This window comes from Janthinobacterium sp. OK676 (assembly GCF_900103595.1).
GTDB lineage: Bacteria > Pseudomonadota > Gammaproteobacteria > Burkholderiales > Burkholderiaceae_D > Janthinobacterium.
The window spans coordinates 252759-362821 of sequence record NZ_FNHA01000004.1; the positions used below are offsets into that span (position 1 = coordinate 252759).

The 110063-nt window shown below is 64.8% G+C and carries 113 protein-coding genes (2 of these 113 cut by a window edge); 52 read left to right on the forward strand and 61 right to left on the reverse strand.

The window, feature by feature from the left end; genetic code table 11:
• Both BLU39_RS10485 and BLU39_RS10490 read left to right on the forward strand, forming a co-directional pair.
• Positions 1-23: the final stretch of a phenylacetate--CoA ligase family protein gene (locus BLU39_RS10485; protein WP_092712669.1), read on the forward strand. 1357 nt of this gene lie to the left of the window's left edge; 23 of the gene's 1380 nt are visible here — the last part of the coding sequence; its start codon lies beyond the left edge, outside the window; it ends in the stop codon at positions 21-23.
• The gene (locus tag BLU39_RS10490; RefSeq protein WP_092712671.1) at positions 20-1060 is read left to right on the forward strand and encodes an AAA family ATPase; all 1041 of its coding nucleotides are present in this window, start codon (positions 20-22) and stop codon (positions 1058-1060) included. The genes BLU39_RS10485 and BLU39_RS10490 overlap by 4 nt, the downstream gene beginning before the upstream one ends.
• Positions 1061-1126: 66 nt before the next feature.
• On the opposite strand, the gene BLU39_RS10495 is transcribed toward BLU39_RS10490, so the two are convergent.
• Positions 1127-1684 (reverse strand): TetR/AcrR family transcriptional regulator, encoded by a 558-nt coding sequence (locus BLU39_RS10495; protein ID WP_092712674.1) that lies wholly within the window; start codon positions 1682-1684, stop codon positions 1127-1129.
• A gap of 164 nt (positions 1685-1848) precedes the next feature.
• Between BLU39_RS10495 and BLU39_RS10500 the strand changes: the two genes are divergently transcribed.
• Positions 1849-2652, forward strand: a complete 804-nt coding sequence (locus tag BLU39_RS10500; protein WP_092712676.1) for an SDR family NAD(P)-dependent oxidoreductase — start codon at positions 1849-1851, stop codon at positions 2650-2652.
• 30 nt (positions 2653-2682) lie between these two features.
• On the opposite strand, the gene BLU39_RS10505 is transcribed toward BLU39_RS10500, so the two are convergent.
• The 12 genes from BLU39_RS10505 to BLU39_RS10560 all read right to left on the reverse strand — a co-directional run bounded on the left by BLU39_RS10505 (position 2683) and on the right by BLU39_RS10560 (position 19070).
• A complete protein-coding gene (locus BLU39_RS10505) occupies positions 2683-3675 on the reverse strand; it encodes an AraC family transcriptional regulator (protein WP_217635067.1) in 993 nt (330 codons plus the stop codon).
• A 49-nt stretch (positions 3676-3724) separates the two neighbouring features.
• Positions 3725-5011 carry an O-acetylhomoserine aminocarboxypropyltransferase/cysteine synthase family protein gene (locus BLU39_RS10510; protein ID WP_092712680.1) on the reverse strand — a complete coding sequence of 429 codons (1287 nt, stop codon included), beginning with the start codon at positions 5009-5011 and terminating at the stop codon, positions 3725-3727.
• Between the two features lie 94 nt (positions 5012-5105).
• Positions 5106-6017 (reverse strand): carbohydrate kinase family protein, encoded by a 912-nt coding sequence (locus BLU39_RS10515; protein ID WP_092712682.1) that lies wholly within the window; start codon positions 6015-6017, stop codon positions 5106-5108.
• Positions 6014-7648 (reverse strand): alpha-amylase family glycosyl hydrolase, encoded by a 1635-nt coding sequence (locus BLU39_RS10520; protein ID WP_092712684.1) that lies wholly within the window; start codon positions 7646-7648, stop codon positions 6014-6016. Before BLU39_RS10520 ends, BLU39_RS10515 begins: the two co-directional genes overlap by 4 nt.
• Before the next feature lie 2 nt (positions 7649-7650).
• Positions 7651-8541: a maltose ABC transporter permease MalG gene (malG, locus tag BLU39_RS10525; protein WP_034757081.1), complete on the reverse strand. Its 891-nt coding sequence runs from the start codon at positions 8539-8541 to the stop codon at positions 7651-7653.
• 9 nt (positions 8542-8550) lie between these two features.
• Positions 8551-10062 carry a maltose ABC transporter permease MalF gene (gene malF, locus BLU39_RS10530; protein WP_092712686.1) on the reverse strand — a complete coding sequence of 504 codons (1512 nt, stop codon included), beginning with the start codon at positions 10060-10062 and terminating at the stop codon, positions 8551-8553.
• A gap of 162 nt (positions 10063-10224) precedes the next feature.
• Positions 10225-11445, reverse strand: coding sequence for a maltose/maltodextrin ABC transporter substrate-binding protein MalE (gene malE, locus BLU39_RS10535; protein ID WP_175539261.1), 1221 nt, complete (start codon positions 11443-11445; stop codon positions 10225-10227).
• 110 nt (positions 11446-11555) lie between these two features.
• Positions 11556-12641 carry an ABC transporter ATP-binding protein gene (locus tag BLU39_RS10540; protein ID WP_092712688.1) on the reverse strand — a complete coding sequence of 362 codons (1086 nt, stop codon included), beginning with the start codon at positions 12639-12641 and terminating at the stop codon, positions 11556-11558.
• Between the two features lie 218 nt (positions 12642-12859).
• Positions 12860-14497 (reverse strand): alpha-amylase family glycosyl hydrolase, encoded by a 1638-nt coding sequence (locus tag BLU39_RS10545; RefSeq protein ID WP_092712691.1) that lies wholly within the window; start codon positions 14495-14497, stop codon positions 12860-12862.
• 239 nt (positions 14498-14736) lie between these two features.
• The gene (locus BLU39_RS10550) at positions 14737-15747 is read right to left on the reverse strand and encodes a substrate-binding domain-containing protein (protein WP_092712694.1); all 1011 of its coding nucleotides are present in this window, start codon (positions 15745-15747) and stop codon (positions 14737-14739) included.
• A gap of 318 nt (positions 15748-16065) precedes the next feature.
• On the reverse strand, positions 16066-17286 hold the full coding sequence (locus tag BLU39_RS10555; RefSeq protein ID WP_092712696.1) for a maltoporin: 1221 nt from the start codon (positions 17284-17286) through the stop codon (positions 16066-16068).
• A 224-nt stretch (positions 17287-17510) separates the two neighbouring features.
• Positions 17511-19070, reverse strand: coding sequence for an MFS transporter (locus BLU39_RS10560; RefSeq protein ID WP_092712698.1), 1560 nt, complete (start codon positions 19068-19070; stop codon positions 17511-17513).
• 107 nt (positions 19071-19177) lie between these two features.
• Between BLU39_RS10560 and BLU39_RS10565 the strand changes: the two genes are divergently transcribed.
• The 3 genes from BLU39_RS10565 (at position 19178) to BLU39_RS10575 (ending at position 23270) form a co-directional block, all read left to right on the forward strand.
• Positions 19178-20104, forward strand: a complete 927-nt coding sequence (locus BLU39_RS10565; protein WP_092712700.1) for a LysR family transcriptional regulator — start codon at positions 19178-19180, stop codon at positions 20102-20104.
• A 313-nt stretch (positions 20105-20417) separates the two neighbouring features.
• Positions 20418-21539, forward strand: a complete 1122-nt coding sequence (locus BLU39_RS10570; protein ID WP_092712702.1) for a patatin-like phospholipase family protein — start codon at positions 20418-20420, stop codon at positions 21537-21539.
• Positions 21540-21623: 84 nt separating this feature from the next.
• Positions 21624-23270: a methyl-accepting chemotaxis protein gene (locus BLU39_RS10575; RefSeq protein ID WP_092712704.1), complete on the forward strand. Its 1647-nt coding sequence runs from the start codon at positions 21624-21626 to the stop codon at positions 23268-23270.
• 23 nt (positions 23271-23293) lie between these two features.
• Here the strand turns inward: BLU39_RS10575 and BLU39_RS10580 are convergent, their stop codons facing one another.
• Positions 23294-23731, reverse strand: coding sequence for a GFA family protein (locus BLU39_RS10580; RefSeq protein WP_082127679.1), 438 nt, complete (start codon positions 23729-23731; stop codon positions 23294-23296).
• Between the two features lie 40 nt (positions 23732-23771).
• Positions 23772-24191: a hypothetical protein gene (locus tag BLU39_RS10585; protein WP_092712706.1), complete on the reverse strand. Its 420-nt coding sequence runs from the start codon at positions 24189-24191 to the stop codon at positions 23772-23774.
• A gap of 131 nt (positions 24192-24322) precedes the next feature.
• On the opposite strand from BLU39_RS10585, the gene BLU39_RS10590 reads away from it, so the two are divergent.
• The 6 genes from BLU39_RS10590 to BLU39_RS10615 all read left to right on the forward strand — a co-directional run bounded on the left by BLU39_RS10590 (position 24323) and on the right by BLU39_RS10615 (position 28932).
• The gene (locus BLU39_RS10590) at positions 24323-24793 is read left to right on the forward strand and encodes an SRPBCC family protein (protein WP_092712708.1); all 471 of its coding nucleotides are present in this window, start codon (positions 24323-24325) and stop codon (positions 24791-24793) included.
• Positions 24794-25044: 251 nt separating this feature from the next.
• Positions 25045-25833 carry a creatininase family protein gene (locus BLU39_RS10595; RefSeq protein ID WP_092712710.1) on the forward strand — a complete coding sequence of 263 codons (789 nt, stop codon included), beginning with the start codon at positions 25045-25047 and terminating at the stop codon, positions 25831-25833.
• Positions 25834-25890: 57 nt separating this feature from the next.
• Complete coding sequence (locus BLU39_RS10600) at positions 25891-27162, forward strand: YncE family protein (RefSeq protein ID WP_092712712.1); 1272 nt, start codon at positions 25891-25893, stop codon at positions 27160-27162.
• A 115-nt stretch (positions 27163-27277) separates the two neighbouring features.
• Positions 27278-27649 (forward strand): VOC family protein, encoded by a 372-nt coding sequence (locus BLU39_RS10605; protein WP_198511120.1) that lies wholly within the window; start codon positions 27278-27280, stop codon positions 27647-27649.
• A 27-nt stretch (positions 27650-27676) separates the two neighbouring features.
• Positions 27677-28012 carry a hypothetical protein gene (locus BLU39_RS10610; RefSeq protein WP_092712714.1) on the forward strand — a complete coding sequence of 112 codons (336 nt, stop codon included), beginning with the start codon at positions 27677-27679 and terminating at the stop codon, positions 28010-28012.
• Between the two features lie 281 nt (positions 28013-28293).
• Positions 28294-28932: a phasin family protein gene (locus BLU39_RS10615; protein WP_092712716.1), complete on the forward strand. Its 639-nt coding sequence runs from the start codon at positions 28294-28296 to the stop codon at positions 28930-28932.
• A 122-nt stretch (positions 28933-29054) separates the two neighbouring features.
• Here BLU39_RS10615 and BLU39_RS10620 read toward each other — a convergent pair whose 3' ends face one another.
• Together BLU39_RS10620 and BLU39_RS10625 are read right to left on the reverse strand one after the other, a co-directional pair.
• Positions 29055-30050: an alpha/beta hydrolase gene (locus BLU39_RS10620; protein WP_092712718.1), complete on the reverse strand. Its 996-nt coding sequence runs from the start codon at positions 30048-30050 to the stop codon at positions 29055-29057.
• Positions 30051-30155: 105 nt separating this feature from the next.
• Positions 30156-31046, reverse strand: a complete 891-nt coding sequence (locus BLU39_RS10625) for a LysR family transcriptional regulator ArgP (protein ID WP_092712720.1) — start codon at positions 31044-31046, stop codon at positions 30156-30158.
• 204 nt (positions 31047-31250) lie between these two features.
• Here BLU39_RS10625 and BLU39_RS10630 point away from each other — a divergent pair, with 204 nt between their 5' ends.
• The 6 genes from BLU39_RS10630 (at position 31251) to BLU39_RS10655 (ending at position 34725) form a co-directional block, all read left to right on the forward strand.
• Positions 31251-31856 (forward strand): LysE/ArgO family amino acid transporter, encoded by a 606-nt coding sequence (locus BLU39_RS10630; protein WP_070218259.1) that lies wholly within the window; start codon positions 31251-31253, stop codon positions 31854-31856.
• Positions 31857-31944: 88 nt separating this feature from the next.
• Entirely contained in the window at positions 31945-32397 is a 453-nt protein-coding gene (gene trxC, locus BLU39_RS10635; protein WP_092712722.1) for a thioredoxin TrxC, read from the forward strand.
• Between the two features lie 70 nt (positions 32398-32467).
• Entirely contained in the window at positions 32468-32977 is a 510-nt protein-coding gene (locus BLU39_RS10640) for a MarR family winged helix-turn-helix transcriptional regulator (protein ID WP_198511278.1), read from the forward strand.
• Positions 32974-33720 carry a DNA alkylation repair protein gene (locus BLU39_RS10645; protein WP_092712726.1) on the forward strand — a complete coding sequence of 249 codons (747 nt, stop codon included), beginning with the start codon at positions 32974-32976 and terminating at the stop codon, positions 33718-33720. The genes BLU39_RS10640 and BLU39_RS10645 overlap by 4 nt, the downstream gene beginning before the upstream one ends.
• Before the next feature lie 17 nt (positions 33721-33737).
• The gene (locus BLU39_RS10650; protein WP_092712728.1) at positions 33738-34073 is read left to right on the forward strand and encodes a DUF6616 family protein; all 336 of its coding nucleotides are present in this window, start codon (positions 33738-33740) and stop codon (positions 34071-34073) included.
• 61 nt (positions 34074-34134) lie between these two features.
• Positions 34135-34725 (forward strand): DUF1287 domain-containing protein, encoded by a 591-nt coding sequence (locus BLU39_RS10655; protein WP_092712730.1) that lies wholly within the window; start codon positions 34135-34137, stop codon positions 34723-34725.
• Here BLU39_RS10655 and BLU39_RS10660 read toward each other — a convergent pair.
• Positions 34694-36166, reverse strand: coding sequence for a MocR-like pyridoxine biosynthesis transcription factor PdxR (locus tag BLU39_RS10660; protein WP_092712732.1), 1473 nt, complete (start codon positions 36164-36166; stop codon positions 34694-34696). The genes BLU39_RS10655 and BLU39_RS10660 overlap by 32 nt on opposite strands.
• 105 nt (positions 36167-36271) lie before the next feature.
• On the opposite strand from BLU39_RS10660, the gene BLU39_RS10665 reads away from it, so the two are divergent.
• Together BLU39_RS10665 and BLU39_RS10670 are read left to right on the forward strand one after the other, a co-directional pair.
• Positions 36272-36712: a carboxymuconolactone decarboxylase family protein gene (locus BLU39_RS10665; protein WP_034757156.1), complete on the forward strand. Its 441-nt coding sequence runs from the start codon at positions 36272-36274 to the stop codon at positions 36710-36712.
• Between the two features lie 80 nt (positions 36713-36792).
• Positions 36793-37101, forward strand: coding sequence for a hypothetical protein (locus tag BLU39_RS10670; protein ID WP_092712734.1), 309 nt, complete (start codon positions 36793-36795; stop codon positions 37099-37101).
• Positions 37102-37165: 64 nt separating this feature from the next.
• On the opposite strand, the gene BLU39_RS10675 is transcribed toward BLU39_RS10670, so the two are convergent.
• Entirely contained in the window at positions 37166-38359 is a 1194-nt protein-coding gene (locus BLU39_RS10675) for a multidrug effflux MFS transporter (RefSeq protein WP_092712736.1), read from the reverse strand.
• 187 nt (positions 38360-38546) lie between these two features.
• Here BLU39_RS10675 and epsC point away from each other — a divergent pair, with 187 nt between their 5' ends.
• Positions 38547-39500, forward strand: coding sequence for a serine O-acetyltransferase EpsC (gene epsC / locus BLU39_RS10680; protein WP_092712738.1), 954 nt, complete (start codon positions 38547-38549; stop codon positions 39498-39500).
• A gap of 91 nt (positions 39501-39591) precedes the next feature.
• Here the strand turns inward: epsC and BLU39_RS10685 are convergent, their stop codons facing one another.
• The 9 genes from BLU39_RS10685 to BLU39_RS10725 all read right to left on the reverse strand — a co-directional run bounded on the left by BLU39_RS10685 (position 39592) and on the right by BLU39_RS10725 (position 48006).
• Entirely contained in the window at positions 39592-40071 is a 480-nt protein-coding gene (locus tag BLU39_RS10685; RefSeq protein ID WP_092712740.1) for an META domain-containing protein, read from the reverse strand.
• A gap of 72 nt (positions 40072-40143) precedes the next feature.
• Positions 40144-41034, reverse strand: a complete 891-nt coding sequence (gene bla / locus BLU39_RS10690) for a subclass B3 metallo-beta-lactamase (RefSeq protein ID WP_092712743.1) — start codon at positions 41032-41034, stop codon at positions 40144-40146.
• 64 nt (positions 41035-41098) lie between these two features.
• Positions 41099-41857, reverse strand: a complete 759-nt coding sequence (locus BLU39_RS10695) for a hypothetical protein (RefSeq protein WP_092712745.1) — start codon at positions 41855-41857, stop codon at positions 41099-41101.
• Positions 41858-41933: 76 nt separating this feature from the next.
• Positions 41934-42668, reverse strand: coding sequence for an ABC transporter ATP-binding protein (locus BLU39_RS10700; RefSeq protein WP_092712747.1), 735 nt, complete (start codon positions 42666-42668; stop codon positions 41934-41936).
• A 14-nt stretch (positions 42669-42682) separates the two neighbouring features.
• Entirely contained in the window at positions 42683-43507 is an 825-nt protein-coding gene (locus BLU39_RS10705; protein WP_092712749.1) for an ABC transporter permease, read from the reverse strand.
• 6 nt (positions 43508-43513) lie between these two features.
• Positions 43514-44503, reverse strand: a complete 990-nt coding sequence (locus tag BLU39_RS10710; protein WP_092712751.1) for an aliphatic sulfonate ABC transporter substrate-binding protein — start codon at positions 44501-44503, stop codon at positions 43514-43516.
• A 32-nt stretch (positions 44504-44535) separates the two neighbouring features.
• Positions 44536-45927, reverse strand: coding sequence for an LLM class flavin-dependent oxidoreductase (locus BLU39_RS10715; protein WP_092712753.1), 1392 nt, complete (start codon positions 45925-45927; stop codon positions 44536-44538).
• 3 nt (positions 45928-45930) lie between these two features.
• Entirely contained in the window at positions 45931-46770 is an 840-nt protein-coding gene (locus BLU39_RS10720; RefSeq protein ID WP_092712755.1) for a MetQ/NlpA family ABC transporter substrate-binding protein, read from the reverse strand.
• Between the two features lie 21 nt (positions 46771-46791).
• The gene (locus BLU39_RS10725) at positions 46792-48006 is read right to left on the reverse strand and encodes an acyl-CoA dehydrogenase family protein (protein ID WP_092712757.1); all 1215 of its coding nucleotides are present in this window, start codon (positions 48004-48006) and stop codon (positions 46792-46794) included.
• A gap of 254 nt (positions 48007-48260) precedes the next feature.
• Between BLU39_RS10725 and ssuE the strand changes: the two genes are divergently transcribed.
• The 5 genes from ssuE to BLU39_RS10750 are packed head-to-tail and all read left to right on the forward strand — an operon-like array spanning position 48261 to position 52747.
• The gene (gene ssuE, locus BLU39_RS10730; RefSeq protein ID WP_092712759.1) at positions 48261-48881 is read left to right on the forward strand and encodes an NADPH-dependent FMN reductase; all 621 of its coding nucleotides are present in this window, start codon (positions 48261-48263) and stop codon (positions 48879-48881) included.
• Between the two features lie 24 nt (positions 48882-48905).
• Positions 48906-49916, forward strand: a complete 1011-nt coding sequence (locus BLU39_RS10735) for a sulfonate ABC transporter substrate-binding protein (protein ID WP_175539262.1) — start codon at positions 48906-48908, stop codon at positions 49914-49916.
• Positions 49917-49937: 21 nt separating this feature from the next.
• Complete coding sequence (ssuD, locus tag BLU39_RS10740; RefSeq protein ID WP_070218242.1) at positions 49938-51098, forward strand: FMNH2-dependent alkanesulfonate monooxygenase; 1161 nt, start codon at positions 49938-49940, stop codon at positions 51096-51098.
• 1 nt (position 51099) lies between these two features.
• The gene (gene ssuC / locus BLU39_RS10745) at positions 51100-51891 is read left to right on the forward strand and encodes an aliphatic sulfonate ABC transporter permease SsuC (protein ID WP_175539263.1); all 792 of its coding nucleotides are present in this window, start codon (positions 51100-51102) and stop codon (positions 51889-51891) included.
• 25 nt (positions 51892-51916) lie between these two features.
• On the forward strand, positions 51917-52747 hold the full coding sequence (locus BLU39_RS10750; RefSeq protein ID WP_092712761.1) for an ATP-binding cassette domain-containing protein: 831 nt from the start codon (positions 51917-51919) through the stop codon (positions 52745-52747).
• On the opposite strand, the gene BLU39_RS10755 is transcribed toward BLU39_RS10750, so the two are convergent.
• Together BLU39_RS10755 and BLU39_RS10760 are read right to left on the reverse strand one after the other, a co-directional pair.
• A complete protein-coding gene (locus BLU39_RS10755; RefSeq protein ID WP_092712763.1) occupies positions 52704-53414 on the reverse strand; it encodes an HAD-IA family hydrolase in 711 nt (236 codons plus the stop codon). The genes BLU39_RS10750 and BLU39_RS10755 overlap by 44 nt on opposite strands.
• 55 nt (positions 53415-53469) lie before the next feature.
• A complete protein-coding gene (locus BLU39_RS10760; RefSeq protein WP_092712766.1) occupies positions 53470-53925 on the reverse strand; it encodes an META domain-containing protein in 456 nt (151 codons plus the stop codon).
• Between the two features lie 147 nt (positions 53926-54072).
• Between BLU39_RS10760 and BLU39_RS10765 the strand changes: the two genes are divergently transcribed.
• The 5 genes from BLU39_RS10765 to BLU39_RS10785 all read left to right on the forward strand — a co-directional run bounded on the left by BLU39_RS10765 (position 54073) and on the right by BLU39_RS10785 (position 58782).
• Complete coding sequence (locus BLU39_RS10765) at positions 54073-55008, forward strand: hypothetical protein (protein WP_092712768.1); 936 nt, start codon at positions 54073-54075, stop codon at positions 55006-55008.
• Complete coding sequence (locus BLU39_RS10770) at positions 55005-56474, forward strand: MocR-like pyridoxine biosynthesis transcription factor PdxR (RefSeq protein ID WP_092712770.1); 1470 nt, start codon at positions 55005-55007, stop codon at positions 56472-56474. The genes BLU39_RS10765 and BLU39_RS10770 overlap by 4 nt, the downstream gene beginning before the upstream one ends.
• Before the next feature lie 97 nt (positions 56475-56571).
• Positions 56572-57777 (forward strand): benzoate/H(+) symporter BenE family transporter, encoded by a 1206-nt coding sequence (locus BLU39_RS10775; RefSeq protein ID WP_217635068.1) that lies wholly within the window; start codon positions 56572-56574, stop codon positions 57775-57777.
• Between the two features lie 110 nt (positions 57778-57887).
• A complete protein-coding gene (locus BLU39_RS29250; RefSeq protein ID WP_092712774.1) occupies positions 57888-58202 on the forward strand; it encodes a CPBP family glutamic-type intramembrane protease in 315 nt (104 codons plus the stop codon).
• Between the two features lie 37 nt (positions 58203-58239).
• The gene (locus tag BLU39_RS10785) at positions 58240-58782 is read left to right on the forward strand and encodes a gamma carbonic anhydrase family protein (RefSeq protein ID WP_092712776.1); all 543 of its coding nucleotides are present in this window, start codon (positions 58240-58242) and stop codon (positions 58780-58782) included.
• Here the strand turns inward: BLU39_RS10785 and BLU39_RS10790 are convergent.
• The 7 genes from BLU39_RS10790 to BLU39_RS10820 form a co-directional block, all read right to left on the reverse strand.
• Positions 58755-59696 (reverse strand): acyl-CoA desaturase, encoded by a 942-nt coding sequence (locus BLU39_RS10790; protein ID WP_139178226.1) that lies wholly within the window; start codon positions 59694-59696, stop codon positions 58755-58757. The genes BLU39_RS10785 and BLU39_RS10790 overlap by 28 nt on opposite strands.
• Entirely contained in the window at positions 59696-60013 is a 318-nt protein-coding gene (locus BLU39_RS10795; protein WP_092712778.1) for a DUF3144 domain-containing protein, read from the reverse strand. Before BLU39_RS10795 ends, BLU39_RS10790 begins: the two co-directional genes overlap by 1 nt.
• Before the next feature lie 71 nt (positions 60014-60084).
• The gene (locus BLU39_RS10800) at positions 60085-60555 is read right to left on the reverse strand and encodes a gluconokinase (RefSeq protein ID WP_092712780.1); all 471 of its coding nucleotides are present in this window, start codon (positions 60553-60555) and stop codon (positions 60085-60087) included.
• A 31-nt stretch (positions 60556-60586) separates the two neighbouring features.
• On the reverse strand, positions 60587-61090 hold the full coding sequence (locus BLU39_RS10805; protein ID WP_092712782.1) for an outer membrane lipoprotein YfiB: 504 nt from the start codon (positions 61088-61090) through the stop codon (positions 60587-60589).
• A gap of 16 nt (positions 61091-61106) precedes the next feature.
• A complete protein-coding gene (locus tag BLU39_RS10810; RefSeq protein WP_092713033.1) occupies positions 61107-62366 on the reverse strand; it encodes a diguanylate cyclase DgcN/YfiN in 1260 nt (419 codons plus the stop codon).
• Between the two features lie 8 nt (positions 62367-62374).
• Complete coding sequence (locus tag BLU39_RS10815; protein ID WP_254788948.1) at positions 62375-62953, reverse strand: regulatory sequestration protein YfiR; 579 nt, start codon at positions 62951-62953, stop codon at positions 62375-62377.
• A 192-nt stretch (positions 62954-63145) separates the two neighbouring features.
• On the reverse strand, positions 63146-64798 hold the full coding sequence (locus BLU39_RS10820; RefSeq protein WP_092712786.1) for a Na+/H+ antiporter: 1653 nt from the start codon (positions 64796-64798) through the stop codon (positions 63146-63148).
• A gap of 176 nt (positions 64799-64974) precedes the next feature.
• On the opposite strand from BLU39_RS10820, the gene BLU39_RS10825 reads away from it, so the two are divergent.
• From BLU39_RS10825 to BLU39_RS10840, 4 genes are all read left to right on the forward strand, one after another.
• Positions 64975-66273 carry a cytochrome c gene (locus BLU39_RS10825; RefSeq protein ID WP_092712788.1) on the forward strand — a complete coding sequence of 433 codons (1299 nt, stop codon included), beginning with the start codon at positions 64975-64977 and terminating at the stop codon, positions 66271-66273.
• A gap of 17 nt (positions 66274-66290) precedes the next feature.
• Positions 66291-66758, forward strand: a complete 468-nt coding sequence (locus tag BLU39_RS10830; protein WP_092712790.1) for a (2Fe-2S)-binding protein — start codon at positions 66291-66293, stop codon at positions 66756-66758.
• Positions 66751-69069, forward strand: a complete 2319-nt coding sequence (locus BLU39_RS10835) for a xanthine dehydrogenase family protein molybdopterin-binding subunit (protein WP_092712792.1) — start codon at positions 66751-66753, stop codon at positions 69067-69069. The genes BLU39_RS10830 and BLU39_RS10835 overlap by 8 nt, the downstream gene beginning before the upstream one ends.
• Before the next feature lie 138 nt (positions 69070-69207).
• Complete coding sequence (locus BLU39_RS10840) at positions 69208-69873, forward strand: dienelactone hydrolase family protein (RefSeq protein WP_086139552.1); 666 nt, start codon at positions 69208-69210, stop codon at positions 69871-69873.
• A gap of 26 nt (positions 69874-69899) precedes the next feature.
• On the opposite strand, the gene BLU39_RS10845 is transcribed toward BLU39_RS10840, so the two are convergent.
• Positions 69900-70319: an ester cyclase gene (locus BLU39_RS10845; protein WP_092712794.1), complete on the reverse strand. Its 420-nt coding sequence runs from the start codon at positions 70317-70319 to the stop codon at positions 69900-69902.
• 343 nt (positions 70320-70662) lie between these two features.
• Between BLU39_RS10845 and BLU39_RS10850 the strand changes: the two genes are divergently transcribed.
• Positions 70663-71556 carry a LysR family transcriptional regulator gene (locus BLU39_RS10850; RefSeq protein WP_058047966.1) on the forward strand — a complete coding sequence of 298 codons (894 nt, stop codon included), beginning with the start codon at positions 70663-70665 and terminating at the stop codon, positions 71554-71556.
• A gap of 70 nt (positions 71557-71626) precedes the next feature.
• Here the strand turns inward: BLU39_RS10850 and fghA are convergent, their stop codons facing one another.
• From fghA to BLU39_RS10880, 6 genes are all read right to left on the reverse strand, one after another.
• A complete protein-coding gene (fghA, locus tag BLU39_RS10855) occupies positions 71627-72493 on the reverse strand; it encodes an S-formylglutathione hydrolase (RefSeq protein ID WP_092712796.1) in 867 nt (288 codons plus the stop codon).
• A 56-nt stretch (positions 72494-72549) separates the two neighbouring features.
• Positions 72550-73413 (reverse strand): NAD-dependent protein deacetylase, encoded by an 864-nt coding sequence (locus tag BLU39_RS10860; RefSeq protein WP_092712799.1) that lies wholly within the window; start codon positions 73411-73413, stop codon positions 72550-72552.
• A gap of 46 nt (positions 73414-73459) precedes the next feature.
• The gene (lepB, locus tag BLU39_RS10865; RefSeq protein WP_092712801.1) at positions 73460-74131 is read right to left on the reverse strand and encodes a signal peptidase I; all 672 of its coding nucleotides are present in this window, start codon (positions 74129-74131) and stop codon (positions 73460-73462) included.
• Between the two features lie 177 nt (positions 74132-74308).
• Positions 74309-74554 carry a hypothetical protein gene (locus BLU39_RS10870; RefSeq protein ID WP_092712804.1) on the reverse strand — a complete coding sequence of 82 codons (246 nt, stop codon included), beginning with the start codon at positions 74552-74554 and terminating at the stop codon, positions 74309-74311.
• The gene (locus BLU39_RS10875; protein WP_092712806.1) at positions 74551-74802 is read right to left on the reverse strand and encodes a hypothetical protein; all 252 of its coding nucleotides are present in this window, start codon (positions 74800-74802) and stop codon (positions 74551-74553) included. Before BLU39_RS10875 ends, BLU39_RS10870 begins: the two co-directional genes overlap by 4 nt.
• A gap of 131 nt (positions 74803-74933) precedes the next feature.
• Entirely contained in the window at positions 74934-75473 is a 540-nt protein-coding gene (locus tag BLU39_RS10880; RefSeq protein WP_092712808.1) for a GNAT family N-acetyltransferase, read from the reverse strand.
• A gap of 83 nt (positions 75474-75556) precedes the next feature.
• Between BLU39_RS10880 and BLU39_RS10885 the strand changes: the two genes are divergently transcribed.
• A complete protein-coding gene (locus BLU39_RS10885) occupies positions 75557-75949 on the forward strand; it encodes a VOC family protein (RefSeq protein ID WP_092712810.1) in 393 nt (130 codons plus the stop codon).
• A 1-nt stretch (position 75950) separates the two neighbouring features.
• Here the strand turns inward: BLU39_RS10885 and BLU39_RS10890 are convergent, their stop codons facing one another.
• Entirely contained in the window at positions 75951-76535 is a 585-nt protein-coding gene (locus BLU39_RS10890; protein WP_092712812.1) for a DinB family protein, read from the reverse strand.
• A gap of 163 nt (positions 76536-76698) precedes the next feature.
• Here BLU39_RS10890 and BLU39_RS10895 point away from each other — a divergent pair, with 163 nt between their 5' ends.
• Positions 76699-77691 carry an HDOD domain-containing protein gene (locus BLU39_RS10895; protein ID WP_092712814.1) on the forward strand — a complete coding sequence of 331 codons (993 nt, stop codon included), beginning with the start codon at positions 76699-76701 and terminating at the stop codon, positions 77689-77691.
• 26 nt (positions 77692-77717) lie between these two features.
• On the opposite strand, the gene BLU39_RS10900 is transcribed toward BLU39_RS10895, so the two are convergent.
• The 8 genes from BLU39_RS10900 to BLU39_RS10935 all read right to left on the reverse strand — a co-directional run bounded on the left by BLU39_RS10900 (position 77718) and on the right by BLU39_RS10935 (position 85864).
• A complete protein-coding gene (locus BLU39_RS10900) occupies positions 77718-78419 on the reverse strand; it encodes an ABC transporter ATP-binding protein (RefSeq protein ID WP_092712816.1) in 702 nt (233 codons plus the stop codon).
• The gene (locus BLU39_RS10905; RefSeq protein ID WP_092712819.1) at positions 78412-79125 is read right to left on the reverse strand and encodes an ABC transporter ATP-binding protein; all 714 of its coding nucleotides are present in this window, start codon (positions 79123-79125) and stop codon (positions 78412-78414) included. The genes BLU39_RS10900 and BLU39_RS10905 overlap by 8 nt, the downstream gene beginning before the upstream one ends.
• A complete protein-coding gene (locus BLU39_RS10910; RefSeq protein ID WP_092712821.1) occupies positions 79118-80080 on the reverse strand; it encodes a branched-chain amino acid ABC transporter permease in 963 nt (320 codons plus the stop codon). The genes BLU39_RS10905 and BLU39_RS10910 overlap by 8 nt, the downstream gene beginning before the upstream one ends.
• Positions 80077-80949, reverse strand: a complete 873-nt coding sequence (locus BLU39_RS10915) for a branched-chain amino acid ABC transporter permease (protein WP_092712823.1) — start codon at positions 80947-80949, stop codon at positions 80077-80079. The genes BLU39_RS10910 and BLU39_RS10915 overlap by 4 nt, the downstream gene beginning before the upstream one ends.
• A gap of 107 nt (positions 80950-81056) precedes the next feature.
• Positions 81057-82223 carry an ABC transporter substrate-binding protein gene (locus tag BLU39_RS10920; RefSeq protein WP_092712825.1) on the reverse strand — a complete coding sequence of 389 codons (1167 nt, stop codon included), beginning with the start codon at positions 82221-82223 and terminating at the stop codon, positions 81057-81059.
• A gap of 60 nt (positions 82224-82283) precedes the next feature.
• Positions 82284-83822, reverse strand: a complete 1539-nt coding sequence (locus tag BLU39_RS10925) for a class I adenylate-forming enzyme family protein (protein ID WP_092712827.1) — start codon at positions 83820-83822, stop codon at positions 82284-82286.
• Positions 83823-83833: 11 nt separating this feature from the next.
• Positions 83834-84988 carry an acyl-CoA dehydrogenase family protein gene (locus BLU39_RS10930; RefSeq protein ID WP_034782861.1) on the reverse strand — a complete coding sequence of 385 codons (1155 nt, stop codon included), beginning with the start codon at positions 84986-84988 and terminating at the stop codon, positions 83834-83836.
• A 51-nt stretch (positions 84989-85039) separates the two neighbouring features.
• On the reverse strand, positions 85040-85864 hold the full coding sequence (locus tag BLU39_RS10935; RefSeq protein WP_092712829.1) for an IclR family transcriptional regulator: 825 nt from the start codon (positions 85862-85864) through the stop codon (positions 85040-85042).
• Positions 85865-86133: 269 nt separating this feature from the next.
• On the opposite strand from BLU39_RS10935, the gene BLU39_RS10940 reads away from it, so the two are divergent.
• Positions 86134-88128 carry a TonB-dependent receptor plug domain-containing protein gene (locus BLU39_RS10940; RefSeq protein ID WP_198511123.1) on the forward strand — a complete coding sequence of 665 codons (1995 nt, stop codon included), beginning with the start codon at positions 86134-86136 and terminating at the stop codon, positions 88126-88128.
• A 30-nt stretch (positions 88129-88158) separates the two neighbouring features.
• The gene (locus BLU39_RS10945) at positions 88159-88695 is read left to right on the forward strand and encodes a molybdopterin-dependent oxidoreductase (RefSeq protein ID WP_232731040.1); all 537 of its coding nucleotides are present in this window, start codon (positions 88159-88161) and stop codon (positions 88693-88695) included.
• 57 nt (positions 88696-88752) lie between these two features.
• On the opposite strand, the gene BLU39_RS10950 is transcribed toward BLU39_RS10945, so the two are convergent.
• The 3 genes from BLU39_RS10950 to BLU39_RS10960 are packed head-to-tail and all read right to left on the reverse strand — an operon-like array spanning position 88753 to position 91625.
• Positions 88753-89682 (reverse strand): alpha/beta hydrolase, encoded by a 930-nt coding sequence (locus BLU39_RS10950; RefSeq protein ID WP_232731041.1) that lies wholly within the window; start codon positions 89680-89682, stop codon positions 88753-88755.
• Complete coding sequence (locus tag BLU39_RS10955; protein WP_092712835.1) at positions 89679-90551, reverse strand: alpha/beta fold hydrolase; 873 nt, start codon at positions 90549-90551, stop codon at positions 89679-89681. The genes BLU39_RS10950 and BLU39_RS10955 overlap by 4 nt, the downstream gene beginning before the upstream one ends.
• 12 nt (positions 90552-90563) lie before the next feature.
• A complete protein-coding gene (locus BLU39_RS10960) occupies positions 90564-91625 on the reverse strand; it encodes a sugar phosphate isomerase/epimerase family protein (RefSeq protein WP_092712837.1) in 1062 nt (353 codons plus the stop codon).
• Between the two features lie 140 nt (positions 91626-91765).
• Here BLU39_RS10960 and BLU39_RS10965 point away from each other — a divergent pair, with 140 nt between their 5' ends.
• On the forward strand, positions 91766-92362 hold the full coding sequence (locus BLU39_RS10965) for a TetR/AcrR family transcriptional regulator (RefSeq protein ID WP_092712839.1): 597 nt from the start codon (positions 91766-91768) through the stop codon (positions 92360-92362).
• Between the two features lie 14 nt (positions 92363-92376).
• Here the strand turns inward: BLU39_RS10965 and BLU39_RS10970 are convergent, their stop codons facing one another.
• Positions 92377-92748, reverse strand: a complete 372-nt coding sequence (locus BLU39_RS10970; RefSeq protein WP_092712841.1) for a flagellar basal body protein — start codon at positions 92746-92748, stop codon at positions 92377-92379.
• A 188-nt stretch (positions 92749-92936) separates the two neighbouring features.
• On the opposite strand from BLU39_RS10970, the gene BLU39_RS10975 reads away from it, so the two are divergent.
• The 5 genes from BLU39_RS10975 (at position 92937) to BLU39_RS10995 (ending at position 98516) form a co-directional block, all read left to right on the forward strand.
• Positions 92937-94103, forward strand: a complete 1167-nt coding sequence (locus BLU39_RS10975) for a dienelactone hydrolase family protein (protein ID WP_232731042.1) — start codon at positions 92937-92939, stop codon at positions 94101-94103.
• 111 nt (positions 94104-94214) lie between these two features.
• Positions 94215-95699 carry an NYN domain-containing protein gene (locus BLU39_RS10980; RefSeq protein ID WP_198511124.1) on the forward strand — a complete coding sequence of 495 codons (1485 nt, stop codon included), beginning with the start codon at positions 94215-94217 and terminating at the stop codon, positions 95697-95699.
• 86 nt (positions 95700-95785) lie between these two features.
• On the forward strand, positions 95786-96403 hold the full coding sequence (locus tag BLU39_RS10985; RefSeq protein WP_092712845.1) for a PAQR family membrane homeostasis protein TrhA: 618 nt from the start codon (positions 95786-95788) through the stop codon (positions 96401-96403).
• A gap of 69 nt (positions 96404-96472) precedes the next feature.
• Complete coding sequence (locus tag BLU39_RS10990) at positions 96473-97354, forward strand: LysR family transcriptional regulator (RefSeq protein ID WP_092712847.1); 882 nt, start codon at positions 96473-96475, stop codon at positions 97352-97354.
• A 109-nt stretch (positions 97355-97463) separates the two neighbouring features.
• A complete protein-coding gene (locus tag BLU39_RS10995) occupies positions 97464-98516 on the forward strand; it encodes an MORN repeat-containing protein (RefSeq protein WP_092712849.1) in 1053 nt (350 codons plus the stop codon).
• Between the two features lie 12 nt (positions 98517-98528).
• Here BLU39_RS10995 and BLU39_RS11000 read toward each other — a convergent pair whose 3' ends face one another.
• Together BLU39_RS11000 and BLU39_RS11005 are read right to left on the reverse strand one after the other, a co-directional pair.
• A complete protein-coding gene (locus tag BLU39_RS11000) occupies positions 98529-101405 on the reverse strand; it encodes a bifunctional diguanylate cyclase/phosphodiesterase (RefSeq protein WP_092712851.1) in 2877 nt (958 codons plus the stop codon).
• A 154-nt stretch (positions 101406-101559) separates the two neighbouring features.
• Positions 101560-102330 carry a spermine/spermidine synthase domain-containing protein gene (locus tag BLU39_RS11005; RefSeq protein ID WP_092712853.1) on the reverse strand — a complete coding sequence of 257 codons (771 nt, stop codon included), beginning with the start codon at positions 102328-102330 and terminating at the stop codon, positions 101560-101562.
• Positions 102331-102489: 159 nt separating this feature from the next.
• Here BLU39_RS11005 and BLU39_RS11010 point away from each other — a divergent pair, with 159 nt between their 5' ends.
• Entirely contained in the window at positions 102490-102765 is a 276-nt protein-coding gene (locus BLU39_RS11010) for a hypothetical protein (protein ID WP_077402750.1), read from the forward strand.
• 37 nt (positions 102766-102802) lie between these two features.
• Positions 102803-103954 carry a GGDEF domain-containing protein gene (locus BLU39_RS11015; RefSeq protein WP_092712855.1) on the forward strand — a complete coding sequence of 384 codons (1152 nt, stop codon included), beginning with the start codon at positions 102803-102805 and terminating at the stop codon, positions 103952-103954.
• 6 nt (positions 103955-103960) lie between these two features.
• Here the strand turns inward: BLU39_RS11015 and BLU39_RS11020 are convergent, their stop codons facing one another.
• Entirely contained in the window at positions 103961-104299 is a 339-nt protein-coding gene (locus tag BLU39_RS11020) for a hypothetical protein (protein WP_092712856.1), read from the reverse strand.
• Positions 104300-104557: 258 nt separating this feature from the next.
• On the opposite strand from BLU39_RS11020, the gene BLU39_RS11025 reads away from it, so the two are divergent.
• The 4 genes from BLU39_RS11025 to fdhD all read left to right on the forward strand — a co-directional run bounded on the left by BLU39_RS11025 (position 104558) and on the right by fdhD (position 108931).
• Complete coding sequence (locus BLU39_RS11025) at positions 104558-105640, forward strand: calcium:cation antiporter (protein WP_092712857.1); 1083 nt, start codon at positions 104558-104560, stop codon at positions 105638-105640.
• A gap of 151 nt (positions 105641-105791) precedes the next feature.
• Positions 105792-107249, forward strand: a complete 1458-nt coding sequence (locus BLU39_RS11030) for a Ppx/GppA phosphatase family protein (RefSeq protein ID WP_092712858.1) — start codon at positions 105792-105794, stop codon at positions 107247-107249.
• Positions 107250-107342: 93 nt separating this feature from the next.
• Positions 107343-108035, forward strand: a complete 693-nt coding sequence (locus tag BLU39_RS11035) for a hypothetical protein (RefSeq protein WP_092712859.1) — start codon at positions 107343-107345, stop codon at positions 108033-108035.
• Between the two features lie 68 nt (positions 108036-108103).
• A complete protein-coding gene (gene fdhD / locus BLU39_RS11040) occupies positions 108104-108931 on the forward strand; it encodes a formate dehydrogenase accessory sulfurtransferase FdhD (RefSeq protein WP_092712861.1) in 828 nt (275 codons plus the stop codon).
• Here the strand turns inward: fdhD and BLU39_RS11045 are convergent.
• A protein-coding gene (locus tag BLU39_RS11045; protein ID WP_092712863.1) for an FdhF/YdeP family oxidoreductase crosses the window boundary here: on the reverse strand, positions 108921-110063 show its end. The gene runs 1167 nt beyond the window's last position; 1143 of the gene's 2310 nt are visible here — the last part of the coding sequence; the start codon falls outside the window, past its right edge; its stop codon occupies positions 108921-108923. The genes fdhD and BLU39_RS11045 overlap by 11 nt on opposite strands.

The window sequence follows — 110063 nt, forward strand, 5'->3', positions numbered from 1 at the left end:
ATTTGCAGGAAGCGGCAGCATGAACCTTTACAAGCGCGGCCTCGTGGTCGGCAAATTCTGCCCGCTGCACCAGGGCCATGAACTGTTGATTGAGCGTGCAGGTGTCGCCAGCGAAGAACTGCTGGTGGTCAGCTACACCAAGCCCGAATTTCCCGGCTGCGCGCCGGCGCGCAGGGACGGTTGGCTGCGCGCGCAGTTCCCGCAAGCGCGCATCGTCGTGCTGGACGATGCGCGCCTGGCCGCCCTCTGTGCGGCGCGCGGCGTGCCTGCGCGGACCTTGCCGCACAACGACGACGATGGCGACGCGCATCGCCACTTCATGGGCTGGCTGTGCTGGACGGTGCTGGAACTGCCCGTCGATGCCGTGTTTACCAGCGAAGACTATGGCCCCGGTTTTGCACAGGTACTGGAACGGCATTATGCCAGCGGGCCGGTGGCCCACGTGAGCGTGGATCAGGCGAGAGCGGCGGTGCCCGTGTCGGGCACGCGGGTAAGGCAAGATCCGCATGCGCACAGCGCCTTCTTGTCACCTGTCGTTTACGCCAGCTTTGTCACGCGCGTGTGCGTGCTCGGCGGCGAATCGAGCGGCAAGACGACCTTGACGGCCGCGCTGGCGGCGCGTTTCGAGACGGCCTGGGTGGCCGAGTATGGCCGCGAATTGTGGGAACGCCAGGATGGCGTGTTGGCGTATGATGATTTGCTCAAGATCGGCCGCGAGCAGCTGCGCCGCGAAGCGCATGCGCTGTTGGCCGCGCGGCGCTGGCTGTTTTGCGACACCTCGCCCATGACCACGTATTTCTACTGCGTCGAGATGTTCGGCAAGGCCGAGCAGGAACTGGCTCAGCTGGCCGAACACCGCTACGACCTGGTGCTGCTGTGCGCCCCCGACTTCCCCTTCATCCAGGACGGCACGCGCCGCGACGAGGATTTCCGCGCGCGCCAGCATGCGTGGTACCAGGCCGAACTGGCGCGGCGCGGCATTGCCTATGTCAATGTAGCAGGCACGGTCGCAGACAGGGTCGCGCAAGTCGCCCAGTTGCTCGCGCGTAGGTCGGATTAGCGCGCGAGCGCGTAATCCGACATGGCACGCCAACAATGATGTCGGATTACGCTTCGCTAATCCGACCTACGCGGTAAAAGCCGTGTTCACGGCTTTCAGAATCTCGTCCGAAAACGCGTCATCGTCGATGGCGCGCGCCAGCGCCACGGCGCCCACCATGGCCGACAGCATGACGATGGCGTCCTGGCGCGCGTTGCTCTTTTTCTGCCACGGGAAATGCGTGGCCAGCTTGCCGATGATGGCTTTCAGGTGGAAGGTGAAGGCAGGGCGCACGGCCGGCTGCTTGCGCGCGTCGCCCGCCAGGGCGGCCAGCAGACAGCCATCGCCCGGTGCGTCGCGGTGGGCCGCGCTCACGTAATCGCGCACGTACTGGCGCATCGTTTCCGGGCTGATGGTCGCCGCATCGAGCGCCACGCGCGAGTGTTCCGAACCGTGCAGGGTGCTTTCGGCCATCAGCGCTTCCTTCGAGGCGAAGTGGTTGTAGAAGGGGCCATGCGTGAGTCCCGTCGCCTGCATGATCTGTCCCACGCTGACGCCGTCGTAGCCTTTTTCACGGAACAGCCGCGCCGCCTGCGTCAGGATGCGCTGGTGCTTTTCGGCGGTTTCTTCGGCGGGATAACGCATGGCAGGCTCCTGGTCGCGATGTAAAAATAATGGTTGACATCATACATGATGTTCGTCATGCTTCAACGCATTAAACATGATGATCGTCATATTTAATGCGTTAAAGCATGATGGCTATCATGTTTGATGGCCTCAACCCCCCCTATACTGAAGAAGGAATGACCATGAATGCAGTCACTACCCAGGGCACGGCCCTCATCACCGGCGCCTCTTCCGGCCTGGGCGCCGTGTACGCCGACCGCTTGGCCGCGCGCGGCTTCGATTTGATCCTCGTGGCGCGCCGGGTCGAGCGCCTGGGCACCCTGGCCGCCGCGCTGGCGGCAAAATATGGCGTGGCCGTGCGCGCCATGGCCGCCGATCTGGCCGCACCGGCCGACCTGCGGCGCGTAGCCGAAGAACTGGCCGGCAACCCGGCCATCACCATGCTGGTCAATAACGCGGGTGTCTCGACCCTGGGCGCCGTGGTGGACGCGCCGCGCGAGGGCATTGCCGCGATGGACCAGGTCAACGTGGCGGCGCTGGCGCAACTGACGTACGCCGTGCTGCCGCAGTTCAAGCAGCGCAACAGCGGCACCATCATCAACATCGGCTCCGTGCTGTCCTTCCACATTCTGCCCGTCAGCACGATCTACAGCGCCACCAAGGGCTATGTGATGAATTTCACGCGGGGCTTGCAGCAGGAACTGGCCGGCACGGGCATCACGGTGCAGCTGGTGCTGCCCGCGTCGACGGCGACGGAAATCTGGGAATTGAGCGGCGTGCCGCTGGCGCAGCTGGACCAGGCCACCATCATGCGCGCGGAAGACTGCGTCGATGCGGCGCTGGCGGGCCTGGACCAGGGCGAGCTGGTAACCCTGCCTTCGGTGGAAGACCAGGAGCTGTGGGAGCGTTTTGACGCGGCCCGCCTGGCCCTGTTCGCGGGCGCGATGCGCGGCACGCCGGCATCGCGCTATGGCGTCAAAGGCTGACAGGAGGGCGGCCAGCGCCGCGCGCCGAAGTTACAGCGGTCGCACGGGGATGCAGATATCGCAAGAGAATTCTCCGGTGGCCGGGTCTATCGCTGTGGCGGCGGAAAAGCGTTCGAAGCAAGGGCGCTCATCCCACTGCAGGCCGCTGGCCGGCAGCCATTCACGCGTCATGCGCGTCCACGTCTCGGCGATGGCGCTGGACGGCCCCTTGAACTGCGCCACGGCATAGCGCCCGCCGGGCAGGGTGGTGATGCTGGCCCGGCCGCCTGACTGGAAGCCATCTGGCACCGCGACGCAGGCATCGTAGCGGCATTTGTCCGGCGGCGTGATGCCGGGATCATCATGGCCGATACCGTAGCAGATCGCGTCGTCCAGGCCGTGCGACTGCATCCATGGTGCGACGGTGTCGCGCCAGAAGGTGCTGATTGCGGGGCCGTAGGGGCCGATATGGCGCTGGCATGCCACGGTGGCAGGCGGCAGGTCGAGGATGGTAACTTTCATAAGACTCTCTCTATGATGTGAATGGGAGTCGTCATGGTGCTGGAAGTTCGGCAGGCTTTCCTGATCGGTATTGCGCATGGCCTGATCCGGATTGCTATCTTGCCGGCGCAGGCGCATGGCCGCAAGCATGGCAGCGTTTTTTGCGGCAACGTCGGCACGCCAGGCCGTCGGCGTGCAGCCGAATTTCAACTTGAAGGCGCGCGCAAACGCTTCGCCTGACCCGAAGCCCGTTGCCAGCGCGATGTCGAGTATCGTTTCGCCGGGGCGGCAGGCCAGGCGCAAGGCGGCCGTTTCCAGCCGCCGGCGGCGCGCATAGTCGCCCAGCGTTTCACCCATCCAGGCGGCGAACACGCGGTGAAAGTGGAAACGGGAAAAATGCGCGACGTCGGCCAGCTGCGCCAGGTCCAGCGGAGTGTCGAGGTGGCGGTCGATATGATCGAGCACGGCATTCATACGCCGTGCATATTCGGCGCGAAACAGGCCGGACGCCGGCTCTTCAGGGAGAGTGGGAGGGGAAGACATGCCGCCAATTATGGCATGAAGACCCCTGTGGACGGTTTGAAATAGGGCCTCAGGCCGCGTTCAACGCCTGTTCCAGGTCTTCGCGCAAGTCGTCGATATGCTCGATGCCGACGGACAGGCGCAGCATGTCTTCGGACACGCCCGCCTTGGCCAGTTCCTCGGGATTGAGCTGGCGGTGCGTGGTGGAAGCGGGGTGGGTGGCCAGCGACTTGGCGTCGCCGATATTGACCAGGCGCGTGAATAGCTGCAGGGCGTCGAGCACGCGGGCGCCTGCCGCGCGCGGATCCTCGCCAGCCGCCAGTTTCAGTCCGAAGGACAGGATGCCCGAGGCGCGGCCGTCCATGTATTTTTTCACCAGCGCGTGGTCCGGGTGGTCTTCCAGGCCCGCGTAATTGACCCACGCGACTTTCGGATGCTGCTTCAGGTGCTTGGCCAGGGCCAGCGTGTTGTCGCAGATGCGGTCCATGCGCAGGGCCAGGGTCTCGATGCCCTGGATCAGCTGGAAGGCGGAGAGGGGCGAAATGGCCGCACCCATGTTGCGTAGCGGGACGACGCGCGCGCGGCCGATGAAGGCGGCGGGGCCGAACGCGTCCGTGTAGACGACGCCGTGATACGACACGTCCGGTTCGTTCAGGCGCTTGAAGCGCTCCTTGTGCTCGGCCCACGGGAACTTGCCGCTGTCGACGATGGCGCCGCCCACGGTGGTGCCGTGGCCGCCCAGGTATTTGGTCAGCGAGTGGACGACGATGTCGGCGCCATGCTCGATGGGACGGAACAGATAGGGACTCGGCACCGTGTTATCGACGATCAGCGGGATGCCGTGCGCGTGCGCGATCTCGGCCAGTTTTGCCACATCGGTGACATTGCCCAGCGGGTTGCCGATCGATTCGCAGAAGATGGCCTTGGTGCGCGCATCGATCAGTGCGGCGAAGGTCTCGGGCTGGCGCGCGTCGGCGAAGCGCACTTCGATGCCGATCTGCGGCAGGGTGTGGGCAAACAGGTTGTAGGTGCCGCCATACAGCTGGCTGGCGGAGATGAAATTGTCGCCCGCTTCGGCAATCGTCTGGATCGCATAGGTAATCGCCGCCATGCCCGACGCCACGGCCAGCGCGGCCACGCCGCCTTCCAGCGCGGCGACCCGCTTTTCCAGCACGTCCTGCGTGGGGTTCATGATGCGCGTGTAGATATTGCCTGCCACCTTGAGGTCAAACAGGTCGGCGCCATGCTGGGCATTGTCGAAGGCGTAGGCCACCGTCTGGTAGATGGGGACGGCGGCCGCCTTGGTGGTCGGGTCAGGGGTGTAGCCGGCGTGCACGGCCAGGGTTTCGATTCTCATGTGGTCTCCGGTTCGAATGGTCTGCGATGGTCAAATCCGCAGCCATTGTGCCATGCGTACCTTAGCTCGTTGCTACGCTTGATAGAATATTAAGTCATAAGCTAGTGCGGTCTTGATATAAGTCATGCAGCTCCGCCGGTCCGATGAAGCGTTCATGCGTGCCATGCTGCGCGCAGGCAAACGCGCCGCCGATGGCGCCGCGGCGCATGGCGGTGTCCAGGCCTGCATCGCCAAGCCAGGCGTGCAAAAAGGCGGCCACGAACGAATCGCCCGCGCCATTCGTGTCCACCACGGGCAGCGTCAAGCCTGCCGTCGGATAGTGGCGCACGGATGCGCCGTCCCGTTCCAGCAGGTAGGCGCCGTGCGCGCCTGCCATGGCGATCACGGCTTGCGCGCGGCCTTGCGAAATAATCGCGCGCATGACGTCGTCCCGGCGCTCGCCCAGCGCCGCCGTGCTGAGGAAGACCAGGTCGGCGCGCAGTGCGAATTTCCTGTGGTGCGGGTTGACGCCATCCCAGTCGTGCAAGTCGGTCGACACCGTCGTGCCGCATACCTGCGCATCGTCAAACAGTTCGGCCACCCAGCCCATGATGGAAAAATGCGCGTGGCGCGCCGGTCCCAGGTAGGGCAGATAGAAGGCGGCCGGCATGCGCACGTCTTCCGGATGGCGGCCATCGTACAGCGACAGCCGGCGTCCTTGCGGGTCGACCAGGTTGACGCTGCGCCGTGTTCCCGAAGGTTCGACGATGTGCGAGAAATCGAGCTTGGCGTCTTTATAGCGCTGCAGGATGGCCGCGCCTTGCGCATCGTCGCCGATGAAGTCGATGAACTTGCAGCGCAAGCCCAGCGCGTGGCAACCGAGCGCCACGCCATTGCCCGTGTGCGCCACGTAGTCGCGGATGGGCGGCACGTGTAGCGAATCGGCGACGGGCAGTTGCAGGTCGGGGACGCGCACGATGGTGTCGATGCCGGCGCCGCCGACCACTAGGATGTCATAGCTGCTCATGGTGCTGCCTTTTCTAACAGGACGGTGCCGGCCGCGTTCACGGCGACGGCGTCATCTTTGACGATATAGGTTTGGTTCGTGTAGGCGTCGCGCAGTTGTGTGCCATCGGCGAACACGCCATGTACTTTGAGTGCGAGCGCGCCTTGCGCTTCGGGCACGGCGATGATGGCGTCGCCATCCATCACGCGGGCGAACGCATACGGCTTTTCATCGATCAAACGATGCTCGCCGCGCGCCAGGGCAGGGTGGCGCAGCCGGAACTGGCCCAGCTTGCGCGCATGGGCCAGGGTGGCCGCATCGAGCGTAGCCCAGTTCATGCTTGACCGGGTCGCCTGCTGTTCGTCGCCGATGGGCGCCGCGCCGGGCTGGCGCGCGCTTTCATCGCCGTAGAACAGCTGCACGCCGCCCGGCGCCAGCAGCAGGGCGGACAAGCCATGTTTCAGCCGGTCGCGCGGGAACAAACTGGTGTCGTGCGAGGAGATATACGACAGGATGTCGTAGCGGGGGGCCGAGCCCTTGTTCAGCAAGCCCGCGTACTGGCGGTACACGCCGTCGATGCTTTTCCAGTCGCCGCCCGCGCGATGCTGGAAATCGAAATTGATCATCGAGTCGAAGCCCGCGTCATGCCAGCTGCTGCGCTCGGGGCCATGGCCCCACGCTTCGCCCGTCATCCAGAATGGCGCGTCGTCGATTTTCTGCTGCGGGTGGCGCGTCTTCCAGTCTTGCAGTGCATCGGTGGCCGCCGCGCGCAGGGCCAGCCAGCTGGCCGGCTCCACGTGCTTGACGGTGTCGGCCCTGAAACCGTCGACGCCGAATTCGCGCACCCAGTCGGCCAGCCAGCTGACAAGGTAAGTGCGGACAGTCGCATCGGGCAGTGCCACGGCGCGCGTGTCGCTTTTACGTTGCAGGATGGGCGGCAAGCCCACGGCCTTGCCGCTCTCCGTGCGGAAGTCGGGCAGGTAGGCCAGCTGCATCGTGAAATCGTCCTTGCCGCCGTCTGAATAGCCGGGCAAGCCCGCGCGCACCCAGTCCGGGCCCCACCATTGCGCGAATGCGAAGTTGTTGTAGTCGATGAAGCTGTGATAGTCGCGCAGCACGGCCTTTTCATGTCCCGGCCACAGCACGGGCACCTTGAATTCGGACAGGGTGCGCAGGTCCGCGTAGCCGGGGTGGTTCAGCACCACGTCGAACAGCACGCGGATGCCTTGCGCGTGGGCCGTATTGATCATTTCGCGCAATTCCTCGCGCGTGCCCATGTTGGCGTCCATGGTGGTGTAGTCGAGCGCCCAGTAGCCGTGGTAGGCGTAGTGCTGGAATTGCTGCTTGCCGCCCACCACCCAGCCGTGTATCTGCTCATACGGCGCCGTGATCCACAGGGCGTTGACGCCCAGTTCCCTGAAATAGCCGGCTTTGAGCTGCTGCGTGATGCCGGCGATGTCGCCGCCGTGGAAGCTGCCGACGTCGCCGCCTTGCGGATCGGCGGCGCGGCCATAACTGTGGTCGTTGCCGGGGTTGCCGTTGGCGAAGCGGTCCGTCACGGCGAAGTAGACAACCGGATTCTCGGCAAAACTCCCTGCCTGCGCCGAAGCGCACAACAGCAGGGCGGCCAGCGTAGTCAGGGAGCGCCGCATGGTCAGCCCTTCACGCCGCCAGCCGTCAGGCCGGAGATCATCCATTTTTGCGCCAGCAGGAACACGGCCGTGATGGGCAGGCCGGACAGGATGGCCGCCGCGGCGAAGTCGCCCCACAGGTATTTTTGCTCGTACAGGAACAGCTTGGAGCCGACGGCCAGGGTCAGGTTGTTCTGTTCATGCAGCAGCACGGACGCGATCGGGTATTCGATGATGGCGCCGATGAACGACAACAAAAACACCACCATCAGGATGGGCACCGTCATCGGCAGCAGCACGTAGACGAAGGCCTGCCACTGCGTGGCGCCGTCGACCTTGGCCGCTTCCTCGATCTCGATGGGGATGGTTTGGTAGTAGCCCTTGATGGTCCAGATGTGCAGGGCGATGCCGCCCGTATAGGCCAGCACCAGGCTGCCGTGGTGGTCGATGCCCAGCCATGGCACGTAGCTGCCCAGCACGTCGAAGATGGCGTAGATGGCCACCAGGGCCAGCACGGCGGGGAACATTTGCAGCAGCATCAGCGCGGACAGCGTCTGCGACTTGAAGCGGAACTGCATGCGCGCGAACGCATACGCGCAGGTAGTCGACAGCAGCACGGTCACGGTGGCGCTCATGCTGGCCACCTTGATGGAATTCCACAGCCACAGCAGCACGGGGAAGTCCGGTTCGACGAGGGCGCCGTTGGGCGCCTGGTAAGACATGCCCAGCGCCAAGCGCCAGTGCTCGAAGCTGATCTCGGGCGGTATCAGGCTGCCCGAGGCGAAATTGCCGGGCCGCAGGGAGATCGACAAGATCATCAGGAAGGGAAACATCACCAGCGCGATCAGCGCGATCACGGCGACGTGGGCCGCCAGGATGCGCCAGCGGTTGGAACGGTCGACAACGATAGCCATGGCTGTCCTTTATGCTTTGTTCATGCGCGTCAGGCGCATGTTGACCAGCGAAATCGCGGCCACGAGGAAGAAGATCAGGGTCGAGATGGCGGCGGCCAGGCCAAAGTTCTGGCCGGAATCCTCGAACGCGATGCGGTAGGTGTAGGACACGAGCAAGTCCGTCGTGCCGGCCGGCAAGGTGGTGTCGAGGAAATCGGGACGCCCGCCCGTCAGCAAACTGATCAGCACAAAATTGTTGAAGTTGAAGCCGAGGCTGGCCACCATCAGCGGCGTGAGCGGCTTGATGATCAGGGGCAGGGTGATCTTGAAGAAATTCGTCAGCGGTCCCGCGCCGGCCAGGGCCGAGGCTTCGTACAGGTCCGACGGGATCGCCTTGATCAGGCCCATGCACACGACCATCATGTAGGGGTAGCCGAGCCAGGTGTTGACGATCAAGATCATGGCCTTGGCCAAGGTGGTGTCCGAGAACCAGGCGGGCTTGATGCCGAACAGGGCGTCGAGCACGAGGTTGATTTCGCCAAAGTTATTGTTGAACAAGCCCTTGAAGACGAGGATGGAAATGAAACCGGGCACGGCGTACGGCAGGAACAGCAGGGTGCGGTACAGGCCGCGGAAGCGCAGCGCATCCCAGTTCAGGAGCACGGCCAGCACCATGCCCAGGCCCGTCGTGGTGGCCACGCTGATCAGCGCGAAAACGATGGTCCACACGAAAATGCGCAGGAAGGGGCCGCGGAACGCTTCGTCCGAGAAGATCTTGACGAAGTTGGCGAAGCCCACGTTGACCTTGAAGCCCGGTTCCAGTTTCGTGCCGTCCGGCATTTCATAAAAGCCCGTCTTGAAGTTCGGTTTCACGAGTTCGCCCGTGGCGACTTTCTTCAAGGTCTTGTCGGGCAGTTGCTTGTAGACGTGCGCGACGGGGCCGAATTCGCGCAAGCCCACCATGCGCAGCTCGATCTTGTTCGGCAGCACGAGGGTGAGCAGTTTCAAGTCTTTTTGCAGGGCGATGATGTCCTTGATGGGCAGCGGCGCGGCCAGCACGGGCGCCTGCACGGGATCGAGCGGCGCCACTTCCACGTTCAGGGGCACGGCGCGCTTGAGGGCCAGCGGCTGCGTCAAGAGCACTTCGCCCGTGTCCGGGCTTTCCAGGCGCAAGCGGTATTCTTTATTATCGGCATGCACGGTCATGGCATAGCCGGCGCTTTCCACGCGCTGCGTTTCATCCAGCAAATATTGCGTGGCCCGTTCATAGGTGAGCAGGTTGCGCGAACTGAAATTGGTAAAGCCGATCGACACCGTGTACACCATCGGCAGCAGCACGAAGACGATGACCGCCGTGATGCCGGGAAACAGATAGCGGTAAGCATAGGCGCGCGGCGACGTGAAGACAAACGTCGTCAAGGTCAGCAAGCCGAGGAAAACGGCGGCCAGCATGGTCTGGCCGGAAATGTACAACATGAAGAGCAGATACAGACCCAGCGCCATGCTGATGGTCAATACCGTAGGGCCGATAAACTTGCGCACGATGGATACCTGTGAAGATGGATACTGGATGAAGGCGTTGTGGTGTAGGTCGGATTAGGCCCGAAGGGCCGTAATCCGACAACATTGTTGGCTGCACATGTCGGATTACGCGCAAGCGCTAAGCCGACCTACGCGAAGTCACGTGATGCAGCGCGATACCGATTAATTCGCCGTCGTAATCCGCTTCGCCGCCGCATCGAGGCCATCCTTGGTCGTCTGGCGGCCTTGCGTGATGTTTTCCAGCGCCGATTGCATCGACGACCAGAAGCGGCCCATTTCCGGGTTGTTCGGCATTGGGCGGCCCGCTTGCGCGCTTTCCATCGTCGCCTGGATGTTCGGATTGGCTTTCAGTTCCGCAAACAGCACTTTATTGGCTGGCGTACCCAGCGGGACGTCGGCGTTGATGGTTTTCAGGCCATTGATCTGCAGCATCTGGTTTTCCAGGAATTCCGTCGCCAGGTCCTTGTTCGGGCTGGCCTTGGAAATCATCGCGCCCAGCACGCCCACGAATGGGGTGGCCGTCTTGCCCGCCACGGTAGGGATCGTTGCCACGCCGAAGTTGATCTTCGACTTGCGCGCATTGTCCCATGACCATGGGCCGTTGATCATCATGGCGATCTTGCCCTGGTTGAAGCCCGCTTCCATCTCGGCGTAGCCGGCGCCCTTCGGCATGGCGCCGCTGTTGATCAGGGTCATCAGCGCATTCACGCCCGCTTGCGAGCCGGCATTGTTCACGCCCGTCTTGGCTGCATCGTAGCGGCCGTCGGACTTGACTTCAAACGGGAAGCCGCCGCCCGCACCCAGCAATGGCCACGTGAAATAGGTGTTCGTGTAATCCCACAGGATGGCTTTCTTGCCTTGGGCGGACAATTTCTTGTCCAGCGCGGCGATTTCCTCGAAGGTTTTTGGCGGCGTCGGCACCAGGTCCTTGTTGTAGACGAGGGCGACGGCTTCGATGGAGATCGGGTAGCCCCAGGTCTTGCCGCTCACCGTGAAGGCGTTCCAGGCCAGCGGCAGGATGGCGGCGCGCGCTTCCTTGCTTGGCGTCAATGGTTGCAGCAAGCCGGCGTCGATCCAGGTGCCGATGCGGTCATGCGGCCAGATCCAGATGTCCGGGCCCTTGCCGGCGGCGGCCGCTTGCTGGAATTTGTTCGGCGCATCTTCCGGATGCTCGACGACGACCTTGATGCCCGTCTTCTTGGTGAATTCTTCGCCGACCTTGGCCAGGCCCTTGTAGCCTTTGTCGCCATTGATCCAGATCAGCAGGGTGCCTGCTTCGGCCGCGTTCCCCATGCTGACGGCGGCCAGGTTGCCGATGCCGGCCAGGGCGGCGGCGATCAGGGTGGTTTTGATGAAGCTGCGTTTCGGGTGCGTGAAGGACATGTCAATCTCCAGTATCTTTTTTTATGCTAAGTTTATGTTGAGTATCAAGGCTGAAACGATACAACCAGGCCAGGCGGCGCCTGTAGCGCCTGGCCCCTTAAAGCCGGGTGTCAGGTACGGGTCTGGCCATGCTCGTCGAACACGTGGACGCGGGCGGGCGCCACCTGCAGCGCCACGGATTGGCCAATGGCCCAGTCCGTCTCCGCATCGGCGCGCACCACCAGCGGCTCGTCGCCGCCTGCTACGTGCACGTACAGATAGCTGATGTCGCCCAGTTTTTCCACGGCCTGCACGGTGGCCGTGATGGCGGCCGTGGCGCCGGGCGCGCATGCCTGCACGTGCTCGGGACGCGCGCCGACGGTGACGGGGGTGCCGCTGGCCAATGGCTGCGTCAACACGGCCTGCAGCATGCCGCCCGCGTTGGTGGCGATGGTGGCCACGCCGTCGACGTAGCTGTGGATCTTGCCCTTGAGGAAATTCATGCGGGGCGAACCGAGGAAACCGGCCACGAACAGGTTGGCGGGGTGGTGGTACAGCTCGAGCGGCGCGCCCACCTGCTCGATGCGGCCCGCGTTGAGCACGACGATGCGGTCGGCCAGGGTCATCGCTTCGACCTGGTCATGCGTGACGTAAATCATGGTCGAGCGCAATTCGCGGTGCAAGTTCGCCAGTTCGATGCGCATCTGCACGCGCAGCGATGCGTCGAGGTTCGACAGCGGTTCGTCGAACAGGAAGACGTCGGGCTTGCGCACGATGGCGCGGCCGATGGCCACGCGCTGGCGCTGGCCGCCCGACAAGTCCTTCGGTTTGCGTTCCAGCAATGGTTCGATGCGCAGGATTTGCGCGGCGCGCTGCACGGCGTCGGCGATTTGCACCTTGCTCATGCCGGCCAGTTTCAGGCCGAAGGCCATGTTCTGCGCCACGCTCATGTGCGGGTACAGGGCGTAGCTCTGGAACACCATGGCGATGCCCCGTTTGGCGGGCGGCACGTCGTTCATGCGGGTCTTGCCGATGAACAAGTCGCCGCCGCTGATTTCTTCCAGGCCGCATATGCTGCGCAACAAGGTGGATTTGCCGCAACCCGACGGGCCCACGAAGACCATGAATTCGCCGTCCGCGATCTCCAGGTCGATGCCGTGCAGGGTTTGCACGTCGCCATATGCCTTCTTCAGCCCTGCTAATTTCAGTCCTGCCATGTCGTCCTCACTCTCACTGAATGTGCCTGGCCAAATCTGCTGCGCGTCGAGATTTGCGGCTGGCGATGCTCACTGTGCGTTCGCACAGCTGCGCTTCTCAGCCACAACTCTCATCCGCTCGCTACGATTTTGCCAAGCACCGATACTCTGTTGTTCGGCCCCGCTGATGCGCGGGGCTCGTTATTGTAATTGGCGGCATGGCCGCCAAAGCCTGCGATTTACGCCAGGGTGCCGAACCAGCCGCCATGCGGGGGCAGGATGATCTGCTGGCCATCTTTATTACCTGGCAAGCCGTGACCGGCCAGGTCGGCCGCCGGCGCCGCGTCTGGCCAGGCGAAGGTGACGGCTTCCGTGCCCAGGTTGAAGGCGGCCAGGACCGACGGTTGGCCGGGCAAGTCGCGGCGCAGGGCCAGCACGGGTTCCGGCGCATCGAAGAAACTGATGTCGCCGCGCAGCAATTGCGGCAGGGTGCGGCGCCAGGCGAGGATATTCTGCGCAAACTGCAGCGGCGAGCCGCTATCGCGCGCTTCGACGTCAGCGGCGCGCGCCAGGTGTTCGGGCGGCACGGGCAACCAGGGTTTTGCCGTGCTGAAGCCGCCGTGCGGCGCACCGGCCACCCATGGCATCGGCGTGCGGCAGCCGTCGCGGCCCTTGAACTGGGGCCAGAACGGGATGCCGTACGGGTCTTGCAGCGCTTCGAAAGGAATGTCCGCTTCCGTCAGGGCCAGCTCGTCGCCCTGGTACAGGCACGGCGTGCCTTTCAAAGCGGCCTGCACGGCCAGCACCACCTTGGCCAGCGACGGCGACGGATTCTCGCCACCCCAGCGCGTCATGACGCGCACGCTGTCGTGGTTGCCCACGGACCAGGAAGCCCAGCCGTCGGCCACTTGCGCTTCGAACTCTTCCACTTGCTTGCGGATGTGGGCGGCCGAAAACTCCGCCGTCAGCAAGTTGAAGCTGTAGGCCATGTGCAGCTTGTCGGCGCCCGTGTAGGCCGCCATCGTGGCCAGCGCATTGTCGTCGCCCACTTCGCCGATGGAAACGGCCTGGTATTCATCGAGCACGGCGCGCACGCGCTGCAGGTAGGCGATGTTTTCCGGCTGCGTCTTGTCGTACACGTGCGCCTGCATGCCGTAGGGATTGATGGCCGATACGCTGCTGGCATCGCGCTGCGCGGCTGGCGGATTGTCGCGCAGCAACTGGTCGTGATACGGGAAGTTGCAGGAATCGAAGCGGAAGCCGTCGACGCCGCGCTCGAGCCAGAAACGCAGATTGTCCAGCTGGGCCTGCTGCACGGCCGGATTGTGGAAGTTCAGGTCGGGCTGGCTGACGAGGAAATCGTGCAGGTAGTACTGGCCGCGGCGCGGCTCCCATTGCCAGGCCGAACCGCCGAACACGGACAGCCAGTTGTTCGGCGCCGTGCCGTCCGGCTTCTGGTCGGCCCACACATACCAGTCGGCCTTGGGATTGTCGCGGCTGGAGCGGCTTTCCACGAACCACGGATGGGTGTCGGACGAGTGCGACAGCACCTGGTCGATCATCACTTTCAAGCCCAGTTCATGGGCGCGGGCCACGAGGCGGTCGAAATCGGCCAGGGTGCCAAACATCGGGTCGACGTCGCAGAAATCAGCCACGTCGTAGCCGAAGTCCTTCATCGGCGACGTGAAGAAGGGCGAGATCCATACGATGTCGGCGCCCAGGGCAGCGATGTAATCGAGCTTGGAGGTAATGCCGGGCAAGTCGCCGATGCCGTCGCCATTGCTGTCGAGGAAGCTGCGTGGATACACCTGATAGATGACGGCGCTGCGCCACCAGTCGGCGGGCAGATGGGCGAGATTGTTCTGGATGGTCGGCATGAATGATTTCTTAAAAGTTGCCTGTAGCGTTGGCTATCAGGGCGGCGCTGCTGGTTGGTAGGCGAACGTCTTATTTTAAAATTCAAAGCGCTTTGGGTATGAAATGAGTATAGTTCAAAGCGCTTTGAAAAGTAAAGCGATACACGCGCCAGACATACGATTTTTTTATGAGGGTGATTCAGGACAACAAGATGGCGCCGCTGGCCAGGCGGCCGGCGGCGCAGGGAGGCGGAAAACGCCTAGTTCGGCACGGGTCCCGCCGACTCGCCCGGCAACAGTTCGCACGGCCACAGTTCCTGCAAATCGGTGACGGACGTGCCATCCATCTGCGCCAGCAGCATGTTGATCATTTTCGCGCCGGCGCCGCGCGGGTCGGGCTGGACGATGGTGGTGACGTTGTGGCCGGCCAGGGAATCTTCCATCACGCCCCAGACGATCAGCGACATCTCGCGGCCGATGCTGATGCCCGCGTCGAGCAGCGCGCGCACGGCGCCCACGCCCGACATGTGATTGTCGACGATGACGGCCGTGGGGCGGGGCGAGCGGGCCAGCAGGCGCTGCATGGCCTGGTAGCCGGCGCGGCGGTCGTGCGCGTTGTCGACCAGATTGTCCGGATCGACGGCCAGGCCGCCCGCCTGCATGGCGTGCTGGAAACTCTCGACGCGCTGGCGCACGAAGTTCAGGTCAGGCGTGGCGCTGATCAGGCCGATGCGCTGGTGGCCCAGCTGCGCCAGGCGCTCGACGGCCAGGCGCATGCCCGCCTCGTTGTCATAGTCGAACCACGCATGCGGCTGGTTCAGCTGCGTGCGGCCATGCGCGACGAAGGGCATGCCCTGCTGCGCCAGGTAGGCGATGCGCTCGTCGAACGGTTTCGTGCGCCCGACGATCAGGCCGTCGATGCGGCGGCCCTTGACCATGCGTTCATAGGTGTGGAACTCGTTGGTGGCCGAGGCGGGCGCGATCATCATGTCCATCTGCTGCGCTTCCAGCGCTTCCGACATGCCGCCCACGATGTCGATGAACATGGGGTCGGCGAGGTCGTTCGGCATCAGCGGGTAGATGATGCCGACGATATTCGTGCGCCCCACGGCCAGGCTGCGCGCCATGGGATTGGGGCGGTAGCCGGCCGCCTGCGCGGCGGCCAGTACCCGCTCGCGCGTGCGTTCGCTCACTTCCGGATAGCCATTCAAGGCGCGGCTGACGGTGGTTTCGGATATTCCTAGCGTTTTGGCGAGATTTTTGAGGTTCATGGATGCTGCAGTCGGGGTGGATCGGGAGCGGTGCGGTGCCGTGCAATGCAGGGTAGTTTATCTGATAAATGCCGGAATGATCAGGGGTATGGCAAGCGGCGGCGGCGCCCAAAAAAATACGCGGGCAAACCCAGGGGCGCCCGCGCTAAAAGAGGATACTGCTGAATCACTACATTGAAGCTGCCGGCCATCGCGTGCAGCGGCGAAATGGTGGGTCCGGTTACTACCTGCCCCTGAATGAGCGGGCGGTGCTGCTGCCAGTGGCTGGCGCCTTGCGGCGTCAGCCAGTGTTGGATGCCTCTGATTAATAAAGAGCTCTTACCACCACGACTCGACCTGGAAGCCGATCGAGCTGCCATTGGTCTTGCCACCAAACACGCCCGTCGACGACAGCGCCGATTCCGCGGCGGCGGCCGACTGGGCCGCCTTGTTCCATTTGGCGTAGGTGTAGAAGGCGCGCAGCACGGGGCGCGACCAGAAGCTGTTGCCGGCCGACAGTTGCGGCGCGAACGTCAGCTTGGTGAGATTGCGGCTTTCACCGCCTTCCGGCTTGACGATGTCGTGGCCCAGTTCCACGGCCAGGCTGTAGTTGTCCGTGAAGTGGTAGACGGGGCGCGCGCCGATCGACGTCCATTTGCTGCTCACGCCTGCCGTTTCCTTGTCTTCATAGACAAAGGTGCCCATGCCCGACCACGCGCCTTTGGGCTGGATCATGATCTGTTCCGTCAGGCGCACGACCTTGTCATCCTTGCCGGCGCCCAGGCTGAAGCCGCCCGTATTGGCGGCGCTGCCTTTGCCGTACTGCAATGCCACCTTGTTGAAGCCGCCCAGCAGATTGCCTTGCGTATGCATGACAGTCAGCAAGTGGCCGCTGGCGATGGGGGCGGCGCCCTGCGCATTGCGTTTCTGGTTGAATTGCAGGCCCAGCGTCAGTTCGCCATCGGGGTTGACCTTGATGCCGGAGAAGCGCAGGTCGTGGGACAGGCCCATGCGCTTGCTGTCGCCGTCATCGGCCGTGCGCACGATGGCGTAGGCCAGCTTGGCGGCGCCCAGGTCGATGTTTTCCAGGCCGGCGCCCGGGCCGCTGTTATTCCAGAAGTAGTAATCGGTGATGTGCACGTCCTGGCGGTCGTAGTAGCGCTTGCCCACCCAGGCGCGCGCTTCGGCGAAGGCGCCCGTGCCGATCTTGTCCGCCACCACGTTCATTTCGCGCCACGACGGGTCCGATTGCTCCCAGTCCTGGTTCTGGTTGACGGAGAACGCCACCAGGGTGTTGATGCGGAAGGTGGTGCCATTGGCGGCTTTGAAGGCTTCGCCGCCGAATTTCAACTCGCCGTAGGTTTCGCACTCATTGCCCAGACGATACTTGGACGAGGCGCCGGCCAGGCCGAAACACGCTTCCTTGCCGCCTTCGCTGCTGGTGCCGAAGCCCGAGCGGATGTAGCCGCCGAAATCGATAGGCAGGGCGGCCTGGGCGGCCGAAGCGCTCAAGGCCAGCGCCACGGCGGCAGGCAAAGTTTTCAAGAAATGTTTGTTCATTGCGTCTCCAGTGTTTTTATAGGTGTGGGATCGGTGCGCATAACTTCGCACAACCAAAGCGCTTTAGTTATGTTTCAAAGCGCTTTGAGTATAGTTCAAAGCGCTTTGATAAGTAAACTCGTTTTGCTTCTGGAAATTTATGACGTGTTGCGGAGAAACATCAGGGCGGGCGGCGGCGCGTGGGCGCCGCCGTGTACGGCAGGAGGAACGGTGATGGTCGTGACTTATTGCTGCGCCTTGCAGGCGGGCAGGGCGGCCGCGTCCGTTGCTGCACCAGTTGGATGACGCAAAAAGGCCAGGATCAGCAGGGCCGAAGCCGTCGTAATGCTGGCCAGCACATACAGCAGGTGGCGGAAGGCGGCGCCATACGCTTGCGCCAGTTCGGCGGCGCCGGCCTGCGGCAATAGTTCACCGGCATGGCGCAGCTCGCCCAGCGCCAGGAAGGGCGCGGCCAGCGCCGCCTGCTCCGGGGCGAGGCCGGATACTTTGCCCAGGGCCGCCATCGCCAGCGTGCCCAGCAGTGCGCTGACGATGGCCAGCGCCAGGCTTTCACCCGCCACGCGCGTCGTATTGAAGATGCCGGCCGCCATGCCTGCCCGTTCGACGGGCACGACGCTGATGGCCAGACCATCCATCAAGCCCCACGGCAGGCTGATGCCGCAGCCGATCAGCAGCAGCGGCCCGATCAAGGTGGCGGGCGATTGTCCCGGCGCACAGGTGGATAGCCACAGCAGGCCGCCGGCCGCCAGCAGCAAGCCGCTGGCGCAAATGTGCGCGGCGGCAAGGCGCTGCGCCGCCATGCCGGCCAGGACCGGCAGCACCAGCATGGGCGCGGACAGGGCGATCATCATGCGTCCCGCTTCGAGTGCGCTGTAGCCTTCGATGCCGATGAAGCGGGCCGGCAGCAATACCAGCAGCACGACAAAGGAAAACGCGGGCGCGGCGGCCAGCAGTTGCACGCCGGCAAAGGCAGGCAGGCGGAACAGGGTCAAGTCCAGCATGGGCCGCGCGGCGCGCCGCTCCACGCGGATGAAAATGGCCAGCAGCAAGGCCGCGCCACCGAGCAGTCCCAGGCTGGCGGCGCTGCTCCAGCCACTGTCGGGTGCCTGCAGCAAGCCATAGGTAAACAAGGACAGGGCGCCGGTAAACGTCAGGGCGCCGGGCCAGTCGACGCCTTGCGCCTGCGGGTCGCGCGATTCGCGCATGGCGAGCGCGGCGGCCAGCAGGGCGGCCAGGCCGGCCACGGCCGTGCCGATAAAAATGGCGCGCCAGCCCGTGTGCGTGATCAGGGTGCCTGCCAGGAAGGGACCGAAGGCCAGGCCCGTGCCGAAGGCCGTGCCGATCAGGCTGAAGGCGCGCGCGCGGGCGGGCCCGTCGAATTCCTGCGCCAGGGCCGCCAGTCCACTCGACAGGGCCATGGCGCAACCGAGGCCCTGGACGGCGCGCAGCACGTCGAGCCACACAATGCCGGGCGCGGCTGCCAGTGCCAGCGCGGCGGCGGAAAACACGCCCAAGCCCAGCAGGAAGACGCGCTTGCGGCCATAGCGGTCGGCCAGCGCGCCGGCCACCATCAGGCAGCCGCCAAAACTGAGCATGAAGGCGTTCGTGATCCACGCCAGCGCCAGCGGCGTGCCGTGCAAGTCGGCGGCGATGGCGGGAAGGGCGATGGCCGGCCCCGTAAAACTGAGCGGCATGCAGAGCGCGGCCAGGCAGACGGCGGCGAGCACGAAGGCGCGCCGGGCGACAGCTGGTTCCGGGGCTTGCGCGGGGAGAGTGGTATCCATGGGAATGATTCCAGAAAGAGGGAATCCGATGATAATATGGACGCAATCAATGAAAAAGTGGCTAAAAATCCACTCATAACGGACAAATATTCCCCAATGGCTATGACATGGATAATCTGAACGGCATTGCCGCCTTCGTGCGCGCGGCGGAAACTTCCAGCTATGTGGCGGCCGGCCGGTTGCTCGGCGTGTCGGCCTCGGCCGTGGGCAAGAGCGTGGCGCGGCTGGAAGAAAAGCTGGGTGTGCGCCTGCTCAACCGCAGCACGCGGCGCATCAGCCTGAGCAACGAGGGGGCGCTGTTCTACGAACGCTGCCAGCGCATCCTGGCCGACCTGGGCGATGCCGAGGCGGAACTGTCGCACCTGGCCGAGGCGCCGCGCGGCAAGCTGCGCGTCAGCCTGCCCGTGATCGGCTACCGCATCATCCTGCCCTTGCTGGCCGAGTTTACGCGGCTGTATCCGGAGATCGAGCTCGACCTCGATTTCAACGACCGCCTCGTCGACGTGGTGGCCGAAGGCGTCGACGTGGCCGTGCGCAGCGGTACCTTGACGGATTCGCGGCTGATGGCGCGCGAACTGGGGCCGTTTGCCTTTGCCATCGTCGGCTCGCCCGCGTATTTCGCCCGCCACGGCGTGCCGGCCACGCCGCGCGCGCTGGAAGGGCATGCCTGCGTGCGCTATAAATTCCCCACCACGGGCAAGTTGCAGGAATGGGCGCTGCAGCGCGCCGAGGGCGACAGCGGCGGCGAGTTGCGCTTGCCGACCGCCTTGACCTGCAACAATATCGAAGCCTTGATCGGCGCCGCCACGCAAGGCGTGGGTCTCGCTTATTTACCTGACTTTATCGTGCGCGACGCCATCGCGCGCGGTGAATTGCAAGCCGTGCTGGCCGGCTACTTGCTGCACTCAAGCAAGTTCTGGGTGCTGTGGCCGTCAAGCCGCCATCTGTCGCCCAAAATTCGCGTCTTTGTTGACCATTTGTGTACCCACCTGCATTTCACTTCGCTCCCTCCCAAGCCTGCCTCACTCCCTTGATGTCCCTTGCCCCCGCGCCGGGAGCGGCTTGGGGAATACTCCTACCCCAAAGCGATTATTCTTAACGCCACCGAATTTATATTTGCTGCGCTGCATCAAGCCATGCCGCACGGCATCAACTTATGGCCTTGCTGAATACCCGTCATTCGTTATGGAAATTGCCATAAGGAATTTATTTATGTTAATTTCATATCTGTTTCTGCAGCATTGCATTTGCCGGACGGTTGCAGGGACATGTGCAGGATTAGGCGCCATCAGCGTGTAGTAACCAACAATTAAGGGATGATCATCCCGTTCCGTTCAGGGAGTGTGCATGAAGACAGTCACGACGATACCGCCGGATCCGGCACCAGCCGCGACAGCGAAACCGGCCCGCAAAACGGGGCTGCTGCTCGGTGGCGGTGCACCAAATTCCACCTTGATCGCCGGTGCCCTGGCCGCGTTTCTCGATGAGGGTATCGAGTTCGACGTCATTTCCGCCTCGGGCGCGGGCGTGTTGATGGGCTTGCTTTACACGACGCCGCACGAAGCCGCGCCGCGCCAGGCCTTGCAAAGCTGGGCCGACACGGGCGTGGCCGATAGCATCTACAAGATGATCCCGATCAACTACAAGGTGTTCCAGAAGCCGGGCATGCACGCGAGCACTTTCCGCGACGCCTTCCAGCCGCCGGCCAACAATCCTTTTTTTCAGGCGTTCCAGCAAACGTTTGCGGGCGTGCCCACGGCCTGGTCGGACTGGGGCAAGCTGATGGTGTCGTCACTGTCGCCGTCGGATCTGTCGGCGAAAAGCCTGGGCCTGTGCGCGCATTTGCCCTTCCTGGAAAAAGCCGTGGATTTTTCGGGCGTGGCGCGCATGCGTCCCGATTTCTACATCAATGCCTACAACCTCAGCGAGCACCGCATGCAAATCTGGGGCAAGCACGAGATCGAACCGATCCATGTGCGCGCGGCCCTGTCGTTCCCCTTCCTGTATGCGCCCACGACCATCGGGGGCGACGACTACATCGAAGGCGCGGCCCTCGATACGCTCAATTTCGATCCGTTTATCGAAGGCAAGGGCGAGCACCATGACGCCGACACCCTGGTCATCCTCGACATCCTCGGCGACGAACGCCTGCTGCGCAAGCCGCGCAACCTGTATGACGCCTGGGTGCGCTCCATCATCACGCCGCTGGTGAAGATTTCCAAGAGCGAGTTGCGCCTGTTTGAACTCGAGCACAACACGGATGCGCGCACGGGCCAGCCCAAGCGACGCCTGCTCAAGCTCGACCTGATGGGAGGCATCCCGGAGCAGCACTGGCCCGACACTCTGGACTGGTCCAGCTCGAACATGCAACTGCTGTTCGACGTGGGCCACAAGGCGGGCCTGGCGTTTTGCCGCCAGCATGGTGACTTGCTGCGCCGCACTCCCGACGCTTCCCCGCTGGCGGCCTGATCGCCGGCAAGCGATCCCGGCCACCCGATCGGCAGCTCTTATCCCGCCTGGCCTTGCCAGGCCACCTTTTTACTGTGACACACCATGAATATCACCAAGCAATTAATTCTGACCCTGACCATCGCCTTGCTGGCCCTGCTATTGCTGGGCGCGGGCGGCGCCATCCAGCTGCAGCGCGCCCAGGAGCGTTTCGATACCGTGCAAAACCGCATCATCCCCAGTATCCAGGGCTTGAATGCGGCCAAGGGTTTCCTTGCCGATTCGCGCCTGGCCGGCTACCGCCTGTCCGTGTTCTCCAACCTGGCCGACAAGACGGCGCTGGACAAGGCCGTGGCCGACGCCAACACGAATTTCGACAAGGTCATCGCCACCTACCGCGCCGAGCGCCTGTATGACGCGACGGACAGCAAGATGCTCGACGCCGACCAGGCCGCCATGGAAGCTTACCGCCGCGCGCTCGTGCCATTCTTTGCCGCCGCCTACGCGGGCGACATGGATGGCGTGCGCGCCACCTTGCTGGCCGGCACGCCGCTGGCCATCACGGCCGCCGCCGCCAAAAAGAGCATGGATGACCATATCGCCTACAACAACAAGCTGGTCGACGATGTAAAAGCGGAAAGCCTGGCTGCCTATGACACGGCGTTCAACACCATGCTGGCCGTGCTGGGCGTGGCCGTGCTGCTGACGGGCGCGCTGGCCTGGCATATCTACCGCACCATCAGTGGCGGCCTGGGCAATATCGAACATACATTGGAGCGTGTCAGCGCTTCGCTGGACCTGTCCGCCGCCATGCCCGTCGAGCGCATGGATGAAGTGGGCCGCACGGCCACGGCCTTCAACAAGTTCCTGGAGCGCATCGTCGGCGTAATCGCCACCGTGCGCGCCTCGGCCGATACGGTCAGCGTGGCGGCCGCGCAGATTTCCGCCGGCAACGCGGACTTGTCCGTACGCACGGAACAGCAGGCGTCATCGCTGGAAGAAACGGCGTCCAGCCTGGAAGAACTGACCTCGGCCGTGCGCCAGAATACGGACAATGCGCGCCAGGCGAATACCCTTGCCGTGTCCGCCTCGGACGTGGCCCGCAAGGGCGGCGCCGTGGTGGCGCAAGTGGTCGGCACGATGGGCTCGATCAATGAGTCGGCGAAGAAGATCGCCGACATTATTGGCGTGATCGACGGCATTGCCTTCCAAACCAACATTCTGGCGCTGAACGCGGCCGTGGAAGCGGCCCGCGCAGGCGAGCAGGGCCGTGGCTTCGCCGTGGTCGCCACCGAGGTGCGCAACCTGGCGCAGCGTTCGGCGGCGGCCGCCAAGGAAATCAAGGGCTTGATCGAGGATTCCGTGGATAAAGTCAACACGGGCAGCGCGCTCGTCGACCAGGCGGGCGCGACGATGGAAGAAATCGTCGCCAGCATCCGCCGCGTAACGGACATCATGGGCGACATCGCCAACGCCAGCCACGAGCAAAGCGCCGGCATCGAGCAGGTGAACCAGGCCATTTCGCAAATGGACCAGGTCACCCAGCAAAACGCGGCCCTGGTGGAAGAGGCGGCCGCCGCGGCATCCTCGCTGCAAGACCGTGCCGTGGAACTCGTCGACGTGGTGGCCGTGTTCCGCCTGCGTGGCGACGCCAAGGAAAAATCATTGAAAGTGGCGGGTGGCTTGCCGGCCCCGGCAACAGCTGCCGCCAGCCGGCGCCTGGCCTTGCCGGGCCGCAGTGCTCGAGGTTAAATCTTTTGACCGCCCCGGTTCATTTAATGGGCGGTATTCGGAAAAAAGCGTAGGTATCCAGCGATGTCAGGTCCGCCTCCAGCAATTTTATCTTTTGGATGGAGTCGGCCTTCGTTGACTGCTACTTCTTCAAAGTCAAACGGACTGATTCCTTCCAGACAGGCCACATTGATCCCGAATTGATCGGGTTTTGACCGGCGTTGGTGATGTGTGTATATCCCGCATTTTGAGCAAAAATAGTGCTTCGCTTGCATGGTGTGAAACTGATAAAGGGTGAGCAATTCCTCTCCAGAAGTGATCTCTATATCCTGAAGCGCCGCAGAAACCGCTATCGCACCGCGCATGCGGCAATAGGAGCAGTTGCAGCGCCGTGCTGTCTTGAGCCCGTCGCTAAGTCGAACTTGAAATCTTACAGATCCACAATGGCATGAACCTCGTAACTTTCCATCAGTGCTTTTCATTTTTTTCCTTACAATGACGGCTTGTGTCCGAACACGGCCTTCAATCAAAGACAATCCGCTGCCCCAGCTCGAATTGATTCTCATGGCAATAAAACAGGATAAGCGGCGTGTCCTTCGAATAGATCATCGCGTCGTCACGTGACGGTACAAAAATATCCGACCAGTTCTCGACCAGGAACACACTGCTGCAGACGAAGCATGCGTCTTCTCCAAACACCACCACGACCTGCTGAATTCCTGGCACGCGCTCCCGTAACCAGCTGGTTGCGATGGCCACGTCGTCTCCGAAGGCGAATCGCTCGATGGAATCAACGGTGTTACTGTTCAAGCCGAGATGCGTCTTCGAGTCATGCAGACCCACCAAATCATAGGCACGGCGAGCATCCGCGGCATCAAGCCAGACGATATCGGCCGAGTGATGTTTTAGCTCCTCAACCCGCCAATGTGTTTTGTTTATCATCTTTCAACATCCAAGGTGCCCTGGGCAGCGTTTCTAGGGTAGCATCGTGCCCAGGTGTGAATACATGCCTTGTCATTTGTTTGTATAGTCAGAATGCAATTATATTGATATTAATAGGGAGATACCCGCTGATGCAAATCGAAGAAAGCATCCACATTGCCGTCCCGCCCACGGTCATCGATCAAATCTGGAGCGAGGTCGACCGATGGCATCAGTGGGATCCGGATACCAAGCAAGCCCGGCTCAATGGGCCATTTGCGGTGGGAACACATGGCCGTATCGTTCCCAGCAAGGGGATGGGCATTCCGATGCTCGTCACGGAGCGCTCGGCGGGCCGCTCGTTCACCGTCGAAGGCTACATTCCTTTGTTCCGCATCCATTTCGAGCACACGGTGCTTGCCGCAGATGGCGGATCGGAAGTCGTTCACCGCGTGTGGTTCACCGGAGCGCTTGCCTTTTTGTTCGGGCCAGGCGTCGCCAGGCAAGTCCGGGACGGGCTTCCCAGGACGATGCGCTCGCTCAAGGCCTATGCCGAGAAGCGCAACGAGACTCTCCATGACGGTGAGGCGGCGGGGCTGGCGCGGCAGCAGCCTGATAGATAGTTTCCCGTCGTCAATTCCTTGCAAACTGCCGCGTCAAATTAACGTGCCCTTCCTGTCATGATGGAATACAATTCCTGCGTGGCAGCCAGCTTGCCTGGCAAGGCCGGGCACGGCGTCACGCTTTGACCTCGGAAAGATGTTTGCTTATGACTCTGCAGTTCCACCTGCCGAATGTACCTTGTGCGCCTTGCGCGCCATGCAGTCGGTCCCAGCCACTCGGTTCCCTGTTTGCCCTGACCCTGTTTTGCCTGATGCCAGCGGCGTCCGCGATAGCGGCTGCGCCCGCCAGCAGCGGCGTGATGCTGGAAGAGCTGACGAGCACGGAGTTGCGCAGCCGTATCGACCACGGCGCCACGACCGTGCTCGTGCCGATAGGCGGCGTCGAGCAGAGCGGGCCGTATATCGCGCTGGGCAAGCACAATGTGCGCGCCGGGCTGCTGGCGCGGCAGATTGCGCAAAAGCTGGGCAATACCATCGTCGCGCCCGTCGTTTCCTACGTGCCGGAAGGCGCGATTGTTCCGCCGGCCGGCCACATGCGCTTTGCCGGCACCATCTCGATTCCGCCCGCCGCCTTCGAAGCCGTGCTGGAAGGGGCTGCCGCCAGCCTGCGCCAGCATGGTTTCCGCGACATTATCTTCCTCGGCGACCATGGCGGCTATCAAAAAAACGAACAGAACGTGGCCAACAAGCTGAACCGCTCATGGGGCAAAGCCGCCACCGGCAAGGACGCGCGCGCTTATGCCTTGCTCGACTACTATGACATCACGCAGACGGCGTATATTGCCGAGCTGCAAAAGCGCGGCCACAGCAGCGCCGAGATCGGGCTGCACGCGGGCTTGGCGGACGCGGCCCTGATGCTGGCGACGGACCCGTCGCTGGTGCGCAGCGAGGCCATGGCCCATGGCCCCAAGCCTGGCGTCGCGGACGGCGTGCGCGGCGACGCCACGCGGGCCACGGCTGAACTGGGCCAGATCGGTATCAAGCTGCAGGTGGACACCTCGGTGGCCGCTATCAGGCAGCTGCTGCAACGTAATAAATAAATCTTCCGCTGGAAGTGCTGAACTTCCGGCTTTTGCAACGAAATGACGCGAAATCACATGAAAAAAATGCAACGACGCTCCATCGTCACCTTGTCCGCCCTGGCTGCCGCACTGGCCGGCCTGGGCGTGGCCAGCCAGGTCATCGGCGCCAGCACGCCGGCCCCAGTTGCCGCCGCGCCGGCCGCCGCCTATTCGCCGCTGCCGGGCATGCCGCCGCTGGTGGACCCGAAGAACGTGTACGGCAGCATCGCCAGCAGCAATATGAGCGCCGTCGTCAAGGATCACCTGCGCCGCGTGTACGTGCCCAATCTGCGCTCGAACGACGTGTACGTGATCGACCAGGACAGCCTGAAAGTGGTCGACAAGTTCAAGGTCGGCAGCGGCCCGCAGCACGTCGTGCCGTCGTGGGATTTGCGCACCCTGTGGGTGGCGAACAATGCCGAGCGCACGGACAAGGGCAGCCTGACGCCGATCGACCCTTTGAGCGGCAAGCCGGGCAAGGAAGTGCCTGTCGATGACCCCTACAATATGTATTACACGCCGGACGGCAAGTCGGCCATCGTCGTGGCCGAAGCGCGCCACCGCCTCGATTTCCGCGATCCGAAGACCATGGCCGTGCAGTATTCGATCGACACGCCCCAGTGCGGCGGCATCAACCATGCGGACTTTTCGAATGACGGCCGCTATGCCATGTTCACCTGCGAATTCGACGGCACCATCGCCAAGATCGACCTCGTGGGCCGCAAGGTCGACGGCTACCTGAAATTGCAGATGCCGGCCAAGCGCTTTGCCGAGTCCGGTCCCGTGGGCGGCCCGGCGAATGAAATCTGCAGCGTCAAGAAAGGCATGCCGCAAGACATACGCATCTCGCCGGACGGCAAGAAATTCTTTATCGCCGACATGGACGCCGACGGCGTGCACATCGTCGATGGCGCTACCTTGAAGGAAATCGGCTTCATCCAGACGGGCGTGGGCGCGCACGGCCTGTATCCTAGCCGTGATGGCAAGAAATTGTACGTGGCCAACCGCGGCACGCACCGCATCCACGGCAAGCCGAAAGGCAAGGGCAGCGTGAGCGTGATCGATTTCGCGACGGAAAAAGTCGTGTCGAACTGGCCGATTCCCGGCGGCGGCAGCCCCGACATGGGCAATGTGTCCGCCGACGGCAAATACCTGTGGCTGTCCGGCCGTTTCGACGACGTGGTCTACCGCATCGATACGAACAGCGGCGACGTAGCCAAGGTGAAAGTCGGCCAGGAACCGCACGGCCTGACCGTGTGGCCGCAGCCGGGGCGCTATTCGCTCGGTCATACGGGCAACCTGCGCTAGGCAGGGGGCATGGCGTTCCTGGGGGAGCCGCGCCGTATCTGTTGCTGCAATTGCTTAAAATGCAATATTGGCGCATACTGCGTTTTCTATTCCACTACCTCCAGGGAACGCCATCATGATTCTTGATCACATCGGTTTGACTGTCAGCGATGCACCGGCCAGCAAGGCTTTCTTTGCGGCCGCCCTGGCGCCCCTGGGCGTCTCGGTGGTAATGGAAGAGCAGGGCTGGGTAGGCATGGGCAAGGATGGCAAGCCCGATTTCTGGTTCGGCGCGGGCGGCACGCCGCAGGCCGGCATGCATCTGGCCTTCGCGGCGGCCAACCGCGCCCAGGTGGATGCGTTTTACCAGGCCGCGCTGGAAGCGGGCGGCAAGGATAACGGCGCCCCCGGCATCCGCGCCCTGTATCATCCGAATTACTATGGCGCTTTCGTGCTGGGACCGGACGGTCACAATGTCGAAGCCGTTTGCCACCATCCCGAGCCGTGAGGCCGGACAATACCTGAAGAGAGCAGCATGAAGCACAGCGCCACCCTGTTTGCCGACGATGCCGGCCGCTATGCCTACGTCAAAGCGGGTTTTTCCTGGCCGGCCCTGTTCCTGGGCTCGTTCTGGGCCGTCGCCAAGCGCCGCTGGTGGCTGTTGCTGCTCATGCTGGCCATGGATGCGTGCCTGTGGTTTGGCAGCCATCTGGCGACCGAACTGCGCATCGGCCCGATGATGCTGTTGATGGCCGCCGCGGAGATCAGCTATTTGCTGGCGCGTGGCTGGTATGGCAACCGCTGGCTGGAGGCTTCGCTGCGCAGCCATGGCTACAAGCCCGTCGTGCCGGGCGCGGGCGTCGCTGCTTGAGCGTGCCTGGCACAGATTTTCCTCCTTGTTACTGACGTTTGCCAAGGGCCAGCCGTCCAGCCCACACTTTCTGCGCAGCCTTGCGCACCTTTGATCTAGATCATCCCTCACCTGCAGTGCTCACGTAGCCTTGGGACTCGCGTTGCAAAGCATCTTCCCCACCAACCGGATATGTTTTTTCGCGTTTCGTGGCCTAGCCCGGCCGTCTGTCTGAACGTTCGACAGCCGGTGGTGCCGCCATCCGTTTATGTCCACCCAACCGCTATTTAATGAGGAACTCCATGTATCCATATTCCCGTAGTGTTACCCCCGCCGCCAAGAACCACCTGGAAGCGCAACTGGCTTTCTTCAATGGCCTGTCGAAGTCGCTGTTCCAGTCGGTGCAGCACTTCAGTGACCTGAACATGCAGCTGGCGCAAGGCTTGCTGGAAGAAACCACGGTCACCAGCCAGAACCTGTTGACGGTCGAGCGCGCTGAAGATGTGTTCCAGGTGGCTGCCGCCTCGGGCCAGCCAGCCGCCGAGCAACTGCGCAAATATCAGCAACAGGTATCGCGCCTGGCGGCCGATACGCAAGTCGAACTGGCCAATGTGGCAGAGCGTCATGTGAATGAAACGAGCCGCACCGCCAAGGCCCTGGCCGAAGAAGTGGCCCGCACGGCTTCGGAAGAAACGGAGAAAAACGTGCGCAAGCAGCAGGAAGCCATGCAGCGCATCGCCGAACCGTTCCAGGCCTATCATCAGAACGGCGCCAACCGCGACCAGCAACGCGGTGCGCAAAGCCGTGACGGTCAAAGCCTGCAAAGCGCCGGCCACCAGGGCAGCCAGCAGTCGGCAGGCAGCGAAGGCTCGGCCAGCGGCAGCACATCGCAAGCGGGCTCCGCACAAAGCAAGAGCAGCAGCGCCAGCCGCAAGGAGTAAGCGCGAGTTGCTTGCCGCTGAGTCGCATCGCGCGGGCCGAGCCTTTGGGCCTTGATATGTGGCCAACTATGCGTCGGGCCGGCAAGCATCGTGCGTAGTGATCCGGGCACAGCGCCCGCCCTTCACGGGGCGGGCGTTTTGTCGTAGGCGTGCGGCTCGGGCGCCGGCGTGGCCGCGCCAGGCGGGCGGGAGGGCGAGGTCATGCTTGCCGACAAGGCCGTATCGGACAAGGGCAAGTCGCTCCCGCTGTTGGCGTCGATGAAGATGCTGACGGCGTCCAGGGTGGGCGCCAGCCTGCGCAAGGGGCCGGCCAGCGAGGCGACCAGGGTGGCGTGGCCCACGTGGTCGAAATAGGTTTCCGTCACGGGCCGGTGCAGCGCCCGCAAGGCTGTGGCCAGGCCGCCCGTGTTGCGTTGCGGATTGACCAGCTTGTCCTTGCCTGGCAACGGGGCGATCAGCAGGGCGGGCGGGGCGTCGGCCGTCACGTGGTGGATGGGCTGCGAAGCGGCGGGCGTGTCCGGGTAAAAGAAGACGGGGCGGGTGGTGGTGTTTTCGATGGGCAGGAAATCATAGGGGCCGGCCAGGCCTATCCAGCCCCGCAAGTCCTGCGGACGCATGCCGTGGCGCGCCAGCAGGCTGGCATCGAGCGCCAGCATGGCCGCATTGTAGGCGCCGGCGCTATGGCCCATGACGAACAGGCGCGTGGGGTCGCCGCCATGGCGGCGCGATTCCATCGCGGCCCAGGCCACGGCGCGGGCCGCATCCTGCAAGATCTCGGGGTAGTGCACGTCCGGATACAGCCGGTAGTCGGCGATCACGGCCAGGTAGCCGCGCGCCGCCAGCGCGTGGCCGACGAAGGCATAGTCGGCGCGTTCGCCCGTCGTCCAGTTGCCGCCATAAAAGAACACCACGACGGGCACGGGTCCCGTGCGGATCCTGGGGGCGTACACATCGAGCTTTTGTCGTGGCAGGGGGCCGTAGGCCAGGCCCCGCGTCACTTGCGAGGCGCTGCCGGACGACAAGGCATTGATGGCGGTCAAGGGCGAGCAGGCGGCCAGGCCGGCAGCGAGCGGGATGGCCGCCAGCAAGCCGAGCAGGGCAGTGCGCAGGATCGTCATGCAAGCTCCCGATGGTGGTGGTTGATGCTTGCAGTGTAGGCCAGGCTGGGCCGGGCGCACATGGGGAAGTTGCTTTCCAGCATAGATAAATGTTGCATGCGTCAATCAATCCTGTAACAGCCATTTGCGCGCCGTGGCGATGACGGCGTCCGACAGGGTGCGCGTGAGCGGCGTCTGGATATCCCAGGCATGCCAGGTCAGGGGCACGTCGAGCGCCTGACCTGCCGCCACGTCGACGAGCCTGCCGGCGGCCAGTGCCGTTTCCGCCTGCAGCAGGGGCACCATGCCATAAGCATAGCCCGCTTCGATGAAGCGCACGAAGTCGCGCGCCGAACCGAGCACATGGTGCGGATAGCGGCCCGTGTAGCCGAGCCGGTGCTGCAGGTAGCGCTCGTGCAGCGCATCCTTGCTGCCAAAGGTGATGGCGGGCGCCTGGCTGACGGCTTCCACCGTAAAGCCATGGGGAAACCATTGTTGCGCGAACGGGGGCGAGGCCACGCACAGGTAGCGCATGCCGCCCAGCGGCGTGGCCGTGGTGCCGGCCACGAGGTCGTTGGCGCTGGTGACGCAGGCAAACACGCGTCCTTCGCGCAGCTGGCTCAAGGTATGGTCCTGGTCGTCGAGGCGGATATCGAGCAGGCAGGACGGCGGCGACAGCAGCGGTCCCAGCGCTTCCGGTATCCACGTGGCGGCGCTGTCGGCGTTGACGGCGATGGCCAGCGCCGGCAATTGCGTGGTGGGGCCGGGCTGGGCATCGAGCGCCGCTTCGAGCAGCTTGACTTGCCGGTAGTGGGCGATCAGGCGCTGGCCCGCTTCCGTGGGCAGGGGCGGGTGGCTGCGGATGATCAGCAAGGTGCCTTCCAGGTTTTCCAGGGTGCGGATGCGCTGCGACACGGCCGGCTGGCTGATCGCCAGCGCTTGCGCCGCCTTTTCAAAACTGCCCAGGCCGATCACGGCGTCGAGGGCGGCCAATCCACGGTAATCGACGACGCGCATAAGTTTCTCTTATATATGGTTATAATCATTCATTATACTTATATTTACTTTTTCTTTACACTGTTGAAATAGGGTAACAACTCCACTCTGCCGCGCGGTCCTCCTGGTTCCGCACCACCCTCCACCTACCTCTGATGACTTTGCCTTTGCCGGCAGAGCGTGGGCGACCGTGCGCGTGATGGAAAGCAATGGAAAGGAATCGATATGGACAGCGCAATTTTCTTGAAAGGCATGGGGCTCGGGGCGAGCCTGATCGTGGCCATCGGCACGCAAAACGCCTTCCTGCTCAAGCAGGGGCTGAAGCGCCATTACGTGCTCACCTGCATCCTGGTTTGCCTGCTGTGCGACGCCATCCTGATCACGGCCGGCGTGGCCGGCATGGGTACGTTCATTGCCGACAACCCGAATTTCCTGCTGTGGGCCAAGGCCGGCGGCGCCACCTTCCTGATCGCCTACGGCTTGCGCGCGGCCAAGTCCGCCTGGCGCCCCACGGCCTTGACGGTGTCGGCCGCCAAGGCGCCCGAAGGCTACTGGGCCGTGATCGGCGCGGCACTGGCGTTCAGCCTGCTGAACCCGCACGCCTTCCTCGATACGGTCATCCTGCTCGGTTCGATCGGCGGCCAGCATGAAGGCGTGGGACGCTTCTACTTTGCCGGCGGCGCCATCATGGCTTCGGCCCTGTGGTTCTTCCTGCTGGGCTTTGGCGCCCGCTACCTGGCGCCCGTGTTTGCCAAGCCCATGGCCTGGCGCGTGCTCGACGGCATCATCGCCCTCGTCATGTGGGCCATCGCCGCCTCGCTGTTCCTGTAAGCGTGACAAGCGCCGCAGCCTGCCTGCGGCGCGCGGCAATTCCCCGTAAAATAGCCTTCAACTAGACGCTACGTTTTCCAGGAATGCCATGACCCAGACCACGCCAGACTCCCTGCACATCGTGTGCCCCCATTGCGACGCCGTCAACCGCTTGCCGGCGGCGCGGCTCGCGGAACAGCCCACTTGCGGCAAGTGCCAGAAGGATTTATTCACGGGCGAACCCGTGGACCTGGCCAGCGCCCGTTTCCTCAAGCATATCGAACGCAGCGACATTCCCGTGCTGGTGGACTTCTGGGCGCCCTGGTGCGGCCCATGCCGCAGCATGGCGCCATTTTATGTCCAGGCAGCCAAGACCCTGGAGCCGGCGTTTCGCGTCGTCAAGGTAAACACGGAAGCGTCGCCGGACATGGGCAGCCGCTTCAATATCCGCAGCATTCCCACCCTGGCCCTGTTCCGCAGGGGCGTGGAAGTGGCGCGCCAGCCCGGCGCCATCGATGCCAATGCCATCGTCGCCTGGGCGAGGGATAAAGCCCGTCTTTGAGCTGGCAGGAAAACCGTGGCGGTTTTCCATTTGACATTTAATATGGCGCCATATTATATTGCGCCTTATGATAAAACTTGAACAGAAATACACGGCCTTGCTCGGTGACGTGCAGCGCCGCGCGCTCGGCGCGGACACGCGGGCATCGATCGGGCGCTTGCGCCTGTGCTTTGAAGTGCTGGGCCTGGCGTCCGCCATCGATGGCGATTGCGCCGCGCGCCTGGGCCGGCATGGCTTGTCCGAAGGTAAGTTTGTCTTGCTGTCCCTGTTGCGCGACATGCCCGACGGCCTCTCGCCACACGCACTGGCCGAGCGGGCAGGCGTGACGCGCGGCACCATCACGGGCTTGCTCGACGGCCTGGAACGCGACGGTTTCCTCGCGCGCCATCCTGACCAGTTCGACCGGCGCAAGCTGTTCGTGCGCCTGAGCGCCAAGGGAAAAGCCGCCGCTGCGACCCTGGTCGACGAGCACGCACAGTGGATCGCCAGCCTGTTTGCCGACTTCACGCCGGCAGAAATGCAGCTATTGAGTACGCTGCTGGAAAAAGCCTGGCGCAAGACGGACCGGGGTGCGCCATGAGCCGCGGCGTCGCCGACATCGCGCCCGCGCGCCTGGCCCTGCTGAACGGGGGCAGCGTGGCCAGCGCCACCCTGACGGAAGGGCTGGCCATCGATTTCGCCCAGCTGCTGGCCGCGGCCGTGCCCGGTATTGGTGCCGCCCGCCTGGACCGGATGCGCGCGCTGGCGGCAGACGGCATCACCAGGCGCATGGCGCTGGCGGCGCAATTGCTGCTCGATGCACAAGTTGACCTGGCTGTGCTGCAAGCCCACCCATCCGACACGGTACGGGGATGGACCTGCTTTGCCATCGCCGCCCAGGCTGGCTTGACCTTGCCGCAGCAGCTGGCCGCCATGCGGCCGCTGGCCGACGATGGCCACTTCGGCGTGCGCGAATGGGCCTGGCTGGCGCTGCGTCCCCATCTGGCGGCGCATCTTGACGAGGCAATCGTCTTGCTGGCGCCGTGGACGGCGGACCCGTCGGAAAGAGTGCGCCGCTTTGCCTGCGAGGCGCTGCGCCCGCGCGGCGTGTGGTGCGCGCATATCGCCCGCTTAAAGGCGCAGCCGCAGCTGGCCTTGCCCGTGCTGCAAGCCTTGCGCGCCGATCCGGCCGTCTACGTGCAGGATTCCGTGGCCAACTGGCTCAACGATGCGGCCAGGAGCGAGCCGGACTGGGTGCGCAGCGTGTGTGCGCAATGGCTGCAGGAAAGCCCTGCTACTGCCACGCAGCGCATCTGCAAGCGCGCCCTGCGTTCGATTTCTTGATTTTTTGGAGGAAAACCATGCATTATCTGTTGGAACTGTACAGTCCGAAACCGGCCTGGCTGGCCCTCGACGCCGCCGCGCGCCAGGCGTATTTCGACAGGGTCGGCGCCGGCATGGCGGCCCTGTCCGGCATGGGCGCCGAAGCGCTGGCCATGGGCGCCATCGATGGCGGCAAGCTGCACGCGGCCGCCCGGCAATTCTATGCGGTCTGGCGCTTCCCGGACGAGGCGGCACTGGACGCCTTGCTGGCCGGCATCGCCGCCACGGGCTGGCACGATTATTTCGACACCATCAATGCGGCTGGCACGGCCGTGGATTTTGCTGGCCACCTGGCGCAATTGGCCACCGTTTAAGCGTACGGCGTTTTCCTTGCCGCTGCGGTAAAGTTGGCATTTTCATCCGATTACGACGTTGATGCCACTCAAACTGCTCTCCACCCTGTTGTTTGCCCTGGCGCCCATGCTGGCGTCGGCCGCTCCCGCCACCCCGCTAGCCCTCGTCGTCGCCGCCCGCAAGCAGGTGGGCGTGACCGTGCGGTACGACCCGCGCTACGAACGGCTCGCCTATCCGGGCGGCGACGTGCCGATGGAGCGGGGCGTGTGCACGGACGTGATCGTGCGCGCCTACCGCCAGCTGGGGCAGGATTTGCAGGTGCTCGTGCATGAAGACATGCGCAAGGCGTGGCAGGTGTACCAGCAGCAGGGGCGCTGGCAAATGAAGGGACCGGACCGCAATATCGACCACCGCCGCGTGCCGAACCTGGGCACGTATTTTGCCCGGCACGGCACCAGCTTGCCGCCAAGCAAGGAGGCGAACGCCTACCGCGCGGGCGACATCGTCACCTGGCGCCTGCCGGGCAACCTCACGCACATCGGCATCGTCAGCGACAAGCAGTCGTGGGGCGGCGTGCCGCTCATCATCCACAACATCGGCGAAGGCGCGCGCGAGGAAAATATTCTGTTCAGCTATACGATTACGGGGCACTACCGCTGGCAGCCCCGCTGACGGACACGGGCGCTATTTCCTGCAGGATCGCCAGCACCTTGGCCAGTGCCGTGTCGATATCGAGCTTGTCGATGGCGCCATAGCCGAGGAACAGGCCTTCGTGGCGGGCGGGGCCGTGGTAAAAGCCGGACAGCGCATACAGGCTGATGTCGGCCAGGCGCGCGCGGCGCTGCAATTCGACGACGTCGAGCGGCGCCTGGGCCAGGGCCGCCACGTGGAAGCCGGCGCTGGCCGGCACCAGGCGGAACCATGGCGCCAGCGGGCCGTTGAACCAGTGCAGCAAGCGCTCGCGCCGGCCCGCATAGATGTCGTGGCAGCGGCGGATGTGGCGCAGCAAATGGCCGTCGGCGATGAACTTGGCCAGCGCATGCTGGCCCAGGCTGGCCGTATGGTAGTCGCTCAGGTATTTCACCGTCTGCACGGCGGCTACGATGGCTTGCGGCAGCACCACATAGCCGAGCCGCAGTTCCGGCAGCATGATCTTGGAAAAGCTGCCCACGTGGGCGACGACGCCATAGCGGTCCATGCTTTGCAGGGAATCTTCCGGCCGGCCCTCGTAGCGGAAAGCGCTGTCGTAATCGTCCTCGATGACAATGGCGCCTAGCTGTTGCGCCCGTTCCAGCAAGGCATGGCGGCGCGCCATGCTCATCGGCATGCCCAGTGGAAATTGATGCGCGGGCGTGACGTAGATCAGCCGTGTGCCATCCGGGATTTGCCCGACGATGAGGCCATCCTCGTCCACTTCGATGCCCACCACGTGCGCTCCCTGGCTGGCGAACACGGCGCGCGCCACCGGGTAGCCGGGTTCCTCCACGACTACCGTGTCGCCCGGTTCCAGCAGGGTCTGCGCCAGCAGGTGCAAGGCTTGCTGCGCGCCGCTGGTGACGAGCACCTGTTCCTCGGTGCAATGGATGCCGCGGCTGAAGGCGGCATGGCCGGCGATCGCCGCGCGCAGCGAGGGCAAGCCTTCCACGGGACCATAGCGGCCGCGCGCCTGGCCACCCTGACGCAGCGCGTGCAGCATGCAGGCGCGCCATTCATCTTGCGGGAAGTGCGCGGGCGTGGCGCGTCCGCCGATGAAGGCGTAGCGCGCCGGCGTTTCCTGGCTGGCGCGGCGCAAGGGCGTGGACGTCGCTTCCCAGCGGGCGATGCGCTGCGCGCTGGCCAGCGGCGTGCTGGCGTGGCGGCGCTGCGGCGAGGCGTGCGGCGTCTGCACGAAGCTGCCCACGCCCACTTTGCCGACCAGCAGCTTTTCATAACCGAGCTTGTCATATACGTCGGACACCGTCTTGCGCGACAGGCCCAGCTGGCTGGCCAGCAGGCGCGAGGGCGGCAATTGCTGGCCGTCCGCCAGCCGGCCCGAGCGGATGGCTTCGCTGAGCTGGCGGTACAACTGGCCGCCCAGGTCGCGCGTGCCGTCGATCAGGATGTGTAATTCCATGGTGTGTCTGCTGGTGGTCTGCTGTTTTTCGGGAAGATTGGCCTGCCGCGCGCTCTTCTTGCGCTTCTACAATGGTGCATCTCTACTTTATCAAGGAATGCCATCATGACACAGCAACGACTCGATTTTGTGCAAGCCTCGCCCGACGCCATCAAGGCCATGTATGCGCTGGAAGCGGCCATTGCCAAGCTGGGCGTGGAACACTCGCTGCTTGAACTGATCCGCCTGCGCGCCTCGCAAATCAATGGCTGCGCCTTTTGCGTGGACATGCACACGAGCGACGCGCGCAAGGCCGGCGAAACGGAGCGCCGCCTGTATGCCGTCTCCGTCTGGCGCGAAACGCCGTTCTTCACGCCGCGCGAGCGGGCCGTGCTGGCCTGGACGGAAGCGCTGACCCTGCTGCCGCAGAATCACGCGTCCGATGAAGACTATGCGGCGCTGGCGGAGCAATTGACGCCGGCGGAGATGGTCAACGTGACCCTGGCCATCGGCTCCATCAATACCTGGAACCGCCTGGCCGTGGGCTTTCGCAAGATGCCTGAATAAATCCTGTGTTCGTTCGCGAACAGACGGCTGGCTGACCCCTGCGTAGGCTGAACGGACGATTGATCAGCCAGGGAGCAGCCATGCAAGTAGCTATCGGGGAAGGCGCCGACAAGACGCCGGCACAGCAGGAAGAAGCGCAGGAAGAAGCGCGCCGCGAATTCATCGCCGAACTGTGGCGGCGCTTCGAAGCCTTGCAGGAGTGGGCCGTCAGCCACTGGCCCGACCAGCAGCACCCCCTCAGTTCCGCCGACTTCGTCGAGGCGCGCAAGGAGATATTGAGCTTGCGGTCGCCGGCCGGTTCCCTGAATCAGCCGTCCCGGCAAGATGAAGCGGAACCGGAGCAGGGCGGGGCGCAGTACCAGGATGTGACGCCTGCGCCTTGGCCTTGAGGAAACCCTAAATGAAGGGCCGGGGTCGGACCCTCGGGGTCCGACCCCGGTCTTTGCCCCGGGTTTATTGTTTGTTCGTCACCGCATCCGCCGAACCACCCTGAGCAAACACCCAGCAAACCAAACTCACCAGCAACCCCGCCATCACGCCATACGCCAGGTTCAAGGCGCTGTCGAACAGCAGCGGCGCCACCAGGCCCGAGACGAGGGCGAACAGCAGCATCTGGATGAACGATTGCATCGACGACGCCAGGCCGCTGTTGTTGGGGAAGTGGTTCAAGGCCATCAGGGTCATCGGCGGCATGGCGATCGACAGGGCGAACGAGTAGAAGAACAGCGGCAGCACGGCCCATGGCACTTCGGCGGCAAAAACATAGTTGTAGCCGATGTTGGCGGCGGCGGCCACCAGCATGAGGATGAAGCCGGCCCAGATCATCTGGTGCTGGCTGTAGCGGTGGGCGATTTTCGCCGACAGGGCCGAACCGAACACCATGCCGCTGATCAGGGGAATGAACAGCCACGCGAATGCCGTTTCCGGCAGGTGCAGGATGTTGATGATGAAGTAGGCGGCCGAACCGATGTACAGGGCGAAGCCGCCAAAGGCGGCGCCGATGGCCGTCGACAGCAGCAGAAACTGGCGGTGGCACAGCACCTTCCAGTAATTGACGGCGATGTCGCCCAGGTGGAAGGCGTGGCGCTGCTCCTTCGGCAGGCTTTCCGGCAAGGCGCGCCAGACGACGACGAACATCAGCACGCCGAAGGCCGTGAGGAACCAGAAGATCCAGCGCCAGCCCAGGCTTACCTGCAGCCAGCCGCCCAGCACGGGCGCAATCGCCGGCGCCAGCGCGAACACCATCATGATGTGCGAGAGGATTTTCTGCGCGGCGGCGCCCGAATAACGGTCTTGCACGATGGCGCGGCCGATCACGGAACCGGCGCCCGCCGACAGTCCCTGCAGCACGCGCCAGGCCAGCAGCCAGCCCAGCGACGGTGCCAGCGCGGCGCCCACGGAGGCGATCACGTACAGCGCCAGCGAGACGAGGATGACGGGACGGCGACCGAACGAGTCGGACAGGGTGCCGTAGAACAGCATCATGAAGGCGAACGTGAACAGGAAAAAGCTCAGGGTTTGCTGCACCAGCAGGGGGCTGGCATTGAAATCGTGCACGATGGCGGGGAACGACGGCAGATAGGTGTCAATTGCAAGCGGTCCGACCATCGCCAGGCCCGCCAAGATCCAGGTTAATAATTTAGTCATGTTGAACAGTGTTTTTGTTAGTCCGTCATTTTACGCTAGTGGCAACGATCGGGCTTGATCGCATGCCGCCGCGAGATCGATATGCGTTTTTCGCATATGGAATCTTGGAATTCTTCTTTTGAATCGCGGTGCCTGGCCGCTAAGCTGGGGCGACCCGGCCTGTTTGCCGTTTTTTGGAAGATACGCCATGCACAGCATTTATCCCGCGGCGCCCGCCGACGACACGGCCCACTGGAACCTGGGGCCCGTGATCCAAGCCTTGCGCAGCTCGCGCGAAGACAAGCACAAGATCCGCCATAACGGCAGGGTGCGCGAACTGCCGTCGCGCGAAGCGCTCACCACCATCGTCAACGGCCTGTCGGCGGCCCTGTTCCCCACGCATTACGGGCGGCCCAACCTGACCGATGAAAGCATCGACTACTTTGTCGGCGACACCCTCAACACGACCCTGAACCGCCTCAGCGAACAGGTGCGGCGCGGCCTGCTGTTCTCGGCTCCGGCTCACGCCGTTCCGGCCGGCGATGAGGGTGATGCCGCCAGCGACGACGCGGCCCTGGCGCAGCAGGCGCGCGACATCACGCGCGCCTTCGCCGCCAGCCTGCCCGATATCCGCGCCTTGCTCGTGTCGGACGTGCAGGCCGCCTATGCGGGCGACCCGGCCGCCACGTCGGTGGCCGAGATCATGCTGTGCTATCCGGGCACCATCGCCATCCTGTACCACCGCCTGGCGCATCAGTTGCACGCGCTGGGTGCGCCGTTCCTCGCGCGCCTGATCGCCGACATCGCGCATACCCTGACGGGCATCGACATCCACCCGGGCGCGCACATCGGCGCCTCCTTCTTCATCGATCATGGCACGGGCGTCGTGATCGGCGAGACGGCCATCATCGGCCAGCGGGTGCGCCTGTACCAGGCCGTGACATTGGGCGCCAAGCGCTTCCCGGCGGATGCTTCCGGTGCGCTGATCAAGGGCACGCCGCGCCATCCCATCGTCGAGGACGACGTGGTCATTTACGCGGGCGCGACCGTGCTCGGGCGCATCACCATCGGCACGGGATCGACCATCGGGGGGAATGTGTGGCTGACGCAGAGCGTGCCGCCGGAGAGTAATGTATCTCAAGCGCAGATGCGTAATGATTGAAGAGTGAAATAAAGTAGGTGCTTTAGCCAAACCCCAGAGCTAGGGCTGGGGTCGTACCCTGAGGGTACGACCCCGGTACTTGCGGTCGGGTTTACTTCACCGTCAGGACTTCATACCGCGCCACGGGCACGCCATCCTTCAGCAGCAGCAATTCCTGGTCCGCGTAGCGGTAGCCGTTGACTTCGCCCAGGGTGGTCAGGAGCAGGCGCTCGAGGTCCATGTCCTGCGGCTGGCACATCATCATGGTGCCGGCCATCTGCCCAAAGCTCAAGGTGCTGACGCCATCGCTGGTGTAGCCGCCCATCATCTGGTTGCAGCCGCTGTGGCCGCTGGCGCGGCCTTCGGCCAGCAGCAGGGTCACTTCGCGCTGCTCGGGCGCCTTGCGCACCACTTGCTTGCCCTTCAATTCCTTCAGCTTCCACTGCGTGCCCGTCAGCTTCGGCGCCGGCTTGGCGGGCGAGGTGGCACCCGGCGCGGCGGCGGCAGCGTCGCTGCGCACGGGTGTTTGCGCGCAGCCGGCCGTGATGGCGACGATGGCGGCGAGAGGAATCAGTCTGGCGAGTGTGAACATGGCAATCCTTCTTTAATTGAATGGCACCAGCGTAGCAGATCGGTGCCGCGTCAGCGTGCACGCTTGACAAGCTCACTGCTGTTTTTCCTGCTCCAGCCGGGCCTCGAGCACGGTGCGCGCCGCCGCCACGTAGGCGCGGCAAGCCTGCGGGTCGATGAACGCCTCGCTGCCGGCCGTGGCACTCGCCTCCAGCCTTTCCCACAGCTGCGACGCTTCCGGGTGGGCCGAGATCAGCACGTCGCACGGCAGGTTTTCCAGGGTCTCGAAGCTGTGGCGCAAGTCCGCCACCGCGTTCGGATACTCGCTGCTGGCGCTGAACTTGAAGCCGGGACGCGAAACGGCGTTGAGGCTGTCCGCGTAGACCATGTTCAGGCAGCGGGGGCCGTCGCACGATTGCCACGTCCAGCTCAGGCCTCCGGGTGTGTGGCCCGGCGTGGCATGTGCAGTCACGTTGACGGGGCCGACGTTGAACTGGCCGCCGTCGCGCGCCAGGCGCATGTCCTTGACGGGCGGGTACTTGGGCAGCGCATGGTATTGCGGATCGTCCGGGCCCACTTCGCCCGACGCCAGGTCCAGCGCGGCCGACGGGCTGGCGGCCACCAGCGCATCGCTGCGCCGCTGCAGTTCGGCCAGGCCGCCCGCATGGTCGATATGGCCGTGCGAATTGAGGATCAGTTTCACGTCCTCGATGCGAAAGCCCAGGGCGGCGATATTGGCGATGATCTTGGGCGCCGATTCCGGCAAGCCGCCGTCAATCAGCACGTGGCCCTGCGGCGACGTCACCAGCACGGAGCAGAGGCCTTTCACGCCCACATAATAGGTATTGCCGAAGATGCGGAACGGCGCCTGGTCCGCGTTCCAGGTGGCACAGATGTCGCAGCCTGGCGTCTGCGCCTGGGCGGCGGGGCCGGCCAGCAGCAGCGCCAGTGCCAGCGCCGGCGCGCGCGTAAGAGTGGGGTGCATTGTGATCCTTATCCGTGTTGCCAGGGTGGCGTATGCTGACACGGAACGGGGCCGGACGCAAACGTCACAAGGATGCGGGCGGCGCGTCGCCAGTGTCCTTGTACACCAGTTCGATCAGGGTATCGTCCGCATAGCGGCTATCGCCCACGGGGGCCTGGAAGGATGTGCCGCCGTTTTTTACCTGCAGCGCGACACGACGCTCGCCAACGAGCAGGGTGGCGCTGGCGATGGCCGGATCGCTGTGCGTGCCCATCTTGAGCGCGCCGGCGGAACACCAGTCGGTGGTGCGCAGCTTGGTGGCGATCAAGGTGCGTATCAAAAATGGGATCTCTTTCTTGGCAATGGCGACCGTCACCTGGCATTGCAGGCGCAAGTCGCCCAGGCGGCGCATGCCGGGTGGCACATCGTCGCTGCGGACGCTGGCCTGCCAGCGGAACTGGCCCTGCTTTTTGTTGGTGATCAGGTCCGCATTTTCGCTGTCGGCTTGCGCGCTGCGGGGCAGCACAAAGCTGCCATCGGCCGACAGGGGCAAGTTGATCGTGGTGTCGCTGCCGGCGATGCGCAAGGCCACGTCCTGCATGATGTCCGCCGGAGCATCGGGGCCGGGAATCAGCTGGAAGCGCACTTCGCGCGCCTTGGGCGCCAGTGCATGGTAGTCGTCAAAGGCATCGAGGCCAGCCGCCATCACGCGGTAGGATTTCAATTCCGGATTGCGGATGCTGTTGACGTGGACGGACTGGCCGGTGTCGGCCGGCGCATCGGCGTGCGCCGCGCTGTGGCCGAGGGCCAGGATGGCGAGAACGGGAAGGAAGGAAAAGTGCACGTAGCCGCCTGTTTGTTTTTTGACATGGCAAGCTAACATGAATGACCAGGCTTGTCACTGGGGCGGCGAGCCAGCCTCAGATCGCGTGCGCGGCGTGCAGTTCGCCGAGGATGGTCTCCTTCAATGCGGCCTGCGCTGCCGGCGTGCGCAGGCGCGGCCGGGATGCTGCCACCTCGTAATGGGCGCGCGGCGGTCCGGCGCGCGTATCGAGCATGACGATGCGGTCGCTCAGATACAGCGCTTCGTCGATATCGTGCGTTACCAGCAGCACGCTCAAGCCATGGCGCGCGGCGACGGCGGCCAGCAAGTCCTGCAGCTTCATGCGCGTAAAAGCGTCGACGGCGGAAAACGGTTCGTCCAGCAGCAGGATGCGGGGCTGGCCGAACAGGCCGCGGGCAATCGCCGCGCGTTGCGCCTGGCCGCCCGACAGCTGCTTGGGCAAGCTGTGGGCATGGCCTCGCAAGCCCACTTCCTCGAGCAATTGCGCGACGCGGGGATCGTTTTCGCCACCGGCACCGAGGCCGAAGGCGATGTTTTGCGCCACCGTCAGCCAGGGAAACAAACGCGGTTCCTGGAAGATCAGGCCGATGTCGGCGTGCACGCCGGCCAGCGGCTTGCCGCCCATGCGCAGGGTGCCGCGAAAGTCCGTATCGAGTCCCGCCACGATGGACAGCAGGCTGCTCTTGCCGCAGCCGCTGGCGCCGATCAGGCTGACGATCTCGCCCTGGCGCAGCTGCATTTGCAGATTGTGCAGCACGCGCCGCGCGCCATAGGATTTGTCATGGATGGCAATGTCAAGCAGGGCAGTCATGCGTGGGGCTTTCGTCAGGTGATGGCATAGCTGTCGCGCCAGGCGAGCAAGCGGGTTTCCAGGCGCTGCATCAGGCTGTCGCTGGCCTTGCCCAGCACGGCCAGCAGCACGATGGCGGCCAGCACGATGTCGGCGCGGCTCGTTTCGCGCCCGTCGCTGAGCAGATAGCCGAGGCCCTGGCTGGCGGCGATCAGCTCGGCCGCCACCATGAACATCCAGGCCAGGCTCAAACCGTTGCGCAGACCCGTGAAGATGGCAGGGAGCGCGGCCGGCAGCAGCACGCGCCGCGCCAGCGCGGGCCGGCTCAAACGGTACATGCGCGCCGCGTCGATCAGCTTGCGGTCCACGTCGCGGATGCCCGACGCCACGCCCATGTAGACGGGGAAGAAGGCGCCGATGCCAATCAGGACCAGTTTCGGCGCTTCATCGATGCCCAGCCATAGCAGCAACAAGGGCACCCAGGCCAGCGAGGGAATGGCGCGCAGGGCCTGGAAAGTGGGGTCGAGCAGCGCCTCCACCGCGCGGTTCAAGCCTACGGCCGCGCCGAGCACGATGGCCAGCAGCGCGCCGCCCGCAAAGCCGATGGCCACGCGCGCGGTACTGGCCAATACGTGGCCGGCCAGGCCCTGGCGCGCCAGGTCGGCGATGGTGGCGGCGATGTCGCTGGGCGCCGGCAGCAGGTTGGCGGGGATGGCGCCCGCGCGCACGCCCACTTCCGCCGCCAGCAGCGCCAGGGCGGGCAGCAGCAGGCCAAGCGCCGCGCGCGGCAAGGGAGGAAGCTTGCGCCGGACGCCGGTCTCGTTGGCCTGCGCCGGCGCGGTGAGCGTGTCTCTGGCCATGACCGCTTACGCCTTGTTGATGTAGGGGGAGGCGAAGCGCGTGTCGACCAGGTCCGCGATGGCGCGGTTCAAGTCGGCGCCGGGCTTGACCAGCGCTTCATCGACGAGGATGGGCGCGGCCACCAGCAGGGCCTTCACGTGTTCGTTGGACGGCTGCGGATTGCTGAAGTCACTGCGCAGCTTCACCTGCAGCAGCGCCACCGGCAGGCTGACCTTGGCTTCTTCCGACAGGATCTTCGCCGCCTCGGCCGGGTTGGCGCGTATCCAGGCGCGCGCCCGTTCGTAGGCCTGTATCACCTTGCCCACTTCGGCGGGGCGGCTGGCAAGGAATTCCTCGCGCACGTTCAGGAAGCCGTAGGTATTGAAGGCCACGTTGCGGTAGATCAGGCGCGACCCCGCTTCCAGTTCGCTGGCGGCCATGTGCGGATCGAGGCCGGCCCAGGCATCGACCTTGCCCTGCTCCAGCGCCGCGCGGCCGTCGGCATGCTGCAGGCTCACGTGTTCGATATCGCCGCGTTTCAGGCCCGCCGTCTTCAATGCGCGCAGCAGGAACAGATATGGGTCGGTGCCCTTGGTGGCGGCCACCTTCTTGCCCTTCAAGTCGGCGATGCTGCGGATGGGGCTATCCTTGCGCACGACCAGCGCCGTCCATTCGGGACGCGAAAAAATATACGGCGCGCGGATGGGGTTGCCGTTGGCGCGCGCCAGCAGGGCGGCCAGGCCGGCGCTCGAACCGATGTCGATGCTGTTGGCGTTCAGGTATTCGAGCGCGCGGTTGCTGCCCGCGCTGAGCACCCACTTGATGCTGGTGCCGTCCGGCTTGAACGCTTCTTCCAGCCAGCCCAAGCGGCGCAGCACCAGGCTGGCGGGTGAATAATAGGCGTAGTCGAGGCGCAGCTCCTTCAAGGGCGCCTGCGTGGCGGCGCGGGTAAGGCCGGGCAAGGTGGCGAGGGCGGCGCCGCTGGCGGCCAGTTGCAAGAGGGTTCTGCGTTTCATGGTGTCCTTGAATGGGGAATCTGATCTATATGTCAGGCCGCTGCCAGGGCGGCGTCTGGGGGTGCGATGCTGACCTGGCGGCCCGCGTGATCGGCGGGCAGGCGCGGGCCCTGGCCGAAGACTTTGTGGCGCAAGCTGCCTTCTTCATATTGCGTGCGATAGCGGCCGCGCCGCTGCAGTTCCGGCACGATGTGGGCCACCACGTCGGCCATGCTGTCGTGGGCCACGGCGAAGGCGAGGTTGAAGCCGTCGATGCCTGTTTCATCGAGCCAGCTTTCCAGCTGGTCGGCCACCTGGCGCGCATCGCCGACGAGTACGGGGCCGCGTCCGCCCAGCCCGATGTATTCGGCCGCCTCGCGCACCGTCCACGTGCGATCCGGGTCGGCCTGGCTGAACGAGGCCAGCGCCGAGCGGCCGGCCGGCGAATCGATGTAGTCGATGGTGGCGTCGAGCGGGTAGCGGCTGAAGTCGACGCCCGTCCAGCCGGACAGCAGCACCAGGGCCGCCTCGATATTCACGTGGCGCAGGTAGTCGGCGTGTTTTGCGCGCGCTTCTTCCTCGGTGGCGCCCGTGATGACGAGCGCCTGCGCGTAGATCAGCAGCGCGTCGCCATCGCGCCCGCTTTGCCGCACGGCCGCGCGCAAGTCGTCGGCATAACGCTTGACCACCGTCTTGCTGGGGCCACTGACAAAGGTCGCTTCCGCGTGGCGCGCCGCGAAGCGCGTGCCGCGCGGCGAGGTGCCCGCCTGGTACAGCAGCGGCGTGCGCTGCGGCGACGGTTCGCACAAATGGATGCCGGGCACCTGGTAGTGGCGCCCGGCATGGTTGATCGGATGTACCTTGGCCGGATCGGCGTAGATGCCGCGCGCCTTGTCGTTGACGACGGCGTCGTCGTCCCAGCTCTTTTCCCACAGCTTGTAGACGACGTCGAGGTATTCGTCGGCCAGGTCATAGCGTTCGTCGTGGCCCAGCTGCTGGCTCAAGCCCAGGTTGCGCGCCGCGCTGTCTAAATAGCCGGTGACGATATTCCAGCCGATGCGCCCACCCGTCAGGTGATCGAGCGTGGAGATGCGCCGCGCGAACGTGTACGGGTGTTCATAGGTGAGGGCGCAGGTGACGCCGAAACCCAGGTGCGTGGTGGCCTGCGCCATGATGGGCACGAGGGCCAGCGGATCGTTCAGCGGCACTTGCACGCCGTGTTCCAGGGCCGCATCGAGGCTGCCCCGGTACACGTCATACACGCCCAGCACGTCGGCCAGGAACACGGCGTCGAACAGGCCCGCCTCCAGCAGCTGCGCCAGTTCCGTCCAGTGCGCGGGGTCCGTGTAGCGGTGGCTGCGGTCGCGCGCATGCGTCCACAGGCCAGGCGACTGGTGGCCGACGGTATTCATCTGGAAGGCGTTGAAGCGTATCGTCTTTGCCATGGCTTATTTGGTCACCGAGTTGGCCGCCGTCTGCAACGCTTGCTGGTAATCGGGTTTCGAATAGCCGGCAAAGTGCTTGTTCGTGATGTCGAGGAATTCGCGCGAACGGTAGGCGGCCGCCAGGTCTTTTGCGAACTGCTTGTCCTTGTCCGCCGTGCGGATGGCCACCAGGTTGATGTAGTTGGGCGAGATTTTCTCGGCCACCAGCGCCTCCGTCAGTTTCAGCCCCGACGCCAGCGCGTAATTGCCATTGATGAAGGAGTAATCGGTGTCGCCCAAGGAGCGTGGCAGCTGCGCCGCTTCCAGCGGCAGCAGCTTGATTTTCTTCGTGTTGACGGCGATATCCTTTTCCGACGCGCGCACGGGGTCGAAGCTGGCGCGCAGCTTGATCCATCCCAGCTGGTCGAGCAGCACCAGCGCGCGCGCCTGGTTGGTCGGATCGTTCGGCAAGCCCACCGTCGTGCCTTCCTTCACGTCGTCCAAGGTCTTGTGCTTCTTGCTGTAGATGGCGATCGGCGCCGTCGGGATCGTGATCAGGTCCGTCAGGGCCAGCTTGTGTTCCAGCGCGAATTTCTTCAGGTAGACGATGTGCTGGAAGACGTTGGCATCGAGCGAACCTTCGGCCAGCGCGAAGTTCGGCTGGATGTAGTCATTGAACTCCACCAGCTTGACCTTGTAGCCCTGCTTTTCCAAGATAGGCTTGATGCCCAGCTTGATCTGGTCCGCGTACGGCCCGGCGCTGGTGCCGATGGTGATGTCTTTCGGATCCTTGGCGTGGGCGAAGCTGGCCGCCAGGGCCAAGCTCAAGGCGGTGACGAGGATGCTGCGGCGGGCGATGGTCATGATGGCTCCTTGGTGGGTAAATTATGAATACGCCGTCGGCTCGGGCACCGTGCCTGTCAAGGCAAAGCGTCCCAGGTCGCGCAGCTTGTAGTCGATGGGGTCGTGCAGGGTGTGCACGCGCACGTTGCGCCAGTAGCGGTCGAAGCCGTATCGGGCCGAGGTGGAGCGGGCGCCCGTCAGTTCGAACATCTGGCTGCTGATCTCCAGTCCCGCCCTGTGCGCCAGGCACTTGGCTTCGGCCACGGTCACGGCCAGCAAGCCCCGTTCGCGCGCCGTCACCAGCGCGCCCTTGCGGAACACCTTTTCCAGTTCCTGCGCCGCAGCGTCGGCCAGCACTTGCGCGGGACGCAGCAAGAGCCACAGCTGGCCATAGCGGTGCTGCACCAATGGGTCGTCCGTTGCCTTGTCCACGCCCGAGGCAAACCAGGCTTTCGCCTGTTCGTCCGTGTAGCGGCGCGCCGCCTCGAACGCGCCTTCGGCGATGCCCAGATACAGGTTGCTCATGATCAGTTGCGCGATCTGCGAGCGCACGGTCGCTTGCGGCGTGGCGGCCTGCGCGGGCACCTGCAGCACCAGCTCGCGCGGCAGTGCCACGGCCTGGAAATGCACATTGCCGCTGTCCGTCTGGCGCTGGCCGAAGGCGTCCCAGTCCGCCTGCACGGTCACGCCGTCCTGGCGCGTGGGCAGGGCGGCGATCAGCGCCGTCTGCGTGGGCGCGTGCCAGGCGGAGACGGTCAGCCAGTCGGAACCCACGGAGCCGGAAGAAAAGCTCTTGATGCCGTCGAGGATATAGCCATCGCCGCTGTCGGTGGCCGTGACCCGTTTGTCGAGCGGGTTCAAGGCATTGCCCCAGAACAGGCGCTCGTCGACGGTCAAGGTGAGCAGGCGGCGTTGCTGCTGCGCGCTGCCATACAGCTGCAGGCCGGCCAGCTGCAAATGGTGGAAGCCGAAGACGTGCGCCAGCGCGCTGTCGGCGCGCGCCAGGATGCGGATCACCTGGTAGACGAGGGGCCACGACGCGCCCTGGCCGCCGAATTCCACGGGAATCGACAGGGTCAGCAAGCCCGACTCGCGCAGCCATTCGCGTTCCTGCGCCGCATGGCCGCCCGCCTGGTCGCGGGCATTGGCCGTTTCGGCCAGGCGCGCGGCCAGCGCGGTGGCGATGCTGATGGCGTCCTGCAGGGGTTCCGGCACAGGCGGCTGGGGACGGGCGGCATGGAGAAAAACGCTAGACATGGGTGAGATTCCAGAAAGACGATGACGCCGATATTGCACCGCCAGGCTCACGCCGTACACGAAGAAAACCGCGCATGGATATGCGAAAAAAGCCATGCGGGGATGAGCGCCTTCGCTTGCGGGGCGTCAGGCCCGGATAGTCAAAAAACGCATATCGAAGCGCGAAAGCATTCGTTTTACCGGGCGGCTGATGGCGATAGGCTACAAGCATCCGAACAACGCCACTTTCGACAACCTACAGGGACGGGCATCACATGAGCATCTTGTTATTGGGCGGTAGCCCGCAACTCCCATCGAGTTCCAGCCGCCTGCTGCTGCATATCGGCGAACAGCTGGCGCTGCAGGGCCACAGCTATGCCGAGCTGCATGTGCGCGACTTGCCGGCGCGCGCCTTGCTGCTGGCCGACTACGACGATGCGGCAATCGCCCGCGCCGTGCGCGCCGTGGCCGATGCGGACGCCATCGTGATCGCCACGCCCATCTACAAGGCGTCGTATACAGGGTTGCTGAAAGCCTTCCTCGACCTGCTGCCGCAAGATGGCCTGGCCGGCAAGCTGGTGCTGCCGCTGGCCACGGGCGGCGGCCATGCCCACACCCTGGCGCTCGACTATGCGCTGCGTCCCGTGCTCCATGCGCTGGGCGCCAAGCAAGTCTTCACCAGCATCTACGCGAATGCGCAGCAACTGGCGTGGCACGAAGAAGGGGGCCTGAGCCTGGATGCGCCGATCGCCGACCGCGTGCAGGCCGGCATCGAGGAACTCTCCACCGGCCTGTTCGTGCTGCAGGGGCAGCGTCCATCCGCGCCTGCCGAGATTGCGCACCCCGTGCGTTCGCTGCAAGACCAGCCTTACGCCCCCCACTATCAAGCCGCCTGATTATTCACCGACCAAGGAACCGCCATGACACACCGCCACGCACAACGCCTTTCGCGCCGTACCACTTTGGGCCTGCTATTTGCCGCCGCCGCCGGCGTGATGGCGGCCGGCATGCCGGCCGCGGCGCAGGCGCAGGCCAAAGGGGAGGTCCAGGTGCAGGTGCGTATCGGCTACCAGAAATACGGCACCTTGACCCTGCTGAAAGGGCGCGGCACCCTGGAAAAACGCCTGGCCGAACAGGGCGTGGGCGTGAAATGGACGGAGTTTCCGGCCGGCCCCGTGCTGCTGGAAGGCTTGAACGTGGGCAGCATCGATTTCGGCACCGTGGGCGAGGCGCCGCCGATCTTTGCCCAGGCGGCCGGCGCCAACCTGGTCTACGTCGGCAATGAGCCGGCGTCGCCGGCCAGCGAAGCCATCGTCGTGCCCAAGGGTTCCGGCCTGCGCACCCTGGCCGATTTGAAGGGCAAGAAAATCGCCCTGAACAAGGGTTCGAACGTGCATTACCTGTTATTGAAGGCGCTGGAAAAGGCCGGTGTCGCGTACGCGGACATCCAGCCCGTGTTCCTGCCGCCGGCCGATGCGCGCGCCGCCTTCGAGCGGGGCAGCGTGGATGCGTGGGCCATCTGGGACCCGTTCCTGGCGGCTGCCGAAAAGCAGCTGGGCGCGCGCGTGCTGGCCGATGGCAAGGGCCTGGTGGCGAACTACCAGTTCTACCTGGCGTCGCGCACGTATGCGGAAAAAAATCCCGAGATCTTGCGCATCGTGCTCGATGAAGTGGCCAAGGTCGACGACTGGGGCCGCAACAATCCGGACGAAGTGGCGACGATCCTGTCGGCACAGACGGGGCTGGGCAAGGAAGTCGTGGCGCTGGCCGCCTCGCGCTATGCGTATGGCGTCAAACCCGTGTCCGTCGACGTCATCGCGTCGCAGCAAAGGGTGGCCGATGCGTTTTCCGGCCTGAAGCTGATCCCGAAACCGATTGTCGTCAAGGACGCGCTGCTGCCGGCGCGCCAGCTGGCCACCAGCTCAAAATAAACAAGCAAAGGAAAGCGCACCATGTCATTGAATGTCTTCTGGTTTATTCCCACCCACGGCGACAGCCGTTACCTGGGCACGTCGCAGGGCGCGCGTCCCGTCGATGCCGATTACCTGCGCCAGGTGGCCGTGGCCGCCGACACGCTCGGCTACGACGGCGTGCTGCTGCCCACGGGCCGCTCCTGCGAAGACGCCTGGGTGGTGGCCTCGTCCCTCATCAGCGTGACGCAGAAACTCAAATTCCTCGTCGCCGTGCGGCCCGGCCTGTCCACGCCCGGCCTGGCCGTGCGCATGGCGTCCACGTTCGACCGCCTGTCGAACGGGCGCCTGTTGATCAATGTCGTCACGGGCGGCGACCAGGGCGAGCTGGAAGCGGACGGCCTGTTTGCCGACCACGCCAAGCGCTATGAAATCTCCGATGAATTCATCAAGGTGTGGCGCGCCACGCTGGCGGGCGAGGGCGGCGCGGCCGGCTACGATTTCGAGGGCAAGCATATCCAGGTGAAGGGCGCGAAAACCCTGTATCCACCCGTACAAAAACCGTATCCACCGCTGTATTTCGGCGGGTCTTCGGAACCGGCGCATGAACTGGCGGCCGAGCAGATGGACGTGTACCTGACGTGGGGCGAGCCGCCCGCCGCCGTGGCCGAGAAAATCGCCGACATCCGCGCGCGCGCGGCAAAAAAAGGCCGCACGGTCCGGTTTGGCATCCGATTGCACGTGATCGTGCGCGAAACGAACGAGGCGGCCTGGCGTGCGGCCGATGAACTGATCAGTCACCTCGATGACGACATCATCGCCAAGGCGCAGGCGGCCTTCGGCAAGATGGATTCCGTGGGCCAGCAGCGCATGGCGGCCCTGCATGGCGGACGGCGCGACAAGCTTGAAGTGTCGCCCAACCTGTGGGCCGGCGTGGGCCTGGTGCGCGGCGGCGCGGGTACGGCCCTCGTCGGCGACGGGCCGACCGTGGTGGCGCGCATGCAGGAATACGCGGACCTGGGCATCGACACCTTCATTTTCTCGGGCTACCCGCATCTGGAAGAATCGTACCGCTTTGCCGAACTGGTGTTCCCGTTGCTGGGCAAGGGCAAGGCCGTGGGTGAGCAGTCCTTGAGCGGTCCCTTCGGCGAAGTCATGGCCAGCAATATCGTGCCTGCCGCACCACAGAAAAAGGCGGCCTGAGATGGCGACGGCCACCGTCAAGCGTCCGCCCGGGATGTCATGGCGCAATGCATTCGCGCCATGGGCCTTGCCCGTGGCGCTGCTGCTGGCCTGGCAGCTGGCGGCGCAATGGGGCTGGCTGTCGAGCCGCATCCTGCCCGAGCCGTGGGCCGTGGCGAAAGCCTTCTGGCACCTGGCCGTGTCGGGCGAATTGTGGCTGCACCTGAAAACGAGCTTGTGGCGCGCGACGGTGGGTTTTGCCGTTGGCGCGGGGCTGGGCTTGCTGCTGGGGCTATTGACGGGCAGCTTCCGCCACGCGGAAACCCTGCTCGACACGACCTTGCAAATGGTGCGCAACATCCCCGCGCTGGCCCTGATCCCGCTGGTGATCCTGTGGTTCGGCATCGACGAAACGGCCAAGCTGTTTTTGCTGGCCGTCGGCGTCTTCTTTCCCGTCTACCTGAACACTTTCCACGGCATCCGTTCGGCCGACCAGGGCTTGATCGAAATGGCGAAAAGCTACGGTCTCTCGGGCTGGCCTTTGTACCGCGACGTGATCCTGCCGGCCGCCATGCCCTCGATTCTGGTGGGCGTGCGCTTTTCGCTGGGCCTCGTGTGGGTGCTGCTGATCGTCGCCGAAACCATCTCGGCGCAGGCCGGCATCGGCTACATGACGATGAATGCCCGTGAATTTCTGCAAACGGACGTGGTGCTGGTGGGGATTTTGCTGTACGCCTTGCTGGGCAAGCTGGCCGATCTGTTCTCGCGCCGGCTGGAACGCCACTGCCTGCGCTGGAATCCCGCTTACCGATAGTGACGAAATGAGGAAAGAAAATACCATGCTGCTCGCCCCCATCCAGATCGAAACGGATTTTTTGTCGCACTTCGTGCAGTACGACCCGGCCAGCGCACCGCCGCAGGCCAAGGTAGCGCCGTCCGCCCCCTTGCAACGGCGTGGCGTGCCTTTGGAGCTGACGCAGTTGAGCAAGGCCTATGGCGAACGTCCTGTTTTGAAAAACGTCGACCTGCAGCTGGAAGCGGGCGAATTCGTCGCCATCGTGGGGCGCAGCGGCTGCGGCAAGAGCACCTTGCTGCGCTCGATCGCGGGACTGGAAAGCGTCGATGACGGCAAGGTTGCCATCGGCAGCGGCATAGGCGCGCCCGACATCCGCATCATGTTCCAGGAATCGCGTCTGCTGCCGTGGAAGACGGTGCTCGACAACGTGGCCTTGGGTCTGCCCCGTTCCGTTGGCGCGGCGGCCGCCTCGCTGTGGACGGTGGGCCTGGCCGAACGGGCAAACGACTGGCCGTCGGCCCTGTCGGGCGGGCAGAAGCAGCGCGTGGCGCTGGCGCGCGCCCTCGTGCACGAGCCGCAACTGCTGCTGCTTGACGAACCATTGGGCGCGCTCGACGCCCTGACGCGCATCGAGATGCAGCAGCTGATCGAGTCGCTATGGCTGGCGCGCGGCTTCACGGCCGTGCTGGTGACGCACGACGTGGCCGAAGCCGTGGCCCTGGCCGACAGGGTGCTGCTGATCGAGGACGGCCAGATCACCATGGACGTGCAGGTGGACTTGCCGCGCCCGCGCCAGCGCGGGAATGCGGCCTTCGCCGCGCTGGAGCAGGCTATCTTGTCGCGCGTGCTGCAGCCGTCTCGGCCAGGACAATAAAGCCGTCGCTATCGACGCTTGCCACGATGGCTTCATAATTGTCGATGGCAGGATGGCGCGTGGCCAGCGGGTGCGCATGCGTGGCGGTGACGACGATGACCTTCGCGCCAGCCGCTTCGCCCGCCTCGATGCCGACCGACGCGTCTTCGAACACGAGGCAGTCGGAGGGCGCCACGCCCAGTTTTTCCGCCGCCAGCAAGTAGCAATCGGGTTTTGGTTTGCCGGCCTTGACGTCTTCCGCCGTCACCATGATGGCGGGTATCGGCATGCCGGCCGCCTTCAGGCGCGCCGTGGCCAGTGCCCTCGGTGCCGAGGTGACGATGGCCCATTGCGCGGGCGGCAGCGATTCTAAAAAGCGCAGCGCGCCCGCGATTTCAATAATCCCTTCCACGTCGACGATTTCCGCATCCGTGATGCCCTGCGACTCGCGCTGCGCGTCGACGCCGGGCAAGCGCAGTTTGGCGATGGTGTCGACCGAGCGCGCGCCGTGGATGGTGGGCAAAAAGGCCGCCACGTCGAGGCCCTGGCGCCGCGCCCATGTGCCCCAGATGCGTTCGGCGGCGGCGATGGAATTGATGACGGTACCGTCCATGTCAAACAAAAAAGCGCGGTAGCGGCCGGCGGCCGATGGTGTCGGGGGTGTAGACGGCGAGGGCAGTGCGGACATGGCTTCCTTCCAGATGATGGGCTGGAAGCCATTGTAACGGCAGTCGATTTTTATTTCACAGGTACACCGATTCAAAGCGAGCCACGGGTGCGCCATCCTTGAGCAGGATCAGCTTCTCGCCTTCAAGCTGGTAGCCCGTCACGCTGTTCAAATTGGCCAGTACGGCGCTTTCCAGCTGCATCAAAGGGGGCGGACAGGCCATGCGCGTGCCGGCCAGTTGCGTGAAGCGCAGGGCCGTGCCGGCCAGCGTATAGCCGCCCATGACGCGGTTGCAGCCCGTGAAACCGGTGACCTTGCCATCGTCGGTGAGGGTGATGCGCACTTCGCGCTCCTGCTGCGGCGCCATCGCCACCGGCGCGCCATCGAGCTGCGTCAGCTTCCAGTAGGTATTCGTCAGGCTGGCCTGCGGCGCCAGGCTGGCGTTCGGCCTGGCGCTGTCGCTGGTGGCGGCGCAACCGCCGGCCATGGCGATGGCGGCGGCGAGGGGAAGGTATGTCAGGCGATGCGGCATGGGATGCTCCTGTGAGGGGGAATGCCTGCAGACTAGCAGGTTTTTCGCGCCGCTCAGCGCACGGCAGCGGTCATTGTTTCCATTTTGCCAGTCCTGGCATTAAACTCATGCTTTCTATTGTTTTAACCTTGATAGGGGGGCGGGCCGATGCTGCAAGCGCAAGCGCTGGATAATCGACTCGTCGCCACCACTGCCGACGACGTGCTGGTCGACCGCATCGTGCCCGGCGCGCCGCTGGTGATCGCCTTCGGCTTCGTCTCGTGGACCACGCGTCCCGCCTTCGATTTTTACGGACGCCTGAGAAAGCTGGAGCAGGTCAGCGGCCAGCACCTGAACAAAATCCTCGTGCGCGATTCGGGCAATGCCTGGTACCACCGCCGCATCGCGGGGCTGGGCAACCATGTCGACGAGACGGCGCAAGCCTTGCGCGAACTCGTGCGCCGCATCGCGCCCGGTCAAGTCACGACCCTAGGCCAGTCCATGGGCGCGTACGCGGCCGTCATGTATGGCTTGCTGCTGGACGCGCAGCAGATCGTCGCCTTCGGACCGCTGTCCTTCCTCGACGTGCAGCAGGCGCGCTTGTACCATGAGCTGCGCTGGCTGCCCGTGATGGAGTCGCTGGCGCAAGACCCGCCGGCCTCGGGCTACTACGACCTGGCGGCCCTGTGCCGCGCCAGGGCGACGGACGCCACGCAGCTGCACCTGGTGTTCGGCACGCGGCCTGATACGGCCAACCTTGGCGCCAGCGCCAGCGGATCGGTGAACCTCGACGCCATGCATGCGCAGCGCCTGGCCGCCTTCGGCCGCTGCACCCTGCATCCGTATCCGCATTCGGGCCACGCCGTGGTGCAGCACCTGATCGACACGAAGCGCATCAACGGCTTGCTGGCCAAGTGCATACTCGGTCTTGCGCTGGAAGAGGAGGCCATGCCGGACATCAGCCGCGAGTGGCAGGACTGGGTGGCGGAAAACCTGCGTTTGGGCTGCGCCGGCGAACAGCTGGTGGCCGTGCTGCGGCAGCACGGTTTTTCGCTGGCCAGCAGCATGGCCGCCGTGGATGCCGCGCGCGCCAAGGCCACATGACGCCGCAGTTCGAACTCGACACCCTGAAAATCCGCATCGCCGCGCCCGAACTGGCGGCGCTCGACTTGCGCGTGCGCGTGCAGCGCGCGCTGCGCCAGCTGATACTCGATGGCGTGCTGGCGCCCGGCCTGCGCCTGCCGGCCACGCGCGCGCTGGCGCAGTCGCTGGGCGTGTCGCGCGACACGGTGGAAATGGCGTACGCGCAGCTGCGCCTGGACGGTTATATCCAGCGCCAGGCGGGATCGGGCAGTTTTGTCTCGCCCACGATAGGCGCGAGCCTGCTGGGCAAGCCGGCGGTGGCGCCGCTGTCCATGCCGGCGCAGCCGGTGGCGCTCAGCGCGCGCGGCGCGCAGATTCTCGCCAGCGGCGGCGTGGCCGACCAGCAGACCGTAAAAGCGTTCGCCACGGGCTTGCCGGAAACGCGGGCTTTTCCGCTTGACGTGTGGGAGCGCTTGCGGCGCCAGGCGGCCGGCGAACACCATGTGCTGCTGCACGGCGACCCGCAAGGCGCCGGGCCGCTGCGGCAAGCCATCGCCGACTATGTGAACCTGGAGCGGGGCGCGCGGGCCACGGCCGCCCAGGTGCTGGTGCTGAGCAGCACGCGCCAGGCGTTGTACCTGTGCGCGCAGGTGCTGGCCGATGCGCATGGCCCCATCCTGATGGAAGACCCCGGCTATTTCGGCGCGCGCAAGGCGTTCGAGATGGCGCAGCTGCGCGTCGTGCCCGTGCCCGTCGATGCACATGGCTTGTCCATCGCACACCTGCGCGCGGACCGCAGCGGCGCCAACACGGTGTACGTCACGCCGTCGCACCAGTACCCGACGGGCGCCACCCTGGCGCTCGAGCGCCGCCTGGCCCTGACCGCCTGGGCGGCCGAGCGCCAGGGCTGGATCATCGAGGACGATTACGACAGCCAGTTCCACTACGCGGGCTTGCCGACGGCGTGCGTGCAGGGGCTGGACACGCAGCAGCGCACGATTTACCTGGGCACCTTCGCCAAGTCGCTGTATCCGGGCCTGCGCATCGGCTACATGGTGCTGCCGCCCGCGCTGGTGCAACCGATGACCCATGCGCGCAGCATTCTCGATGGCCACACGCCGCAGCTCGATCAATTGACACTGGCCCGTTTCATCGCCGATGGCCATTTCGCGGCCCACGTGCGCGCCATGCGCAAGGTCTACGCCGTGCGCCGCGATGCGATGGCGCAGGCCGTGCAGCGGCACTTGCCGCACGTGGTCGCGGCGCAGCTGCCGCCGGGCGGCTTGCAGATGCCCTGTCTGCTGCACGAGGACAGGGTGGAGCTGGACACGATACGGCTGGCGGCGCAGGCGGGCATCGTGCTGCCGGGCCTGAGCCGGCTGTACGCGACGCCGCCGGCGCGCGGCGGCTGGCTGCTGGGCTTTGCGGCCTTGACCCCGCACGAGATCGACAGCGGCATCGTCCGCCTGGCCCGCGCGCTCGGTTGATGCTGTCAAAGTGGTCTGCTGTATGTGTTTGAATTGGCCTGCTTGAGCAGTCCATGTGGCCATTAGTATGCTCGCTTTCAATGGCAGAGGCATAGACATGACAACAACCACAACAAGCGCCGCCATGGCCGGCCGGGCGCGCTGGCGCGACCTGGCGTCCCCCGCCATGGCCGCCTTCATTTCCGTCCTCGTCAACTATGGCGGCACCTTCGTGCTGGTGTTCCAGGCGGCCCAGCTGGCCCAGCTGAGCGCCGCGCAGACGGCGTCCTGGGTCTGGTCGCTGAGCATCGGCGTGGGCGTGACGGGCATCTGGCTCAGCTACCGCTACCGCGCGCCCATCATCACGGCCTGGTCCACGCCCGGCGTGGCTTTTCTCGCCACCGTGATGCCGCACACGCCGTATGCCGAGGTGATCGGCGCCTATATGATTTCCGCCATCGGCTTCATTGTGCTGGGCATGTCCGGCGCCTTCGAACGCCTCGTGCGGCTGATTCCTGGCGGCATCGCCGCCGGTTTGCTGGCCGGCATCCTGCTGCAGTTTGGCGTGAACGCGTTTGGCGGCGCCAGCGCCGATCCGCTGCTGGTGGTGGTATTGCTGTTGTCGTACGCGATGCTGCGCCGTTTCACGGCACGCTTTGCCGTGGTGGGCATCATGCTGATCGGCCTGGCCCTGCTGCTGGCGCAGGGGCGCATCGATGCGCAAGGCATCGAACTGGCCCTGGCCGCGCCCGTGTTCGAGATGCCGCGTTTTTCCGTGGCGTCCCTGCTGGGCGTGGCGCTGCCCCTGTTCCTGATCACCCTGACGGGGCAATACATGCCCGGCATGCTGGTGCTGCGCAATGACGGCTATAACGTCAGCGCCAATCCCATTCTGACGGTGACGGGGCTCGGTTCGCTGCTCATGGCGCCGTTCGGCGCGCACGCCTTCAACGTGGCCGCCATCACGGCCGCCATCTGCACGGGCAAGGACGCCCATGCGGACCCGTCGAAGCGCTATGTCGCGGGGCTGGCGTGCGGCGTGCTGTACATCCTCGTGGGTATCTTCGGCGTCACCCTGGCCAGCCTGTTCATGGTCTTGCCGCGCCCCTTCATCACGGCGCTGGCGGGCCTGGCCTTGCTGGGCGCCATCGGCAACAGCCTGGCGCAGGCGATGGCGGACGTGCGCATGCGCGAAACGGCCTTGATTACCTTCCTGGCGACGGCTGCGAACGTGACCCTGCTGGGCGTGGGCGGCGCCCTGTGGGGGCTGGCGGCGGGACTGGCGGCGCACGGGCTGATGCATGGCTGGCGCAAGGCGGCTTGACTACGGCATGGCCATTTTGCCAGCCGCCGCATACAATTGCTGCGCCCGTGCCCGTTGGCACCGTCTTTTCCCGCTGTGAGCGATGGCCGACCTGACTTCCCTGGCGCAGTATCTGCTGGCGATCACGCCCGCCTTCCTCGTCTGCGCCGCCTTGCTGTTGGCAACTCCACGTACCGTGCCGCTGCTGCGCGTGCTCGTGCACATCGTGTTTTTCGTGCTGGCGCTCGGAGCTCGTGTCGGGCCTGCTGTTCGGCCTGTGCCACGCCTTCCTTGCCACCACCGTCACGCAGGTGGGTGCGCCCATCGTCGTGTTCACCGTGATCGAAGGCCTGGTGGCGGGGCTGGTATATTGCCGGGCCGGCTTGTCGGGCGCGTCCCTGGCCCATGGCCTGGCGATTTTTGCGCTGGCCGCAGGCTGGGTGTGAATCCTGTTGTTTCAATTTAATGAAGAGTGAGAAAACGATGCCTGTCAGTTCCTACCTGAATACCCGCCCCGTCGTGGGCGAGCGCGTCTACCTGCATGACACGGCGCAAGTGATTGGCGACGTGCAGATCGGCGACGACTGCTCGATCTGGTGCAACAGCGTGCTGCGCGGCGACGTCAACCGCATCGTCATCGGCGAAGGCAGCAATATCCAGGACTTTTCCATGGGCCACGTGTCGCACAGGAATGCGGCCAAGCCCGACGGTTCACCGTTGACCATCGGCAAATACGTGACCATCGGCCACTCCGTCATCTTGCACGGCTGCACGATAGGCGACGAGTGCCTGATCGGCATGGGCAGCATCGTCATGGATGACGTGGTGGTGGAAAAACACGTGATGCTGGGCGCGGGCAGCCTGGTGTCGCCGGGCAAGGTGCTGGAAAGCGGTCACCTGTACGTGGGCCGGCCCGCCGCCAAGGTACGCGCGCTGACGGAGGCGGAAATCGCCTACCTGCGCTATTCGGCCGAGCACTATGTGCGCGTGAAGAACAATTACCTGGCAGGCCAGGACGACGCCTGATCGTCGGCGTCGCCGAGCCGGCGCAGTTCCGGCCGCGGCGCCAGGTCTTGCGGCAGGCGCAGGCCGGACACGAGGCCCAGGCGCCGCAACAACAGCAGCATCCACCAGCCCGGGTCCCATTCGCCCGGCAGCAGGCCCAGCCGGGCTGAGCCCGGATACGCGTGATGGTTGTTGTGCCAGCATTCGCCCATGGTCAGCAGCGACGTCAGGCGGATATTCCTGCCTTGCACGGCGGCGCCGTCGATGTGGAAGTGCATCTGGCCATGGTTGTGGGCGAAGTAGCCGATCAGCCAATGGCCGAGCACGCCGGCGCTGACCCGCGCGCAGACGCCCCAGCAGACCAGGCCCCAGCCGCCCCAGGCGAAGGACAGCACGGCCCATGGCAGTTGCTGCAGCATCCAGCTTCTTTCCAGGAAACGGTAAAAGCGGTCGTGCGCGATGCGCGGCTCGATGGCGATGTGGGGCGGGTGGTCGAGGTCCAGGCGGCAATGCAGCTGCCACCAGGCATCGCGCCAGAATCCGGCGCCGTGGCGCAGGTAAGGGTGGCAATCGGGCAGGCGCTGCGCATAGTCGCGCAACTCGTGCTGGCGCAGCAGGCCCAGCGGGCCGCTGAGGCCCACCAGCACGCCCAGGTACACCAGCAGGTATTCCAGCCATCGCGGGCATTCAAAGCTGTCGTGGATCAGCTTGCGGTGGCTGCCCAGCGAGTGGCCGAACAGCAGGACGATGGCCGTGCCGGCCGCAAACAGCAGCACGCCGGTCCAGCTGAAGAAGCACAGGGCGCCAGTCGCGGCGCCGGCCAGCATGGCCGTCAGCCATAGCGATGGCAAAGGCGCAAAGCGCACCGTGCCGTGCAGCACGCTATCGGCGTAGGTGGCGCGGGCGCGGTGGCCATCCAGGCTGGCCGCCGTCATCAGCCCTTGGGGGCCGACGATGGTTGCGTGTACTTGTCGAAGTTGGTGATGTAGTCGTTGAAGTTGTCGGTCAGCATGCGCTTGTACTGTTCCGTGAAGAAGGCCACGGCGCCTTCCTTCTCGGCCTGCATCTTGGCCACGTCGTTGCTCTTGCTGGCGACGAGGAAGGCGTTGAAGCGGGCGGCCGCGTACAGCAGCGAGGTGGCCACTTCATTGCCGCCGCTGTGCATGCATTGCTCATTGGCCAGGGCGATGACCTGGTCGGCGCGTTCCCAGAATTCCGGGCCCGGTGCTGGTTTTGTCGTTGGTGTGCTCATAAAAATCCCTCATGAAAGTGCGCGCCAGTCTACACAGGGGGCCGCGGGCTGTCCAGCCGCGCGGCCGTCAGTCAGGGCGCTTGCAGGATTTGTTCGACCAGCACGGCCAGCGGCTGGCGGATGTCGAGCACGATGCCGGCCTCGTCCGCCTGCAAGGGCTGCAGGGTGGCCAGCTGGCTGTCGAGCAGGCTGGCCGGCATGAAATGGCCGGGGCGATGCAAGCGGCTTTCCAGCACGGCGCGCGGACCGTCCAGGTGGGCGAAACGCAGGGCCGGGTCGCCCTCGCGCAGTACGTCGCGGTAGGCGCGTTTCAGGGCCGAGCAGGAGACGACGAGGCCGCTGCCTTGCGCGCGGGCCGCAGCGATGCGTTCGCGCAGGGCGGCCAGCCAGCCGGCCCGGTCGGCATCGTCGAGGGGGATGCCGGCCGCCATCTTGGCCACGTTTTCCGGCGGATGCACGTCGTCGCCTTCCACGTAGGGCACGTGCAAGGCGTCGGCCAGCAGGCTGCCGACGGCGCTCTTGCCGCAGCCGGACACGCCCATCACGACCCAGCGCGCGGCGGGTACGTCCACCTCAAGGCGCCGAAACGATGACGGTGACGCGGCGGTTTTCCGCCTGGCCCGCCTTGGTGGCGTTCGAGGCCACGGGTTTGCTCATGCCCAGGCCATTGACGACGATGTTGTCGCGCGCAATGCCAGCCACGCCCATCGCATCGGCCACCGCGTTGGCGCGCGCCAGCGACAGCTTGTTGTTCAGTACTTCAGCGCCTTCATTGTCCGTATGGCCTTCCACGCGCATGTGGATAATGCCCACTTTCAGCAGGGCGGCGCTGATTTTCAGGATGGCGCTGCGGCTGGGCGCCGTCAGGCTGGAGGCGCCGAAGTCGAACAGCAGCTTGTCCGTGAAGCTCAGTTCCCAGCCGTCCTCCGTCTGGCGGAAGCCCTGGTCTTTCAGGGTGGCGATCTGTTCCGCATTGAACGGCGATTTCACTTCAGGCGTGCTTTGGCAGGCGGCCAGCAGGCCCACGAAGAACAGGCCGAGGAAGCCGAGACGTAATTGCTTGTAGATAAACTGCATGGTGTTGCTCCTTGGTTCAGGGGTGAGTATGGGGTTGCGGCAGGCGCGCCACCTGGCGCGTGCCGCGCTGCGCCTGCTTGGCGCGGTACATGGCTTCGTCCGCCGCGCCGACCAGCGAGATGGCGTCGATGGCGTGATCGGGGAAGACGGCCACGCCGATGGTCAGCGAGCTGACGATGCTGTTGCCGGTGGGCAGTTCAATGGCTTGCGCCATGGCGGCGATGATATTGTCGGCGATGTGCATGGCGTCGCTGCTGTTGCGCAGCGGCTTGAGCACGATGGCAAATTCGTCGCCGCCCAGGCGCGCCACCAGGTCGCCTTCGCGCAATTGCTGCTTGATGCGCGCGGCGATGGTCACCAGCACCCGGTCGCCCGAGGCATGGCCGAAGGTGTCGTTGATGTACTTGAAGCGGTCGCTGTCGAGGAAGAGCACGGCCACCTTGCCATTGCCGATCCGCGCTTCGAGGATGGCGCGTTCCAGTTCCGCTTCCATGAAGGCGCGGTTCGACAGGCCTGTCAGGCTGTCGTGGTTGGCGCGGTGCGACAGCGAGGCGTGTTCCTTTTGCAGATGGCTTTGCCACGCTTCCAGTTCGTCGAGCAGGGCATTGAAGTCGTCATTGATCTGGTTCAGCTCGGCAATATTGGCGGGCGGCACGCGCAGTTCGAACGAGCGGTCGCGCCGCACGCGGTGGGCCGTTTCGGCCAGGTGGCGCAGCGGCGACGTGATTTCGGTCTCCATGCGGCGCGACAGGCGCACGGCGACGACCAGGCTCAGCACCAGGCAAGCGAGCAGGCAGGTCAGGCCGCTGAGCAGGAAGGGCAGCAGGCTGCGGCTGTGCGGCACCAGGGTGATGTTGCCGATGGCCTGATCATTGCGCGTGATGGGAAAGGTCAGCGAATCGGGCAGCATCCAGCCCGTCAGCGCGCGTTCGATGTAGTAGCGCGTGCCGTGTTCGCCACGTTCCCAGCGGGCCAGCACCTTGCCGGCCTGGTCGCTCACCTGCGCCTGGTCGATATCTTCGTTGACGCCGATCAGGGCCAGCGCTTCCTTGGCCGCCATGGCGTCGCCAAAGACGACGGCTCCTTCTACCGTGTAGCTCATCGAGCGGGCCACCAGGCGCAGGTTCTGGTCCGAATACACGCGCAGGGCCAGCAGCGCCACGGCCGTCAGGGTCAGGCCGGCCGCCAGCACGGCGATCAGCGACACGCTCAGGTGGGCGCGCCGCAGCACGCTGTCGAGCGTGGGGCGGGGTGGGCGGGCGCGTTTGTTGCTCATGCGGGCGCTCATGGCGGCGGTCCCTTGCGACGTGCAATTTGCAAGGCGTTCGGATGCACGCGCAGGCCGCTGCGGGCGATGGCGTCGAGGTTGACGTCAAAACCGATCTGCGCCTCGTTCAGGCGCAGGCAGAACATGGTGCCCACGGCGCAGGAGCTGCCCGGTTCGGCGACCGACAGGATAGGTTTGCCGATGATCTGCGCCAGCAGATGCTCGCGTTCGCCCTCGGGCAGGCTGCCCATGTAGACGACGTCGCATTCGCTGGCCGCGCTTGCCACGGCCGGGATCTTCACGCGGATGCGCTGGCCCAGGCTCGAGGCGGGCATGTCGACGATGGCCGCGCCGTAGTGGGGAGTACCGAGCATGCAGACGCGCACTTCCTGGCGCGCCACGGGCCAGCGCACATAGCTGACGATGCCGAACAGGACCTGGGCCACTTCGGCCGACCGCCTGTCTGCCGCCGCGCCCGTTTGCGCCCACGCCGCGCACGGCGCCAGCGCACCGCTGGCGAGCAGCGAGGCGAGCAGCACGACGGCGAGCAGGACGGGCGGCGCGCAGCGCTGCCGGTGGCGAGGGGAGGAGGGCACGGCGTCGTTGTCTTTATGCAGGTCGGGGCGCTATTCAGTTACTCGGCAAGACAGACTCTACGGAAGTCCATGCCGAAAGTAAATCACGGCGCTAGGCCGTAAAACCTTGCATTATAAACACGAATGCGAAAAATTGCATTCTTTACCATGAAGATTACCCGGTCGACATTGTTTTTACACTACAGATTGTTGCTACTCTTCCAGTGTTGCTTCCAGCAAGTCAATTTCGCGCAGCAGACGCAGGTGGATGGTGTCGTCCAGCTCGCCCGAGATGCGGTGGCGGAACAGTTCATCGCGCTCCGCATTGAGCGCTTCCAGGCGCAGCGAGCGCTCGGCCCTGGCCAGTTCCTGCAGCCGCATCGCCTCGTCGTTGCTGCTTTCGCCATACGCGAGGCGGCGCCGGTAGGCTTCGATCAGGCGGTTGGCCGCCTCCGTGACGACTTGTTGCTTGTCATTCTTGTCGATGCCTTCGCACACTTTTTCCAGCCGCGCGATGGCCGCTTCGGCGGCGGCGGCGCGGGCGTTGCGTTCTTCCGTCGAGCGGCGCGCGGGCGGCGCGAACACGAGGCCCTTGGTCAGCAGGGGCAGGGTGACGCTGGCCAGCAGCAGCGACAATAAAATCACGCCCATGGCCAGGAAGATGACGAGATCGCGCGCGGGAAAGCGCGTGCCGTCGGGCAAGAACAGGGGCAGGGTCAAAATGCCGGCCAGGGTCAGCGCTCCGCGCACGCCCGCAAACGAGGCCACCAGCAGCAGGCGCAGGCTGGGGCGGGCCAGCAGCGCCGCGTCCTTCGGTTCGCCCGCCACTTTCTTGTGGTGCTTGAACAGGGTCAGTTTCATGGAAATGAAGACCCAGAGAAAGCGCATGAAGGTCAGCCCCACCGTGATGGCAATGACGAACAGCGGCAATTTCCAGGCGCTGCCGGCGCCGACCTCCATCGATGCTGCCGGCAAGCCGGCAACCGTGGCGGGCAGCTGCGCGCCCAGCATGACGAAGATCACGCCATTCAAGACCAGTTGCACCGTATCCCACACGGCCTTGCGCTGGGTGCGCGTGGCGGCCAGCGGACGGCCGATCAGGTCGGCGTAATGCATGGACACGCCCGCCGTGGCGGCGGCCAGGATGCCGGAGCCGTGGATTTGCTCGGCGCCCAGGTAGGCGGCAAACGGGATCAGGATGCTGATGAGGATTTGCAGGCCCGGCTCTTCGCCGACCTTGCTTACCAGCCATTTATTCGCCAGGCCTACACCCCACGAGATGGCCAGGCCGATGACGATGCCGCCGCCTGCTTCTTGCAGGAAACTCAGCGAGGCGGCGCCGATGGAAAAGCCGCCCGTCATCATGGCGCCCACGGCAAACGTGAAGCAGACGAGACCCGACGCGTCATTGAGCAGGGATTCGCCTTCGAGGATGTGCATCAGGCGCGGCGGGATCGGATTGCCGGCGGCAATCGCCGACACGGCCACGGGGTCCGTCGGCGAGAGGATGGCGCCCAGCGCGAAGGCGACGGCCAGCGGCACGCTGGGAATGAGCCAGTCGATGAAAAAGCCCATGCCCAGCACGGTAAACAGCACGAGGCCGATGGCCAGCATCAGGATAGAGCGCGCATCGGAAAAGAAGGCGCCCTTGGGAATGCGCCAGCCGTCGAGAAACAGCAGCGGCGGGATGAACAGCAGGAAAAAGATGTCGGGGTCGAGCGGCACTTGCACGCCAAACACGGCCAAACCCGTGCCGCCGGCGATCTGGATCAGCGGCAGCGGCAGCCTGACCCAGCGCGAGCGGGCGAGAAAGCCGCACAGGACGACGGTCAAAACGAGGATGAGGATGATGGTGACGGTATGCATGAAGAAAGCGGCGGCGTGCTGAAACGCTGATTATAAGGCGCAGCCCGCTCGCGGCCTTGTCTGCGTGTCATTGCGTACATACAACAAGTCACAATCGCGGTAAGATTGTAACAATCGCCTGCCGCCGACATCCCTGCGCGGCAGGCGCGTACCTGGCCTTTTACCGGACTCCTGTTTTGCTCAAGAAAATCTTCACCGGCCTGCTGCTGTCGCTGGCATTGCTCATCGTGGCGGCCCTGGCCGCGTATCTGTATTACTGGCGCCCCGCGCTGGCGCCCATCGATCCGCCCGCCGCCACGGCGTTTTCCCCGCAAGTGGTGGAGGGGGGCCGCATCCTGGCCGGCATGGGCAATTGCGCCGCCTGCCATACGGCCCAGGGCGGCGCCGAGTACGCGGGCGGCCACGGCCTGGCCACGCCGTTCGGCACGATCCATGCGACGAATATCACGCCCGACCGGCAGACGGGCATCGGCCGCTGGTCGCTGGCCGCCTTCCGGCGGGCCATGCGCGAAGGCGTGGGCCGCGATGGCGCCCATCTGTATCCCGTCTTTCCGTACACCCATTTCAACCTCGTTTCGGACGCGGACCTGACGGCCCTGTACGCGTATTTCATGACGCGCCCGCCCGTGTACGCCGTGGCGCCTGCCAATAGCCTGCCTTTCCCCCTGAACCTGCGCCCCTTGCAGGCGGGCTGGAAGCTGCTGTTCTTCAAGCCGGCCAACTTTCAGCTGAACCCCGCGCAAGGCCTGGACTGGAACCGGGGCCGCTACCTGGCCGAAGGCCTGGCCCATTGCGCCGCCTGCCACACGCCGCGCAATGCGCTGGGTGCCGAGCTGGCCGGTTCGTCCTATCTGGGCGCGGCCATCGACCACTGGTATGCGCCGGCCTTGAGCAGCGCCAACACGGCACCCTTGCCGTGGACGCAGGACGAGCTGTACGCCTTTTTGCGCACGGGCGCGACGGCCCTGCACGGCGTGGCGGCAGGGCCCATGTCGGCCGTCGTGCACGAAGGCATGGGCGCTTCGCCCGATAGCGATATCCGCGCGCTGTCCGTGTATTTTGCGGGCGTGGCCGGGGCGGAGCAACGCCAGGTCGATACCGATACCGTGGTGAAAGCCGGCATCAAGCGTTCGCAGCGCGTCAGCCTCGTCGACAACGACCGTGGCGCCAGCCTGTACGTGGCCGCCTGCGCGTCGTGCCATTCGAACAGCGATGGCAAGCCCGCTGCGCTGCGTCCGGAACTGAGCCTGAACAGCGCCGTCAGCGCGCCCGATCCCGCCAACCTGATCCAGGTGATACTGCACGGCATCAGCAAGGACGAGGCCATGCCCGGCGTGCTGATGCCCGGCTTTGCCGCCTCGCTGACGGACAACGACGTGGCCCAGCTGGCTGCCTATCTGCGCCGCAGCCGCAGCCACCAGCCGGCCTGGACGAATCTGGAAGCGGCCGTGGCACGCGCACGCGCCGGCAAGTAATTACTGAAAGTTTTTTTATGTACAACATTACCGTGAATGGCCAGCCCTTCGGCACCGAGACCGACGCCGAGACGCCCCTGCTGTGGGTGCTGCGCGACGAAGTTAAATTAAAAGGCACGAAATTTGGCTGCGGCATCGGCATGTGCGGCGCCTGCACCGTGCACGTGGATGGTCGCGCCATGCGCTCGTGCATCACGCCGATTGCCGCCGTGGCCGGCTGCGCCATCACCACCATCGAAGGCTTGTCGCCGGACGGCACGCACCCGCTGCAGCGGGCGTGGATCGCCACGCAAGCGCCCCAGTGCGGCTATTGCCAGTCGGGCCAGATCATGCAGGCGGCCACCTTGTTGAAAGACTATCCGCAGCCGACGGACGCGAATATCGACGCCGTCATGAGCGGCAACCTGTGCCGCTGCATGGCGTATGTGCGCATCCGCAAGGCGATCAAACTGGCCGCCGGCATGCAGGAGGCGCCCGGTGTTTAAGTTGCCGAAAGAAAATTCAGCCAATCGTCCCAGCGCGCTGGGACGGCGCGGCTTCCTGATCGCCGCCGCCGGCACGGGGTTTACCCTGGCCTTCCTGCGCGCCGACAGCTCCCTGGCCGCAGGCAAGGCGGCGCCCGTGCTGCCCGCCCAGTCTGCCGCGCCCGCGTTCGACCCCAGCATCTGGTTCCAGATCGGCCGCGACGGCATCGTCACCGTCAACATCGCCAAGGCGGAAATGGGCCAGCACATCGGCACGGCCCTGGCGCGCATCGTGGCCGAAGAGCTGGAAGCGGACTGGAACAAGGTGCGCCTGCATTACGTCGACACGGACCCGAAATGGGGCTTGATGGTGACGGGTGGCAGCTGGTCCGTGTGGCAGAATTTCGACCCGCTCAGCCGTGCCGGCGCGGCCGGGCGCCTCGCGCTGGTGGAAGAGGGCGCGCGCCTGCTGCGCCTGCCCGTGTCCGCCTGCCACGCCCGGCTCGGCGTCGTGCATGGCCGGGGGCGGTCGATCAGCTATGGCGACATCGTGCGCCGCGGCAAGCTGGCGCGCCAGTACACCCCCGGGCAATTGAAAGCCATCGTGCTGAAAACGCCGCAGCAGCGCAGCCTGGTTGGCCAGCACGTGCAGGCGCTCGATATTCCCGCGAAAACCGATGGCACGGCCGTGTACGGCATCGATGCGGAAGTGGAGGGCATGCTGTATGCGCGTCCGAAGATCCCGCCCACGCGCTACGGCGCGAAAGTGGTGTCCATCGACGACGCGGCGGCCAGGAAGGTGCAGGGCTATCTGCGCTCGTTCGCCCTGCAAGACCCCAGCGGCACGGTGCCCGGCTGGGTCATGGTGGTGGCCGAAACGTATGCGGCCGCCATGCGCGCGGCCGAGCTGGTGCAAGTGAAATGGCGGGCCGGCGCGGCGGCCCACGTGGCGGAGCAGGATATCCTCAACTACGCGGCCAAGCAGCTGGCCGACGCGAGCCTGGGCGCGCGCGTCGTCGATGATGATGGCGTGGAACAAGCGTTCAACGATGCCAGCCTGCAACTGGAACGCCATTACACGACCAGCACCGTGCTGCATTTCCAGCTGGAACCCGTCAATGCCTTGGCGCAGGAAATCGACGGCGTCTGGCACCTTCATGCGGGCAATCAATGGCAATCGTTGATCCTGCCCGTGCTGGCGCAGGCGTTGAAAGTGCCGGAAAGCAAGGTGATGCTGCACACCTATCTGCTCGGCGGCGGCTTCGGCCGGCGCCTGAATGGCGATTATTGCGTGCCGGCCGCGCTGGCCGCGCAAGCCGTGGGGCGCCCCGTCAAGATGATATGCACGCGGGCCGACGACGCCCGTTTCGATTCGCCCCGTTCGCCGTCCGTGCAGCACGTGCGCATGGCGTTCGACGACGCGGGCAAGGTGTCGGCGATGGTGCACGAAGCGAGCGCCGGCTGGCCCACGCAAGTCATGATCCCCGCCTTCCTGGCCAAGGATAAGCAGGGCCATCCGTATGACCCGTTTGCCATCGCCGGCGCCGACCACTGGTACACGGTGGGCGCGCAGCGCGTGCGGGCCGTGTCGAACGACCTGGCCAACAGCAGTTTCCGCCCCGGCTGGCTGCGCTCCGTGGGGCCAGGCTGGACGAATTGGGCTGTGGAAAGTTTCATGGACGAGGCGGCGCAGGCGGCCAAGGTCGATCCGCTGGCGTTCCGCCTGTCGCTGTTGCAGGCGGCGGGGCGCAACGCGGGCAGCGCGCCGAACGCCGTCGGCGGCGCCGCGCGCCTGGCCCACGTGCTGCGGCGCGTGGCGGAAAAAGCAGGTTGGGGCACGCCCATGCCGCCCGACACGGGCCTGGGCATCGCCGCCACGTTCGGCCAGGAACGCGACATGCCCACCTGGACGGCGTGTGTTGCCAGAGTGAAGGTGGACCGCAGCACTTGCATGGTGAAAGTCGAAAAGCTGTTCATGATGATCGACGCGGGCAGCATCGTCGACCCGGACGGTGCGCTGGCGCAGGCGGAAGGGGGCGCCCTGTGGGGCGTGAGCATGGCCTTGCATGAAGGCACGGCCTTCCTGAACGGCGAAGTGAAGGATACCAACCTGAATACCTACACGCCGCTGCGCATGGCCGACGTGCCCGAGCTCGACATCGAATTCGTTGCCAGCACGGCAACGTCGACGGGCATGGGCGAGCCGCCCACGACGGCCGTGGCGCCGGCGATCGGCAACGCCATCTTTGCCGCCGTGGCTTCTCGCGTACGGCATTTGCCAATCCGCCCGGAAGCCGTGCTGAAGGGACTGGACCGGCACGGCGCCGTCTGATGCGGGCGCGTGGCAAATTTCACGTGCGCCGCGCGTGAACGGGCGCAGGCTGCTACACTGATGATTGCCGATCAGCGTACTAGCAGCGTGATTTCAGCTTGATGTCAGCGTCATTCCAGCTCGATAGCGGAGGCAGCCATGCAAGAACAATTTGTCAGCATCACGGCCGATGAACTTCAAATGGACGGCGTACTTGAAATGCCCGAGCGGCCCGTGGGCATCGTCCTGTTTGCCCACGGCGCGGGCGCCGATAGCGACTATCTGGGCGCCTCCAGCCACGCCACTTCCCAGGATTTTTTGCGAGCGGGCATCGCCACCCTGCGCTTCGACCAGGGCGGTGTCGAGCCTGGCGGCGGCAGCAATGGCCACGCCTATTTCGTGCGCAGCGATATCGTGCTGCTCGCGCGCCAGCTGGAAAAAGCCCTGGGCTGGCTGCAAGTGGACCCGTCCACGCGGCGCTTGCCCTGCGGCCTGTATGGCTATGGCACCAGCGCGGCCGTCGTGATGCAACTGGCGGCCTGGCGCAGCGCGGAAATCGCCGCGCTGGCCGTGTGCGATGGCCAGGTGGAAATGGCGGGCAAGGCGGCGCTGGAAAACGTGCGCGTGCCATCCTTGCTGATCGTGGGCGGGCGCGACCCCGACGTGGCCGGCCTGAACCGCATGGCCTTTGCCACCTTGCGCTGCGACAAGCAACTGGAACAGATCGCCGCCCCCGGCGGCCCCGACACGCGCCACCAGGCGGCCCTGCTGGCCACGGACTGGTACACGCGCCATTTCAACGGGCATACCAGCACGGCGCAGTAGCGGGACAGAGCAGCACTTATGGCTGCTCAATGCGACGGCACGGCACCGATTTGCTGTAATAAGCCAAGCATGTCGGGCTGGCCGCGCTCCTCGACGAACTTGCCGTCGGACAGACGGTAGAGGTTCATGGCTTGCACCGCAATCTGCTTCCCGGTAGGCGGCACACCGAAGAACGTTCCCTGATGTGTGCCGCGCATAATGAACCGGGCGGCGACTTTATCACTTTCGGCCACCATTTCTTCCAAGGTCCACTGGATGTCGGGGAATCCTTCACGCATCATGGCGATGATGGCGAGATATCCAGCCGGCCCTCGCATGGGCTCCGGACTTCCCGGTACGTGAAAGATTGCGTCTGTCGAGATGAGTTCGTCAGCCAGTGCCTGGCTGGCGGTGTTGATGAACTCAACAAACTTCTGCATGGTGAGCTTGTTTGCTTCCGATGTCATGGTAATACTCCTTTATCGACGATATGAGTGGTTTAGGTGCGTATGCACTTGTGCTGCCTGGTTTGACGCTGCCGCTGGTGGTGAAATGATCGATCTGCAATGGACGGCCGACCGGCGATCGGATTGGTGAACACGACGTCCTCGTCCGACAGGTGGGCGCGGGGCCGCGCCGGCCGGGGCGGCGTACGAGGGCAAAGCAAGGCCGTCTGCGGAGGAGCGATTGAAGCTGTGCATGCTTATGCCCGGAAAAGAGAATGCCGCTACTTTGGACTATAAATGCCAGAAGATAAATGTCGGTTAAAATTGGTCACTTGAAATGTGGCGTTTGTAATGGGTGGATGCGATGGACCGACTACTGAGCATGACCGTGTTTGCCAAGGCGGTCGAGCTGGGCTCCTTTTCTGCTGCCGCCGACGTGTTCCGCATGTCGCCGCAGCTGGTGGGCAAGCATGTGCTGACTTTGGAGCAGCACTTGGGCATCCGCTTGCTCAACCGCACCACGCGGCGCCAGCATTTAACGGAAATCGGGGCAAGCTATTACGAAAAGGTGAAAGTCATTTTGGCCGAGGTGGCCGCTGCGGAGGGATTGGCCGCCGAGAGCCATGCCCGTCCCAGCGGCCGCCTGCGCGTCAACGCCCCGCTCACCTTCGGAATCCACGCCTTGATGCCGCGCCTGACCGAATACATGGCGACCTACCCGGATGTGCAGGTCGAGGTGTCGCTCACGAACCGGTATGTCGATGCAATCGAGGAGGGGGCGGACGTCGTGTTCCGGGTAGGCGAGCTGGCCGACAGCAGCCGCATTGCCCGCCGCCTGGCGCCGTACCGGCTGATTCTCTGCGCTTCGCCCGCCTACCTGGCGTCACACCCGCCCATCATCTCGCCAATGGACCTGGCCAGCCACGAATGCCTGGGCTTTGCCTACACGGAGTTGCGCAGCCACTGGAGCTTCGACGGTCCGGACGGCCCGGTGACAGTGCCGGTGACGGGCCGCCTGATGATCGACAGCGGCGAGGCCCTCCTGATGGCCGCCCGCGCCAGCATGGGTGTGATGCTGCAGCCGGCGGAATTGCTGGAACCCGACATTGCGGCAGGCAGGCTGGTGCGCGTGTTGCCGAAATACCGGGCCCCTGACAGGCCTCTGCACTTGCTGTATGCGCCAGACCGCCAGATGACACCGAAGCTGCGCAGCTTCATCGAATTTTCTGTCGCCGTGTTCGGCAGCGGCAAGGACTGAGTTTTTCCACGCGCCTCGCCCGTATCGAAAATTTCCATAGTCCTGGCACTGTGACATGTTTCACTGGCGCCTATATGGCGCGCAGATTCCTCGCATGGAAGCGCACATGCTCTTCCATGAAGCTGGCGATGAAGTAATAGCCGTGGTCATAGCCTGCATGGCGGCGCAGCCGTAATGGCTGGCCGGCGTCGCGGCACGCCGCTTCGAAGATGTCGGGGTGCAGTTGCTCGGGCAGGAATTTGTCGGCCAGGCCCTGGTCGATCAGGATGCCGTTAGGGAACAGCGGTGGCTGACCTTGCAGGCCGCGCATCAGCGCGCTGGCGTCGTACTGCTGCCAGCTGGCTGTATCGCCGCCCAGGTAGCCCGTGAATGCTTTTTTGCCCCACGGACATTGGCTCGGCGCGGCGATGGGGGCGAAGGCGGACACCGAGCGGAACAAGTCAGGATTGCGCAAGGCCAGCACCAGCGCGCCATGGCCGCCCATCGAGTGGCCGAAAATGCCTGTGCGTTGCGCATCGATCGCCAGTTCCTGCTCCAGCAGGGCGCGCAATTCCAGCAGATAGCTGTACATCCGATAATGGCTGCTCCATGGCGCTTCGGTGGCGTCCACGTAAAAGCCGGCGCCCACGCCGAAATCCCAGGAGTCGCTTTCGCCCGCGATGTTCGCGCCGCGGGGGCTGGTGTCGGGCGCGATCAGGATCAAGCCTTCCTCGGCCGCCACGCGCTGCGCGCCGCCCTTGATCATGAATGTTTCTTCCGTGCAGGTCAGGCCCGCCAGGTAAAACAGGGCGGGGCGCCTGGTGGTGACCGTGGCGCCTGGCGCCGTGTCGGGAATGAAGGCCGAGAAACGCATGGGCAAGCCGATGGCTTGCGCGTCGTGGCGATAAAAACGTTGTACGCCGCCAAAACAGGCGTGTTCACTCAACAGTTCCAGCATGAATTCTCCTCGTTAATGCCACAGTATAGCCAGAGCGGCGCGGGGCCGGCACGGGATCAGCCCAGCATGGCCGCTAATGCAGGCAGGATGTCTTGTGCCGGAGCATCGGTCTTGAATGCCAGCAAATGGTCGGCGCGCGTCTTGCCCATGTTGATGGCGGCCACGGGCTTGCCAGTTTCGGCCGCCATGCGGCACAGGCGAAAGCTCGAATACACCATGACGGACGAGCCCACCACCAGCAGGGCGCTGGCCGCGTGCATCTTGCTTTCGGCCTCGGCCGCGCAGGCGGCAGGCACGCCATCGCCGAAAAACACCACGTCGGGCTGCAGGGTGCCGCCGCAGCGGGGACACACGGGCACGTGGAAAGTGGCCAGCTGCGACGGCTCCAGCAAGGCGTCGCCATCGGGCGCCGGCGTGGCCGTGGCGCCCAGCAGTTGCGGATTGTCGCGTTCGAGCTGCTCCTGGATCAGGCTGCGCGTATGGCGGGCCCGGCAATCGAGGCAGACGACGCCATGTATGCTGCCGTGCAACTCCGTGACGGCTGCGCTGCCTGCCTGCTGATGCAAGCCATCCACGTTTTGCGTGACCAGGCCGCCTATTCTCTGGCGCTGGGCCAGTTGGGCGATGGCCAGGTGGCCAGGATTGGGCGTGGCGCGCGCCAGGGTCGGCCAGCCCACCATGCTGCGCGCCCAGTAGCGGCGGCGCACGGCTTCCTGGCGGCGAAAATCGGGGCCTTGCACGGGGGCGTTGCCGCGCCGCACGCCTTCCGTGTCGCGGTAGGCGGGTATGCCGGACGCCGTGCTGATGCCGGCGCCCGTCAGCAGCAGCACGTCGGGATGGCGCTGCAGGAACTGCGCCAGCTGATCGAGAGCGTCGTAGTCACTGGCTGGCTGCTGGCTGGCGAAGGAAAAATTTTGCATGATGCGCCATGCTAACCGAAAAGCACGGCGCCGTTGCAAGGGCTGTTTATTCGAGCTTCATGCCGAAACGCTGCAGCCGCGGCTGCCAATGCTCCTGGATATTGGCCGAGACGAGGATGCGTTCGGCCTTGCCGATCAGCAATGCGCGGGGCACGAAGCCGAAGTAGCGCGAGTCGGCGCTGTTGTCGCGGTTGTCTCCCAGCATGAGGAAATGGTCGGCCGGCACCGTCACGGGGGCAAAGCTGCGCGCCGCGCCTGCGATTTGCGGCAAGACCTGGATGCGGTGCTGTTCCGTCTGGTTGCGTTCGCTGATGCGCTGCGCCGTCAGCTGGCCCACGTGGGCGATGGTTTCAGGCGCCGTGTCGAGCGCCGTGTATTGGGCGGGCTGGCCATTGATGACCAGCTGTTCATTGCGCATTTCCACCGTGTCGCCGGGCAGGGCGATGATGCGCTTGATCAATCGCGTGCCGTCTTTGGGCGAGGAAAAGGTGACGATGTCGCCGCGGGCCGGTTCGCCCAGGCGCTGCAGCACGATATCGGTGAGCGGCACTTTCAGGTTGAAGGCGAGGCGGTTGACGAAGACCACGTCGCCCTCGAGCAGGTTGGGACGCATGGACGCCGAAGGGATGGGATTCCAGTCCGCTACGGCCGTGCGGAACACGCCGAACAGCAGCAGAAACATCAAAAAACCTTTGTTGGCGCGCATCCATGTTTTCATCGTGTCCTGCTTTCTGCCAGTGACGGCGTTCGTTGGGTAGGGCGCCTTGCTAATGGCGTACTATCAACGATGCATGGCGAGGCTGAAGCCAGTCTTAAATGAGCCGATGCGGCGCCACATGCGGCCCCATTGCGCGGACGATCGCATGCTTGGTGTTGCGCGCCAGCATCACCTGTCTTATGGATGCCGGCACGGCGCATGCGTGTCGTCATTCCCGTTTGACAGTTGCTTGCCAGATATTTCGTCCCATAGTTCGCCCAGTGCCACCAGCAAGCCGCCGGCCACGAACGGTATGGCCACCAGCCATGGCATGCTGTCGAGCCACGGGTCCAGCAGGATGGCCGAGGCCACGGCGATGAGAAGGGCGCCGCACCAGAAGCGGCGCGGATGCCGGAGGGTCAGCAGGTAGTGTAGGTCGATCATAGATCCTCCTTGGTGAGTATGCGAAACAGCCTGGCGGCCAGGATGCTGCTGAGGGCAACGACCACGCAGCCGTCCAGGAAAAACAGCACCTTGCCCACCAGGTGCATGCCTTGCACGACGTAGGCGGGCAAATCCTGCACTTCCGCCCACTGTGTCATGCGTGCCAGCACGATGGCGGCACCGAAGATGGCGATGGCCAATGCCAAAATCAGCAGCACGTGTTCGAACAGGCGTTGATGCAGTTTCATGTTGGACTTGGCAAGATATTAAAAATTCCCGAAGTCTGACGTTATCAGTCCAATATGGTGCGGCTTTGCGCTGCGACAAAGTCGCCCCTGATAGGATAAAAGTCGCGTTGCTGACGGAAAAATGCGGTATCTCAGGCCATGGCTTGCGTGTTGCGCCGCTCAAAATACAGCAGATCCGACCAGGCATTCTGGAAAAACATGGCTTGTTCCGACTTGCCATATTGATGAAAGCCGTTGCGTTGCATGACGGCGACCGAGCCCAGGTTTTGCGGCCGCGCCGTCGCTTCCAGGCGCCACAGTTCCAGCGCGCCGAACGCTTCTTCCAGCAGCAGGGCCACCACGCGCGTGGCGTAGCCGCGTCCGCCGAACCGTTCGCCGATGCGGTAGCCAAGCGCTGCCTTGTTGAAATAGGGGCGGGTGACACCCGTCAGGTTGACCCTGCCGATGATTTGCCCGTCCAGCTTGGCCAGGTACTGGTAGGCGCGGTCTTGCTCGCGTTCGCGCTGCGCCTGCTCGATGGCGGCGGCGATGGCTTCCTGCTGGTAGTAGGACGGCGCGCGCGCCGTGACCCAGTTTTCAAAATACGCGCGGTTTTCCAGTTCGAAGGCCAGCAAGGCGGGGAGGTCTGCGCTGGAAGGGGGAAGCAGCTGGAGGCGGTCGAGGTCTGGCATGGGAGCGTGTCGGAAAGCGATGCGCCATTATAATCAGCTCGCGCATTTCTTCGCACACCCGCTTGCATTCATGAAGGAGCAGCATGCTGTCCCATATCTGCCTCGGCACCAATGACTTTCCCCGCGCCTACGCCTTTTACACGGCCTTGCTGGGCGAACTCGATCTGATCGAGAAATTTCATGACCGGGCCAAACCCTGGGCGGGCTGGATGGCGAAGGATGCGCCGCGCCCTCTGTTCGTGCTGGGCGCGCCGCATGACGGCTTGCCCGCCACGCCCGGCAATGGCCAGATGACGGCCTTGCTGGCCGCCAGCCGCGCGCAGGTGGACCGCTGCTGGCAGGCCGTGCTGGCGCTGGGCGCCGCGTGCGAAGGGCCGCCCGGCTTGCGCCCCCATTATCACGCCCATTATTATGGCGCCTACTTCCGCGACCTGGACGGCAACAAGCTGTGCGTCTGCTGCCACGCCGAGGAATAGTTCAGCGCTGGCCCCAGACCTCGTCTTCCGTCCAGCCCAGCTCCGCAAAATCCTGCGCCCGCTCGCCTGCCTCGCCGGCGCAATAGAATTCGTCGAGCTGGGGCGGCGCGATGCGCGTGCCGGCCAGCATGGCGTGCACTTGCCCACGGTGGTGGATCTGGTGCTGGAACAGATGCGCGAGCATGCGCTGGCGCGTGTCGACTTGCGGCGTGTCGCGCAATATCGTCACGGGCCGCGCCAGGTCAAGGTCGCACAGGCTGCGGCAGTGGGCGATCAGGCGCAGGTCCGACGCGCGCTGCGCCGCGTGCAGGGCCGCGCAATCGGTGAACGGCTCGTCCTGTTCAAAGAAGACATAGCAGTCGGGGTGGGGCGCGTCGCCGCGCAGCTCGCGCTCGAGCGCGTCGAGATAAAACCAGTCGCAGGTGAGGATGTGGTTCAGGGTGGACTGGATGGTGGGGAAGAAACTGACGCGCGTGGCCTGGAACTCGGCCTCGCTCAGCTGCCCGCAAGCTTTCAGCAGGCGGTGGTTGGCCCAGGCGTTGTTGTATGCCTGGCTGGTAATGTAGTGCGCAAGTGGATTGTTCATGATGGATCGTTTCTCGGGCGGGGCAGAGTGCATGTCGTGCCACTGTAGCATGTTGCGGCAGGTGGACAAGGCGGCCACGCCCGACACACCGGCGCTGCCATCATCAAGTAAAATCGCGGGGCGGATTTCGCGATAGTGATGCACATAGGGCTGGAAGAATAAAATGGGTTGGATAGGGAAATTACTGAACGGCGGCGACGAAAAGAACAAGCCTGCGCCAGTCACGGCGGCGCCCGAGATGACGCGGCAGCCAGCCACCATCACCGAAATCGATGCCATCTACTACCGCTGGCTGGCCGCCGCTGGCGCGGCGCAGGCCACGGCGGAAGCGGAACAGCAGATTCTGGACGAGTTGACGCGCCTGGCCAGTGAACCGGTGGCCGGCGCCGCGCTCGTGCCGCGCATCCCGGCCATCATTCCGCAACTGATGCGCACCTTGCAAAATGAAAACATGAGCGCGGCCGAGCTGTCGCGCCAGCTGGCCCAGGACGTGCCGCTGGTGGCCGAGGTCTACCGCGAAGCAAACCGGCCCCGCTACCATTCGCGCTATAACGCCAGCCCGTCGATCAATAATATGGAAGGCGCCATCATGCTGCTCGGGCAAAACGGCATGCGCATGCTGCTGGCCCGCGTCGCCTTCCGTCCCATCGTCAGCATGCAAAGCGGCGGGCTGACGATACGCACGGCGCCGTTGATCTGGCGCCAGTCCGAGAAATGCGCGCTGGCGGCGAACCTGGTCGCGCCGGCCATGCAGGCCAATGCCTTCGACGCGTATCTGGCGGGATTGATGGCCAATGTCGGGCTGGTGGTGGCGTTCCGTCTCATCGACCAGATGCACGCGCCCGACGCCTTCCCGCAATCGGACGCCTTCATTGCCCAGGTGTTTGCGCAAGCGCGCATCCTGTCCGTGCGGATCGCCGAATTATGGGAGTTCCCCGAGTCCGTGACGCGCGCGATCGGGCATGCGGGGCAGGCCGATGCCGATCCGCAGGCGCAAGCGCTGGCGCAGGGCGAGCGCTTGAGCAAGCTGCGCATGCTGGTCGATACGGGCCGCTTGCCCGCCGACGATCCCTTCGTCATGGCTGGACTGGGCAAGGGCGAGCTGCTGGTGTTCGACAAGCTGGCCGACGAGGACGACGAGGACGACGAGGCGTGATGCCATCCGCGTGCAGCCGATATCGCTCAGCGCGCGAAATACAGTGCGTGCAGGTGCTCGAGGTCGACCTCATCGGCTTTTTGCGACAGCGCCACCTTGCCGCTTTGCATCAGGTAAACGTGATCGGCCACGCCCACGGCGCGCGCCGTGTTCTGCTCGACGAGGATGATGGTGCGCTTGCCGTCGTTCAGGCGCGCGAGAATATCGAACAGCTCGTTGACCACCAGCGGGGCCAGGCCCAGCGACGGCTCGTCGATGATCAGCAGCGACGGGTCCGACATCAGCCCGCGCGCCATGGCCAGCATCTGCGCCTCGCCGCCCGACAGTGACCCTGCCAGCTGCTTGCGCCGTTCGTGCAGGCGCGGGAACATGGCGTAGGCTTCGGCCAGGCGCGCCGGCATGTGGCTGCGGTGCTCCTTCGGAAACGCGCCCATGATCAGGTTTTCCTCCACGCTCATGTCGCGAAACGTCATGCGGCCTTCCGGTATCATCGTCACCCTCGCGTCGCTCATCTTCCACGTCGGCGTGCCGTTGATGGGATGGCCGTCGAGCGCGATGCTGCCCGCGCCGACGGGCAGCAAGCCCATGATGGCGCGCAGCAGGGTCGTCTTGCCGGCGCCGTTCGGACCGATGATGGTGGTCAGCTTGCCCTTCTGGATGGACAGCGACACATCCCACAGCACATTGATGGCGCCATAGCCGGCGCGCAGGTTTTCTATGTTAAGCATGGGCTGCCCCCGTATAACTTTCGATCACGGCCGGATCGCGGAACACGGCATCGGGCGTGCCGTCGGCGATCAGCTGGCCAAAATTGAGCACGGCCACGCGCTGGCACAGATTGCTGATGGTCTCGATGTCGTGCTCGATCATGACGATGCCCACGCCAAAGGCGGTGTGCAAGTCCTTCAGCATGCCCATGAAACGGCGCTTGCCATTCGTCTCCAGCCCGGCCAGCACTTCGTCCAGCAGCAGCAGTTTCGGGTTGGTGGCCAGGGCCTTGGCCACTTCCAGCGCCTTCAATTCCGTCAACGCCAGTTCGCTGGCCGCGTCGCGTCCGGCCTTGTCAAGCAGGCTGGTGAAATCGAGGATTTCATCGATCTTGCGCTGGTCCACCTTGCCGGTGCCGAAGCGCTGGGCGACGATCAGATTTTCACGCACCGTCAATTCATGCATCGGTTGCGGGATCTGGAAGGTGCGGCCCAGTCCCAGGCGCGCGCGCTGGTACATGGGCGTGGCCATGATGTCGCGTCCCTCGAAGCGGATGCCGCCGCTGGTGGGGCGCACTAGGCCCGAGATCGCATTGAACAGGGTGGTCTTGCCGGCGCCATTGGCGCCCACCAGGCCGATCACGTCGTGGCTGCCCACGTTCAAGGTGACGGAATCGACGGCCGTCAGACCGCCGAAGCGCACGGACACATTATCGAGTTCAAGCATGTGCTTTCTCCTTCGTTTTGAACGTCTTGCGGAGCAGCGGCAGCAAGCCGTTCGGACTGAAGACGATCATCGCCACGAGCAGCACGCCCAGCACCAGCTGGTGGCCGGTCGGGATCAGCGACTTGAAGATCAGCTGGTCGACCAGGTAGACCACCACGGCGCCCAGCACGGGGCCGAGTATCGTGCGGTAGCCGCCGAAGATGGCCGCCACGATCGGCAGGGTCACCCACAGGCTGTTGAAGGCGTAGTCCGGTTCCAGAAAATTGATGTAATGGGCGTTGAAGGCGCCAAACAGGCCCGCCATGAAGGCCGACACGAGCAGCATGGCGCCTTTGAGCAAGGTGCTGTTGACACCGACGACGCGCGTGGCGTCTTCGCTGTCGTGCATGGCGCGCAGGGCGATGCCGTAATGGCTGGCGCGGATGCGGCCATAGGCAAACGCACATGCCACCACCAGGGACAGCACGACCAGGTAGGCTCCCGTCTTGCTGGCCAGGTCGAAGCCGAAGACGGTGGGCAAGGCGGGAATATTGTTGATGCCGCCGGCGCCGCCCGTGACGGAACTCCATTCCGTGGCCAGGATGCGGAAGATGTGGGCGTAGGCGAGGATGGCCAGCGCAAAATACGGCCCGCGCAGGCGCAGCACGGGCAGCATGATGACGGCGGCGATGGCCGCGCCCGCGCCGCCCAGCAGCATGGCGGCAAACACGGGCAAGCCCATTTTCACGGTGGCCAGCGCGGAGACATACGCACCCACGCCGAAGAAGGCCGCATGGCCGAAGCTGACCATGCCGCCCAGGTTCCCCAGCAGGGCCCAGGACATGGCCACGCCGCCGATGATCAGGGCCGCCACCACCATGCTCATCACGTACTGGTTGCCGCCCAGGGCCAGCGGCACGGCGACGTAGGCGGCCAGCAGCAGGCCCGCCGTGGAGATCAGTGTCGAGCGCTTCATCCGCGCCTCCGTTGTGCGCCGAACAAGCCGTTCGGCATGATGAACAGCACCAGCAGGAACAGCACCATGCCGGACAATTCCTGCAGCGCGGAGCTGGCCAGGGTAACGGTCAAGGCTTCGGCCACGCCCAGCAGCACGGCGGCCAGCAGCACGCCGGGGATAGAACCGATGCCGGCCAATACCGTGATGATGAAGGCTTTGACCGTCAGCGCGCCGCCGTAGGCAGGCTGGATCACGCCATAGCTGAACAGGGCGACACCGGCGAAGGCGGCCAGGATGCCGGCGACCAGAAAGGACACCAGTTCCGTGCGGCCCGGGTCGATGCCCATCAGCTTGGCCGCGTCGCGGTTGCTGGAGACGGCGCGCACGGCGCGGCCGTACCAGCTGGTCGACAGCCAGCGCCACAGGGCCGCCATCAGCACCAGGCTGACGGCAAAGAAAATCACTTCGCTGCGCATGCTGAAAAACGGGCCGATTTCAAAACCTTCCTGCAGCCAGCTCGACGACGTCGAACGGATGTCCGCCTTCCATACGAGCAGGATGAAATTGGTGAGGATCACGCCGATGCCGTAGGTGAGGATCAGCGAATTGATTTCGCGGTCTTTCTTGATGCGGCTGACGATCAGGTACACGCCCACGGACGTGAGGCTGACGATCACCAGCGCGATGGGAATGGCGAACATGGGACCGAGTCCAAGCCCGGATTCCACGCTGTAGGCGATGTAGGCGGCCAGCAGCACCAGTTCGCCGTGCGCCAGGTTGATCACTTTCATGGTGCCGAAGACCAGCGCCAGTCCCAGTGCGATCAGGGCGTAGGAGCCGCCCTGCAGCAAACCCGAATACAGGGCTTGCAAGATTAATTCTGTCATGTCGTCATCCCGTCAGGCAGTCCTGGCGCAGCAGCTACACTGCGCAGGACTGCCGTTCATCGGTGCGCGCCCGGCAGGCGCGCGCGTGTGCAGCGGGAGGCTGCCGTTTACCAGGGCAGGGCAGGATAGGCCAGCTTGCCCGTCGCGTGTTCCTTCGGCCAGACGATGACCACTTTCTTGTCTTGGTGCTGCGCCATGCGGTGCACGAAATTCTGGTTGTCGCCGTTGGCGGCGAACTGCACGCGGCCGATCAGGGTTTCGCGGTCCGTCTTGCGCATCTCGTCGGCCACGCCACCTTTCTTGAGCGTGCCCTTGTCGGCCGCGCGCGCGATCGCTTCGAACAGCAGCATCGATTGCACGTAGCCGAACTGGCCCAGGTAGTCGGGCTCCTTCTTGTACAGCTGCTTGTAGGCGTCGCTGAAGGCCTTGCCGTCGGCCGTCTTGAATTCCGTGGGGAAGGGCAGCAGGGCCGTGCCGAACACGTTCGGCATCAGGTCGGGAAAATCGGCCGCCATCTTCGGCGTGGCCAGCGACCACACGCCCACCATGGCCTTGATCTTCGGCTTCAGGACGCGGGCGGCGCGGATGATGCCCACGTAATCGTTTTCGTAGCCGACCATGGCCACCACTTCCGATTTATCCTGCAGCTTGATCTTGTTGATGATGGGCTTGAAGTCCGTAATGGCCGGGTCGAACGAGTGCGTCGTCACCTTCACGCCCTTGGCGGCCAGGGCCTTTTCCACGTCCTTGGCCAGGCCTGTGGTGGCGTCCTTGGTCGAATACACGATGGAGACGGATTTGGCGCCCACGTCCTGCAGCAATCCCAGCATGGCTTTTTCGTAGCCGGCCGTGTTATTGATGCGGAAAAAATTCTTGCGTCCGCTGGCCACCAGGCTGTCGTCCACGCCGCCCGAGGTGATGTAGACGAGGCCCAGTTTGTTCGCCGTGTCCGAGGCGGGCGAGATATTGTTCGAGCCATAGCCGCCCGTGATGGCCACCACGCCCTGGCTGGCCAGCTTCTCCACGGCGGCGATGGCCTTGGCGGGCGCCGATTCGTCGTCGACGGTGACGATCTTGATCGTGTGCTTGCCGTTGGTCTTGTTGAATACCTCGGCCGCGACCATGATCCCTTCCTGCATGCCGGCGCCGACGCGCGCCAGGTTGCCCGTCAGCGGGATTTCCGCGCCGACCAGGAATTCGTCGGCGCTGGCGTGCGCCATCCAGGCGCTGGCGACCAGCGCTGCCATGGCGATGCGTGTGTAGGTGCGTTTCATCGTGTCTCCTCCGGTGATGTGGCTTGGTTTTATTGTCTGGTCTGGTACTGCAAGGTTAATTCACAGGGTATTCTGCGCCATCTGCCGCAGCTGCCCCTTTAAAATCTTGCCCGTGGCGGCGGCCGGCAGCGCTTCCATGACGATGATGGCGGACGGGCATTTGTACGGCGACAGGGTCTGCGCCAGGTAATCCTGCAGTGTCTGTACCGTCACGGGATGCTGCGGGTCCAGCTCCACGTAGGCGATGACGTCCTCGTTGCCATCGGCCACAGTGCGTCCCACCACGGCCGACTGCACCACGGACGGGTGGGCGTTGAGCGCCGTTTCCACTTCCAGCGGATACACATTGAAGCCGGAGCGGATGATCAGTTCCTTGGTGCGGCCCACGATGAACAGCGCGCCGTCGGCATCCTGGCGCGCCATGTCGCCCGTATTGAGCCAGCCGTCGTCACGCATGGTGGCCGCCGTCATGGCCGGCTCGCGGTAATAGCCGGCCATGATGTTCGGCCCGCGTATCCACAGTTCGCCCGGCTCGCCCGGCGACACATCCATGCCGGCCACGTCCACCACGCGCACTTCCACGCCGGGGATAGGCGTGCCGACGGAATCGTCGAGACGCGGCGCTTCCAGGCGCGTCTGGCTGATGGTGGGCGCGCTTTCCGTCATGCCGTAGCCATTGTGCAGCGCGGTGCCCAGCAGCTTTTCCACCTCGTGCTTGAGCGATGGCGCCAGCGGCGAGCCGCCCGCATACGCGAAGCGCAGCCGCGTCGGCAGGGGAGTCTCGGCGCCGCCCAGGGTTTGCAGCAGCTTGGCGTACATGGCGGGCACGCCCTGCACGATGGTCAAGCCGTCGTCCTTCAGTGCCGAGAGCAGGCCGTCGACGGAAAAGCGCGGCACCAGATATAAGGCGGCGCCCGCATACAGGGTGCCAAGGGCCACCGAGGCCAGGCCGTACACGTGCGAAATCGGCAGCACGCCGTAGGCGCGGTCGGTGCTGGTCAGGCCACGCAGGGTGCTGGAGACGGCGGCGATGAACAGCAGGTTGCGGTGCGTGAGCATCACGCCTTTCGACTGCCCCGTCGTACCCGTCGTGTAGATCAGCGCGGCCACCTGTTCGTTGCCGGAGACCGTGTCTTCCGCGATGGCTGCCGCATTCAAGTCGCCCGCCAGCAGCTCGCCCATGCCATCGACCATGGCGCTGGCCGCGCCCAGACGTGCGGCATGCGCGGCCGCTTCCGGCGAGGCGCCGGCCAGGAACAGCACGCGTCGCGCGGAACTGTGCGCAGCGATGGTGTCGATTTCGCGTGCCGACAGGCGCGCATTGACGTTGACGATCCACGCATCGATGCTGGCGGCCGCGAAAATCAGCGCCACCTGCAGCGCACAGTTCTCGCCCACCACCATCAGGCGGTCGCCGGCGCGCACATCGAGCTGGCGCAGCAGCTGCGCGGCGTTTTCCACACTGTGCCGCAGCTGCGCGTAGGTCCAGCTGCGGCCGCCTTCATGCAGCGCCGGCGCATCGGGCGCGCGCGCGGCCCAGTGGGCGGGGATGGCCGACAGGCGCGCCGGCAAGCCGGCCAGCAGGGCAGGGATGTCCATCGCGGCCTCCTTCACTTTTGCGCTGCCTTGATCATGTTGCGGGCGATGACGATCTGCTGGATCTGCGTCGTGCCTTCGTAAATGCGGAACAGGCGCACGTCGCGGTAGAAGCGTTCTGCCGCATATTCGCTGATGTAGCCGGCGCCGCCGTGGATCTGCACGGAGCGGTCGGCCACGCGGCCGCACATTTCGGAGGCGAACAGCTTGCAGCACGACGCTTCCGTCGAGATGTCTTCCTTGTTGTCGCGCCGGCGCGCCGCGTCGAGCACCATGCTGCGCGCCGCGTAGATCTCGGCCTTGCTGTCGGCCAGCATGGCCTGGATCAGCTGGAATTCCGCGATGGGCTGGCCGAACTGCTGGCGCTCCATGGCGTAGGCCAGGGCGTCGGCCAGCATGCGTTCGGCCGCGCCCACGCAGACGGCGGCAATGTGCAGGCGGCCCTTGTCGAGCACTTTCATGGCTGTTTTAAAACCCACGCCTTCCTTGCCGCCGATGATGTTCGCGGCCGGGACACGGCAGTTTTCAAAGATCACGTCGCAGGTATGCGCGCCTTGCTGGCCCATCTTCTTGTCGATCTTGCCCAAGGAAAGGCCCGGCGTATCCTTTTCCACGATGAAGGCGGAAATGGCCGAGGCACCGCGCTTGACGGGGTCCGTGCGGGCCATGACGGTAAAGATGCTCGCTTCCGGCGCGTTGGTGATATAGCGCTTGCTGCCGTTGAGGATATAGAAGTCGCCGTCGCGCACGGCCGTCGTGCGCAGCGAGGCCGCATCCGACCCTGACCCCGCTTCCGTCAGCGCGAACGAGCCGATGATCTCGCCGGCCGCCAGCTTGGGCAAATAGTACTGCTTTTGCGCTTCCGTGCCGTCGATGACGATGCCTTGCGAGCCGATGCCGTTGTTCGTGCCGATCAGCGAGCGGAAGGCGGGCGAGGTGCGGGCGATTTCAAAGGCGACGCGCACTTCCTCTTCCATGCTCAGTTCCAGGCCGCCGTAGGCTTCGGGAATGGACAGGCCGAACAGGCCCAGTTCGCGCATCTGCGCCACGATGGCGGGCGGTATCGTATCCGTTTCGGCCACCAGCGCCTCGTTCGGCACCAGCACTTCGCGCACGAAACGGGCGATGCTGTCGAGCAGGATGTTCAGGGTTTCTTCGTCGCGTATCATCGGTTTCCTCGGCGCTTGGATTTGAGCTGTCGTTGAGAGGGGGCGCGCAGTCTAACCGCGGCCCAGGTTTTTTTCCACTGTCTTGACGAGGGCCACCAGGCGCGGTCCCAGGTCCGATTCCAGCTTTTCGCGCGACAGCAAGAAGGCGGGGCCGCCGCAATTGAAGGCCATCACCTGTTCGCCGTCGGCGCCCAGCATGGGCACGCCCACGGCGTGCACGTCGTTCTGCCATTCGCCGGCCGAGATGCAAAAGCCCCGGTCCTGGTAATCCTTGAAGCCTTGCTCGATGCCGGCCTTGATGCGCGGCCAGCGTTCCGTCTCGTGCACCCTGGCGTGGTCCATCAGGTAGTCGCGTTCGGCCTGCGGCAGAATGCACAGCAGGGCCTTGCCCATGGCCGTCGTCATCAGCGGAATGCGCGAACCGACGTCGAGGCGCAAGGTGACGTTGGCGCTGCTGCGGCACGTTTCCACGTAGACCATGCTGAGGCGGTCGCGCGTGCCCAGCGAGACGGACGCTTGCGCGTGTTCCGCCAGTTCCTCCATCAGCGGGCGCGCCATCTTGCGCACGTCGAGGTTCGACAGCATGCGGTAGCCGAGGGCCAGTACGCCGGCGCCCAGCTGGTATTTGCCCAGGCTGTCCGAGTAGTTCAGGTAGCCGAGTTTGGTGAGCGTGTAGGTGAGGCGCGAGATCGTCGGCTTCGGGATGCCCGTGCGCTTGGCCATGTCCGCGTTCGACAGATAGACTTCGCCGGGACGGAAGCAACGGAGCACTTCCAGCCCGCGCGCCAGCGCGTTGACGAACTGGCGGTCCTTGCCTTCCTCGTCATCGCCGAAGACGATCAGTTCCGAATCTGCCGCGGTCTGAATATTTGTCATATTTGCATTCATTTTCAGGCTCCCTGGAAATCAGTTTGCCTAGCCAAATTGTGCGTGTCAACCGTTTTGTGAAACATTCGTTCGCACAGCGAAATGCTGCGGTGCATGAAAAATACCTGGAAAATTGACCTGCGCAGCGGTTTTCGGCCTTGCTGCTTGAACATCGCTATATACGTCTGTATATTGCGCTGTTGCGTGATGGCCGCCGCAGGCGCGGCTGTTTTTTTGCATATCGCTATATAAAGCGATATATAACGGAAGAGAGCAATATGACGATGGTGAAACAGATAATGGCGGGCGCCGTGCTGTTGGCGCTGGCGCAGCAGGCCGCCGGCAGGGAAGACGCCGGCGCGGATGCGGCGGCGCCGTTCGTGCTGGGCACGGTGACGGTGGTCGGCCAGCGCGAGCAGGCTGGCGCAATGGAACCGCAAGTGGGAACGCAAGTGAGCCGCGCCCAGATGCGCCGCTTTAACCGCGACAACGTGGGCGACGCCTTGAACCTGCTGTCCGGCGTGTCGCTGTCGACGAATGCGCGCAATGAAAAAACCATCGCCATCCGCGGCTTCGATGCGCGCCAGGTGCCGCTGTACGTCGACGGTATTCCCGTCTACGTGCCGTATGACGGCTATGTCGATTTCAACCGCTTCACCACCAGCGACCTGGCGGCCATCCAGGTGGCGAAAGGATACAGCTCCGTGGCCTACGGCGCCAATACCCTGGGCGGCGCCATCAACCTGGTGTCGCGCAAGCCAAGCGCTTTGACGGAAGGCGATGTCTCCGTGGGATTCGGCTCTGGCAGCGAACGCCAGGTGTCGGCCAACGTGGGCACGAACCAGGGGCTGTGGTATCTGCAGGCGGGCGTGTCCTGGATCGACAGCGATGGCTTTCCCCTGTCGTCCGATTTCCGCCCCACGGCCACGGAAGACGGCGGCATGCGCAACAACTCTTATCGCAAGGACCACAAGCTGTCGTTCAAGATGGGCTACACGCCGGGTGGCGCGCAGGCGGGTGACGAATACGCTCTCAGCTACTACAAGCAGCATGGCGAAAAGGGCCAGCCGCCATCGACGAATCCCGTCGGCGTGCGCTACTGGCAATGGCCGTACTGGAACAAGGAAAGCGTGTATTTCGTTTCGCAGACGCGCCTGGGCGAGGCCGAGCGGTTGAAACTGCGCCTGTACCACGACAGCTACGACAATGAAATCGTCTCGTACACGAACGGCAGCTACGGCAGCATCAAGACGAGTGGCCAGGGCAGCGTCAGCGGCGGGCGCAGCATCTATAACGACCGCACGAACGGCGGCGCGGTGGAATTCGAATCGTTCCGCCTGGCCGCGCACAGCCTGCGTTTTGTGGCCAGCTACAAGGCCGACGAGCACCAGGAACGCGATGGCAAGGGCGTGCGCATCACCTGGTACAAGGATGGCCTGTGGACCCTGGGTGCGGAAGACAGCATCGCCCTGAGCGGAGCGACGCAGCTGTCGCTGGGCGTCTCGCGCAATGCACTGCGCCCGGACACGGTTGACAGCGCCGGCAATGCCTATACCTTGCCAGGCGATCAATCGGCCACCGACCTGCAGGCGGGCCTGTTCCACAAGACGGCGCCAGGGTCGCGCGTGTACGCCACCGTGGCGCGCAAGTCGCGCCTGCCCACGCTGAAGGACCGCTACTCGCAGCGCCTGGGCACGTATATTGAAAACCCGGACCTGCGCGCCGAGGAAGCGCTCAATTATGAAGTGGGATATCAAGGAAACGCGCAGGACACCAGCCTGGAAGCGGCGCTGTTCTACAGCGACGTGAAGGACAAGATCCAGAGCGTGGCCAACGTCTCCGGCGTGCGTTCGCAGATGCGCAACGCGGGCAGAGCGCACATCAGCGGCGTGGAACTGGGCTTGCGCGGCAGCGCCGGCGCCTGGCTGGACTGGGGCGGCAACTACACCTATACGCATATGCAGAACGTCAGCGACCGCGCCATCCGCCTGACGGACGTGCCGCGCCACAAGCTGACGGCGCACGCTGTGCTGCACGCGGCGCGCCAGGTCGACGTGGTGGCCATCGCGGAAGCGAACAGCGGGCGCTGGGTCTCGAACACCGTGGAACTGGGCGGCTTTGCGACCGTGAACCTGAAGGCCGTGTACCGGCCCTTGCCGGCCCTGGCCCTGGAAGCGGGCGTGAGCAACCTGGCTGACCGCAATTACGCGCTGGCCGACGGTTTCCCCGGCGCGGGCCGCACGTGGCTGGCCAATGCGCAGTACCAGTTCTGATTTTTTGATCGTTCCATGAAAGGACACAGCATGTTGAAGAAAATATTCGCCGGTTTGGCTTCGGCCGCGTTGCTGGAGGCGGCGCCCGCGTGGGCCGACCCGGCACCGGCGCGCGAGCATATGAGCCACGCGCTGGCCGTGACGGGCAAGGTGGCAACGCCATTGACCCTGAAGGTGGCGGACCTGCGCCAGCTGCCGCCGGCCAATGGCGGCGAGCTCGCCGTCACGCGCCACAATGGGGACAAGGCCGAGAGCATCACCAGTTATCGCGGCGTGCGCCTGCGCGACATCCTCGACAAGGCGGCGCTCGATGCACCGGGCCATAACGACGTCAAGAAGCTCGCCATCATCGCCACGGCCACCGATGGTTATGCCGTGGTGTTTTCCTGGGGCGAGCTGTATAACGCGCCGGCCGGCGAGGGCGTGATCGTCTACTACGAAAAAAACGGCAAGGCGCTCGACGAGAACGATGGCGAGATCGGCCTGATCTCGGCGAAGGACATCCGCACGGGGCCGCGCCATGTGAAGTGGCTGAACGGCATCGAGGTGCGCAAGCTGGTGGAATAGAGGCATGCTGGGGTCTGACCCGCCGGGTCAGACCCCAGAATTTTTCTAGTGGGCTATTTACGTAAACATGACACTTTTCATTGCTTTGCCCGCCACGTCGAACAATCCCCGCGCCGTTGGGGCCAGGCCCAGCATGTGCATAGCCGCATGGATCATGCCGTCAAGCTGCACGCAATCGGCCGCCACGCCGCCGTCGCGCAGCCGCCGTGCATACGCCACGCCTTCGTCATGCAGCGGGTCGTACTCGCATACGAGCACGGTCGCCGGCGGCAAGTCCTTGAGCGTAGTTGCCCGCAGCGGCGCCGCATAAGGCTGCATGCCGTTGGCCGGTTCGTTCAGGTAGGCCGACCAGCAAAAGCGCATCGCCTCGCGCGTCAGCGAAAAGCCTTCCGCATGGCGTTGGTAGGACGCGGTGTCGAAGGCGAAATCGAGCGCTGGATACAGCAGCAGTTGGTGCGCCAGCGCGGGCCCGGCCTGGTCGCGCGCCATCAGGGCCGCCGCCGCGGCCAGGTTGCCGCCCGCGCTGTCGCCGCCCACGGCCAGCCGCCGCGGATCGATGCCCAGCGCCGCCGCATGCTCGGCGACCCAGCACAGTGCCCGGTAAAAATCGGCTAGCGGCACGGGAAACTTGTGCTCGGGCGCCAGCCGGTAGTCGACGGAAAAGATTACGCAGCCGGAGGCGTTGGCCAGCGCGCGGCACGGGTTGTCGTACAGGTCCAGCGAGCACAGACACCATCCACCGCCATGCGCAAAGACGATGGCCGGCAGCTTCGTGGCCGTGTCCGCGCCGGCCGGCACATAGGCGCGCACGGCCAGCGCATGTTCGCCGGGCAGCACGTAATCCTTGATGGCCGCGACGTCTTCCAGTGGCCCATGCAGCTGGCGCAAGCCCGTTTCCGTGGCCGCGCGCAGGTCTGCCAGCGAGGCGGGCGGCGGCGCATCCCTTGTTTCTACCAGCCAGGCGGCGATCAGCGGATCGAGGCTCACGCGTTGTTTCCTGACTTTTCTCCGGCCAGGAAGGGCAGCAGGTGGGCGATGAACGCTTCCGGCTGTTCTTCCATGATGAAGTGGCCGCATTCGGCAACGATGGCGCCTTGCAGATTGTCCGCCTTGCCCTGCATGGTCAGCAGGGGCGCGTCGTTGGTCGCGTGGTCGGCGCCGATGGCCAGCACGGGCATGGCCAGGCTACGCTTGGCCCGCTCCAGGTTTTGCCGGATGGTTTCGGGGATGGCGCGGTAGTAGGCGAAACCGGCGCGCAGGGCGCCCGGCGTGGCGTACGCGTCCGCATACACGTCGACGGCCACCTTGTCGCGGCGGTACGACCAGCGGTCGAAGATGAAGCGGATGTACTCGCGCTCCTTGCCGGCCGTGAGCATTTCCGGCAAGTCCAGCACCTGGTTGAACATGAAGTGCCACAGGAAGATGTTGTCGGACGGCGCGACAAAAATCGGCGGCGCGGGCGCCAGGCCGGGAATGACGGCTTCCGTCAGCGCCAGTTTCGTCACGGCCTGCGGGAAATCGCTGGCCAGCGCATAGCCGACCCACATGCCGATGTCGTGGCCGACGACGTCGTACTGCGCATGGCCCAGGGCCAGCATGGCGCGGTGCAAGGTGGTCGCCACGGCGCCCGTGTCGTAGCCGCCGGCCGGACGGTCCGAATGACCGCTGCCGGGCGGGTCGATGGCGATGGCCTGGTAGCCGCTGGCGGCCAGCGCCGCCATCACGTGCCGCCACGCATACCAGGTTTGCGGCCAGCCGGGGATCAGCAGCACGGGTTTGCCGTTGCCGGTACCCGCGATGACGCAATGGAGGCGCTGGCCATCGATGCGGACGTAATCATGTGTAAATTCGTTCATGGTGTTTCCTGATTAGTTGTGCCGGATGCCCAGCAATTGATGAATCTGTTGCGCGCTGACGGGGGCGCCGGCGAAGTCGTCGAAGATCTTGTCGGTGACGGGAATGATGTGGGCATTGATGAAGTCCACGCCTTCGCGCGCACCCGTTTCCTGGTCCTTCAGGCAGCATTCCCATTCCAGCGTCGCCCAGCCCGCGTAGTCGTTTTGCGCCATCTTGGAGAAGATCGCCTTGAAGTCGACCTGGCCATCGCCGAGCGAACGGAAACGCCCGGCGCGGTTTTCCCACGACTGGTAGCCGCCGTAGATGCCTTGCCGACCCGTCGGATTGAACTCCGCATCCTTCACATGGAACATGCGGATATGGTCCTTGTAGATATCGATGAATTCCAGGTAGTTCAGCTGCTGCAGCACGAAGTGGCTGGGGTCGAACAGCATCTTGCAGCGCGGGTGGCGTCCCACGCGCTCGTAGAACATCTCGAAGCTGATGCCGTCATGCAGGTCTTCGCTGGGGTGGATTTCGTAGCACAGGTTGATGCCCTGTTCTTCGCACACGTCGAGGATGGGCAGCCAGCGGCGCGCCAGTTCATCGAAGGCCGTTTCGATCAGGCCGGGCGGGCGCTGCGGGAAAGGGAACAGATAGGGCCAGGCGAACGAGCCGGAAAAGGTGCCCATGTCGGTCAGGCCCAGGCGTTTCGAGGCCATGGCCGCCAGCTTGACCTGCTCGATGGCCCACGCCGTGCGCGCTTCCGGCTGGCCGTGCAGGTGTGCCGGCGCGAAGCTGTCGCACAGCGCGTCGTAGGCCGGGTGCACGGCCACCAGCTGGCCGAGGATGTGCGTCGTCAGTTCGCTGATGACGAGGCCATGGCCCGCCAGCATGGCGACCAGGTCGTCGCAGTATTGCTGGCTGCGCGCGGCTTGCGCCACGTCGAACAGGCGCGCATCCCAGGCGGGAATCTGCAGGGCCTTGAAGCCCATGCCGGCCGCCCACCCGGCGATGGCGGGCAAGGTGTTGAAGGGTGCCGTGTCGGCGGCGAATTGGGCCAGGTGCAGGCTCGGTCCTTGAATGGTTCTCATATCGGCTCCTATTGTTTGTCGATCGACAAAGAATAGGCGAAATCTTTTGCGCGGTCAAGGCGGCCATGCAAAATAATTGGCGAACGTACGGTCGGCGCCAGGCGTTATACTGGCCGCCAGTTCGCAAGCAGAGGATCAAAATGGCAGGAAGACCGAGGGAATTCGACCGCGCGCTGGCGCTGGCAAAAGCGCGCGATGCGTTCTGGACGCGCGGCTACGAGGGCGTGTCGATGGCCGACCTGGTGGCGGCGCTGGGCATCGCCTCGGCGCGCATCTACGCGGCCTTCGGCTCGAAGGAGCAGCTGTTCCGCGAAGCCGTGGAATTGTATGAAGAGGGCGAGGGCGCGTTTGCCGTGCACGCGCTGGCCGCCAGCCTGAACGTGCGCGACGCCGTGGCGCGCATGCTGGAAGAGGCCGTGCTGCTGTACACGCGCAGCGGCCAGCCGCAAGGCTGCATGGTGGTGACGGCCGCCACCAACACGAGCGCGGAAAACGCGGGCATCGCCGACTGGCTGGCGCAGCACCGCCGCGCGCGCACGCAAGCCCTCATCGAGCGCCTGCGCGCGGCGCAGTTGGCGGGAGAGTTAAAAGGGGAGGCGGACGTGCAGGCGCTGGGCGACTACTACGCGGCCTTGCTGCATGGCTTGTCGGTGCAGGCGCGCGACGGCATTCCGGCCGAACGGCTGCTGGCGCTGATCCGGCCGGCCATGGCGCCGCTGGCGCTGGCTATGGTGTAGATAGCCGCAGGGCTTCAGCTCTTCACGTCGATCAGACTGCCCAGGGCCTGGTCGGCTGCCTTGACGACGTTCGCCGACAGGTTGAAACCGGCCTTGTAGACGAGGTTATCGGTCAGTTCGGATGCGAGGCCCACGCCGTTTGGCCGGCTTTCGGCTGCCTTGGCCGCATTTGCATTGGCGCCGCTGACGCTTTCGCTGGCGGCCAGCTTGCGCCCTTCGACGGAGAGGGTGACGCCCGTGCCGGCCGGGCTGCTTTCCTGGAACTGGGCTTGCTGGGGCTGGAAGCCCGGCGTAGTCGCATTGGCGATATTGTTGGCGGCCACATCCAGCGCGCGCTGGTTGGCGGTCAGCCCCGAGGTACCGGTGGTGAGGGCGGATAGGGACATGGCGACTCCTTCAGTAGGCGTCCAGTTTACTCCTGTCAGCGGGAAAAGTGGTTGGTGCAAGGCAACATTTTTTTCGTAAGTGGTTGCCGTAAAAAATATGTGCGTCACGTAATTTTTTTATATTGTTCTGTGGCATTTCACTGTCTAGACTGGCAGGGAAGTCATCCACGGAGTCCGCCATTTTTCACTTGTTTCGCCGCATTTTCCTGGGTTTGCTGCTCAGTCTGCCTTGCCTGCCCCTGAAAGCCCAGCTTGCTCACTCGCCGTTGCCGCTCGATGCGCGCCTGAACGAGCAAGTCATCATGGTGCCGGCCGGCGACGGCTTGCGCGACACGCTGGAAACGACGGTGTTCCGTCCCGCCGGCCCCGGTCCGTTTCCCCTGTTGCTGATGAATCACGGCAAGCAGGCCGGCCCCGCCCGGCTGCAGCAGCGCGAGCGCTTTATCTATATGGCCACCGAATTCGTGCGCCGCGGCTATGCGGTGATGCTGCCCATGCGCGCCGGCTTTGCCCGCTCCACGGGCGCCTACCGCGATTTCGGCTGCGACATGCTGGGCAACGCCCAGGGCCAGGCGCGCGACATGCTCGCCGCGCTCGCGTATGCGCGCCGCCAGAGCTGGATCGACCCGCAGCGCATCGTCGTCGCGGGGCAGTCGTATGGCGGCATGGCGGCGCTGGCGCTGGCCACCCGGGTGGTGCCCGGCGTGCGCGGCGTGCTCAATTTTTCCGGCGGGCTGCGCGTCGACATGCCCGGCTGCGACTGGCAAGGGGCGCTGGCCAAGAGTTTTGCCACCATGGGCGCCTACAACCACATTCCCAGCCTGTGGCTGTATGGCGCCAACGATTCCTATTTCGGTCCGGCCCTGGCGCAGCGTTTGTTTCGCTCGTTCACGGGCTCCGGCGGGCAGGCGGAACTGGTCGCCTATGGCCCGTTCAAGCGCGACGCCCACCTGACCCTGGGCAGCCGCGACGGGGTCGCCGTGTGGCTGCCGGCCACCGAACGCTTCCTGCAGAAGATCGGCATGCCGGTACGCCAGGTCTACCGCGTGGCCGATGCGCCATCGCCGCCCGCCACACATTTCGCGCCGCAGGACGATATCGCCGCCGTGCCCTACCTGGAAGAACAGGGCCGTGCCGCCTACCGCGACTTCCTGGAAAAAACCGCGCCGCGCGCCTTTGCCCTGTCGGCCAGCGGCGCCTGGGGCTGGGCCGAGGAGGGCGAAAGCCCGGACGTGCGCGCGCTCGCTTCGTGCCAGCGGCGCAGCAGCCTGCCGTGCCAGCTGTATTCGGTCGACGAAAGCGTCGTCTGGCCCGTCGCCGGCGCCAGCGCGAGCGCCGCCGGCGGCGCGCAATAGGCCCCCGCGCACGATAGTTGTCGCCGAAACGGGGGGCGGGCGAATATACTAGGGGAAAAGGGAGGCGTTGCGCTTCCCGTCCGCCCTTATCATCAGCGAGAATTCACCCCTATGGCGTCATCCCCAGAAAACCTCAGCATGGCCGTGTTTTGCGACTTCGAGAACGTCGCGCTCGGCGTGCGAGATGCAAACTACGAAAAATTCGATATCAAGCCCATCCTGGAACGCTTGCTGCTCAAGGGCAGCATCGTTGTCAAGAAGGCATATTGTGATTGGGACCGTTATAAAAGTTTCAAGGGCACCATGCATGAGGCGAACTTCGAGCTGATCGAAATTCCCCACGTGCGCCAGTCGGGCAAGAATTCGGCCGACATCCGCCTCGTGGTCGACGCGCTGGACCTGTGCTACACCAAGGCCCACGTCAACACCTTCGTCATCATCAGCGGCGATTCCGACTTTTCGCCACTCGTGTCGAAACTGCGCGAAAACGCCAAGCAGGTGATCGGCGTGGGCGTCAAGCAATCGACCTCCGACCTGCTGGTGGCCAATTGCGACGAATTCATTTTCTACGATGACCTGGTGCGCGAGAGCCGCCGCACGGCCGCCAAGCGCGACGCGCGCGAAACCCCGGCGGCCAAGCGTTCGCCCGACGAAGAAGTGCGCCGCAAGGAAAAATACGAGTCGCGCAAGACGGAAGCGATCGAAATGGCCGTTGCCACCTTCGATGCGCTGGTGTCCGAACGTGGCGACAGCGGCAAGATCTGGGCCTCGATGCTGAAAGAAGCGATCAAGCGCCGCAAGCCGGACTTCAGCGAGTCGTACTATGGTTTCCGCACCTTCGGCAACCTGCTGGAAGAAGCGCAGACGCGCGGCTTGCTGGAATTTGGCCGCGATGAAAAATCGGGCGCCTATGTTTACCGCAGCAGCGGCCTGGTGCCTGTTGCCGCGCCCGTGAACGGGGAAGTGGCCAGCGACGCCATCGTCACCGGCGAGTCCGGTGTGGCGGCGGAAGAGGGCAATCACCGCGAGGGCGGCAGCCGCCGCGATTCGCGCCGCAACGGCCGTGGCGGCCGCAAGCAGAACGAGCAGCGTCGCAACGAAGCGCCACAGGCTTTCGTGCCGGTGGCCGACGCCGAAGCAGTCGTCGAGCAGTATGCGCCGGCGCCGCAGCCGGACGAGCGGCACGAGGTGGCCGAAGCCGCCGCCGAGGTGGTGGAAGTGGTGGCGGAAGAAGGCAGCGCCAAGCGCGGTTCGCGCCGCAACGGCCGTGGCGGCCGCAAAAATGGCGATGGCGGCCGCGAAGCGCGCGCCGAAGCTGTTGCCGTCGAGGTGGCGCCGGTGGTGGAAACCATGCCTGAACCCGTACCTGAGCCGGTAGTGGAAGCGGTCGTGGAAGCGAAGCCGAAGGCCAAGCCGCGCACGCCGGCCCGCAAGGCGGCAGCGGCGAAGAAGCCGGCCAAGAAGGCGGCTGAAGCCGCGGTCGAAACCATCGAGCCTGCTCCGGTCGAAGTGGTCGTGGCCGAAGACAAGCCTGCCAAGGCGCCGCGCAAGACCCCTGCGCGCCGTCCGGCCCGCAAGAAGGCGGAAGCGGCTTGATTGAACCCCCAAAGCAAGCACTGGGGTCGGACCCTCAGGGTCCGACCCCGGCATTTTGCTGCGTCCCTGTACGCCCGGCTTAAGCCATGTACCACGGCGAACGCTTCAACAGCATTTCCCACGTGGTGGGCGCCGCGCTGGCGGCCATCGGCGGCGTCATCCTGATCGTCGTGGCGGCCCGCACGGGCGACGCCTGGAAAATCGTCAGCTGCAGCGTGTATGCGGCCATGCTTCTCACCCTGTACCTGACGTCCACGCTGTACCACAGCGTGCGTGGCAAGGCCAAGGCCGTGCTGCAGCGGCTAGACCACTGCGCCATCTACCTGCTCATCGCGGGCACTTACACGCCTTTCATGCTGGTGACCCTGCGCGGGCCGTGGGGCTGGTCGCTGTTCGGCGTCGTCTGGGGCCTGGCCATCATCGGCATCGTGCAGGAATATGTGTACGCGAGAGGCGCGCGCATCCTGTCGCTGGTGATTTACGTGGCCATGGGCTGGCTGATCGTCATCGGCATCAAGCCGCTGCTGGCGGCGCTCGAGTGGAACGGTTTCCTGTGGCTGGTGGCGGGCGGGCTGTGCTACACGGGCGGCATCGCCTTCTATGCCACCGACCACAAGCTGCGCCATGGCCACGGCATCTGGCATCTGTTCGTGCTGGCCGGCAGTAGCTGCCATTTTGTCGCCATTTTGTTCTACGTTGCCTGACGTAGCCGCTCGCCCTCACTGTTGCCGTCATTCCATTATAATGGCGCGATCTGTGAAACAAGGGCAAGAATGGATATCAACTCGGACGACCTGAAAATCTTCGTCACCGTCATCGACAGCGGCACCCTGAGCGCGGCCGCCGTGCACCTGGGGCAAACCACGTCGGGCGTCAGCCGGGCCCTGTCGCGGCTGGAAGACAAGCTGGCCACCTCGCTGCTGACGCGCACCACGCGGCGCATGGAGCTGACGGAAGAAGGGCAGCTGTTCCTGGACAAGGCGCGCGCCATCCTCGCGTCGATGGAAGACGTGGAGGAATCGATCCGCATCCGCCGCCAGAAACCGGCCGGGCGTTTGTGCGTCGATGCCGCCTCGCCCTTCATGCTCCATTGCGTGGTGCCGCACGTGGCCGAGTTTCGCGCCATGTATCCGGACATCCGCCTGGAACTGACCAGCAACGACCAGATCGCCGACCTGCTCGAGCACCGCACCGATATCGCCATCCGCATCGGCGCCCTCGTCGATTCGACCCTGCATGCGCGCGCCTTGACTGCCAGCCCGCTGCACGTGCTGGCCACGCCCGCCTACCTGGCGCGCCACGGCGAGCCGGCCACGCCGGAAGCGCTGTCCGGCCACGCGCTGCTGGGCTTTGCCCAGTACGACCTGGGCAACAACTGGCCGCTGCGCCACGACGCGGGCAACAGCGTGCAGATCGTGCCCGCGCTGGCCGCGTCCAGCGGCGAAACCCTGCGCCAGCTGGCCCTGCACGACCAGGGCATCGTCTGCCTGTCCGATTTCATGACGAAGGACGACATCGCGGCCGGCCGCCTGGTGAAAGTGCTGCAACCGTTCTATACGGGCTACCGCCAGCAGATACACGCCGTCTACTACCGCAACACGCAGCTGGCGCAGCGCATCAGCTGCTTCCTCGAATTCCTGCAGCAGAAGCTGTAGGTGCGGGCATGAAGGAGCATGGCATGCCGTGCGCCGCGTGAGAATGCGCGTATTTTCCATCAACTCAGGCATGTTAGCCTGTGGCAATTAAAAACATTGCAAGGGTGATATGAAAAAACCGCTTTCCCTGATCATCTTGCTGTGCGCGTCCAGCGCCGGTGCCGCCGACCTCATCTATGCGGGCAAGGCGGACTGCCGCATTGCCGGGCACGCACGGGTGGCCGGGCATATGGCGTACTGGAATGGCGCCTGCAAGGATGGCTATGCCAGCGGGCCCGGTGGTTTGCAGTGGAGCAAGGACGGCAAGGCAACGGAACGTTATGAGGGTCCGCTGAGCAAAGGTGTGCCGGAGGGCGCGGGCATTGCGCAGTGGGCCGACGGCAGCCTGCATGAAGGAAACTACCGGGATGGCATGCTGCACGGTCCCGGCGTGGTGATCTTTAAAAACGGGGATAAGCTGGAAGCCAACTTCGAAGAGGACAAGCCCGTCGGCAACGTCAAGGCCGTCTATGCTGGCGGCGATCATTATGAGGGTGGCTGGCGCCATGGTCCGGAAGGCAGTGGCACCATGACATTCGCGCTTGGCGGCGCTTATAGGGGGCCCTGGCGCGAGGGCAAGCCGGTCGGTGACGGCGAGATACTGTATCCCAACGGGCAGGTGCTGAAGGCCCGCTTCAATGGCAGCTTCCAGTTGACGGCACAGGCGGAAAAACCAGAGGCGCCCACGCTGTACAGCCTCAAGGCGCAGGACGCGCCGATCGGTTCGAACATCCGTCCGGTCATGGGCTCGGGGTATGTGGTGCCGCCGGAAAAGTCCTATGCCGAGATGACGCCGGAGCAGCAATCGTTTGTCAAACTGTACTACAAGGTATTACAGGATGGCGACGTGCCACCCTATCCGGAGAAAGGCATGCTGGAGATCTCGCGTGCCATGGGCCGTCTGATTTCGTACCAGGCGGCCACGGGCAAATTGCGCGCCAATGTCAGCGTGGATGAACATGGCGTGGCGCAGAATGTGACCCTGCTGAAAAGCCCGGACAGCGAGTCGGGCAAGCTGGCGGCGTCCATGCTGATGCTGGTCAAATATACGCCGGGCCGTTGTGCGGGCCAGCCGTGCGCGATGATGGTGCCGTTCAGCTTCTTGCTGAGTTTCTCGAAATAGCGCGGCGGCGCGTCACTGTGCCGCGCAGAACTCGCCGCGTAGCAGCGCTTCCACTTCATGCGCCGGCAGCGGCCGGCTGAAGTAATAGCCTTGCGCCTCGTCGCAGCCATGGCGGCGCAGGTAATCGAGCTGCTCGGCCGTTTCCACGCCTTCGGCCACCACGCGCAGTTTCAGGTTGTGCGCCAGGGCGATGATCGAGACAACGATGGCCGCGTCGTCCGCGTCGCGCGCCACGTCGCCGACGAAACTGCGGTCGATCTTCAGCACGTCGATGGGGAAGGTGCGCAGGTAGGCGAAGCTGGAATAGCCGGTGCCGAAGTCGTCGATCGACAGCTGCACCCCCAGCGCCTTCATGTCGTGCAGCTGGCTGACGGCCAGCGCCACGTCGTGCATGAACAGGCTTTCCGTCAGTTCCAGTTCCAGGCAGGCGGGCGGCAAGCCCGATTCCAGCAGCACTTCGCCGATCGTGGCGACCAGGTTCGGCTCGTTGAACTGGCGCGCCGACAGGTTGACGGCCAGGCGCAAGGTATCGAGTCCCGCCGCATGCCAGCGTTTCACCTGCGCGCATGCTTCGCGCATGACCCAGGCGCCGATCGGCACGATCAGGCCCGTATCTTCCGCCAGCGCGATAAAGCGCTGCGGCGCCACCATGCCCAGGTCCGGGTGCTGCCAGCGCAGCAGCGCCTCCACGCCGACGATGCGCCCGCTGGCCAGGTCCACCTGCGGCTGGTAATGCAGCACGAACTGCTCCCTTTCGAGCGCATTGCGCAGCGCCGTCTCGATGCGCAGGCGCTCCAGCGTGGCCTGGTTCATGGCCGTCGTGTAGAACTTGATGTTGTTGCGGCCCTGTTTCTTGGCGCAGTACATGGCGATGTCGGCCTGCTCGATCAGGTTTTGCGTCTCGCCATTCAGGGTCACGTCGCCGGGCGCGTCGTAGCGCGACATGTCGTAGACGGCCACGCCGACGCTGCAGGTGACGAAGAATTCCTTGCCATCCAACAGCACGGGCTGGGCCACCGCATCCATCACGCGCTGCACGATGGCGCTGCTGAGCACTTCGTCCGCCTGTTCGCACAGGATGGCGACGAATTCATCGCCCGACAGGCGCGCCACCGTATCGCTTTCGCGCAGGCTGGCCTGCAAGCGCGTGGCGATGGTTTTCAGCAGCAGGTCGCCCGCCTTGTGGCCGAGGCTGTCGTTGACGAACTTGAAGCGGTCGAGGTCGATCAACAGCACCCACAATGCGCGGTTCTTGCGGCGCGACAGTGCCATCGCCTGCGCCAGGCGGTCGCGCAGCAGGGCGCGGTTGGGCAGGCCCGTCAGCACGTCATGATGGGCGATGTGCTGGATTTGCTGCTCGGCCAGCTTGCGTTCCGTGATTTCCGAACCCGTGCCGCGGTAGCCGCGAAATTCGCCCAGCTCGTTGAACAGCGGTTCGCCATTGATGCTGAACCAGCGCAACTGGCCGTCGCGGTCGTGCATCGCATATTCGAGGTTGGAAAAGGGCAGGTGCGCTTCCAGGTTCGCGATATGCTGCTTGCCCCAGCGCGAATTGCGCATTTCCGGGTTGTTTTCCCAGCGCGTCATGCCGATGAAGCGTTCCAGCGGCATGTTCGACTTGTCCGTGAAGCCGCTGGTGATGTGGGTGAAGCAGAAGTTGGCGTCCTGTTCCCAGTACCAGTCCGAGGACAGGGCCAGCAGGCGGCGGAAGCGCTTTTCGCTTTCCTGCAGGGCGCGCTCCGTGCGCTGGCGCGCCCGCACGTCGGCGCTGAGCAGTTCGTTGCTGCGTTTCAGGTCGGCCGTGCGCTGCTCCACCAGCAACTGTACGCGGCGCGAGCGCTGCGTCAGCGACTGCACGAAGGCGGCCGTCAGCAAGCTGAACAGCAAGCCCGTGATCACGGTAAACAAGGAACCCAGGTGGTCGGCCAGGAAGGGGCGCGGATGGGCCAGCACGCGCACGTGCCAGGGCCGCCCGGCGGAAGTAAAGGCCCGGTCATAATGGCTGTGGTAGGCAAAGTGCAGCCAGCGCGGCAAGGACTCCCAGGCGCCGCCTGCTTCGCTGGCGGGCGCCTGGCCATGCCGGAAGATCAATTGGCGCGGGTCGGCGCCGGCGTCCGCGTAGACGCTCAGTTCGAGCTGCGGGTCGCCCAGCAAGTCGGCGCCGGCGAGGATTTTCTGCACCAGTTCGCCTGCGCGGACGATGACGGCCGTATCGCCGATCAGCGCCGCGCGCCGCTGCTGCACTGTCTGCAGGGGCGCGCCGCGGCGGTACACGGGGCGCACGATGACGAAGCCTTGCTGCGGTCCCTGCGCCAGTGCCAGCAGGCCGGTGGCGGTGGCCTGGCCGCTGACGATGGCCTGTTCCAGCGCGCGTGCCAGCACGCCGTTCGGGCTGACGTTCAGGCCGAAGGCGGGGCCATTGCCCTGCAAGGGCTCGAGGTAGTCCACCACCAGGTAGCTGGCGCGCGTCGTGGCGGGCACGATGACGCCATCGTGCATTTCCGTCATCGCGTATTCCGGCACGATGCGTCGCAGTTCGGCCTCGAATGTGGCGCGCTGCGCATGCGGCACGATGCGGTGGAAATTGAAGGCCTGGATGAAGGGGTGGCGCTGCAGCAGCGGCGTGGTGAAGTCGTGGAATTGTTCGCGTGAGACGGGCACGACGGCGGCAAACAGCTGGTTCGTCGTGGTCAGCACCTCGACCGCATCGTCGAGTCCCTGCTCGATGGCGGCCACCCTGGCGCTGGCGCGCTGCTGCAGGCTCAGGCTCATCTTGTCGTATTCGAGCTGGCTGATGGCGGCGAACAGCACGGCCGTCACGCTGACGCCGCAGGCAAAGGTCAGCGCGGCCGCGGCGGAAATCGACAATGGCAGGCGGCCACGCAGCATGGTTTTTCCTATCTCACTTCATGGACACTCGAATTCGGCGGCGCCTGCCGGCCCCACGCAGGCCGTAGTTTGTCATAAACCACATCCATCATGCGAATTTTGCACCAAATTACTGCTAATAAGCAACAAAATCTATGGCCAGGGAGGGCGACTTTCAGTCGTTGCCCGCGCCGGACTGGCGGCGCAGCCGCCGCAACTGCCAGGCCGGCAGCCAGCGGTTCAGGAAAGCCAGGCCGCAGAGTCGGCGCCAGCGCACGAGGCGCACCGTGCGCACGGCGCGGCCGCCGGCGCCTTGCCCGGCCTTGGCGGCGAAGATGATGCGGTTATTGCCGGCGATACCGTCGAACTGGCAGACGGCGCCGCGGAAGGTGAGCATCAGGCGCGCCAGCATGGCGGGGTAGTGCGCGTCGTAGCTGAACAGATTGGCCACCAGCACGCCGCCGGGCAGCAGGGCGCGCAGGCAGTCCGCATAGAAGCGCGCGCTGCCGAGGGCGGGCGGCAAGCCCGTTTCGTCGTAGCCATCGAGCAGCAGCACGTCGGCGCAGCCCGGATGCTGGCGGATATAGCTGACGGCGTCCGTCTCGATGATGCGCAGGCGCGCGTCGTCGGGCGGCAGCATGAACTGCCCGCGCAGCGCGATCACGTCGGCGCGCAATTCCAGCACCGTGATGCGCGTGTCGGGCAGGTGGCGGTGGCAGAATTTCAGCAGCGAACCGCCGCCCAGGCCCACCATCAGGATGTGCCGCGGGCGAGGCACGAACAGGGTAAAGCACATCATGGCGCGCGCGTAGCGCAGCAGCAGGTGATCGGGGCGCGACAGCAGCATTTCGCTCTGGATCATGCCGGGCTGGAATTCCAGGCGGCGCCGGTCGCCACAGGTATGCACCTGCGGGGCAAGTGGGGAGGTGCTTCTGTTTTCCGGCATGGGACGACTTCGCTGAGTGGACTGGGGAGATGCTTTGTTGCATTCAGAGAAATCTGATAAGCTGCCGTGAGCATACCCGATTAATCCGCGCCGAGCATGCGTATATGTAGATCGGCACGCGGCGGCACGGCCGCGCAGTCGGGCACCATGGAGACAAGCATGTTTTTGGATCACCCCATCATTACGGCGACGAACAGTTTCACGGAGCCTGACCGCATCGAGCGGCTGACGCGCGTGTATGGCTACGCGGCGGCGCTGGCCGACCAGGCCGCCAATCTCGGCTTCATTGAAAAAGTGGCGCAGATCCACGACCACAAGGGCACGCTCATCGTGTTCTGGCACGAGGCGCCCAGCGAAGTGGAAAAGCAGTATTTCGTGCAGGCGTGGGCCAGCAAGATCGGCGACGGCAGCACCAATGTCGAACACGAAATCTGACCTGGCGCGCCGCGCCCGCGCAGCGATAGCGTAGCCCATGGATATCAAGACCCTGGTACTGGCCCTGGCGCTTGGCAACCTGAGCCTGTGCGCGGCCCTGTTCTTCTTCGAGTACGAGCGCAAGAAGTCGCTCAGCATGTCCACCTGGGCGGTGGCCAAGCAATGCCAGGCCGTGGCCTGGGGACTGCTGTATTTCCGCGGCGTGCTGCCCGATTTCCTCTCCATCCTGCTCGGCAACAGCCTGCTGTTTGCCGGCATGGCGCTCGATGCGGGCGCGCTGTGGCAGGCGGCCGGACGCAGCGGCTGGCGCCGCTATATCTTGCCGGCGCTGGGCCTGTCGGTGGGCCTGTTTGCCGCCTGCTACCTGTTCGACGTGGCGCCGCTGCTGCGCAGCGCCGGCGGATCGCTGATCGTAGCCGGTTTCTTCCTGGCCGGCGTGGCCGCGCTGTGCCTGAAATGGCGCGAGGCGAGCATGCTGCGCCGCTTCCTTGTCGTCAGCATGGGCATCCTGTCGCTGCTGATCGCCGCGCGCGGCGTGCTGGCCGCCGCCGTTCCCGGTTTCGATGCCGAGCTGATGCAGCTGGCCGGCTTCGGTGCCCTGTACCTGATGATGCTGACGAACGCCTTCGGCTATCTGCTGCTGTCGCGCGAAAAACTGGGCGGCGAACTGGCGCGCCTGGAAGTACTCGACGCGGCCACGGGCGTGCCGAACCGGCGCGGCTTTTACCAGGCGCTGGCGCCGTGGATGGCGCTGGCGCGCCGGCCCGGCTTGCCGACGGCGCTGGTGGTGCTCAATATCGACCATTTTAAAAGAGTCAACGACAGCTATGGCCATCCGGTGGGCGATGCGGTGCTGAAAACCATCGTCGACACGTGCCGCCAGCAGTTGCGCGACAGCGACCTGATGGGGCGCCTGGGCGGCGCCGAATTCGCCATCCAGCTGCCGCGCACGACCCTGGCCGATGCGCTGATGGTGGCCGAACGCATCCGCGCGGCCGTCGAAGCGCTGCCCGTCAAGACGGAGCGCGCCGTGCTGCAGCTGACGGCCAGCCTGGGCGTGACCACCATCCGCGCCGAAGACAGCACCGTCAGCCTGTTCAAACGGGCCGATGAAGCGCTGCAGGCAGCCAAGCAGGCGGGCCGCAACAGGGTGGTGGAAGCACAGGGCGCCAGCACCCTGGACGTGTAAAACAGCTTACTTTTTGGGCGAGCCCAGCCAGCTCGGTTCCTTGCCGCATTCCTTGGGCAGGAACAGGGCGTCGAGGCCGGGATCGCAGCGCCGGTCTGGCGCCTTCATCGGTTCGACGGTGAGCCATTCGCTCTTCGGCAGTATCTTTTCTTCGCGCGGCGCCACGGGCGGCGCGGGCGGCAGGCTGTCTTGCCAGCGCGACTCCGCGGCGGGCGCGGGCGGGGTGGCCCAGTTTGCGTCTACCTGTGCTTCCTGCGCTGGCGGCGTGTCCGCGTGTGCGGCGGCGCACAGCATGCTGCCCGCGAAGATGAAGGTGCGCATGGCGGCGCTGCTGAGTGAAATCATGTTGTTTCCTTGGTCGTTGTCGCGAAGGCGTTCCCGGCAGTATGAGGGCGGCAGCAAGCAAAAAGACAAGAAAATTGCAACGGCATGTTACCAAATGTGCCATGCTTGCTGGCGGCAGGCATTCCGGACGGCAGCAAGCCGAACGTGTGTATTCCCTAACTTTCATTTAAGCTGGGCAAGTTATGCTGGGGAGCGCACGCCAGGCTTCCCTGTGCCGCCGCACCGCAGTTCCCCTTTTTTACTCTTGCCAGGCCCATAATGAAAATTCTTAAATCCCTGCCTGTATGGCCGCTTGCCGCCCCGCTTGCCGGCTGGCTGTTCCTGTTCGGTTCCACCTTCAACGTCGGCGGCGCCTACCAGATCCTGCTCGTCGCCGGCCTGATCGGCAGCGTGCTGGCCGCCGTGTACCACGCGGAAGTGGTGGCGCACCGCATCGGCGAACCGTATGGCACCCTGGTGCTGGCGCTGGCCGTGACCCTGATCGAGGTGGCGCTGATCGTCTCGCTGATGCTGGCCGGCGGACCGGAAACGACGGGCCTGGCGCGCGACACCGTGTTCGCCGCCATCATGATCATCTTGAACGGCATCGTCGGCATCTGTTTGCTGCTGGGCGCCGGGCGCCATCGCGAGCAGACCTTCGGCTTGCTGGGCGTGAGCGCTTCGCTGGCCACCCTGGCGGCCATCGCCATTCTGACCCTGGTGCTGCCAAATTACACGTCGAGCGCCGCCGGCCCGTACTACAACTCGAGCCAGCTGATCTTCATCGCCGTCATCTCGCTGGTCCTGTACGGCACCTTCGTGCTGGTGCAGACGGTGCGCCACCGCGATTACTTCCTGCCCAAGGAGGCCGTCGGCGACGAAGAGGTGCATGCGGCGCCGCCCACGCCAACCGTCGCCTGGGTCAGCGCCGGCGCGTTGCTGGTGTGCCTGGGCGCCGTGGTGCTGCTGGCCAAGTCGCTGGCGCCCGCGCTGGAGACGGCGATTGCCGCCATGGGCGCGCCGAAAACCCTGGTCGGCATCGTCATCGCCGCCATCGTGCTGCTGCCAGAAGGCCTGGCCGCCGTGCGCGCCGCGCGCGCGAACCGTTTGCAAACGAGCTTGAACCTGGCGCTCGGTTCCGCCCTGGCCAGCATCGGCCTGACGATACCGGCCGTGGTCGTGGTGTCCCTGGCCACGGGCCTGACGATCACCCTGGGTCTCGATATCAAGTCGACGGTGCTGTTGCTGCTGTCGCTGATGGTGGCCACCCTGTCGCTGGGCACGGGCCGCACCACGGTCATGCAGGGCACCGTGCACCTGGTGATTTTCGCCGTGTATTTGTTTACCACCATCGTCCCGTAAACCGCCGCACCGCTGCCGTTTTGTCACAATCCTGTCACGCCGCTGTCATACGATGGCGGTAGTGTGGTAGGATTTTTAAATCGTTTAAATGATTTATATAGTTTAGCCAACTTTTTCAGTTGGCATGGTGATGACAAGACAAGAGGCCAGTATGTATGCAGCGGTGGACCTGGGGTCCAACAGTTTTCGTTTACACGTCGGCAAGCATGATGGCGACACGATCCGCGTGGTCAAGAGCGTGCGCGATCCGATACGCCTGGCCGCCGGCCTGGACGCCAATGGCGACCTGACCGAGGCGGCCATGCAGGGCGCGCTGGCCTGCCTGCAGCGTTTTCGCGCCATCCTCGCCGGCTTCGAACTCGAGGCCGTGCGCGTGGTGGCCACGTCGGCCATGCGCGTGGCGCGCAACGGCGCCGTCTTCCTGCCGCTGGCCGAACAAGCCATCGGCTACCCGATCGAGATCATCTCCGGCGAGGAAGAGGGGCGCTTGATCTACATGGGCGTGGCCAATGCGCTGGCCATACCCGGCGAGCGCCGACTGGTGATGGATATCGGCGGCGGCTCGACGGAACTGATACTGGGGCGCGGCAACGATATCGAGAAGGTGGAGTCGTTCAGCCTGGGCACCGTCAAGCAAAGCCTGTCGTTCTTCATCGGCGGGCGCATCGACGCGCCGTCGTTCGAGGCGGCCATCCTGTCGGCGCGCAGCCATTTCGAGGATGCGGCCCCGCCTTACCATCCGCAGCACTGGAAGACGGCCTACGGCTCTTCCGGCACCATCCGCACGATTGCCGACATCATCGCCCGCAACAAGCTGGGCGACGGCCTGCTCACGAGCGCCAGCCTCGATGCGCTGGCGCGCCGCTTCATCGAACTCGGTCACACGAGCCGCATCGACATGCCCGGTTTGCGCCCGGACCGCGCCAGCACCATCGTCGGCGGCCTGGCCATCCTGATCGGCCTGTTCCGCGAACTGGCCATTCCCGCCATGACGCCGATCGAGGCGGGCTTGCGCATGGGCGTGATGTGGGATCTGTACCTGCGTTCGACCAAGCGCGACCGCCGGGAACAGTCGGTGCAGGGCTGCATGGAGAAATTCCATATCGACCAGCAGCGCGCCGGCCGGGTGGCCGAGCAGGCGCTGGCCATGTACGCGCAGCTCAAGCCCACGTCCGACGCCCTGGTCAAATGCCTGCGCTGGAGCAGCCTGCTGCACGAAGTGGGTCTGGCCGTGTCGCAGACGGGCTACCACAAGCATGCCTCCTACATCGTGGAAAACGCGGACTTGCCCGGTTTTACGACGCGCGAACAGAAGACCATGAGCCGGCTGATCCTGGCGCAGAAGGGCAACTTGCGCAAGATCGGCGAAGTGCTGTCCGACCCCGATTTCGCCAAGGCCGTGCTGGCGCTACGCCTGTCGATCCTGCTCATGCATGCGCGCATCGAAGCCGATTTCAGCGAACTGCGCCTGCGCATGAAGAACCGCATCGAACTCGATATCAAGCGCGGCTGGGTGGCGCACCATCCCACCGTGTCGTTCTGGATTGAGAAGGAGCAGGAATTCTGGGATGAGGTCGGGGTCGATTTCACCATCCGCGCCAGTGCCTAGGAGGTCATGCCATGCGCATGACTTGATGTGCAGCAAGCAAGATTTCAAAAAACAGTATATATTGTTTATATTATTTATTAGATTGGAAAATCCATGACCAAGACCGTCCCGGCGAAAAAAGCCGACAGCGCACCCGTATCGATGTTCCCCACCAGCGCCTCGATCAACGCGGCCAAGGCCGCGCCAGCCGCCAAACCGGCAGCCAAGCCTGCCGTGAAACCGGCTGCCAAGCCGGTGGCAAAAGCCGCCGTCAAGCCGGCCGCCGTCAAGCCTGTCGCCGCCAAGCCTGCGGCGGCGAAACCGGTTGCGGCGAAGCCAGTAGCAGCCAAGCCCGCCGCTGCCAAGGCGCCAGCCGCCAAGCCGGCGGCCAAGGCCGTCGTGGCCAAGCCGGTCGCCAAGGCGGCAGTGAAAGCCGTTGCCAAGCCAGCGGCCAAGGTTGCCGCGAAGCCCGCCACCAAGCCGGCGGCGAAAGCCGCCGTCAAACCGGTAGTCAAGGCCGCCGCCAAGCCTGCGCCAGCGAAAAAAGCGCCGGCCGTCAAGGTCGCCGCCGTCAAGGAAAAAGCCCGCAAGCCGAAACTCGTGCGCGACAGCTTCACCATGCCGGAAGCGGAATACGAAGTGCTGGGCCAAGTGAAAAAAGCCTGCCTGAAAGCCGGCTTCGAGATCAAGAAAAGCGAATTGCTGCGCATCGGCGTGGCGCTGATCAGCCAGATCGACCTGGCTACCCTGCAAAACGTGCTGGCCGGCTTGCCGCAGCTGAAAACGGGCCGTCCGAAGAAGGATTGATGGCGCGGGCAGGGGCCGCCCCCTGCCTGGCCGTTCTGGTTTACCATGGGGCCTGTGATAGTTCCCCCATGGTTGCCATGTCAGAAGATACAGAGATCGAACGCGCCGGCTTCGTCGTGCGCGCCATCGTCCGCCACCAGGCGGGCGTCGCTACCCCCGCCATCGACCACGTCGCCGAGGAAATCCCCGTCGCGCTGGTCTTCAATGGCATTTCCCACGTCGTCATGATGGCCACCCCGCGCGACCTGGAAGCGTTCGCGTATGGCTTCGCGCTGACGGAAGGCGTGGTCGCTTCCGCCGATGCCATCTTCGATTGCGAAGTGTTCCTGCGTCCAGATTCGGCCGAAGTGGCGTTGAGCATCGCCCAGGAGGATTTCGTGCGCCTGAAGGACCGGCGCCGCCAGTTGACGGGCCGCACGGGCTGCGGCGTGTGCGGCATCGACAGCATCGACATGCTCGACTTGCAGCCGGCGCCGTTGCCGCCATCCCTGATCCGCGTCGACCTGCCCGCCGCGCTGGCGCGTGCCTCCGCCGGCTTGCGCGAACACCAGGCGCTGATGCGGGAAACGGGCGGCGTCCACGCGGCCGCGTGGTGCACGCCCGACGGCGACATCGTGCGCGTGTTCGAGGATGTCGGCCGCCACAATGGTCTCGACAAGCTGATTGGCCATCTGGCGCTGCACGATATCGACATGCGGCGCGGCTTCGTCTTCCTGTCCAGCCGCGGCAGCTACGAGCTGGCGCGCAAGGCGGCGCGCATGCAGATTCCGCTGTTGGCGACGATTTCCGCCCCCAGTTCGCTGGCCATTGCCATCGCCACGCAGGCGGGCATGAAGCTGGCGGGTTTCTGCCGCCAGGACGCCTACGTCGATTACACGCCCGGCATCACGCTTTAACTTCACTGCGTTGCAGCAGCACGGGCACGGACTTCGACGTGGGCGTGCCGGCGCCGTCGGCCGTGCTGGCCAGCGGCACCAGCGCGTTCGTCTCCGGGTAGTAGGCGCCCAGGCAGCCGCGCGGGATGTCGTAGGCGACGAGCCGGAAACCATCGGCGCGGCGCGCCACGCCATCGTCCCAGGCGCCGATCAGGTCCACCAGCTCGCCATCGGCAAAGCCCAGCATGGCGATATCTTCCGCATTGGCGAAGACGACCTTGCGCGTGCCGTACACGCCCCGATAGCGGTCGTCCATGCCGTAGATGGTGGTGTTGTACTGGTCGTGCGAACGCGTGCTCATCAAGACCATCAGGCGCTCGCCGTGGCGCGCTCTAGCGCGGTGCAGCGGCGTATCGAGGTCCAGCGGAGCGACGAGGAAGCTGGCCTTGCCGCTGGCTGTCTTCCACACGCGCTCGCGCGAGGCCACCGTCAGATGAAAGCCGCCCGGCTGCGCCACCCTGGCGTTGTAGTCGTAAAAATCGTCAAAGACTTTTTCGATGTCGTCGCGGATGCGCGCATAGTCGGCCGCATACGCGCGCCAGTCGACCAGGCTGCTGCCCACGGTCGCTTCCGCCATGCCGGCCACGATGGCCACTTCCGAGCGCAGCTGCGGCGCAGCGGGCGCATTGCGGCCGTACGAAATATGCACCATGCTCATCGAGTCTTCCACCGTCACGCCCTGCGCCACGCCGCCTTGCAGGTCGATTTCCGTGCGCCCCAGGGTGGGCAGCAGCAGGGCTTCCTTGCCGATGACGAGGTGGCTGCGATTGAGCTTGGTGGCCACCTGCACCGTCAGCGCGCACTGGCGCAGGGCGGCAAAGGTCAGCGGCGTGTCCGGCGTGGCTGCCGCGAAATTGCCGCCCAGCGCGATGAACACTTTGACGTCGCCGCGCCGCATGGCTGCGATGGTGGCCACCACGTCGTGGCCGTGCGCGCGCGGCGGCGCAAATCCATACACCTGACCCAGGCGGTCAAGGAAGGCCGTTGTCGGCATTTCCTCGATGCCCACCGTGCGGTCGCCCTGCACGTTCGAGTGGCCGCGCACTGGGCACAGGCCGGCGCCCGGCTTGCCGATCTGCCCGCGCAGCATCAT

What these genes read in the sequence shown, in the direction of transcription:
- BLU39_RS10490 (WP_092712671.1), top strand. Translation starts at nt 20, where the DNA reads ATGAACCTTTACAAGCGCGGCCTCGTGGTCGGCAAATTCTGCCCGCTG.
- BLU39_RS10495 (WP_092712674.1), bottom strand. Translation starts at nt 1,684, where the DNA reads ATGCGTTATCCCGCCGAAGAAACCGCCGAAAAGCACCAGCGCATCCTG.
- BLU39_RS10500 (WP_092712676.1), top strand. Translation starts at nt 1,849, where the DNA reads ATGAATGCAGTCACTACCCAGGGCACGGCCCTCATCACCGGCGCCTCT.
- BLU39_RS10505 (WP_217635067.1), bottom strand. Translation starts at nt 3,675, where the DNA reads ATGTCTTCCCCTCCCACTCTCCCTGAAGAGCCGGCGTCCGGCCTGTTT.
- BLU39_RS10510 (WP_092712680.1), bottom strand. Translation starts at nt 5,011, where the DNA reads ATGAGAATCGAAACCCTGGCCGTGCACGCCGGCTACACCCCTGACCCG.
- BLU39_RS10515 (WP_092712682.1), bottom strand. Translation starts at nt 6,017, where the DNA reads ATGAGCAGCTATGACATCCTAGTGGTCGGCGGCGCCGGCATCGACACC.
- BLU39_RS10520 (WP_092712684.1), bottom strand. Translation starts at nt 7,648, where the DNA reads ATGCGGCGCTCCCTGACTACGCTGGCCGCCCTGCTGTTGTGCGCTTCG.
- malG (WP_034757081.1), bottom strand. Translation starts at nt 8,541, where the DNA reads ATGGCTATCGTTGTCGACCGTTCCAACCGCTGGCGCATCCTGGCGGCC.
- malE (WP_175539261.1), bottom strand. Translation starts at nt 11,445, where the DNA reads ATGTCCTTCACGCACCCGAAACGCAGCTTCATCAAAACCACCCTGATC.
- BLU39_RS10540 (WP_092712688.1), bottom strand. Translation starts at nt 12,641, where the DNA reads ATGGCAGGACTGAAATTAGCAGGGCTGAAGAAGGCATATGGCGACGTG.
- BLU39_RS10545 (WP_092712691.1), bottom strand. Translation starts at nt 14,497, where the DNA reads ATGCCGACCATCCAGAACAATCTCGCCCATCTGCCCGCCGACTGGTGG.
- BLU39_RS10550 (WP_092712694.1), bottom strand. Translation starts at nt 15,747, where the DNA reads ATGAACCTCAAAAATCTCGCCAAAACGCTAGGAATATCCGAAACCACC.
- BLU39_RS10555 (WP_092712696.1), bottom strand. Translation starts at nt 17,286, where the DNA reads ATGAACAAACATTTCTTGAAAACTTTGCCTGCCGCCGTGGCGCTGGCC.
- BLU39_RS10560 (WP_092712698.1), bottom strand. Translation starts at nt 19,070, where the DNA reads ATGGATACCACTCTCCCCGCGCAAGCCCCGGAACCAGCTGTCGCCCGG.
- BLU39_RS10565 (WP_092712700.1), top strand. Translation starts at nt 19,178, where the DNA reads ATGGATAATCTGAACGGCATTGCCGCCTTCGTGCGCGCGGCGGAAACT.
- BLU39_RS10570 (WP_092712702.1), top strand. Translation starts at nt 20,418, where the DNA reads ATGAAGACAGTCACGACGATACCGCCGGATCCGGCACCAGCCGCGACA.
- BLU39_RS10575 (WP_092712704.1), top strand. Translation starts at nt 21,624, where the DNA reads ATGAATATCACCAAGCAATTAATTCTGACCCTGACCATCGCCTTGCTG.
- BLU39_RS10580 (WP_082127679.1), bottom strand. Translation starts at nt 23,731, where the DNA reads ATGAAAAGCACTGATGGAAAGTTACGAGGTTCATGCCATTGTGGATCT.
- BLU39_RS10585 (WP_092712706.1), bottom strand. Translation starts at nt 24,191, where the DNA reads ATGATAAACAAAACACATTGGCGGGTTGAGGAGCTAAAACATCACTCG.
- BLU39_RS10590 (WP_092712708.1), top strand. Translation starts at nt 24,323, where the DNA reads ATGCAAATCGAAGAAAGCATCCACATTGCCGTCCCGCCCACGGTCATC.
- BLU39_RS10595 (WP_092712710.1), top strand. Translation starts at nt 25,045, where the DNA reads ATGCCAGCGGCGTCCGCGATAGCGGCTGCGCCCGCCAGCAGCGGCGTG.
- BLU39_RS10600 (WP_092712712.1), top strand. Translation starts at nt 25,891, where the DNA reads ATGAAAAAAATGCAACGACGCTCCATCGTCACCTTGTCCGCCCTGGCT.
- BLU39_RS10605 (WP_198511120.1), top strand. Translation starts at nt 27,278, where the DNA reads ATGATTCTTGATCACATCGGTTTGACTGTCAGCGATGCACCGGCCAGC.
- BLU39_RS10610 (WP_092712714.1), top strand. Translation starts at nt 27,677, where the DNA reads ATGAAGCACAGCGCCACCCTGTTTGCCGACGATGCCGGCCGCTATGCC.
- BLU39_RS10615 (WP_092712716.1), top strand. Translation starts at nt 28,294, where the DNA reads ATGTATCCATATTCCCGTAGTGTTACCCCCGCCGCCAAGAACCACCTG.
- BLU39_RS10620 (WP_092712718.1), bottom strand. Translation starts at nt 30,050, where the DNA reads ATGACGATCCTGCGCACTGCCCTGCTCGGCTTGCTGGCGGCCATCCCG.
- BLU39_RS10625 (WP_092712720.1), bottom strand. Translation starts at nt 31,046, where the DNA reads ATGCGCGTCGTCGATTACCGTGGATTGGCCGCCCTCGACGCCGTGATC.
- BLU39_RS10630 (WP_070218259.1), top strand. Translation starts at nt 31,251, where the DNA reads ATGGACAGCGCAATTTTCTTGAAAGGCATGGGGCTCGGGGCGAGCCTG.
- trxC (WP_092712722.1), top strand. Translation starts at nt 31,945, where the DNA reads ATGACCCAGACCACGCCAGACTCCCTGCACATCGTGTGCCCCCATTGC.
- BLU39_RS10645 (WP_092712726.1), top strand. Translation starts at nt 32,974, where the DNA reads ATGAGCCGCGGCGTCGCCGACATCGCGCCCGCGCGCCTGGCCCTGCTG.
- BLU39_RS10650 (WP_092712728.1), top strand. Translation starts at nt 33,738, where the DNA reads ATGCATTATCTGTTGGAACTGTACAGTCCGAAACCGGCCTGGCTGGCC.
- BLU39_RS10655 (WP_092712730.1), top strand. Translation starts at nt 34,135, where the DNA reads ATGCCACTCAAACTGCTCTCCACCCTGTTGTTTGCCCTGGCGCCCATG.
- BLU39_RS10660 (WP_092712732.1), bottom strand. Translation starts at nt 36,166, where the DNA reads ATGGAATTACACATCCTGATCGACGGCACGCGCGACCTGGGCGGCCAG.
- BLU39_RS10665 (WP_034757156.1), top strand. Translation starts at nt 36,272, where the DNA reads ATGACACAGCAACGACTCGATTTTGTGCAAGCCTCGCCCGACGCCATC.
- BLU39_RS10670 (WP_092712734.1), top strand. Translation starts at nt 36,793, where the DNA reads ATGCAAGTAGCTATCGGGGAAGGCGCCGACAAGACGCCGGCACAGCAG.
- BLU39_RS10675 (WP_092712736.1), bottom strand. Translation starts at nt 38,359, where the DNA reads ATGACTAAATTATTAACCTGGATCTTGGCGGGCCTGGCGATGGTCGGA.
- epsC (WP_092712738.1), top strand. Translation starts at nt 38,547, where the DNA reads ATGCACAGCATTTATCCCGCGGCGCCCGCCGACGACACGGCCCACTGG.
- BLU39_RS10685 (WP_092712740.1), bottom strand. Translation starts at nt 40,071, where the DNA reads ATGTTCACACTCGCCAGACTGATTCCTCTCGCCGCCATCGTCGCCATC.
- bla (WP_092712743.1), bottom strand. Translation starts at nt 41,034, where the DNA reads ATGCACCCCACTCTTACGCGCGCGCCGGCGCTGGCACTGGCGCTGCTG.
- BLU39_RS10700 (WP_092712747.1), bottom strand. Translation starts at nt 42,668, where the DNA reads ATGACTGCCCTGCTTGACATTGCCATCCATGACAAATCCTATGGCGCG.
- BLU39_RS10705 (WP_092712749.1), bottom strand. Translation starts at nt 43,507, where the DNA reads ATGGCCAGAGACACGCTCACCGCGCCGGCGCAGGCCAACGAGACCGGC.
- BLU39_RS10710 (WP_092712751.1), bottom strand. Translation starts at nt 44,503, where the DNA reads ATGAAACGCAGAACCCTCTTGCAACTGGCCGCCAGCGGCGCCGCCCTC.
- BLU39_RS10715 (WP_092712753.1), bottom strand. Translation starts at nt 45,927, where the DNA reads ATGGCAAAGACGATACGCTTCAACGCCTTCCAGATGAATACCGTCGGC.
- BLU39_RS10720 (WP_092712755.1), bottom strand. Translation starts at nt 46,770, where the DNA reads ATGACCATCGCCCGCCGCAGCATCCTCGTCACCGCCTTGAGCTTGGCC.
- BLU39_RS10725 (WP_092712757.1), bottom strand. Translation starts at nt 48,006, where the DNA reads ATGTCTAGCGTTTTTCTCCATGCCGCCCGTCCCCAGCCGCCTGTGCCG.
- ssuE (WP_092712759.1), top strand. Translation starts at nt 48,261, where the DNA reads ATGAGCATCTTGTTATTGGGCGGTAGCCCGCAACTCCCATCGAGTTCC.
- BLU39_RS10735 (WP_175539262.1), top strand. Translation starts at nt 48,906, where the DNA reads ATGACACACCGCCACGCACAACGCCTTTCGCGCCGTACCACTTTGGGC.
- ssuD (WP_070218242.1), top strand. Translation starts at nt 49,938, where the DNA reads ATGTCATTGAATGTCTTCTGGTTTATTCCCACCCACGGCGACAGCCGT.
- ssuC (WP_175539263.1), top strand. Translation starts at nt 51,100, where the DNA reads ATGGCGACGGCCACCGTCAAGCGTCCGCCCGGGATGTCATGGCGCAAT.
- BLU39_RS10750 (WP_092712761.1), top strand. Translation starts at nt 51,917, where the DNA reads ATGCTGCTCGCCCCCATCCAGATCGAAACGGATTTTTTGTCGCACTTC.
- BLU39_RS10755 (WP_092712763.1), bottom strand. Translation starts at nt 53,414, where the DNA reads ATGTCCGCACTGCCCTCGCCGTCTACACCCCCGACACCATCGGCCGCC.
- BLU39_RS10760 (WP_092712766.1), bottom strand. Translation starts at nt 53,925, where the DNA reads ATGCCGCATCGCCTGACATACCTTCCCCTCGCCGCCGCCATCGCCATG.
- BLU39_RS10765 (WP_092712768.1), top strand. Translation starts at nt 54,073, where the DNA reads ATGCTGCAAGCGCAAGCGCTGGATAATCGACTCGTCGCCACCACTGCC.
- BLU39_RS10770 (WP_092712770.1), top strand. Translation starts at nt 55,005, where the DNA reads ATGACGCCGCAGTTCGAACTCGACACCCTGAAAATCCGCATCGCCGCG.
- BLU39_RS10775 (WP_217635068.1), top strand. Translation starts at nt 56,572, where the DNA reads ATGACAACAACCACAACAAGCGCCGCCATGGCCGGCCGGGCGCGCTGG.
- BLU39_RS10785 (WP_092712776.1), top strand. Translation starts at nt 58,240, where the DNA reads ATGCCTGTCAGTTCCTACCTGAATACCCGCCCCGTCGTGGGCGAGCGC.
- BLU39_RS10790 (WP_139178226.1), bottom strand. Translation starts at nt 59,696, where the DNA reads ATGACGGCGGCCAGCCTGGATGGCCACCGCGCCCGCGCCACCTACGCC.
- BLU39_RS10795 (WP_092712778.1), bottom strand. Translation starts at nt 60,013, where the DNA reads ATGAGCACACCAACGACAAAACCAGCACCGGGCCCGGAATTCTGGGAA.
- BLU39_RS10800 (WP_092712780.1), bottom strand. Translation starts at nt 60,555, where the DNA reads ATGGGCGTGTCCGGCTGCGGCAAGAGCGCCGTCGGCAGCCTGCTGGCC.
- BLU39_RS10805 (WP_092712782.1), bottom strand. Translation starts at nt 61,090, where the DNA reads ATGCAGTTTATCTACAAGCAATTACGTCTCGGCTTCCTCGGCCTGTTC.
- BLU39_RS10810 (WP_092713033.1), bottom strand. Translation starts at nt 62,366, where the DNA reads ATGAGCAACAAACGCGCCCGCCCACCCCGCCCCACGCTCGACAGCGTG.
- BLU39_RS10820 (WP_092712786.1), bottom strand. Translation starts at nt 64,798, where the DNA reads ATGCATACCGTCACCATCATCCTCATCCTCGTTTTGACCGTCGTCCTG.
- BLU39_RS10830 (WP_092712790.1), top strand. Translation starts at nt 66,291, where the DNA reads ATGTACAACATTACCGTGAATGGCCAGCCCTTCGGCACCGAGACCGAC.
- BLU39_RS10840 (WP_086139552.1), top strand. Translation starts at nt 69,208, where the DNA reads ATGCAAGAACAATTTGTCAGCATCACGGCCGATGAACTTCAAATGGAC.
- BLU39_RS10845 (WP_092712794.1), bottom strand. Translation starts at nt 70,319, where the DNA reads ATGACATCGGAAGCAAACAAGCTCACCATGCAGAAGTTTGTTGAGTTC.
- BLU39_RS10850 (WP_058047966.1), top strand. Translation starts at nt 70,663, where the DNA reads ATGGACCGACTACTGAGCATGACCGTGTTTGCCAAGGCGGTCGAGCTG.
- fghA (WP_092712796.1), bottom strand. Translation starts at nt 72,493, where the DNA reads ATGCTGGAACTGTTGAGTGAACACGCCTGTTTTGGCGGCGTACAACGT.
- BLU39_RS10860 (WP_092712799.1), bottom strand. Translation starts at nt 73,413, where the DNA reads ATGCAAAATTTTTCCTTCGCCAGCCAGCAGCCAGCCAGTGACTACGAC.
- lepB (WP_092712801.1), bottom strand. Translation starts at nt 74,131, where the DNA reads ATGAAAACATGGATGCGCGCCAACAAAGGTTTTTTGATGTTTCTGCTG.
- BLU39_RS10870 (WP_092712804.1), bottom strand. Translation starts at nt 74,554, where the DNA reads ATGATCGACCTACACTACCTGCTGACCCTCCGGCATCCGCGCCGCTTC.
- BLU39_RS10875 (WP_092712806.1), bottom strand. Translation starts at nt 74,802, where the DNA reads ATGAAACTGCATCAACGCCTGTTCGAACACGTGCTGCTGATTTTGGCA.
- BLU39_RS10880 (WP_092712808.1), bottom strand. Translation starts at nt 75,473, where the DNA reads ATGCCAGACCTCGACCGCCTCCAGCTGCTTCCCCCTTCCAGCGCAGAC.
- BLU39_RS10885 (WP_092712810.1), top strand. Translation starts at nt 75,557, where the DNA reads ATGCTGTCCCATATCTGCCTCGGCACCAATGACTTTCCCCGCGCCTAC.
- BLU39_RS10890 (WP_092712812.1), bottom strand. Translation starts at nt 76,535, where the DNA reads ATGAACAATCCACTTGCGCACTACATTACCAGCCAGGCATACAACAAC.
- BLU39_RS10895 (WP_092712814.1), top strand. Translation starts at nt 76,699, where the DNA reads ATGGGTTGGATAGGGAAATTACTGAACGGCGGCGACGAAAAGAACAAG.
- BLU39_RS10900 (WP_092712816.1), bottom strand. Translation starts at nt 78,419, where the DNA reads ATGCTTAACATAGAAAACCTGCGCGCCGGCTATGGCGCCATCAATGTG.
- BLU39_RS10905 (WP_092712819.1), bottom strand. Translation starts at nt 79,125, where the DNA reads ATGCTTGAACTCGATAATGTGTCCGTGCGCTTCGGCGGTCTGACGGCC.
- BLU39_RS10910 (WP_092712821.1), bottom strand. Translation starts at nt 80,080, where the DNA reads ATGAAGCGCTCGACACTGATCTCCACGGCGGGCCTGCTGCTGGCCGCC.
- BLU39_RS10915 (WP_092712823.1), bottom strand. Translation starts at nt 80,949, where the DNA reads ATGACAGAATTAATCTTGCAAGCCCTGTATTCGGGTTTGCTGCAGGGC.
- BLU39_RS10920 (WP_092712825.1), bottom strand. Translation starts at nt 82,223, where the DNA reads ATGAAACGCACCTACACACGCATCGCCATGGCAGCGCTGGTCGCCAGC.
- BLU39_RS10925 (WP_092712827.1), bottom strand. Translation starts at nt 83,822, where the DNA reads ATGGACATCCCTGCCCTGCTGGCCGGCTTGCCGGCGCGCCTGTCGGCC.
- BLU39_RS10930 (WP_034782861.1), bottom strand. Translation starts at nt 84,988, where the DNA reads ATGATACGCGACGAAGAAACCCTGAACATCCTGCTCGACAGCATCGCC.
- BLU39_RS10935 (WP_092712829.1), bottom strand. Translation starts at nt 85,864, where the DNA reads ATGACAAATATTCAGACCGCGGCAGATTCGGAACTGATCGTCTTCGGC.
- BLU39_RS10940 (WP_198511123.1), top strand. Translation starts at nt 86,134, where the DNA reads ATGACGATGGTGAAACAGATAATGGCGGGCGCCGTGCTGTTGGCGCTG.
- BLU39_RS10945 (WP_232731040.1), top strand. Translation starts at nt 88,159, where the DNA reads ATGTTGAAGAAAATATTCGCCGGTTTGGCTTCGGCCGCGTTGCTGGAG.
- BLU39_RS10955 (WP_092712835.1), bottom strand. Translation starts at nt 90,551, where the DNA reads ATGAACGAATTTACACATGATTACGTCCGCATCGATGGCCAGCGCCTC.
- BLU39_RS10960 (WP_092712837.1), bottom strand. Translation starts at nt 91,625, where the DNA reads ATGAGAACCATTCAAGGACCGAGCCTGCACCTGGCCCAATTCGCCGCC.
- BLU39_RS10965 (WP_092712839.1), top strand. Translation starts at nt 91,766, where the DNA reads ATGGCAGGAAGACCGAGGGAATTCGACCGCGCGCTGGCGCTGGCAAAA.
- BLU39_RS10970 (WP_092712841.1), bottom strand. Translation starts at nt 92,748, where the DNA reads ATGTCCCTATCCGCCCTCACCACCGGTACCTCGGGGCTGACCGCCAAC.
- BLU39_RS10980 (WP_198511124.1), top strand. Translation starts at nt 94,215, where the DNA reads ATGGCGTCATCCCCAGAAAACCTCAGCATGGCCGTGTTTTGCGACTTC.
- BLU39_RS10985 (WP_092712845.1), top strand. Translation starts at nt 95,786, where the DNA reads ATGTACCACGGCGAACGCTTCAACAGCATTTCCCACGTGGTGGGCGCC.
- BLU39_RS10990 (WP_092712847.1), top strand. Translation starts at nt 96,473, where the DNA reads ATGGATATCAACTCGGACGACCTGAAAATCTTCGTCACCGTCATCGAC.
- BLU39_RS10995 (WP_092712849.1), top strand. Translation starts at nt 97,464, where the DNA reads ATGAAAAAACCGCTTTCCCTGATCATCTTGCTGTGCGCGTCCAGCGCC.
- BLU39_RS11000 (WP_092712851.1), bottom strand. Translation starts at nt 101,405, where the DNA reads ATGCTGCGTGGCCGCCTGCCATTGTCGATTTCCGCCGCGGCCGCGCTG.
- BLU39_RS11005 (WP_092712853.1), bottom strand. Translation starts at nt 102,330, where the DNA reads ATGCCGGAAAACAGAAGCACCTCCCCACTTGCCCCGCAGGTGCATACC.
- BLU39_RS11010 (WP_077402750.1), top strand. Translation starts at nt 102,490, where the DNA reads ATGTTTTTGGATCACCCCATCATTACGGCGACGAACAGTTTCACGGAG.
- BLU39_RS11015 (WP_092712855.1), top strand. Translation starts at nt 102,803, where the DNA reads ATGGATATCAAGACCCTGGTACTGGCCCTGGCGCTTGGCAACCTGAGC.
- BLU39_RS11020 (WP_092712856.1), bottom strand. Translation starts at nt 104,299, where the DNA reads ATGATTTCACTCAGCAGCGCCGCCATGCGCACCTTCATCTTCGCGGGC.
- BLU39_RS11025 (WP_092712857.1), top strand. Translation starts at nt 104,558, where the DNA reads ATGAAAATTCTTAAATCCCTGCCTGTATGGCCGCTTGCCGCCCCGCTT.
- BLU39_RS11030 (WP_092712858.1), top strand. Translation starts at nt 105,792, where the DNA reads ATGTATGCAGCGGTGGACCTGGGGTCCAACAGTTTTCGTTTACACGTC.
- BLU39_RS11035 (WP_092712859.1), top strand. Translation starts at nt 107,343, where the DNA reads ATGACCAAGACCGTCCCGGCGAAAAAAGCCGACAGCGCACCCGTATCG.
- fdhD (WP_092712861.1), top strand. Translation starts at nt 108,104, where the DNA reads ATGGTTGCCATGTCAGAAGATACAGAGATCGAACGCGCCGGCTTCGTC.